This window comes from Streptomyces sp. NRRL S-244, assembly GCF_000717915.1.
In the GTDB taxonomy this organism is placed as follows: domain Bacteria; phylum Actinomycetota; class Actinomycetes; order Streptomycetales; family Streptomycetaceae; genus Streptomyces.
Map to the genome: position 1 here is coordinate 1 of NZ_JOCX01000012.1, position 115343 is coordinate 115343.

The window sequence follows — 115343 nt, forward strand, 5'->3', positions numbered from 1 at the left end:
GCCCCCGCCCCCGGATTCCGTCAGCCGATCCCGGCCCCCTCGGCCCACTGCCGCGCCAGCGACTCGTCCCCGGTCACCCCCGGTCCCATCAGCGGAAGCCGGTTCCACAGCGCCGCGTACAGCCACGACGCCGTCCCGGTCACCTCGCAGTCCGCCGGGTCGCCCGTATCGCCCGAGACCGTACGGGGCGGCTCCGGCGACAGGTGTACGGTCCACACCGCGCCCGTGTCGGCGGCGCGGATCCGCATCATCCGCGGCTCCTGCGTCCGCATCCGGCTGCGCGGCCGCGCGTGGAAGCCGGTCAGCAGCTCGTCCACCCCGTCCTCGGCGAACTCGGGTGCCACCGGCGCGTAGGCCACGCCGAGCGCCGCCTCCGCGTCCATCCGGTGCACGGCCGTCTCGTGCGCCTGCCGGCGCGCCCAGAAGGCCAGCGGCGACGGCGCGGCCGTCGGAAGGAAGGTCCAGCACTGCACGTCGGCCGGCGCCTCGGTCAGCGTCCGCACCAGGGCCTCGTGCCCCTCCCGGTACCAGGCCAGCAACTCGGCGCCGACCAGCTCCGGGGCGTCCGGGAACGGGCCCGGCTCCACGACCGCGTCCCTGACGTACCCGGCGGCCCACCGGTGCACCGCGCCCGTGTGCCGCACCAGATCGGCGACCCGCCACCCGGGACAGGTGGGCACGGGGGCCTCCGTACCCGCCCGCTCGGCCGTCTCGGCGAGCAACTCGCCTTCCTGCGCAAGCGTCTCCACATACTCCGAGATCTTCATGCGGGCAGTGTCGCACCGGCCGCTGACAATGCCGGTGAGAATGGAGCCATGGACGGGGAACTCTTCCCGCGCGAGCGGACCGAGATCGCCCCCGGCGCCGTGCACGTGCCCGACTGGCTCGGGCCGGGGCGCCAGCGGGAGCTGCTCGCCGCCTGCCGCGCCTGGGCGCGCCCGCCCGCCGGCCTGCGCACCGTACGGACACCCGGCGGCGGGACGATGACCGCCCGCCAGGTGTGCCTCGGGCTGCACTGGTATCCGTACGGGTACGCCCGCACCGCCGTGGACGGCGACGGGGCCCCGGTCAAGCCGATGCCCGGCTGGCTCGCGGAGCTGGGGCGGGAGGCGGTGGCGGCGGCATACGGGAACGACGATGCGGCCGCGGCCGCGCCCGGGACCGGGGCGGCGACTGCGGATCCGTACGCGTACGACATCGCGCTGATCAACTTCTACGACGGCGACTCCCGCATGGGCATGCACCGGGACGCCGAGGAGAAGTCGGGGGCTCCGGTGGTCTCCCTCAGCCTCGGCGATACGTGCGTCTTCCGCTTCGGCAACACCGACTCGCGCGGCCGCCCGTACCAGGACGTCCGGTTGCGCAGCGGCGATCTGTTCGTCTTCGGCGGCCCGGCCCGGCTGGCCTATCACGGGGTGCCGAAGGTCCTGCCCGGCACCGCCCCGCCCGGGCTCGGGCTGACCGGGCGGCTGAACATCACCCTGCGGGTCGGCGGCCTCGGGGCGGTCCCCGGCTGATCGGCGGCGCCGCGCACACCGCCGATCATGCGAGGATCGCTCTCATGAACGGCAACGGGGCCCCGCCGCGGGTGGGGGATGTGACCGCGGTGTCCGCGCTGTCCGCGGCGTCTTCCGCGTCGGCGGCCGAATCCGCGTCTTCGAGTGCGTCTTCGGCGAGGACCAAGCTGGAGCGGGGCCGCGGCGCCCTCGGCCCGGCGCTGGAGCTCGTCCACACGGGCCGGGCCCCGACCCGCGCCGTCCTGACCGCCGAGCTCGGTGTCACCCGCGCCACGGCCGGGGCGGTCGCAGCCGAGCTCGAGGCGCTCGGCCTGATCCGCGTCGACTCCCGCCCGGGCGGCGCGGGAGGCACCCAGGGCCGCCCCTCGCACCGGCTCTCCATCGACGAGAACGGCCCCGTGGCGCTGGCCGCGCAGGTGCACTCCGACGGGTTCCGGGCCGCGCTGGTCGGCCTCGGCGGCCGGATCGTGGCCACCGCCCCCGGCAAGGTCACCGTCTCCGCGGATCCGGCCCAGGTGCTCGGCGAGGTCGTCGAGGCGGGCGCGGCGCTGCTCGCCGAGACCGGCCGCCGCTGCATCGGCGCGGGGCTCGCGGTGCCGTCGGCGGTCGCGGAGCCGGAGGGTACGGCGCTGAACCCGCTGCACCTGGCCTGGCCGGCCGGGGCTCCCGTACGGGCCATCTTCACGGAGTGCGTGAAGGCGGCCGGGATCGACGGCCCGGCCCTGACCGGGAACGACGTCAACCTGGCCGCGCTCGCCGAGCACCGGCACGGCGCGGGCCGCAGCGCCCAGCACCTGCTGTGCGTGGCCACCGGCCACCGCGGGGTGGGCGGCGCGCTCGTACTGGACGGCCGTCTGCACAGCGGGAGTTCGGGGCTGGCCCTGGAGGTCGGCCACCTCACGGTGAACCCGGAGGGCCGGCCCTGTCACTGCGGCGGCCGCGGCTGCCTGGACGTGGAGGCCGATCCGCTGGCCTTCCTGACCGCGGCGGGCCGCACACCGGGCCCGGAGGTGTCGCTGCTCCAGCAGGCCCGCGACCTGTTGCGCGAGGAGTACGCGGAGCCGGCGGTACGGGCGGCCGCCGAGGAGCTCATCGACCGGCTGGGCCTGGGCCTCGCGGGGCTGGTCAACATCCTGAACCCGGACCGGATCATCCTGGGCGGGCTGCACCGGGAGCTCCTGAACGCGGACCCGGAGCGGCTTCGCGCGGTGGTCGCGGACCGCAGCCTGTGGGGCCGCAGCGGGGGAGTCCCGATCCTGCCCTGCACCCTGGACCACAACAGCCTGGTGGGCGCCGCCGAGCTGGCCTGGCAGCCGGTCCTGGACGACCCGCTGGGCACGCTGGGGGCGGCGGCTTAGGCCGTTCCGGCCCCTCCCGGCCGTGCTCGGCGTCGGGTGAGGGCTCGGCGCCGGGTGGGGGCTCGGCGTCGGGTGAGGGCTCGGGCCCCGGCTCGGTGCCGTCCCGGCCGCAGCCCGCCGGCGCCCTGGCGGCGCCGGTGCCGCCAGGGCTGCCGGGCGTGGTGCGCGGGGTGCGGCGGCGGAACTCCTACCCGGGCCTGGCGCCGACCGAGGCCGCCACCGGCACGGCTGCCGGGAGGGCGCTCGGGTCCACCGCGACCACCACCGCCGGCGCGGGCTCCCGTACGGGCTTGGAACCGGTGCCGACCGGGGCGGCGCGGAGCGAGAACCACACCACCTTCCCGGGGCCGTCGGCCTGGTTCCGCGCCCCCCAGGCCTCGCTGACCGCCGCGACCAGCGCGAGCCCGCGCCCGCAGGTCTCCAGCGCGTCCGCGGCCGCCTCCCGCAGGACGGGAAGCCGCGGATCGCTGTCGTACACCGAGACCGTGAGCCGCCCCAGCCGCAGCTCGATCTCGACGGTGCACGTCTTGTCCGGCTGCGCGTGGCGGTGGACGTTGCTGAGCAGCTCCGTCACGCCGAGCGCAGCCCGGTCTATGAGCGGATCGAGCTGCCAGTGGCGCAATTGCGCTGAAACGATCCTTCGGATCTGTCCGATCCGGGACGGCAAGGCCTGCAGTTCGACGACGCAGTGCCTGCGTGAATGACTGATCACGGCTGCGACTCCCCGACATGAGTGTTACGGGTGCTGCACCCTCAGTAATGCTCCACCAGAGTCACCCACGGTGCCCGTGTATGCAACCGAACGCGATCGAAAGCGATCCGCATAGATACTCAAAGTGACTGTTTGTGCAGGTGGGGGAGGTACATTGCGAAAGCAGGGGGCGAAAAAACGCACGAAGGAGCAAGGCGCATGAGCACCACCCGTACCTCCGGTACGACGGCTACGACAATCGACGTCGACCGAAGCGACGCGGACTACCGCGCCTGGCTGAAGGAGGCCGTCCGCAAGGTCCAGGCCGACGCCAACCGCTCCGCCGACACCCACCTGCTGCGCTTCCCGCTCCCCGAGGAATGGGGCATCGACCTCTACCTCAAGGACGAGTCCACGCACCCGACCGGCTCCCTCAAGCACCGTCTCGCGCGCTCGCTGTTCCTCTACGCGCTGTGCAACGGCTGGATCCGCCCCGGACGCCCGGTCATCGAGGCCTCGTCCGGCTCGACCGCCGTCTCCGAGGCGTACTTCGCGAAGCTGATCGGCGTTCCGTTCATCGCCGTCATGCCGCGTACGACCAGCCCGGAGAAGTGCCGGCTCATCGAATTCCACGGCGGCGAATGCCACTTCGTGGACGACTCGATGAAGATGTACGAGGAGTCCGCGGAGCTCGCCGCCCGCACGGGCGGGCACTACATGGACCAGTTCACGTACGCCGAGCGGGCGACCGACTGGCGCGGCAACAACAACATCGCGGAATCGATGTACCAGCAGCTGCGGTTGGAGCGTTACCCCGAGCCGGCGTGGATCGTGGCCACGGCGGGTACGGGCGGTACGTCCGCGACCATCGCCCGCTACGTGCACTACATGCAGCACGACACCCGGGTGTGCGTCCCGGACCCGGAGAACTCCTGCTTCTTCGACGGCTGGACCAACAACGACCCGCACGCGAGCAGCGATTGCGGATCGCGCATCGAGGGCATCGGGCGGCCGCGGATGGAGCCGAGCTTCGTGCCCGGAGCCATCGACCGCATGATGAAGGTCCCCGACGCGGCGAGCGTCGCCGCCTGCCGCGCCCTCGAACAGGCCATCGGCCGCAAGGCGGGCGGCTCGACGGGGACGGGTGTGTGGAGCGCGCTGAAGATCATCTCGGAGATGGTCGCCGAGGGCCGCAAGGGCAGCGTGGTCACCCTGCTGTGCGACCCGGGCGACCGCTACCTGGACAAGTACTACTCGGACGAGTGGCTGGCCACCCAGGGCCTGGACATCGCCCCGTACACGCAGACCCTCGAAACCCTGCTGGCGACCGGCGTCTGGCGCGAGCCGGCGGCTTGACCGGACGGGCGCCGCCCACGACGGGCCCCGTCACTGACCGGCGGCCGGGCGGCGGGACGTCAGGCGGGCGTCCAGTGCCCGGACCGCCGACCGGAACGACCGCCCCAGGAGCGGACGGGCCGCGATGAGGGCGAGCCGGAGCGGTGCCGGGCCGTCCACCGCGAAGGTCCAGCGGACGAGGGTGCCGGAGCAGGGGTCGGCGGGGGCGAGCCGCCACTCCTCCAACAGGGCGCGGATCCCGGGGGCGTTGGTCTCGTCGACCCGGTACGCGTAGCGCCGCTCCGGGTCCGCCGCCATGATCGTCTCCTCGAAGCGGGTCCCGCCGACCAGCCGGACCTCCCGGCCCGCGCCGCCGTGCGTCGGCCGGGCCAGGGTCACCGCCCGGAACCACCGCGGCCACCCCTCGACGTCCTCGGCCAGGGCTCGGTACACGGCCTCGGGCCCCGCCGTCGTCCGCGCGGTGAAGTGCAGGCGGGTCGGGGCGTCCTCGATGAAGTCCAGCCCCACCGGGCGGAGTCGGCGAGCCATGGCGGTCCCTCCTGGGGGTGCGCAGCGGAACGTGCGTCCGCGTACCTTAACTGTCGGATCGTCAGATGTCCGCCGCCGAGCAGCCGCCGGGCCGCCGCCGGGCCGCCACCAAGCGCCGCCGAGCAGCCGCCGGGCCGCCGCCGGGCCGCCACCAAGCGCCGCCGAGCAGCCGCCGGGCCGCCACCAGGCGCCGCCGGGCCGCCGCCACGCAGGCCCGCCCACGAGGTTCCCGAGCCCCGAAGGTCACCCGGACACCCCCTAGGCAGGCGCTTCGGGGCGCGGGATGCTGGGGTGCGCTGATCCCGCCCCGCGAGCGGAGGCCGACGTGCCGGACAACCCCCAGCCCCCGCAGCCCCTGCATCCCCTGGCCCTCGAACTCCTCACACCCCCGCGCCCCCTGGCCCTCGAACTCCGCGTGCACGGAGTCCACGGCGCACCCCCCGACGAGCTGCTGGGTGATCCGCGCACCGTCCGGATCACCGGGGACTCCACCGCCGCCGTGTTCCGGCGCGCCGCGGACGCCGACGCCGAGGCCCACCCCGAGTGGTACGCCGGCCGCCCCGTGGTCGAGGCCTACTGCTGGTCCCGGCTCACCTCCGGCAACGGCTCCCGCGCCCTGTGGCTGCTGCTCCTGCCCTTCATGGTGGTCAACCTCGCGCACTGGGCCCGGCCGGCCGCGCCCGCCACCGGTCCGGCGCCGTGCGCGACGCGCACGTACGGGGTCCTCGTACGCGTCCTCGCGCTCAGCCTCACCCTGCTGCTGATCGCGGCCGCCTGCGAGGTCGCGCTCGACCTCCTGGCCTGGCAGTGCGCGGGGTCCGGCGCCTGCACCGGCTCCCGGTCCTGGCTCGGGTTCCTGGAGCCGGGCGGCTGGTGGGGCCAGCCGGGGCGGCGGCTCGCGCTCGGCGCGCTGGTCCCGGCCGCGCTGACGGGGCTGCTGTGGTACCTGTCGAACCGTACGTGGAGCGCGTACGAGTCCCAGCCCCCGCCGGCGGACACCGCCGTCCCCGCCGCCGTCCCGGACGGTACGCCCGCGCTCGGCCGGCCCGGATTCTGGTACGGGCGGCGCATCGTGGCCCGGCTGCGCGCCGCGCACACCGCCGCCGGGCTGCTGATCGTCGCGGCCGCCGTCGCCGCGCCCACCGCCCGCTACGACCGCCGCGCCGACGGCGGCCCCGTACTCGAAGCACTCGGCTGGGCGGTGGAGGCGGCGCTCGCCGCCGGGGCCGTCGCCGTCGCCTGGGTCGTCTGCCGGCGCGGCCGCACCGAGGACCGCGCCGACCACCGCCTCGACCGGGCCGCCATCACCCTGCTGCCCGGCTCCGCCCTCGCGCTGCTCGCCGCCGTACTGCTCTACGCCGGCTGGTCACGCCCCGGGTGGACCTCCACCGGGCGGCTCCCCGGCGATTTCGCCTTCGGCGTGCTCATGCTCGGCCAGGGGTGCTGCGTGCTGCTGCTCGCCGCCGTCGCCGTCCGCCTGTACCGGCTCGCCCCCGACCCGGCGACCGCCCTGTACGGGCTCGGCGGGCCCGCCATCGCCATGCTCGGCTGCGCCCTCGGCGGGGTGATGTCCGGCGGGGTCGCCCAGCGGGTCGCCGACTGGCTGGACGGCGGGGCCTCCCCCTCGTCGGCCGGGGCACCGCTGCCCGCGCCGCCCGTGCTGCTGTCCTGGCAGGCGGCCGTACTGCCTCCGCTGCTCCTCGTACTGGCGCTGCTCGCCGCCTGGTTCGCCGTACGCGGGGTCCTCGCGCGGCGCCGGCTCGCCGCCGGGGTGGCCGCCGAGTACCCCGGGGAGCCGCCCGACGAGAACCGCAGCCGCCGGATCGCCGGTGTCCGGGCCGCCGCCGCGCTCACCGACTCCGCGCCCTGGTTCGTGGCCGCCGTCTCCGGGATCACCCTGCTGCTCGGCGCGGGCGCCCTCGCCGGGGCCTGGCTCAGCGGGGAGGTGCCGGGTGAGGCGGTCCGCGGCGCCCACCCGCTGCTGGAGACCGCCGCCCGCGCGGCGCAGGACGCCGGGTCCTGGCTGATAGGCCTCGGCATCGCCGCGTTCGTCGCCTGGGGCCGCCGCGCCTACCGGGACCCCGCCGCCCGCCGCACCATAGGCGTGCTGTGGGACGTCGGCACCTTCTGGCCGCGCGCCGCCCATCCGTTCGCGCCGCCCTGCTACGCCGAGCGGGCCGTCCCCGACCTGACCTGGCGGATGACCGGCTGGACCGGCCGCACCGGCGGCCGCCTGGTCATCTCCGGCCACTCGCAGGGCAGCGTCCTCGCGGCCGCCGCCGTCTGGCAGCTACCGCCGCAGGTCCGCCGCCGGGTCGCCCTGCTCACGTACGGCTCCCCGCTCCGGCGGCTCTACGGGCGCTGGTTCCCGGCGTACTTCGGCCCGGGCCCGCTCGCCGCGCTGCACGCCGACATCGACTGCTGGCGCAACCTCTGGCGCGCCACGGACCCCATCGGCGGCCCGGTCCTCCCACCGGCCGACGCCACCCTGCCGGGCCCGGCCGCCTCGACCGCCGCCCCCGCCGATACCGTCGACCGGGGGCCGCTGGCCGATCCGCTCGCCTACGGGCGCAGCGCCCGCTACCCGCTGCCCGCGCCGATCCTCGGCCACTTCGACTACCAGGCCGACCCGGCCTTCGCCACCGAGCGCGATGCCCTCCTGGCGCGGCTGGCCGGACCGGCCCGCCGTGCCCGGTCCCGGCCGATCGGGCACGGCCACACGCCGGCCCCACATTCCGCAGCGGCCGTACCGGCCCCGCCCGTCACACCGGCTCCGGCCACCCCGGCCGTACCCGGCCCCAGGGTCAGCAAGGCGTCGGCAGCGCAGGAAGGTTCGGAAGCGCCGGAAGCGCCGGGAGATCCTCCGGGAACAGGAGGGTGAGTTCGTCCGTGCCCGGGTCCGGGAGCTGCGCCACCCGGCCCGCGTGGCGCTCGACCATCGACTCGAAGGTCTGCCGCGCCGTACGGCCGTTGCCGAACGCCGGCCCCTTCGGCAGCTCCGTGAAGTACGTCAGCAGCGCCTTCGCGGTGCCCTCCCCGAGCCGGTACTCGTGCTCCTCCGCCTGCTGCTCCACGATCCGCAGCAGTTCCTCCGGGCCGTAGTCCCCGAACGTGATGGTCCGCGAGAACCGCGAGGCCACACCCGGATTGACGGTCAGGAACCGGTCCATCTCCGCCGTGTACCCGGCGACGATCACCACGACCGCGTCCCGGTGGTCCTCCATCAGCTTCACCAGCGTGTCGATCGCCTCGCGCCCGAAGTCCCGCCCGGAGTCCTCCGGGGATAGCGCGTACGCCTCGTCGATGAACAGCACCCCGCCGCGCGCCCGGTCGAACGCCTCCTGGGTGCGGATCGCGGTGGAACCGATGTGCTCGCCGACCAGGTCCACCCGGGAGACCTCGACCAGGTGGCCGCGCTCCAGGACCCCGAGGGAGGCCAGGATCTCCCCGTAGAGCCGGGCCACCGTCGTCTTGCCCGTGCCGGGGTTGCCGGTGAACACCAGATGGCGGCGCACCGAGGCGGCCTTGAGGCCCGCCTGCTGCCGCCGCCGGCCCACCTCGATCATGTCGGTGAGCGCCCGCACCTCGCGCTTGACGCTGTCCAGTCCCACCAGTGCGTCGAGCTGCCCCAGCACCTCGCCGGAGCCGCGCGCCGCCCCCGGCGACTCCCGGTCCGCCTCCTTGACGCCCCGCGGGGCCGGCACCCGCGCCGCCTCCACCACCGGGCCCCGGACCGCGCCGACCGTACGGATCCCCGCGCGCTCACCGGCCGGAGCCCCGGCTCCTGCCCCTGCCGACTGGGCGGCGAGCCGTGACCCGGACTCGTCGCTGGTGCAGTCCTCGGCGACCGGGCCGTCCTCCGCGAACTCGTAGCCCCCGCGCGCGCAGCGCTCGGTGTGGCAGCGGGTCAGCGTGGTGCGGCAGCCGTCGATGACGTGGAAGCCGAAGCCGGAACTGCCCGTCACCCGGCAGGACTGGAAGCTCCCGCGGCCGCCCGCCGACACGTAGAACCCCGCCTCGGTGGGGGAACTGACCGTGCACCGCTCCAGCGCGGGATCCGCCCCCTTGGTGACGATCACCCCCGTCTGGACGGCGTCGATCGTGCAGTTGGCGAGGGTGCCGCCGCTGCCGTGGTCGCGGAACCAGGCCCCGGTCGCCGCCTCCCGGATCCGGCAGTCGTCGACCTGCGCGGTGGCCCCGTCGCTCACCGAGACGGCCGTGTTGCGCACCTGGGAGAGATCGCTGTCGACCACGTCGGCGCGCGAGCCCCGGTCCAGGACGAACACCGCGTCCGGTACGTCGTGCACCCGGCAGGAGCTCAGCGAGGCGGTGGCCCCGTCACTGATCCACACCGCCGGATAGTCGCCCGTACTGTCGTGGATCTCGCAGGACTCGGCATCCACCCGGGTACCCGGATCCCACACCGACAGGCCGTTGCGGCCGAACCTGCGGACGGTGGTGCGGCTGAGCGTGAGCACGGAACGGGAACGCAGGTCCACCGCGTTCTCCGGGATGTCGTGGATGTCGCAGCCGGCGAGCGTGAGCACCGCGTCCGTGTCGAGGGTGACCCCGTCCGTCGACGTGCGGTGCACCGAGCAGTCGGTGAGGCGGGCCGCCGCACGCGCGGCGATCTGCACACCCGTGCCCTTGATCTCGTACACCTCGCAGCCCAGCGCCTCCAGGCCCGAACCCTCGCCGGTGACCGCGATGCCCGCACCCGAGGCGTGGTGGATCCGGCAGCGCTCCAGCCGCGGCCGCCCGCCGCCGCGGACGCAGACCCCGGTCTGCCCGGCGGCCACCACCTCGCACTCCTCGAACACCCCGCCGCCGCCGTCCAGTACGGCGATCCCGACGCCCGCCGGGTTCTCCACCGTGCACCGCCGCACCAGGGGCCGGGCCCCGCCGCGCACCTCGATCCCCGCCGCGGACCGGGTGCTCACCCGCAGGTCGGTGAGCTCGGGCGAGCCCTCCTCGACCAGCAGCGCGGGCGCCGCCCGGTCCTGGCCCTCCAGGTGCAGGTCCTGGACCACGGCCGAGGCGCGCACCGTCAGCGCGACCCCGTCGAGCGGGGCGATCCGCACCGACCCCACCGAGCCCTCCGGCCCGCGCAGGGTCACGGCATGGTCGAGCACCAGGTTCTCCCGGTAGGTGCCGGGGGCGATGGACAGCACGTCCCCGTCGCCCGCGACGGCGAGCGCGGCGGCCAGCGTCGGATACTCACCGGAGCGGCGCCGCCACCGCGAAGACCCGCCGTGCGTCACCTGGACCGTGCCCTGTGCCATGGTGCTGTCGTGCCCCCGCCCTCGTGCTCGTGCCATCGAAGCGACTGAAACCACCGCCGCCGCCCGCCGCCTTGGCGGCGACCGGACCTGGCCGCTCCACCGTAGCGCGCGCGGAGCCGGTGAGATGCCAGGTCAGCTGCCCGCGCCCGCCCGGCCCCAGTCCGGTCCCGCCGCCGCCCAGGCGCGGTCCAGCCGTATGTACCGACGATGCATGAGCCTTCGTACGACGAGCCGGCGGACCGTCTCCACCAGCGCGGCCGCGCCGAGAGCGGCGGCCAGGCCCACCACCGCCGCGTGGACGCTCGCCGAGGACGTGTCGAGGGGGCGCCCCACGAGCCGGCCCTGCGTATCGGTCCATATCCGGAACCGGTCGCCCGCCCGCGGCGGCTCCTCCGCCGCCGGTACCGTGCCCTGGTGGCTGCTGCCGTCGGGCGCCGTCCAGGACGCCACGATCTGCGTGCGCTGCGGGGTCTGCCGCTGCGCCGACGGATCGGCCTCCGTCCCCGCGGGCGGCTCCGCGGCGGGCCGGACCACCACCGCCGGAACGAGGTACCGCTCCTGCCGCTGTTCGCGCGCGGCCCGCTGGAGCGTGCCGTCCACCTCCAGGCCCGCGACCGTGCCGACGGCCGGAGCCACGAGCAGGACGCAGACCAGCGCGGCGAACGCCACCCATGCCTCGAAGAGATCGGTCGGCCGGCGCAGTGGATTGCGCCGCCAACGCCACACACCCGTTACTGTCCACACGGTCCGGCTCCCCCAACTTGTGCCAGTCTCCGTCTGCCTGCGGTCCAAGCCTCCCGCACCCCCGGGCAACGCGCATTCCGGGACGCGCGGCAGCCGTGTCACCCGATCCGGTGCATGAAGTTGCTTCCGCACCTTCCTGTCACAGCCGTCGAATGCACCAACGGCCCGCTCACGGTGCTTGGTTCCATCGTTCCCCCACAGCCCCTCGAAGGTGTCATTCCGAGGGGTCCCCCCAGCCCCGCTCACTCCAGGACGCGGACCTCGTCGCCCACCCGCACCGTCCCCGTCCGCACCGGCACCAGCTGCCGCCCGAAGGCCAGCGACTTGCCGATCCGCCGGTGCCGGGCCAGGGTCTTGAGGGGCTCCTTGCCCCGCTCCGCCGTCGCCTGGTCGGTGGTCGTGACGATGCACCGCCCGCACTCCCGCGCCCCGCGGAAGACGGCGTCACCGATCGCGATGCGCCGCCAGCCGTCCTCCGCCCACGCCTCGGCGCCGGCGACCACCACATTGGGGCGGAACCGGTTCATCGGCAGCGGACCCTCCTCGGGATGGTCCCCCTGCGCGATCAGCGAGTTGAGCGCGTCCAGCGACGCGAGGGTCGTGAGCAGCACCGGATAGCCGTCGGCGAGGCTCACCGTCTCGCCCGGCAGCGCGTACTGCGGGTCGACGGGCCGCCGTACGGCAGGGTCGTCCATGTGCACGAGCCGCGCCGGCACCCCCAGGTAGGCGCTGAACCAGTCGGCCGCGGCGCTCGCCGCGACCACGGTCTCGATCTTCTTGCCGAACAGGGTGACGGGCTCCAGCGGACCCGGCTCCGGCACCTCCACGGTCAGCCCGGCCATGCCCGGCGCCGACAGGGCGACCGCGCCGCCCCCCAGCGGACGCGCCGCGGCCAACGCCAGCCGGGGCTGCTGGCGTTGGGTGATGACCGTGCCCTCGGTGTCGACCAATGCCCACCGCCGGTCCCCGGACAGGCCCCAGGGCTCCACGGCCATCTCGTCGGGAGCTGTCCCCGCTACCGACTTGACGGGATGGATGTGGAGCGCCTGGACGTACAAGTTCGACATGGGAGCATCCTGCCAGGAGCCCCCGCGCCCGCCCTAGTGAGCGTCCCCGGATCTGTCAGTACCGGATCGGTCAGTAGCCGCGCCCCTGGTACGGGCGGCCGTACGGGTCCTCGTACGAGGCGGCCGGAACCGGAGCCGGAACCTGCATCGGGCGCGGTGCGGCCGGACGCATCGCCTCGTACCCGGTGCCCATGGCCACCGGCCGGGGCTGCTGCGGCTGGGCCTGCTGCATGTAGCCCGCGCGGGCCACGGCCTGCTGCGGGATGTACGGAGCGGGCGCCTGCTGCAGGGGCATCGGTGCGGGAGCCGCCTGCTGCTGGTACGGGTACCCGTACGCCGGGGCTTGCTGCTGCTGCGGCATGGCCGGGGGCAGTGCGGCCGGCAGGGCGGGCAGCGACGAGGCGAGGGCCGGGAGGTACCCGCCGCTCGAATAGCCGGAGCCGGAGCCGGGGGAGTCGTACATGGCCGGAACGCGGATCGGGGCGATCTGCGGGGTGCCGCGTTCGGCGACGAGGGAGTCGTAGATGGGGGTGTCCGGGAAGGAGGGCGCGGAGTAGTAACCGCCGCCATAAGTGGAGCGGGGGGAGGTCATGGGACCTAAGTTAAGCCCACGACTTCACCGGGTCCATAGCGAGGTGTGACGAACGCCGCGCTGACCTGCATATTCGCAGGTCAGAGCCACACCCTTCACTTCCCGTTCACGTGCACGTTTTCGCCACTTCCGCCCCGGGTTGCTCCTACTCGTACTCACCGGTTGGCTGTTGCACCGACTTGCCGCTGACGCAGCGTCACAATGATGTGACCTGGGATGACATCGGCAACGGGCGCGGCCGGGGGGTGGTTTTTCGTTTCAGGCGTCACGCGGGCGGGCATAGGTTCGGCCCTTCCACGCCGCGCCGCGACCCCGGTAGTGCTGAACGGCGGAGTCGACGGTCATCAGGAGGTACAGGAGGGCCGTGAGCGGAAGGAGTGGCGCGAGTGCTGCGGGCTGCCGGTAATAGCGCAGCATGGGCAGATAGGTGCCCGCCATCAGCAGCCAGGCGAGCCCGCCCGCCCACGCGGTGGCGGCGTGCCCGCTCGCCGCCCCCGCGAGGAGGGCCACCGGGGGGACGAGGTAGACGAGCACGAGCCCGGCCACCGTCCCGGCCAGCAGCAGCGGCTGGTGGCGCAGTTGCGCGTACGCGCTGCGCGAGACCATCCGCCACAGGTCCCCGAGCGCGGGGTACGGGCGCACGCTGTCCACCCGCTCCGCGAGCCCCAGCCAGATCCGCCCGCCCGAGCGCCGGACGGCGCGGGCGAGGGAGACGTCGTCGATGACGGCGTGCCGGATCGAGTCGGGCACGCCGGCCCGTACGGCGGCCTCGGTGCGCAGCAGCACGCAGCCGCCGGCCGCGGCGGCGGTCCGGCCGGTCGGGCGGTTGATCCGGCGGAAGGGGTAGAGCTGCGCGAAGAAGTACACGAAGGCCGGTACGACGAGCCGCTCCCAGACGCTGACGGCACGCAGACGGGCCATCTGCGAGACGAGGTCGAGCTCGGCGCTGGTCGCGGCCGCGACCAGCTCGCGGAGGCTGTCGGGCTCGTGCGCGATGTCGGCGTCGGTGAGGAGGAGGTACTCGGGCTCGGTGGCGTGGGCGGTCCGGGCGAGCGCGATGCCGTGGCGCAGCGCCCACAGCTTCCCGGTCCAGCCGGGTTCCGGCTCGCCGGGGGACGTGAGGGTGAGGGGCAGTCCGGGGTGCTCCCGGGCCAGCCGCAGGGCGAGGTCGCCCGTGCCGTCGGTACTGCCGTCGTCGACCAGGATGACCTCGGCTTCGCCGGGATAGTCCTGGGCGATGAGCGAGGGCAGGCTGCACGGCAGCACCTCGGCCTCGTCCCGGGCCGGGACCACGATGGCGACGGACGGCCACCGGTCGGGGGCGCTGCGCGGCGGTAGCCGCACGTCGGTCCGCCAGAACATGCCCTGGGCGAAGGTGAGCCAGATCCAGATGGCGAGGGAGGCGCAGGCGGCGCAGAGAAGGCCCATGCGGGCAGTGTGCCGAAGACGGAGTGGGGTGTCGTGGATTTGGCCGCTGCCGTGCGGGGCGGTGAGGCGGCCGTGGGCGGGTGAGGGGTGGGCGCCGGGCGGCTGCCGGGCGGGCGCGGGGCGGCGCGCGGGATCCGTCGGGACGGGGTTGGCGGGCCCCGGGGGGTGGGCTTCCATTAAGGTGACCAGGTGAAGATCGCCCTCATGGACTCCGGAATCGGCCTCCTCGCGGCGGCCGCCGCGATGCGGCGGCTGCGGCCCGACGTCGATCTGGTCCTCTCCTCCGACCCCGTCGGCATGCCCTGGGGGCCTCGTACGCCCGCCGATCTGACCGGGCGGGCCCTCGGCGTGGCCCGGGCCGCCGCCGGGCACCGGCCGGACGCCCTGATCGTGGCCTGCAACACCGCCACCGTGCACGCCCTGCCCGCCCTCCGGGCCGAGCTCGAGCCCGGGATCCCGGTGATCGGGACCGTGCCGGCGATCAAGCCCGCCGCCTCCCCGGGCGGGCGCATGGCCATCTGGGCCACCCCCGCCACCACCGGCAGCCCCTACCAGCGCGGGCTGATCCGTGACTTCGCCACCGGGGCCCGGGTCACCGAGGTGCCCTGCCCGGGACTCGCCGACGCCGTCGAGGCGGGGGACGACACCGCCATCGCGGCGACCGTTGCCGCGGCCGCCGCGCTGACCCCGGCCGACGTCACCGACGTCGTCCTCGGCTGCACGCACTACGAGCTCGTCGAGGCGTCCGTACGGGCCGCCCTGGCCGAGCGGACCGGCGGCGCCGAGCTCCGCTTCCACGGCTCCGCCGAGGCCGTCGCCGTACAGGCGCTGCGCCGTCTCGGCGCCCTCCCCGAACCGGGCCTGCCCCGTACCGGAACCCTGACCGTCCTGCTCAGCGGGGAGGAGGGCGCGCTCCCCGCCGCCGCGCTCGGGTACGCCGAGGGGCGGCTGCTCGCGGGAGAGGGCGCGGCCGTCGGGCGCTGACCCCGAGCACCGGCCCCGGGCGCTACGTCCGGTCCGCCAGCGACCGGGCGAGCGCGCGCAGCCCGTCCGCATCCAGCACCCGGTCCCCGAACCCGGGCAGCGGTACGTGCAGCGGAGCCGTCCACTCCGGCGGGATCGCCGCCTGGCCGTAGCGGGCCCCGGCCAGGGTGCCGGTGACCGCCGCGACGGTGTCGGTGTCCCCGCCCAGGTCCACGGCGGCCCGTACGGCCCCGGCGAACCCGGTGGTCGTCCGCAGCGCCCACACCGCGGAGCCCAGGCAGGGCCACACCGCCCCGTTGAACTCGGTGGCCAGCCCCGGATGCCAGTCGGGGCCGAGGACGACCCCGTAACGGCCGCGGTGGTCCGGGTGCACCGCGCCGAGCACCTCGGGGAGCGCGGCCAGCGGATCGCCCCCGTCGAGCATCACCCGTACGAGCTCGTGCAGTACGGCCGTACCTTCCCAGGCCGCCCGGTCGCCGTGCGTCAGGGCCGCGATCCGCCGGGCGGCGTCCATCGTCCCCTCCCGCCCGGCGGCGGCGAAGTACACGGCCGAGGTGGAGGCCCGCATCAGGGAACCGTTGCCCGCCGCCCGCGCGTTGATCTGGAAGTGCAGTGCGGCGGCCAGATCCCAGGCCTCGCCGCTCGTCAGCACGTCCTCCGTCTGGAGGCCGATGTCCTTGGGCTCGGCGGCCGCCCAGCGCTGGAACCGCCCGAAGACGTCGGGGAGTTCGAGGCCGTCGTGCTCCAGGAGGGATTCGCCGACCAGGACCGCCATCTGCGTGTCGTCGGTCGCCTCGCCCGGATCCCAGCCGCCGCCCCCGCGCATCTCCTGGCCGCGCGCGGTCAGTTCCCCGGCGGGCCCGAACTCGTAGGGCGCGCCGAGGGCGTCGCCGACGGCCGAGCCCAGAACGGCGCCCACGGCGCGGTCGAGCCGACTGATCACAATTCCTCCTCGGGCGGTGCGGGGCATACGCAGGCCAGTACACCGCGTGCGCAAGCACCACCCCGCCCCCGGGGTGGTCGTGAGCGGTCACCCGGGCCACCGAAGTACCTCAGGTTTACTTGAGGTCCTGGTCGGGCAGGCGCGGCTGCGACGGCGCTCCGCCGCGTGCGACGCGTCCGTGCCGAGTGGGCCAGAGGCGGTGCCGCACATGCGGAACGTGAGTACGCTGCTACACATGACGGTTCACCCCCCGGGTCCGCTGTGGACGGGACGGGCCTCCAACCGGGTGCAATGGCTGCTCGCCGCGGCCGGCGCGGCCTGCCTCGCGCTCGGCGTCGGGCTCGCCGTCGACTCGAACTGGACCTCCGGCATCGTCCCGCTGCTGATGTCCGTGATCGGCTGCCTCGCCGTCGGACTGCTGATCCTCTACGGCACGCTCGCCTTCGTGTACGTCGCCGTCACCGTCGACGCCGAGGCCATGGAGGTCCGCTGCGGCCACATCGGGCTGCCGCGCCGCAAGATCCGGCTCGCGGAGGTGGCCTCCGCCGAGTTCGTCCCCCGGATCACCCCCCAGCAGTGGGGTGGCTGGGGCTACCGCTGGCGGCCCGAAAGGGGAACCGCCGTGATCGTCCGGCGCGGCGAGGGAGTGGAGCTGCGGCTCGGCGACGGCAAGGTGTTCACCGTCACCGTCGACGACGCCGAGAACGCGGTCCGGGTCATCCGCACCCACCTGCGCGCACTTGCCCGCTGAGGATTCTCCCGCTGCCCGCGGGCGGGCACGTACACTCCGGCAGATGAGCAGCAGTGTCACCGCAGAGCCCGGACCCGGTGTCGACGGAGAAGCGGAACCCGCAACCCTGGCCGCGACCTCCCGGCGGTGGGCGGCCGCCTGGCCGGTGCGCGCCGCCCTCGCCGCCGCATCCGGCGTGCTGCTCTACCTGAGCTTCCCGCCCCGTCCGCTGTGGTGGCTGGCCCCCTTCGCCCTCGCCCTGCTCGGCGCCTGCCTCCGCGGCCGCCGGGCCCGCGCCGGCTTCGGCCTCGGCTTCCTGCACGGCCTGGGCTTCCTGCTGCCGCTGCTCATCTGGACCAGCGAGGGCGTCGGCCCGGTCCCCTGGCTGGCCCTCGCCACCGTCGAAGCCCTCCTGATCGGCCTCACCGGCCTCGGGATCGCCCTCGTCAGCCGGCTCCCCGCCTGGCCCCTGTGGGGCGCGGCCGTATGGACCGCCGGCGAGGCATTGCGCGCCCGGGCCCCCTTCGGCGGCTTCCCCTGGGGCAAGCTCGCCTTCGGCCAGGCCGACGGCGTCTTCCTCCCGCTCGCCGCCCTCGGCGGCACCCCGCTGCTCTCCTTCGCCGTGGCCCTGTGCGGATTCGGGCTCTACGAGGTGCTGCGCGTCGCCACCGACACCCGGCGGGCCACCGCCGCGCTGCTCGCCGCGACCGCCGTGGCCGCCCCGCTCGCCGGGGCCCTGGCCGCCCGGCCGCTGGTCTCGGACGCCGCCGAGGAGGGCACCGCGGTGGCCGCCGTCGTCCAGGGCAACGTCCCGCGCGCCGGGTTCGACTTCAACGCCCAGCGCCGCGCGGTCCTCGACAACCACGCCAACCGCACCCTCCAGCTCGCCGCGGACGTCAAGGCCGGCCGCGTCCCGAAGCCCGACTTCGTGGTCTGGCCGGAGAACTCCTCCGACATCGACCCGTACACCCAGCCCGACGCGTACGAGGTCATCGACAACGCGGTCAAGGCCATCGGTGTCCCGGTCGCGATCGGCTCCGTACTGGCCCCGGAGACCGGGCCGCTGCGCAACACGATGATCTTGTGGGACCCGGTCAAGGGGCCCGTCGACACGTACGACAAGCGCAAGATCCAGCCCTTCGGAGAGCGCATCCCGATGCGGTCCTTCGTCCGGCTCTTCAGCTCGGACGTGGACCGGGTGCAGCGCGACTTCGGCCCCGGCAAGGAGCCGGGCGTCTTCGCCATGGAGGGCAGCGCGGTCGGCATGGTCACCTGCTTCGAGGCCGCCTTCGACGACGCCGTGCGCTCCACGGTCCAAGGCGGCGCGCAGGTGATCGCCGTACCGAGCAACAACGCCACGTTCGGCCGCTCGCAGATGACCTACCAGCAGCTCGCGATGGACCGGGTGCGGGCGGTCGAACACAGCCGGACCGTGCTCGTGCCCGTCACCAGCGGTGTCAGCGCGGTGATCCGCCCCGACGGGGAGATCGTCCGGCAGACGAAGATGTTCACCGCCGACGCGCTCGTCTCCGAGATCCCGCTGCGCTCCACGCAGACCCCGGCCACCCGCTTCGGCCCGCTGCCGGAGTACGTCCTGCTCCTGGTCGCCGCGGGCGGCCTCGGCTGGACCTTCGCCCGCCGGGTCCGGTCCCGCCGGACGGCCGCCTGAGGCGGACCCGGCGGACCGCCTCGCCCCGGCGGTGCGCGCGGCCTCGTAGGGTCGGAGGATGACCACACCTGAGTTCATCCGCCAGATCCGCGCCTCCGCCGGGAACCAGCTGCTCCTGCTGCCCGGGGTCACCGCCATCGTCTTCGACGACGAGGGGCGGGTGCTGCTCGGCCGGCGCTCCGACACCGGCTGCTGGTCCGTGGTCGGCGGGATCGCGGAGCCGGGGGAGCAGCCCGCGCAGACGGCGGTGCGCGAGGTGTATGAGGAGACGGCGGTGCATTGCGTCCCGGAGCGGGTGGTGCTGGTCCAGATGCTCGAACCGATCACGTACCCGAACGGCGACGTCTGCCAGTTCCAGGACATCACCTTCCGCTGCCGCGCCACCGGCGGCGAGGCCCGCGTCAACGACAGCGAGTCGCTGGAGGTGGCCTGGTTCGAGGTGGACGCCCTGCCCCCGCTGGAACCCTTCGCGGTGGACCGCATCCACCGCGCCCAACGCGAGGACCCGACCTGGTTCGCGCCCGTCACCGGGCTCCAGGCGGAGCAGCGCCGAGCGCCCGGAGGCGGTGCGGAGGGTCAGCCGGCGGAGACGGCCGCCTCGCGGTAGAGCTCCAGGGCCTGGTCGTCCATGACCGCGCTGTACGAGACCTCCGGGACCGCGCCGCCGCCCTCGTAGCCCCCGAGGACGCCGGCCAGGGCGCCGTCCGCCAGCCAGGGGCTGCCGCTCGTGCCGCCGCTGAGGTCCGGGCAGTCGATCCGGCGCTGGGTCTCGGAGAACAGGCTCGTGGTGTTCGCGCAGCGCAGTGGGGCCTCGTCGTCGCTGGGGTAGCCGAGGATCGTCACCGTCACGTCGTCCGGCTGCTCGGTGGCCACCGGGAAGCCGCCCACCGCGTCCTCGATGCGCGCCGTGCCGCCGTCCGCCGGGGCGACCGTCGCGAAGGCGACGTCCTGGTCCGGGTCCTTCCCCTCTGTCCAGGCCGGGGCGACGGACACGCCCGTCAGCTTCCACACCCCGTACGGGGCCTTGCCGTCCCGGTAGCCCGGCGCGAACACGGTGGTGTCCGGGTTGTCCAGGCAGTGCGCGGCCGTGGCGATCACATCGCGGTCGTCGCTGTGCACCACGGCCGCGGTGCAGAAGTGCCCGCCGTCGAGGGAGCCCGCGAACAGGGCGCCGACCCGGTTCGCCGCCGGGTCGGACCCGGCCTCGGCGGTGACCCCCAGCGGCGGCACGGCCGCCGCATCGGGCAGGTCCACGCTCAGCAGCGCGGCCATCGCGGCCAGCGCCAGCAGGATCCGGGACGCCCGCCGGGCGCGGGGGCCGTGGGCCGGTCGGGGAAGCATGCGCGGGATCATGCCCCGAGCCTCCCCTCTGAAGCTATGCCCGGAGCCCGGTATTCCATATGAATGTCCTGTGAATCGGCGCTCCCCGCTCGTGCCGTGGTTCCGGGCTCCGCAGGCGGCCGTGCGCCGCGCGGGCGAGACTGGCAGAGGCGGCAAGGGGGTCCAGGAGGTGTCCCGCCATGACCGCACAGCACCGCACGCCCGTGGTGTTCATCCACGGACTCTGGCTGCATTCCACGAGCTGGGAGGGGTGGGCCGACGCGTTCCGCGAAGCCGGGTACGAGCCCGTCCTGCCGGAGTGGCCCGGGGTCCCCGACACCGTCGCCGAGGCCCGCCGCCGGCCCGACGACCAGGCCGGGGTCGGACTCGTCGAGATCTCCGACGCACACGCCAGGGTCATCCGCGCCCTGCCCGCCCGGCCCGTCCTCGTGGGCCACTCGGTCGGCGGGTTCATCGCCCAGCACCTGCTCGGCCAGGGCCTCGCCGAGGCCGCCGTCGCCATCTGCCCCGGACAGATCAAGGGCGTCAAGGCCATCGCCCCGGCCCAGGCCAAGTCGACGTTCGCCGTCCTGCACAACCCGGGCAACACCCGCCGGTCCGTCTCGCTCAACCGCGAGCAGTTCCGCTACGGCTTCGCCAACGCCGTCTCCGAGGAGGAGTCCGAGGAGCTGTACGACGAGTGGACCATCCCGAGCACCGCCCGGCCCCTCTTCCAGCTCGCCCTCGGCAATTTCACCCCGCACTCCCCGGCCGAGGTCGACACCGGCAACGAGACCCGCGGCCCGCTGCTCCTGCTGTCCGGCAGGCTCGACCACACCGTCCCGGACCTGCTGACCCGCTCGACCTACAAGCAGTACCGCCACTCGCACGCGACCACCGAGTACCAGTGCTTCGAGGACCGCGGCCACTCCCTGACCGTCGACCACGGCTGGCCGGACCTGGCCCGCGCCTCGCTGTCCTGGCTGGACTCCCACACCGAGGCGGCCCACCCCCGGGCCGCGTGAGAACGCCGTAGGGGCGTCCGCCGGACCCCCTTACCGGCGCTCGTACACCGTCACCCGGCGGCCCCGGACCTGGCGGTCCTCCACCACCGTGAACCGCTCCTTCAGCACCGCGGCCTTCGCCGCGTCCCGGGCGGCCCCCGAAGGCTTCGCCACCTTCGCCGCGTCCGTCACCAGCAGCACCCGCGACCGCCCGAGCAGCGCCTCCCGGATCCGGGCCGGATCCGCCTCCTCGCCCTTGAGGGTGGCCGAGGCCACCGGACTCCGCTCCAGGGCCACGTCCGCCAGCCCCGCGAACGCCCCCGGCGAGACCAGTGCCGTGTCCCGCCGGGCAGCCGGTACGAACAGCACCGCGTCCCCGGGCCGCCCCAGGCGGGCCACCTCCCCGGCCACCGCCAGTACGTCGTCGACCCGGCTGGCCGGAGCCCGCTTGCCCAGCTCCACCGGCAGCAGCGCCAGCACCGCGACCCCGACCGTGCCCGGCACGAGCAGGCCCGCCGCCCTCGGGAACCGGGGCCGGGCCGCCCGTACGGCCGCGCCCAGCCCCGCCCCGATCAGCAGGGCCAGACCCACCATGCTGAACAGCACGTACCGGTCCAGGAACAGCGGCTGGACCAGCGAGATCCCGATCAGGCCCAGCTGCGGCACCGCCAGCAGCGGCAGCCCCACCGCGGCCGCCGACAGCCGGCCCGCGCGCGGCCGGTCCAGCCAGGCCCCGAGACCGCCGACGGCCAGCAGGATCGCCGGGCCGATCATCATGTGCCAGGTCAGCGGCGGAATCCAGGACACCTGGTCGGACTGGCTCCGGCTGAACAGCACCAGCGGCAGCGCCCCCGCGACCGCGCAGGCCCCGTACGCCGCCCAGCGCAGCCACACACCGCGCCCGGCCCGCACCCACCACAGCGTCGCCGCGTGCGCGGGCAGGACCAGCAGCGACAGCCAGTTCAGCAGCGCGCACACCAGCACCGTGACCGCGTACGCCGTCCACCGCGGCCAGGCCCGCCGCCCCGGCCCGGGCGCCGCGGACAGCAGCGACACCAGCAGCAGCGTGGAGAGCCCGGCGCCGGCCGCGACCAGCGCGTACGGCCGGCCCTCCTGGAGGTAGAACTGCACGGCCGGCAGCAGTCCGAGCGCCAGCCCGCCGCCCAGCCCCGCCCAGAACCCGGCCAGCCGCCGCCCGATCACCGCGACGCAGGCCGCGGCGGCCGCCACCGCCAGGACGGACGGCAGCCGCAGCGTGGTCGTACCGGCCCCGAACAGCTCGAAGAGCCCGTGCATCAGCAGGTAGTACAGCCCGTGCACGGCGTCGACGTTGCCGAGCATGTCCACGATCTCGCCCGCCGACCGCCCGGCCACCTGCCAGGTCGCCGCCTCGTCCCGCCACACGCTGGCCTGCCGCGAGAGCCCCCACAGGCCGAGGGAGACGGTCCACAGGAAGGGGAGCAGCCAGACGAGGGGCCCGCGTCGGGCCGCGGGTATGTGGCAAAGCATGAAGGTGCCGGGATCCTCGGTCTGGCGTTCGGGTGGAAGACACCAGTCTATGGACGCGGCGGAGGACTTCCGGACCGGCTGTTGTGCACCGCGGAGCGTGATCGCCGGGCCCGCCCGCCCCTAGCCTCGCCGCAGGAGCACGAACGAGGGGCGGTACCCGGTGAACTGGCTCATCCACGACTACCGCGAGAGCGATCTCGCCGCTGTCGTCCACCTGATCGACACCACGGCCGAACTCGGCCAGGAATCCGTCTTCTCGCTCGCCGAGTGCATCAGCGCCCTCACCGACCGGCAGCCCTGCGTGGTCGCCGTCCACCAGGGCGTCCCGATCGGCGCGGCCCTCGCCTGCGTCACCGGCGAGCGGGCCTGGGTCATGCGGATCGCGATCGCCGCCGGCTGGCGCGGCCGCGGCCTGGCCAGCGCCCTCCTCGTGGAGCTGGAGCGGCGGCTGATCGCCGCCCGCGTCGGGCGGATCGCGTACGTCCTGCCCGAGGAGGACCTGCTGGGCGAAGGCCTGCTCAACGCGGGGTACACGCGCCAGCCCGCCGTCGCCTACTTCGAGAAGACCGAGCCGCTGCACGGACCGGCGGCCGGCCTCCTCGACGACCTCGGCGGCCGCTTCCTGCCCAACGACCTGTGGGCCAAGGTCGCCGGAATGGAGCACGAGAAGGACCTCATAGAGCGGCGCGTCGTGCTCCCGCTCGCCGAGCCCGAACGGGCCGCCGCGCACGGGGTGCGGCCGCCGCGCGCCATCACCCTCTTCGGCCCGCCCGGCACCGGCAAGACCACCTTCGCCCGGGCCATCGCCTCCCGGCTCGGCTGGCCCTTCGTGGAACTCCTGCCCTCCCGCCTCGCCGACGAGGGCAACCTGGCCGCCGCGCTGCGCGACGCGTTCGCCCGGATCGCCGAGCTGGAGCGGGTCCTCGTCTTCATCGACGAGGTCGAGGAGATCGCACCCGTACGCACCGAGCCCGCGCAGCCCGGCGGGATCCACGGGGTCACCAACGAGCTGCTCAAACTGATCCCCGGATTCCGGGAGGGCGACGAGCGGCTGCTGGTGTGCGCCACCAACTCCATCCGCTCCCTGGACCCGGCGTTCCTGCGGCCCGGGCGCTTCGACTACCTGATCCCGATCGGCACCCCGGACGCCGGGGCGCGCGCCGCGATCTGGTCCCGCTACACGGCGGGCCGCACCGACGTGGACGTGACGGCGCTGGTGGCGGCGAGCGAGCTGTTCACCCCGGCCGACATCGAGCACGCGGCGCGGATCGCGGCGCAGGTGTCCTTCGAGCGGGATCTGGAGGCGGTGGGCGCGCGCGGAGCGGCGGCGGCCCAGCTCGGCGCCTCCACGCAGGACTACCTGGCGGCGGTCGCGCAGTGCCGGCCGACGGTGACCCCGGCGATGACGGGGGAGTTCCAGGCGGACATCACAGCCCACGCCAGGTTCTGAAACTCCGCAACGGAACAAGCGGGTACGGACACGGCCGGCCTAGCCCGCGCAGCGGTACGTGAACTGCGTCGCCGCGGTGCGCTGCCCGGGCGAGACCAGCTGGAGCCTCGCCTCGGCCCCGTACGTTCCACGGCCCTGGAAGGTCCACAGCAGGTGCAGCCGAGCCTCCTTCCGCCCGCTCGGCACCCGCTCGGTGAGCTGCTCCGACTGCGTGCCGTCGGAGCGGATCCAGCGGTACGTGAGGGTCCCCGGCCGCCCGTTGGTCCGTACGACGGCCACCACATCGGCGGTCGAGTCGCAGCCGGGACCCCGCGGGTCGGCGGTGGCGACGGTCACGTCCCGTACCTCGAGGGCGGGTCCGTACCGCTGCCAGGCCAGGTACGCGAGGACCGCGAGCAGGATCACGGCGGCCAGGGTGTACCGGCGCCACTCCCCGCGCCGGCGGCGGGGCGGTGCCGGTTCCGCGACCACGGGGAACGGGGCCGGCATGGCGGCCGTCACCCCGGGCCCGAACCGCAGGACCGAGCCCTCGACCCGGTCGGGCACGGCCTCCTGCGGCGGCAGCTGCGGCTGGGGCCGGGTCTGCTGCGGCCCGCTGAACCAGTGGCTGCCGAGGACGGTGGCGCTGTAGTCGTCGCTGTCGCTGTCGCTCATGAGATCGTGCACCGCCTGATGAAGACCTGGTCGGTCGAGGAACCGTTGCCGGCGGCGGGCTTGGTGGTGGCGCGCACGCCCCAGTAGCAGCCCGCGCCGGAGAAGGTGTGGGTCTTGACGAGCGGCGCGGCGGCGCCCGGCTGGTACGTGAGGGTGTCCGCGGCGCCGTCCGGCGTCCCCAGCCGTCCCTCCACGTCACCCGTGAACCATTCGAGCACCACCGTCACCGGGGCGGTGCCCTTCGCCTCGACGGTCACCGTCGCCTGGCCGATGGAGTTCCCCGTCTGGCGGACGGTGACGGACACCGCTCCGACGACCACCGTCGGCTTCGGCGAAGGCGGCGGGGTGGTGGTGGGCGGCTTGGTCGTCGGCGCCGTGACCGTGGGCGTCACGACCGGCGAGTAGCTCGGGCTCGCCGAGGTCGAAGGCGACGCGGACGCGGACGGAGAGAGGGAGGGGGACGGGGAAGCGGACGGGGAGGGGCTCGCCGACGTGCTCGGGCCCGGCGCCGGCGACGGGCCGGTGGCGCCCGGGCTCGCGCTCGACGTCGCGAACGCGTTCAGCGCGGCGGCCCCGCCGGCCTCCCCGCCGGCCGCGCTGTAGGTGAGCGCCGTCAGGACCCCCAGGACCAGCGCCGCGCCGCCCGCGATCAGCCCGGGCCGGCCCGGGGACCAGCGCGAGGGCGCGGCGATCGTGGTCGTCGCCACCGCCGTGGTCCCGGCGGCCGGGGCGCCCGCGGAGGGGAACAGCAGGGGCAGCAGTGCGGCCAGCGCCGCCAGCTTGCGCTGCCCGCGCTCCTCCCAGTCGGCCCCGTACGCGGCGAGCGCCACGCCCTCCAGCTCCGCCACGAACTCCTCGGCGTTCTCCGGCCGCTCCTCCGGAGCCTTGGCCAGACCCCGCCGGATCAGTGGGCGGACCGGCTCCGGGGCCTCGGTCTCCGGGACGGGCGCCTCGATGTGCTGGACCGCGAGCTCCGCGAAGTTCTGCCCGGCGAACGGCTTGCGGCCGGTCAGGCACTCGAAGAAGGTCGCCGTCGCCGCGTACACGTCCGCCGCGGGCGAGGCCGGGCGGCCCTGCCACTGCTCGGGGGCCATGTACGCCGGGGTGCCGGCCACCCCGGGCGTCGTACCGCGGCGCGCCGCGATCCCGAAGTCCACCAGCTTCGAGGAGCCGTCGGCGGAGACCAGCACGTTCTCGGGCTTGTAGTCGCGGTGGACCACGCCCGCCCGGTGCGCCGCGGCCAGGCCCAGCAGCGAGCCCTTCAGCACCACCAGCGCGGCCTCGGGATCGGCCTGCCCGGCCTGCTTCAGCAGGGCGCGCAGGGAGATCCCGTCGACCAGCTCCATCACGATGGCGGCGCCGGCGGGCGCCTCCACGTACTCGTACAACCGGACCACGTACGGGGTGTCCAAGCCGCCGAGGAGGCGGGCCTCGGCCCGGAACTCCCCGACGAACGCCGGGTCCTCGCGCAGCCGGTCGCTGAGGTACTTCACCGCGACCGGCGTGCCCGTCGCCTCGTGGACGGCGAGGACCACGCGGCCGCTGCCGCCCGAGCCGAGCTCCCGGACCTGCGCATAGCCGGGCACCGTCCACGCGTTCTTCATCGTCATGCCCCCGTCCCCGTCCCCGTGTCCCCGTGCGGGGCTTCACCGGGCCCCGGCCACCGGGCCCGCTCGCGGCGAGCGGGCACACCCAGGGACACGGTTTCCGCCACGGCCGGTTCCCAACCGCGCGGAGCATCTCACACGGTGGCCGGGGTGGTTTTACGGGGGCCTTACACGGGTCGTCCGGGGGTCACGCCGCGGCCCGCGCCGCGCCGATCATGGTGTGCAGCCGGTCGGCCGCCGCCCTCCCGAAGGCCGGGTCGTTGATGTGGGTGTCGTAGTCGTAGAGCCGGGCGGAACTGCCCCGCAGCCCCTCGCGCAGCGCCGAGAACAGGGCCCGGTCGGCGTCCGGGTCGTGGTAGGTGCCGCCCGGTGCGCCGAGCGTGGACAGTCCGCGGAGCGGGACGCACACGGCCGTGGGACCGGTCGCGGCGCGGAGTTTGGCGGCGACCCGGCGGCCGAGCTCCGCGCACTCGGCGGGGGTCGTACGGACCACGGTGATGGACGGGTTGTGTACGTGGACCCGGCGGTAGCGGGCCCGTTCGGGCAGGGTCTCCAGCGGGCCGAACTTCACCATGTCCAGCGCCCCCAGGCTCACCACCTGCGGAATCCCGGCCCGCCCGGCGGCGCTGAGCCGGTCGGGTCCGGCGGTGAGGATGCCGCCGCACAGGTCGTCGGCGAGCTCGCTGAGCGTGAGGTCGAGGACGCCCGCGAAGATGCCCTGGCCGGCCAGGGTCTCCAGGGTGCGGCCGCCCGTGCCGCTGACGTGGAAGACGAGTACCTCGTAGCCGAGTTCGGTCAGTCTCTCGCGGGCGGCGTCCACACCGGCCGTGGTGACACCCGCCATGCTCGCGGCGATCAGCGGGCGGGAGCCGGAGCCCAGCCGGGCCGGGCGGCGCAGCTCCATGGAGGCCCGTTCGAAGCCCTTGGCCATCCCCGCGGCCGCCTCGACCGCGTTCGCCATGACCGGCGCGGAGATGCTGTTGATCCCCGCGATGTCCACCACGCTGTACATCATCGTGATGTCCGAGGATCCGACGTACGGGGCCACGTCCCCGGACGCCATGGACGAGACCATCAGCTTCGGCACGCCGAGCGGCAGCGCGCGCATGGCCCGGGTGGCGATGGAGGTGCCGCCGCTGCCGCCTATGGCGAGCACCGCGTGCAGCCGGCCCTCGGCGTGCAGGCGTAACAGCGTCGCCTCGGCACCCTCGGCCATCGCCGTCACGGCCGCGCCCCGGTCGGCGGCCGCGCGCAGTTCCGACAGTTCCGTTCCCGCTGCCCGGGCCACCGCCTCGCGCGGTATGTCCGCGGGCACCCGGGGATCGCCCATGATTCCTGTGTCGACCATGATCACTTCGACGCCGGTGCGCAGCAGCCTCTCGCGCAGCCAGCCGTACTCGACACCCTTGGTGTCCAGGGTTCCCACCAGCACGACGTTCGTCATATGTGCAATGTCCACGCAGGTGGGGTTTGTTGGCAAGTCAAGGTCGGGTCAACCTCGCGGCAGCCCCAACAGCCTCTCCAGGAAAGGAATTTGAGAGGGGATCAGCTTGGTTTCGGCCACCGGGGGAGTGAACCAGGCCACCCGGTCCAGTTCGGGGAACTCCTGCGTCCGGCCCGAGTGCGGAGGCCACTCCATCGTGAAGGTCCCGGGCACCATCAGCGCCGGATCAAGGTCCGCCCGTACCGCCCAGATCGTCACCAGCTTGCCGCCGGGGATCCGCAGCTCGCCCAGCGGGAGGTACGGCCCCTCGGGCGGCGGCAGGCCGATCTCCTCGGTGAACTCCCGGCGGGCCGCGTCGATCGGGGCCTCGTCCTCCTCGTACTCGCCCTTGGGGATGGCCCAGGAACCGTCGTCCTTGTGCTCCCAGAACGGGCCGCCCATGTGGCCGAGGAGCACCTCGATGCCCTCGCCCGGGGAGCCGGCGGGCCCGGCGGCCGGGCGGAAGAGGAGCAGTCCGGCGCTGCGCTTCTGTGTCATGCGTCCATGTATGCCCCGCGCACGGGCACCTCAGTGGTCGTGCGGGCCCTGCCGGTGCACCGGGCCGTGCGCGTCGGCGCAGTGCGGGTCGGCCGCGTCCTGGCCCGGGCGCCCGACCGTGAGCAGGGCCTCCTGGGCGTGGTCCACCTGGAGGGTGGTGTGCGTGATCCCGTACTCCTTCTCCAGCAGCCGCTCCAGGTCGCGCCGTACGGCATGGCAGTCGCCGGCCGGCTCGACCAGGACGTGCGCGGACAGCGCCGCCTGCCCGGAGGTGATGGTCCAGATGTGCAGGTCGTGCACCTCGGTGACCGGCGGGTGCCCGACGAGCCGGTCGCCGACCGCGTCCGGGTCCATGTGGGCCGGGGCGGCCTCCAGGAAGATCCGGCCGGATTCGCGGACCAGTCCGTAGCCCGCCCGGACCATCAGCACCACGACCACCAGCGTGGCGATCGCGTCGGCCTGGACGAATCCGGTGGTGAGCACGATCAGACCGGCGACGGCGGTGCCGATGAAGGCGAACAGGTCGTTCAGGATGTGCTGGTAGGCGCCCTCGACGGCGAGCGAGGAGCGGTTCGCCTTGGAGATGCACCACGCGGCGGCCACGTTCACGACGATGCCCGCGAGCGCCGTCACGAGGACCAGCCCGCCCGCCACGGGCGGCGGGTCGAGCAGCCGCCGGACCGCCTCGTACGCCAGCCAGAGCGCGAGCAGGAGCAGGGTGAGCCCGTTGGCCTGGGCGGAGAGTATCTCCGCGCGCTTGAGGCCGTACGTGAACCCGCCGCGCGCCGGGCGGGCCGCGAGCCGCATCGCGATCAGCGCGAGGACGATCGAGACGGCGTCGGTGAGCATGTGGGCGGCGTCGGAGATCAGGGCCAGCGACTGGGCCACGATGCCGATGACGACCTCGATCGCCATGAACGCGCCGATGAGGCCGAGCGCGATGGCCAGCCAGCGGCGGTCGGCGTCGGCGGCGACGCCGTGGCTGTGCCCGCCGTGCCCGCCGTGATCGTGGCCGGCGGCGTGATCGTGGCCGTGGTCGTGCGGCGCATTGCCGTCGTGCGCGTGGTCGTGCCCACTCATGGCGTCCCCCGTGTGTTCGGTTCCGACGCGTGAAGTGAAGCGCACCGTGACGCAATGGGCAAAGGCTGCAACGGGGACCGTTGTCATTACCCTTAAGAGGCCGCTGACCTGCGGTGATGCAGATCCCTGCCGAGCCGGGCCGATCGTGGGAAAATCTCCACATGGCCCAGCGCCCCGGTGTGCCGACCGCGCCCGAGCTCGTCCTGGAAACCGACGCCGGCACCACCGCGATGGTCCCGGGTCGGACGTACCACGTCGGCCGCGACCCCCTCTGCGAGATCTGCCTCGACGACGCCCGCGTCTCCTGGCACCACGCGATCCTGCGCCCCGACGGCGACCACTGGACCGTGGAGGACGAGGACAGCACCAACGGCACCTGGGCCGACGGCCGCCGCATCCACGCGTGGAACGTCGGCGTCGGCAGCGAGCTGCGCTTCGGCAGCGCCGCCGACGGCCCGCGCGCCCTGCTGCTCGGCCCGGCCCCGGCCGCCCCGGCCGCCCCGGTCCGCCGGCCCGCCGGCGACCGCCCGTCCTCGGTGTCCCGCCCGTCCCTCACCGGCACCTTCCGCCGGCCCACCACCGTGCGCCCGCTGCCCGCCCGCACCGCCGTGCGCATCGGCCGCGCCCCCGCCAACGACCTCGTCATCGACGACCTCGTCGTCTCCCGCCGCCACGCAGAACTGCGCGCCCTCGCCGACGGCACGTACGAGATCGCCGACCTCGGCAGCCACAACGGCACCTTCCTCAACGGCACCCGCACCGACCGCGCCCCCGTCACCGAGGGCGACATCATCGGCATCGGCCACACCGTCCTGTGCCTCGTCGGCAACCAGCTCCAGGAGTACGTCGACACCGGCGAGGTCTCCCTCGACGTCCAGGACCTGGCCGTCACCGTGGACCACGGCCGCAAGACGCTCCTCGACCACGTCTCCTTCCCTGTCGGGACCAAATGCCTGCTCGCCGTCATCGGCCCCAGCGGAGCCGGCAAGTCCACCCTGCTCGGCGCCCTCACCGGACTGCGCCCCGCCGACCACGGCACCGTCCTCTACGACGGCCGCGACCTCTACCGCGACTACGCCGAACTGCGCAGCCGCATCGGCCTCGTCCCCCAGGACGACATCCTGCACGCCCAGCTCACCGTCCGCCGCGCCCTCACGTACGCCGCAGAACTGCGCTTCCCGCAGGACACCGCCCCGGCCGAACGCCAGGCCCGCGTCGACGAGGTGATCGGCGAACTCGGCCTCGAACAGCGCGCCGGCCAGCCCATCCACAGCCTCTCCGGCGGCCAGCGCAAACGGGTGTCCGTCGCCCTCGAACTGCTGACCAAGCCCTCCCTGCTCTTCCTGGACGAACCCACCTCCGGGCTCGACCCCGGCATGGACCGCTCCGTCATGCACATGCTGCGCAGCCTCGCCGACGACGGCCGCACCGTCATCGTCGTCACCCACAGCGTGCTCAGCCTCGACGTCTGCGACCGGCTGCTGGTCCTCGCGCCGGGCGGGCGCATCGCGTACTTCGGGCCGCCCGACGAGACCCTCGGCTTCTTCGGCTTCACCCAGTGGCCCGAGGCCTTCGAAGCCTTCGAGAACGACCGGGACCGGGACTGGGCGGGGGAGTACCGCAGCTCCCCGCAGCACCGCACGTACGTACGCAACGCCGCGCGGCAGCCCCGGCTGGAAGAGGACCGGTCCGGGACGGCCGCCTTCGCCGCCCCGCCGCCCAAGGCCCAGAGCTGGGGCTCCCAGCTCTCCACCCTGATGCGCCGCTACGCCGCCGCGTTGAGCGCGGACCGCACCTTCCTCGCCATCATGATCGCGCTGCCGTTCGTCATGGGCGCCATGGCCCGGGCCCTCGCCGGCAGCACCCTCACCCCGCAGACCGCGATCAACGCCCTGCTCATCCTGTGCGTGGGCGGCGTGCTGACCGGCGCCGCCAACGCCGTGCGCGAGCTGGTCAAGGAACGCGTCATCTACCAGCGGGAACGGGCCGTCGGCCTGTCCAGATCCGCCTACCTGATGTCCAAGGTGCTGGTGCTCGGCGCCATCACCGTCGCTCAGGCCGTCGTGCTCACCCTGGTCGGCCTGTACGGAGTCGACACCAACGCCCCCGGTGGCCAAGGGGTCTTCATGCCGCCCCTCCTCGAAATCACCCTCGCCGTCGCCCTGCTGTCCTTCACCGCGATGATGCTCGGCCTGCTGGTCTCCGCCCTGGTCCGCAAGGAGGAGGTCACCATGCCGCTGCTGGTCCTCCTGGCCATCGTCCAGGTGGTCTTCTGCGGGGCCCTGCTCCAGCTCGACGGCGTACCGGTGATCGGACAGCTGGCCTGGCTGGTGCCGTCCCGGTGGGCGCTCGGCGCCATGGCCGGCACCATCGACCTCGGCGCGATCGTGCCCGGAAAGCTCACCGACGACCCGCTCTTCGCGCACAGCGCGGGCGTGTGGCTGCTCGATGTCGGGATGCTCGTCGTCCTGTCCGTCCTGTTCGGGGTGCTGGTCCTGCGGCTGCTGCGCCGCCACGAGCCCGCGATCATGCGGAAGTAGCCGCCGATGACCAGTACGACCGGTCCCGCCGCATTCCACCCCACCCACGTGGTCCCCCGGGAGGGGCTGCCGGCCTGGGAGGGGCCCGACCTCTCCCGGCCGACCGCGGCCCTGGACCCCTTCCTGCCCGTACAGCTGCTGTCCCGGCGCGGGGAGTGGGGGGAGATCCTGTGCGCCAACGGCTGGTCCGCCTGGGTGGACGGCCGGCTCCTGGTCTCCGTACCCGAGCCGCCGCCGACGACCGGCGGCCGGCCCCCGGCGCGCGCCGAGGACCCGGACCCGCTCACGCTGCTCGCGCACGGGGCCGAGGCCCTGGAGCGCTACCGGCGGGCCGCCGCGGACCTCGCCTCGGGGCGCACGGACACCGAGGCCTTCCGGCGGGCGACCCGGGGGCTGCGGGCCGGCATCGTGGTCGAAGGGGAGTCCGTCTGGCTGTACGAGGAGGCCACCGGGCGCTGGATGTACGGGGACGGCACCGGCCTCGTGACGTACGCGGTCGGCGAGGGTCCCGGGGGCCGCCCGGCCGAGCCGGGGCCGGCCGAGGCGTCGGAGCCGTCGGATGCGCCGGAGTCGCCCGAGGCGCCGGAGTCCTCGGTCGGACACGAGCCCACGCGGATCGTGACTCCGCCCGGGAGCGGAGGGCCGTGATGGCCGCCGAGTCCCTGGGCGGACGCCCTTCCGACCTGCGCGGCAAGCAGATCGCCGGGTACCTGGTGGAGAGCGAGATCGGCCGCGGCGGCATGGCGGTCGTCTACCTCGCCCGGGACCTGCGACTGGACCGGCCGGTCGCCCTGAAGCTGCTGGCCCCCGAACTCGCCCGCAACGACGTCTTCCGGCAGCGCTTCGCCCACGAGTCGAAGGTCGCCGCGGCGATCGACCACCCGCACATCGTGCCGGTCTTCGATGCGGGCGAGACCGAAGGGCTGCTGTACATCGCGATGCGGTACGTCCCCGGACAGGACCTGCGCGCCCTGCTGGACCGCACCGGGCCGCTGCCGGTGGAGACCGCGGCCCGGATCGCGGGCCAGGTGGCCTCGGCGCTGGACGCGGCGCACGCCCACGACCTGGTGCACCGGGACGTGAAACCGGGGAACATCCTGGTCGCGGAGGGGACGGACAGCGAGCACCCCGAGCACGTGTACCTGACCGACTTCGGGCTGACGAAGAAGTCGCTGTCGCTGACCGGGTTCACGAGCGTCGGGCAGTTCGTCGGCACCCTGGACTACGTGGCGCCCGAACAGATCTCCGGCAAGCCGGTCGACGCCCGCTGCGACGTCTACAGCCTGGGCTGCGTCGTCTTCGAGACGCTGACCGGGAGCCCGCCGTTCCGGCGGGACGACGACATGGCGCTGCTGTGGGCCCACCAGTTCGATCCGCCGCCCGCGGTGAGCTCACGGCGGCCCGGCCTGCCCGCGGCGGTGGACGAGGTGCTGGCGAAGGCCCTGGCCAAATCCCCGGACGACCGGTGGAGCAGCTGCCTGGAGTTCACGGGGGCGCTGCGCCGGGCAGGCGCCCAAGCGGCCCCGCCGCCCGGCGCCCCACCCCCGCCACCGCGCTGGGCGCTGCCGGTCTTCCGAGGCAGAGGAACCGGCTGAAGTCCGGTCGTCCGGTCACTTTCCCGTGGCCGCGGGCGGCTTCTCGACGAGACCGCGGCGGTGGACCGGGCGGGCCAGCAGCGCGCCCAGGAAGCCCGCGAGCGCACCCCACACCAGGGCGAGGCCCACGTTGCGCCACAGCACCGGGCGCAGCTCGACGGTGCCGCCGAGCCCGCCGACGTCCCCGATGCCCAGCAACGACAGCCCGAACCGGGCCTGGACACCGGCCAGCAGGCACACCATCAAGGTGGCGAGGGCGAGGGCCACGCCCAGGTGGAGCGCGTGCTGCCAGGCGCGGACGCCGGCCGGGGAGCGTACGGCGGCCAGGAAGCCCGTGCCGAGCAGCAGTACGGCGGCGACGGCCACCAGCCACCAGGCGCGCGAGTCCCGCTGCGCGAGCGAGGCCACGTCGACCCGGGACAGGTCGGGCCGGCGCAGCACCTCGTCCAGGAGCTGCGGCATCGGCAGCCCGAACGGGCCCTCGACCTTGCCCTCCCAGGCTCCGCCGAACCCCAGGGTGAGCCCGAACCAGGCGAGGTTCGGCAGGCCGAGCAGGATGACGGCGAAGGTCCGGTCCGCGTGCCCCTGCGTGGCGGCCACCACCAGGCCGACGCCGATGCCGAGGACCACGTACGCGAGGAGCAGCGCCACGGTGGCGAACGCGGCGGGGCGTACCGCCGTGTGGAAGCGGACGAGCCGGGCCGGGAGCGGCGCGCGGCGCGAGACCAGCAGGGCGATCAGCAACAGGCCCAGGATCCACAGCAGTCCGCAGCCGAGGGTCGCGGGCAGGGCCGCCCGGAAGCCGACCGTAGGGGAGGCGTCGAGGAGTTCGCCGAGGTCGGCCACCGGGGAGTCGCCGGTGGCGATCCCGAAGGTGTGGCGGGCGAGGAGCGCGGCGCCGGTGAGGGCGAGCAGCCAGAGCACGACCAGCGGGCCGGCCCGGGCCAGGAGCTCCCCCGGCCGGGCCACCGCCCGGTTGTGCAGGGGGCGCAGGAAGAGGGAGCCGGCGGTGAGGGCCCCGGCGAGGCTCACCGAGAGCGGGAGTACGGACAGGCTCGCGTCGGCCTGGGCCAGGAAGCCGGCCCCGCCCGTCACCTCGACCGATCCGCCGGCCGCCATCACGACGACCGCCGCGACCACCCGGGGGAACGCGCCGCCCGGCAGACCGGTCGCTCCGGCGCAGGCCAGACCGGCCGCGGCGACGACGGCCATCACCACGAAGCCCGCCACGACGGCGACGAGGGCGTCCCGCCATGCCCGCGCCGCGACCCCGGATGCCGAGCGCGGCGGCGGCGGACCCGGTGACGACGGACTGCTCACGCTCACGCTGCAACCGTAGGCACGCTCGGCTTGCGGCCACCACCGGGACGACGCACACAATGGTCCGCAGGGACCGGAACTCCGCCGCAACTCCGCCGCCTGGGAAGAAGAGCCCGTGACCACGCAACCTTCCGGCCCCGGCCAGGAGCCGCAGCGGCCCACGCAGTCCTCGCGGCCGCCGGGCCCGCGCCCCACCGGTCCGCCGTCCGGCCCCCTGTCGGGCGGGCGGCAGGGCCCGCCACCCGGGGGTACGCCGCCGGCTCCGCCACCTGGGGGTACGCCGCCCGGGCCACCCGCCAAGGGGCCCTGGTGGCGGTCCGGACCCCGGCTGGCCACCGCACTCGTCGCGGTGGCCGCCGCCGTGGTCCTGGCCGTCGTGCTGACCCGGCCCGGCGGCTCCCCTGCCGCCCGCGGCGAGGTGTTCCTCCAGCCCGCCTCCGCCACCGGCCCCGCCCCCTTCACCGAGTCCACCGCCGTGCAGGAGGCCGTACCGCCGCCGCAGAGCCCGGCGCCGTCGGCGCAGAGCGCCACGCCCGGCACCGGCACCACCCCCACGCGCAGCATCAGCGGTTCCGCGCCGGGCCTGTACGGCGGCACCCAGTCCGTGGCGAGCTGTGACGTCGAGAAGCAGATCCGGCTGCTGTCCGCCCAGCCCGCCAAGAACGGGGCCTTCGCCTCGGCGCTCGGCATCCGGCCCGAGTCCGTGCCCGGATACCTGCGCGCGCTCACCCCGGTGCAGCTGCGCACGGACACCCGGGTCACCAACCACGGCTACCACGACGGGAAGGCCACCGGCTTCCAGGCGGTGCTCCAGGCGGGGACGGCGGTGCTGATCGACGACCGGGGGGTGCCGCGGGTGCGGTGCGCGTGCGGCAACCCGCTCGGGCCCCCGGTCGCGCTGAACGCCGACCCGAAGCGGCACGGGGAGCCGTGGAGCTCGTACCAACCGTCGAAGACGGTGGTCATCGCGCCGTCGGTGACGGTCGTCCACAAGTTCGTGATCTACGACCACCACGACCGGCGCTGGTTCGCGCGGGACCGGGGCGACCACCAGGGCAAGCACGACAAGCCCGTGCCGCCGCCGGTGCTCCCGCCCGCGCCGGTCACACCGTCGCACCCCGCTCCCGCGACCTCCGCGCAGGGCCCGACCCCGCCCACCCCCTCGCACTCCCCGTCCGAGTCGGCGTCCGTGTCCCCGCCCCCGCCGCAGTCCCCGCCCGTCTCCCCGCCCCCGTCCGAGCCCGCGTCGAAGCCCGCGTCCGCGCCCGCGTCGAAACCCGAGTCGAAGCCGGCGTCCGCGCCCCCGCCAGGGAACCCGTCCGTCTCCGGCACACCGTCCGCCCACGGCGCCGGATGACGACGGCCGGGCTGTGCGGGCACGCGTCCGGGAACGGTGAGACCCTGGCTGCATGGCCGAAAGGGGAGCGAGCCCCGAGGTCGACTGGCCCGCGCAGCCGGACATGAGCCTCGCGCTCAACCGCATGGGCACCTTCGACTGGGACCTCGACAGTGGACAGATGCATCTGGATCCCACCGCCCTCGAGGTCCTCGACCTGCGCCCGGAGGAGTTCACCGGCACCCCCGAGGGGCTGCGGGTACGCGTGCCGCCCGGCGAGGAGGTCCGGCTCGACGCCCGGGTCGCGCAGGCGCTCAAGGACGGCCGCAGCCACTACGGGGCGTACGTACGCACCCGCCTGCGCGACGGAACCCCGGTCTGGACCCACATCCAGGGCCACATCCTGCGCGAGGCCAACGGCCGCCCGTACCGGATCATCGGGATCCTGCGCGACGCCGCCCACGACCCCGGCGAGCCCGGCGCCGGCGGGGAGCAGGCCGAGGGACGGCGCCGGATGACCGGCGTCGTCGAGCGGACCAGCGCGATCCTGGCCCACGCCCGGACCGTCAACGACGTGACCGACGTCCTCAAGGACCCCGAGGCCCTCGGCCACCTCGGTGCGGTCAGCGTGATGCTCGGCATCGTCGACGGCGGCCGGATCCACCTCGTCGCGGAGGGGCAGCTCGGTTCGTACGTCCCGGAGATCGAGTACACCCGGATCGACGCGCGGCTCCCGATGAGCGAGGCCGTACGGAACCTCCAGCCGGTGTTCATCGCCTCGCGCGAGGAGTTCCAGGGGCACTACCCGGAGCTCTGGCCGTACATCGAGCCGCTGTCCGTGCGCAGCGGCGTCTACCTGCCGCTGATCGCCCAGGGCCGGGCCGTCGGCGCGCTCGGGCTGCTGTACACGAGGGACGGGGACTTCACCGCCGAGGAGCGGAACCTGCTCGTCGCGCTGGGCAGCGGCATCGCGCAGAGCCTCCAGCGGGCCATCCTCTTCGAGCAGGAGCACGATCTGGCGGAGGGCCTCCAGCGGGCGATGCTGCCGCGCCGGATCCCGGAGGTGCCGGGGGCGCGGATCGCCGTCCGGTACCGGGCCGCCCGGATGGGGCGGGACATCGGCGGGGACTGGTACGACGTGGTCCCGCTCGGCGAGGGCCGCGTCGGGGTGATGATCGGCGATGTGGAGGGGCACGACACCGACGCGGCGGCGGTCATGGGCCAGCTGCGGATCGTCCTGCGCGCGTACGTCTCCGAGGGACACACCCCCGGCACGGCCATGGCGCGGGCCTCGACCTTCCTGCGGGAGCTGGAGACGGAGCGGTACGCCACCTGCACGTACGCCGAGGTGGACCTGAACACGGGCATGCTCCAGCTGGTCCGCGCCGGCCACCTCGAACCGGTGGTGCGGCGCGGCGACGGCAGCTGCCACCGCATCGCGGTGGCCGGCGGACTCCCGCTCGGGCTGCCGCCGCGCGACAAGCCGGGAACCGGCTCCGGCTACCCCGTCACCAGCCTCGAACTGCACCCCGGGGACACCCTGGTGCTGTGCACGGACGGTTTGCTCGAACGGCCGGACGGCGCCCCCGAGGCCGGGATGCAGGAGCTCATGGAGGCGGTCCGCGCCGGCCCCGTGGACGTCGAGGAGCTCGCCGACGTCCTGTGCGACCTGGTCGGGGACGCGGGCGTCGGCGACGACATGGCCCTGCTCCTGCTGCGCCGCCGCGGCACCCCCGCCCCGCGCGGTGGCGGTCCGCTGAGCCTGCCGCTCGCCCCGGGCGACCCCGACGGCCCGGCGATGGCGCGCCATCTGATCCGCGCGGCGGTGGCCGCGTGGGGCGCCGCGGACCGGGCCGACGAGATCGAACTGGCGGCGGACGAGCTGATGACCAACGCCCTCGTGCACACCGACGGCGGCGGCCACGTCAACGTACGGCTGACCGCGGAGGGCCGGATCCGGATCGAGGTCGAGGACTCCAGCAGCGCCCTGCCGCGCCGGCGCGAGGCGGGCGACTGGGCGGTGTCGGGGCGCGGCCTGCTGCTGGTGGACCGGCTGGCCGAGGAATGGGGAGTGGAGCCCCGGGGCGGCGGGAAGAGCGTGTGGTGCGAGTTCGCCGTACCGGGGCCCGCGGCGGCGCCGTGACGTGCGCGGGCGCCGCCGGGCGGCGGGTCAGACCGCCGCGTACGGGCCCTGCTCCGCCTTGGCGGTCTGCATGGCCGTCAGCTTGCGGACGAAGACGATGGCGAGGACCGCGGCGGCGACCGTCACCAGGTCGGTGACCATCCCCACGGCGGACGCGTCGCGCAGGGCCTCGGGAGTGTCGGCCCGCTTGTACATCAAGCTGAACACCCGGTCGAGCACCAGCGAGGAGGCCCACAGGGCCCACCAGGCGTTGAGGGGCGCGGCCGAGACCGCGCGGAAGGAGCCGTCGGGCCCGAACTGGGTGCTGGCGGTCCAGGTCTGCTTGGCGATCTGGAACGGCAGGAAGAGGTTGCCGATCGGGATGAACCAACCGCCGATGGCCCAGCCGCGCTTCTGGACGAAGGCGTCGGGGCGCATGATCTCGCCGTTCACGCGCACGCGGTGGAACCAGATGATGAAGACGACCGCCGTGGCCAGCAGGATCAGTGACTGGAGGGAGCCGGCGACCGCGGTGAGGACGTCCGACCGGTCGAGCGTGCCCTGGCCGACGTCCGCCGGGTCTGCGCTCACGCGCTTCATGAGCGAGAAGACGTACCCGCTGATGGCCGCCGAGAACAGGTTGACCGCGGCCGCGACCCCCAGCAGTACGGTGACCGCGACCGCCAGGCCGCGCGGGGAGCGCAGTACGTCGGTGGGAGCGGCGTACGGCATGCCGGGGTACGGGCCGCCGGGGTACCCGGGCTGGGGCGGGCCGGGGTACGGCTGAGCAGGGTAGGGCTGAGCGGGGTACGGCGGGCCGGGATACGGCTGTCCGGGGTGGGGCTGAGCCGGGGAGGCCTGCGCCGGGTACGGCTGCGGCGCTGCCGACTGCGCGGCGGCGGGCGGCTGCTGGGGCGACGGGGCTGCGGCTGGGGCCTCGGCCGGGGGCTGCGAAGCGGCCGGGGCTTCGGCCGGTGCCGGTGCCGGTGCCGGTGCTGAGGCTGCGGTCTCGGCCGGCGGCTGAGCCGGAGGTGGAGTCGGCGGGCCCTGCGGCTCGTTCAAGGACATGCGGTGCGTACCCCCCACGGGAACATGCGACAGAGATGCGGGTGCCCGCTGACCTGCGGCGGGCACGTCCGAACCTTGCCAGCCCGGCATCCGGCCGCCAAATCCTTTCTGCGGGCCGAATGACGGGTGAATGGCTGAAATCGCGGGGCACGGGCGCTCGTGCCCGCCCGGGGAGGGCCGAGTGGCCGATCCTGCCTGGGTGCTGAGCCTGCGTCCGCTGCTGCCCGTCCTGCTCGCCGTCGTCCTCGTCGCCCCCGCCCCCGCCTCCGCGCTCGCCGCCGGTGCGGGGTCCGACGGGATCGAGACCGCCCGTACCGGCCGGCAGATCGCCCCCGGGGTCCGGCTGGAGTCGTACGACCGGCTGGAGGCCGACCGCTGGCTGCGGATCGACGAGCTCCTCGTCGACCTCGGCGGGAGCGGCGGGGTGCGCGCCGAGTACCTGGGCGGCCGCGGCCCGGCCACCGTCGCCGAGTCCGCCGCCCGTCACCCCGCGGGGCCCGGGCGGCGCGTGGTCGCCGCCGTGAACGGCGACTTCTTCGACATCCGGGGTACGGGCGCACCGCTCGGCCCCGGCCTCGGCGGCGGCCGGCTGCTGCACTCCGCGGGCCCGGGGCCCGGCGCGGCCCCCGCCGTCGGGTTCGGCGCCGACGGCAGGGGCCGGGTCCTGGGTCTCGGCCTCGACGGGAGCGTCACCCTGCCCGGTGGTGCGGTGCGTCCGCTGACCGGCTACAACGCGGCCCGGCCGGCCGCCGAGGGCCTGTCCGCCTACACCGCCGACTGGCCGGGGAAGGAGCTGCCCGCGCTGGGCACCGCCGTTGCGGTCCGGGACGGCCGGGTCACGGCCGCGGCCCCGCCCGTACGAGCCCCGGCCCGCCGGGAGCGTCCGGAACCCGGCACCACGCTGCTCGCGGCGGCCGTCAACGGGTCGGCCGCCTCCGAACTCGCCGCCCTGCGGCCCGGGGACGCCGTGGCGGTCGCCGCCCGGGCCGTCCCGGGAGCCGGACCGATCCCGGTGGCGGCCGTCGGCGGGCGCGAGGCCCTCGTCGTGGCCGGTGTCCCGCAGAACCACGACGGCGAACCGAACAACACCGCCGCCCCGCGCACGGCCGTCGGGTTCTCGCGCGACGGGCGGCGGCTGCGGATCCTCACCGTGGACGGCCGCCAGCGCGACAGCGGCGGCCTCACCCTGACCGCGCTGGGCGGGCTGATGCACCGGCTCGGTTCGTACGAGGCCCTGAACCTCGACGGCGGCGGCTCCTCGACCCTGCTCGCCGGGCTGAGCGGGGCGACGGCCCTGGCCTTGGAGAACTCACCGTCGGACGGGCCGCAGCGGCCCGTGCCGAACGGGCTCGTCCTCACGGCTCCGGCGGGCTCCGGCCGGACCGCCGGGTACCGGATCGAGCCCGTCGGCGGCGCCACCGAGGACTTCACCCGGGTCTTCCCCGGGCTCACCCGGACCCTCTCGGCCACCGGTTACGACGCGCTGCTGGGTCCGGCCCCGGGCGCGCCGGTGTGGTACGCCGAAGGGGCCGGCAGGGTCGATTCCGCCGGGGTGTTCCACGCCGTGCGCCCCGGCCGTGCGACGGCGCACGCCCGGCGCACGACGGCGTACGGTGCGCTGCCGCTTGAGGTGCTCGGCCCGCTGATCCGGATCCGGCCCACGCAGGCCCGGATCGGGCTCGCGGAACAGGGGGAGAAGGCCGGATTCCGGCTGACCGGGTACGACGCGCAGGGGGCGGCCGCCGTCGTGGAACCCCGGGACGTGGCCCTGGAGTTCGACCGGTCCCGGTGGAGCGTCGCCGATGACGGCCGAGGCGGCTTCACCGTCACGGCCCTCGTGCCCCAGGCCACGGGCCGACTGCGCGCCACGGTCCGGACGATCGGCGGCTCGCCGGGCGCGGCGGGCGCGGCCGTCGAAATCCCGCTCGGCGTCGGGCTGGTGACCCTGCCGCTCGCCGATCTGGCCGACGCCGGGGAGTGGACCGGACCGGGCGCCTCCGTGGCCGAGGGGCATCCGGGCGCGGGGCTGGCCCTGGATCTGCCCCGGGCCGGGGCGCAGGGGAGCGCCGCCCCGCCGCGGCCCGTGCCCGTGCCGGAGCTCGCCCGTTCGCTCACGCTCTGGGTCGGCGGCGACGGCTCCGGGGCCCGGCCCGCCGTGGAACTGGCCGACGCGGCCGGGGCCCCCGTCACGGTGCGCGGGCCCGCCGCGGACTGGACCGGCTGGCGGGAGGTCACCCTTCCGCTCCCGGCCGCCGCGCAGCCTCCGCTCACCGTGACCCGGTTCTCGGCGGTCGGGGGGACCGGCCCCGGACGGCTCGCGCTCGACACGCTCGGCGCCCGGACCCCGCCGACGGGACCCGCCGCCGTGCCCGGGGTCCGGGATCCGATCGTGGCCGGCGAGGCCGGGGTCCGGGCGCGGCCCTGGCGGTTCGCCGTCGGGGGCGCCGTCGGGGGCGGGGACGCCGGTGCCGACTTCGTGCTGACCGGCGCCGACCGGCCGGAGTTCGTGCACCGCGGCGTGCGGTTCCTGTCGCTCGACAGCGCGAAGCCCACTTTGGGCGGAGGAGGCCTGGACCGGATGCGGGCCCTGCGCGAGGCCCTGGCGGACGCCGCCCGGGAGCCGGCCACGGGCGCGCTGGCCGTCGTACGGGCGTACGCGCCCGGCCGTGTGGACCTCAAGGAAACGGCCCTGACGGGGCGTCTGCTCGCCGAGTTCCGGCGCACCACCGGCAAACGGGCCGCCGTACTCACCGTCGGCGCCCCGGAGTTCGCCGCCGACCGCTCCGAGGGCGTCCTGTCGGTGGCCGCCCCGCGCACCGGCCGGACCCTGGTCGGCGTCGACGCCTTCGCCCCGGGGGACTGGCTCGCGGTCCACTACGCGCCCTGAGACCGTACGGGTCAGAGCTCCACGAGCGTGACCTCGGTCGCCTTCACGCTGGTCCATACCGGGGAGCCGTCGACCAGGCCCAGTTCGGCCGCCGCCTCCGGGGTGATCTCCGCGACCAGGTCCGGGGCCTCGGCCGAGCCGACCAGCACGCGCAGCCGGCTGCCGACCGCGGTGATCTCCCGTACGGAGCCCTGCCAGACGTTGCGCGGGCTGCCGGCCGGGCGGTCGCGGTGCACTGACACCGCCTCCGGGCCGATGATCGCCAGCGCCCGGGACCCCTCGGGCAGCGCCTCCGCCACCACCAGCCGGCCTCCGGCGGCGAGTACGAGGCCGTCGGCCGACGCGGTGCCGGGCCAGGCGTTGCGGCCGAGCATGCGGGCGACCCAGGGGGAGCGGGGGTGGCGGGTGACCTCGGCGGGCGGGGCGTCCTGGAGGGTGCGCCCGTCGGCGAGGACGAGGACCCGGTCGGCGAGGGATACCGCCTCGACGGGGTCGTGCGTGACGATGAGGCAGACGCCGCCGAAGCCGGCCAGGTGGGTGCGCAGGGTGTGCCGGACCCGGGCCCGCGTGGTCTGGTCGAGGGCGGCGAGCGGTTCGTCGAGGAGCAGCAGGCGGGGCCGGGCGGCCAGCGCGCGGGCCAGGGCGACGCGCTGGGCCTGGCCGCCGGACAGCTGTGCGGGCTTGCGGGCGGCGAGGTGGCCGACGCCGAGCCGGTCCAGCCACAGCTGCGCCTCGCGGCGGGCCTCGGCGCGCGGCACCCGGCGGGCGCGCAGCCCGTACGCGGTGTTGGCCAGCGCGCTCAGGTGCGGGAACAGTGCGCCGTCCTGCGGGACCCAGGCCACCTGGCGCTTGTGCGGGGGCAGCGCGGTGACGTCGGTGTCGCCGAGCCGGAGTTCGGCGTGGGCGCGGGGGGTCAGGCCGAGGAGGGCGCGCAGCAGGGTGGTCTTGCCGGCGCCGTTCTCGCCGACGACGGCGATGGTGGTGCCGGGATCGGCGTCCAGGGTGAGCTCGTTGAAGCCGGTGACGGTGGCGTGCAGCGGCCAGTGACCGCCGTCGTCGGGGGCGGCGGGCAGGCCGGCGGGCAGGTCCGCCGGCACCGGCTCCGCGGCCGGCGTCCGCCCGCTCCCGGGGGCCGCGGCCGCCGCCTCTTCCGGCATCCCCGGGGCCGGGGCGGGCCTGGCGGCGGCAGGGGTGCCGGTCCAGCGGCCGCGCAGGGCGATCAGTACGGCCATGGCGATGACGAGCAGCAGCAGCGAGACGGAGGTGGCGGCCTCGGGCTCGTCCTGGAGCAGCAGGTACACCTGGAGCGGCAGGGTCTGGGTGGTGCCGGGCAGGTTGCCCGCGAAGGTGATGGTCGCGCCGAACTCGCCGAGCGCGCGGGCCCAGGTGAGGGCGGCGCCCGCGATCAGGCCGGGCGCCACCATCGGCAGGGTCACGGTGAAGAACACCCGGACCGGCGAGGCGCCGAGGGAGGCGGCGGTCTCCTCGTAGCTCTGCTTGAGGCCGCCGAGCGCACCCTCCAGGCTGATGACGAGGAAGGGCATGGCGACGAAGGTGGCCGCCACGACGGCCCCCGACGTGTGGAACGGCAGTGTGATCCCGAACGTGCCCTCCAGCCAGGGCCCGAGCAGTCCGCGCCGGCCGAAGCCCAGCAGCAGCGCCACGCCGCCGACGGTCGGCGGCAGCACCATCGGGAGCAGCACCAGTGAGCGGACGAACGCCTTCCCCTTGAACGGGACACGGGCCAGCAGCCAGGCCAGCGGCACACCGAGGAGCAGTGAGAGGCCCAGCGCCCACAGGGAGACGAAGAGCGAGAGGCGCAGCGCCTGGACCACACCCGGGCTGGTGAGGTGGGTGCCGAGCTCGCTCCACTGGGTGCGGGTGAGGATGCCGATGAGGGGCAGCAGCAGGAACGCGACGGCGAGCAGCGCGGGGAGCGCCAGGGTCAAGGGGGGCCGGGTGCGGGTGCGGTGTCTGCTCATGTGGATTCCTGGCTGAAGCGTACGGGCGGACGGGAAGCACGGGGAGTACGCGGGCGCGAGGAGTACGGCGGGTCGGCGGGGACACGCCGAAAGGGACCGCCTGTCCCCCCCGGACCAGGCGGTCCCTCTCGATCCTTGCGGCTACGGCGCCGGCCAAGGAGCCGGTTACGCCTTCTGGAAGCCCGCGTCCTGGAGGATCTTCTGCGCCTCGGGGGTGCTCAGCCAGGCCACGAACGCGGCGGCGGCCTCGGCGTTCTTGGACGCCTTGAGGGTGGCGGCCGGGTAGGAGGCCACGGCGTTCTCGGCGTCCGGGATGTCCACGACGGAGACCTTGTCACCGGACTTGAGGGTGTCGGTCTTGTAGACGAGGCCGGCGTCGGCCTCGCCGAGCTCGACCTTGCTCAGCACGGCGCGCACGTTGGGCTCCTGGGAGACCGGCTTCACCTCGATCTTCTGGGCGTCGAGGATCTGCTTGCTGTAGCGGCCGACCGGGACCTCGGGCGCGGCGAGCACGACCTTGATCTTGGTGTCGGCCAGGTCCTTGAGCTCGTCGACCTTGAACGGGTTGCCCTTGCCGGCCGCGATGACCAGGCGGTTCTTGGCGATGACCGTCGGGTCGTTGGTCTCGGCCTTCAGCCCGTCCATCGTCTTGGTGTCGGCGGTGACCAGTGCGTCGGCCGGGGCGCCCTGCTTCACCTGGGCGGCGAGCTCCTGGGAGCCGGCGAAGGAGAAGGTGACCTTCGTGCCGGGGTGCGCCTTCTCGTACGCGGCACCCGCGGTCTTGAAGACGTCGGTGAGGGAGGACGCGGCGAGGACGGTGAGGTTCGCGGCCTTGGGCTCGGCGGAGGCGGAGGCGTTGGCCGAGGGGGAGGCCGCGGCGCCGGAGTCCTTCTTGTCGCTGCTGCCGCAGGCGGCCAGCGCGGGGACGAGGAGGGCGGCGGTCAGCGCGGCGGTGAAGGCGCTGCGGCGGTTCAGGATCGGGGACATGAGCTGGTGCTCCTCGGTCGGGTCGGCGGCCGGCCTGGTGCCGGTTCCGCGTGGTGGTGACCCGCGCCGGTGATGGGCGGAGCGGGTGGGAACGTGCGCTGGTGCTGGAGGGTCAGGTGCGGTCGATGTGCACGCTGGTGGACTTCACGCGGGCGGTGGCCTGCATGCCGACCTCCAGGCCGAGCTCCTCGACGGCCTCACGGGTGAGCAGGGAGACCAGGCGGTGGGGACCTGCCTGGATCTCGACCTGGGCGGCCACGTCTCCGAGCTTGACGGCGGTGACGATGCCGGGGAACGCGTTGCGGGCCGAGGTGTACGGCTCCTCGTCCTCGGTGTGGGCGCCCTGGCCCACTGCCACGGAGAAGGCGGCCAGGTCGCGGCCGTCGATCAGTCGCCGGCCGGCGTCGTCGCGGTGGGTCGCGACACGGCCGGCGTCGGCCCAGCGGCGGGCGGTGTCCGGGCTGACGCCCAGCAGGCGCGCCGCCTGTCCGATGGTGTAGGACTGCATGAGCGACAAGGTAGGGGCACGTGTCCCGCATTTGCAATTCTCTTGGGCTGATACACATGGCAGATGCCATGCCTCTTGGCAATTCCGCCAATATGCATTCCGCTTGGGGCGGGCCGGCTGGCTAAAGTTCCGGCATGGCTGATGAAGCAACGGGAACGGGCGCGGGAACGGGAACCACGGGAACCACGGGATCCGCCCGGGTGGACGCCTGGATCTGGTCGGTCCGCCTGACGAAGACCCGCTCGGTCGCGGCGACCGCCTGCCGGGCGGGCCATGTGAAAGTCAACGGGGAGCGCGCGAAGCCGGCGCAGGCGGTGCGCGCGGGGGACGAGGTACGGCTGTTCCACGCGGGGCGCGAGCGCATCGTCGTGGTGAAGCGGCCGGTGACGAAGCGGGTGGGTGCTCCGGTGGCCGCGGAATGCTTCGTCGACAACAGCCCGCCGGCGCCGACGCGCATCGAGGCCGAGGTGGTCGGCGTCCGCGACCGCGGCACCGGCCGCCCCACAAAGCGGGACCGCCGGGAAATCGAATCCCTCCGCGGCCGCGCCCACTGACGGGATTTTGACGACAGGACCTCGATCCCGGACCGGGCCGGCGCGATCCGAAGGGGACGCCCCGGCCCGGCCCCGTCAGACCTTGCGGTACGTGTAGGCCTCCTCGGCCGCCGCCGCCACCGCGTCCAAGGGGGCGCCCGCCGAGGCTGCCACCACCGCGGCCACCGCTCCCTCCAGGAACGGGGCGTCCAGCAGCCGGGACCGCGGCGGGAGCTCGTCCTCCGCCAGCAGCGCCTTCACCGTCAGCACCGAGCTGCCCAGGTCCGCCAGCAGCGCGACCCCCGCGCCCCGGTCCACCTCGTGCGCGGCCGCGGCGATGCGGTCCGCGTCCGTACCCAGGCCGCCGTCCGCGGTGCCGCCCGCCGCGGCCACCGGGACGACGGGGCCGCCCGCCGCCAGGCCCCGCGCCAGATCCGCCACGGACTGCGCGACCACCGCGCTGTGCGACACCAGGACGATGCCGACCGACGGCCCGCTCATACGGCGTCCGCCGCATCCGCGAGAGCCCCCAGCAGCAGGGCCGACGAGGTCGCCCCGGGGTCCTGGTGGCCGATGCTCCGCTCACCGAGGTAGCTCGCCCGCCCCTTGCGGGCCAGCATCGGCACCGTCGCCCGCGCCCCGTTCTCCGCCGCGACCGCGGCCGCCCGGTACGAGGTGCTGAGCTCCGCCACCCCCGGCACCAGCGCGTCCAGCATCGTCTTGTCGCCCGGCGCCGCCCCGCCGAGCTGCGCCACCGCGCCCACCCCCGCGTACAGAGCCTTGCGCAGTGCCTCGTCGGAGACCTCGGCGGCCTCCCCGAGCTCCTTGCCCGTCCGCCGCAGCAGCGTCCCGTACAGCGGGCCCGACGCCCCGCCGACCGTCGAGATCAGCGTCCGCCCCGCCAGCACCAGCACCGCCCCCGGACTCGCGGCGGGATCCGCCGCCAGGGCCGCCCGTACCGCCGTGAAGCCGCGCAGCAGATTGCTCCCGTGGTCGGCGTCCCCGATGGGGGAGTCGAGCTCGGTCAGCCGGTCCGCCTCGCGCTCCACCGCGGCCCCGGCGGCCGTCATCCAGCGCCGGAAGAATTCCGCGTCACGCAATTCCGTCTCCTCACCGTGTCCGCATTCCTGTCCACGCCGTGTCTGCCCAGCTTCTCAGCAGCCCCACCGCAGGGCCGGGGTCCGCACGGGCGCGTCCCACAACCGCAGCAGTTCCTCGTCCGCGCGGCACAGCGTCACCGAACACCCCGCCATGTCGAGGGACGTGACGTAGTTTCCGACCAGCGTCCGCGCCACCGGCACTGCGCGCTCCGCGAGCACCCGCGCCATCTCCGCGTGGAACCCGTACAGCTCCAGCAGCGGCGTCGCCCCCATGCCGTTGACCAGCGCCAGTACCGGCCCGTCCGCCGGAGCCACCTCCCCGAGCTCCTCCAGTACGGCCCCCACCGCGACCTCCGCGATCTCCCGGGCCGGCATCATGGCCCGCCGCTCGCGGCCCGGCTCGCCGTGGATGCCGATCCCCAACTCCAGCTCCCCGTCGGGCAGGTCGAACGTCGGACTGCCCTTCGCCGGTGTCGTGCACGCGCTGAGCGCCACCCCGAAGCTCCGCGAGGACGCGTTGACCCGCCGGGCGAGCTCCGCGACCCGCTCCAGCGGGGCGCCCTCCTCGGCGGCCGCGCCGGCGATCTTCTCGACGAACAGCGTGGCCCCGGTGCCGCGCCGCCCCGCCGTGTACAGGCTGTCGGTGACGGCCACGTCGTCATTGACCAGCACGCGCTCCACCCGCAGGCCGTCCTCCTCGGCGAGTTCGGCGGCCATCTCGAAGTTCAGCACGTCCCCGGTGTAGTTCTTGACGACGAACAGCACCCCCTGCCCGGAGTCCACGGCAGCCGCCGCCCGCAGCACCTGGTCGGGCACCGGGGAGGTGAACACCTCTCCGGGGCACGCGGCCGACAGCATCCCGTATCCCACGAACCCGGCGTGCAGCGGCTCGTGCCCCGACCCGCCCCCGGACACCAGCCCGACCCGCCCCCCGGCCCGCGCGTCCCGCCGTACGACGACCCGCCGCTCCACGTCGACCTCCAGATCGGGATGCGCGGCCGCCATCCCCCGCAGCGCATCGGCGACGACGGTTTCGGGACTGTTGATCAGCATCCTCATGAGCATCTCCCGGTGACGTTGAAAGGTGACTCTCCGAGCAGTGTTCTTGCAGGACCCACTGCCGGCTTCGGTGACGCCCGGTCAGGCAGCACGCCGACTGCGCGCCACTCACTTCGACGGTAGGGGAGCCCACCCCGCAGCGACGGGCAGACGGGGTCTCGGGCGTGGCGCAGGGCGCGGACCGCCCGGTCGGCGACGGGCTGGGCAGGTCGGGTATCGCCGGCCGCGGTGGAGGCCTCCGCCCAGCCGGTCAGCGCTGTCGCGATCTCGACCGGGACGCTCACAGGGCGACCCCGTCCCCCTCCCTGGCCGGCTCCGGGACCGTCGGGAGGTCCTGCCCGGCGCGGAGCGGGCCCGTCAGGAGGAGCAGCGCGCACAGTGCGTTGCCGCCGTAGAGGAGCCACAGGGCGTCGCGTTCGCCGAGGAGGGTGCCGAGGGCGCCGCCGAGGAGGCTGCCGACGGGGATCGTCCCGTACATCACGAAGCGGATGGTGGAGCCGACCCGGCCCAGCATGTCCGGCGGGCAGTACGCCTGCCGGAAGCTCACGATGATGACGTTCCCGGCGACCACCCCGGTCATCAGGCAGAACTCCCCGACCAGGAAGGCCAGCAGCCCCACCCCGTCCGTGGTGAGCGGGATCAGCAGCCCGAACGGGCCCCCGCAGAAGGCGCACAGCAGGACCGCCCGGGCCGTCCCGAACCGGCGGGCCAGGCGCGGCGAGACCACCGCGCCCAGGACCCCGCCCAGCCCGGCCAGCGCGATCAGGACACCGATCAGCGCGCCCGGCGCGCCCACCGTCCGGCTCAGGAAGAGGATCGACAGGGACTGCGCCCCGCCCAGGAACAGGTTCATCGCAGCGTCGCACAGCAGGATCGTCCGCAGGAACGGGTCCCGCGCGAGGAAGGCCACGCCCGCGCGGATCTCCCCGGCCAACGACCGCTCCGCGGCGGCCCGTTCCTCACCGCCCGGCGGGCCCTCCGGGGTCCGGATCCGCAGCAGCAGCGCCGCCGAGACCAGGAAGCTCAGCCCGTCGGCGAGGAAACCGGCCGCCGCGCTCCCGGCCTGGGCCAGCGCCCCGCCCGCCGCCGGTGCGACGACCTCCGCGACCGATTCGCTGGTCTGGAGCCGGGCGTTGCCGTCGGCGAGCTCCTCGAGCGGCAGCACGGTCGGCAGGTACGCGCTGTAGGCGGCCCGGAAGAACACGTCGGCGGTACCCGCCAGGACGGCCACCAGCAGCAGTTGAGCGGTCGTCAGGAGATCCAGCCAGACCGTCGCGGTCAGCGACAGCATCAGCACTGCCGACACCGCGTTGCACACGATCATCACCGGCCGGCGGCGCATCCGGTCGGTCCACGCCCCCACGGGCAGCCCGAACAGGAGCCACGGCACCCAGGCCGCGGCGCCCAGCACCCCCATGGTGAAGGGCCCCGCGTCCAGCGTGTCCACCGCGATCAGCGGCAGCAGCACCCGGGTGGCCGAGCTCCCGAACTGGCTCACGGACTCCCCCGCCCACAGCAGCCGGAAGTCCCGGCGGCGCAGCGCGCCCCGACCGGCGCTCACCGGCCCACCGTGCCCTCGCCCAGCAGCGCGGCGATCTCGGCGGCGGGCTTGGGCGCCATCATCTCGCCGTGCGCGCAGGGCACTTCGTGGTGGGTGACCGGGCCGGTCACGTACGGCTCCCACACCCGCGGCCCGGGCGCGTCCGGCTCGTGGGCGGCGACGGCCAGCGTCACCCCGCCCCGGAACACCCCGGGACGGTGGGCGGCGGCCAGCCGGTCGTGGTGGACGTAGGCCTCGCCCAGGGCGGCGACGGTCTCCCCGTCGAAGACCGACAGCGGGCCCTCCTCGGCGGCCGCCGCCACCAGCTCGGCGAGGGTCAGCGGACCCCCTGCGGCCGCGGCGCACTCCTCCCGCGGCGGATAGCCGAGCGATTCCAGCAGGTCCCGCAGCGGGTCCGCGGCCGGGGCCGCCGTCTCGCCGGGGGCCGCCGGATACCCGTCCAGCAGGGTGAGCCCGGCCACCTCCTCGCCGTCCTGCTGGAGCGTCACGGCCACCTCGTGCGCGACCACCGCCCCGAAGGACCAGCCCAGCAGGTGGTACGGGCCGTGCGGCTGCACCGCGCGGATCCGCGCCGCGTACTCCGCGGCCATCTCCGCGACGCTCCCGGGCCGTGCCCCCGGCTCGCTCAGCGCCCGCGACTGCAGGGCGTGCACGGACCGCTGCGGGTCCAGGTGCTCCAGCAGCCCCCGGTACACCCAGCCGGTACCCGCGCCCGGGTGGACGCAGAACAGGGCGGGCGCGCCGGGCGCCCCCGTGCGCAGCGTGACCAGCGGTGCCAGCGGGTCCGCGTCCCCGCGGGGGACGGCGCCGCCGGAGCGGGCGGCGAGCCCGGCGACCGTGGGCGCGGCGAACAGGTCCTGGACCCCGAGCTCCTCGCCCAGCGCCTCGCGCACCCGGGCCATCAGCCGGGCCGCCAGCAGGGAGTGGCCGCCCAGGTCGAAGAAGCCGTCGTCGGCGCCGACGGCGTCCGCGGGCAGCCCCAGCACCTCGGCGAACAGGCCCGCCAGGACCTCCTCCCGCCGGTTGCGCGGCGCCCGGCGCCCACGGCCGTCCCCGGCCGCGCCGGGCTCCGGCGCGGGCAGCGCGGCCCGGTCGAGCTTGTCGTTCGGGGTCCGAGGGAAGGCGTCGAGCACGACGAACGCCGACGGAACCATGTGCGCCGGGAGCGTCCCCGCCAGATGGGCGCGCAGGTCCGCCGCGTCCACCGCGGAGCCCGTACCGCCTGCGCCGCCGGGGGCCGGGACCACGTACCCGACCAGCCGCTTCGCACCGCCGGGGCCGTCCTCCCGTACGGTCACCGCGGCCCGGTCCACCCCGGGCGCCGCCGCGAGCGCGGCCTCGATCTCGCCGGGTTCGACGCGGAAGCCGCGGATCTTGACCTGGTCGTCGGCGCGGCCGAGGTAGTCGATGCGGCCCTCGCGGTCCCGGCGGACGAGGTCGCCCGTGCGGTACATGCGGGCGCCGTCCTCGAACGGGCAGGCCACGAACCGCTCCGCCGTCGTCCCCGGGCGCCGCAGGTAGCCCCGCGCCAGCCCGGCACCCGCCAGGTACAGCTCGCCGGGCACCCCCGGCGCCACCGTGTTCAGAGCCGCGTCGAGCACGTAGGCGCGGGTGTTGGCGACGGGAGCGCCGATGAGCGGGCGCTCGCTGCGCGCGGTGTCCCACCACAGGGCGTCGACCGTGCACTCGGTGGGTCCGTACAGGTTGTAGGCGAGCATCCCCTCCGTGGCGCGCAGCCGGCTCCACAGCCCCTCGCCCGCGGCCTCGCCGCCGATCAGCAGCAGCCGCGGCGGGGCGTTGAGCAGGCCCTCCTCGATCAGGTGCTCGGCGTGCGTCGGGGTGGTGTCGACGACGTCGAGGGCGGCGTCGGCGACGTGCCGGGCGAAGGCGGCGGAGTCGCGGCGCATGGCGTCGCCGATCAGGTGGAGTTCGTGCCCGGCCACCATCCACATCAGGGCGTCCCAGGAGGCGTCGAAGGACAGCGAGGCCACCAGCGCCACCCGCAACTGCCGTCCGGCAGCGGTCCGTTCCGCCTCGGCCATGGTGTGGGCGCGGTGGAAGGCGTACAGGTTGCGCAGCGCCGCGTGGTCGACGACGACGCCCTTGGGCCAGCCCGTGGACCCCGAGGTGTACACGACGTACGCGGCGTCGCCCGGCCGGGGCAGCCGCAGCGGCCCGGCACCGGGCGCGGAGGCGGCGTCGGTGTCCGCCTCGTCCGCCTCCTCAGTGAGGACGAGCGGGACCTGTGCCGGCCCCGCGAGCGGCAGCAGCGGGGCGGTCGCGGAGTCCGTGACCAGCAGCGCCGGGGCGGAGTCGGCCAGCATGTGCGCGATCCGCTCGGCCGGGTATCCGGTGTCCACCAGGACGAACGCCGCACCGGCCTTGAGGACGGCCAGGATCGCGGCCACCGCCGCCGGGGAGCGCGGCAACGCGATGGCCACCACCCGCTCCGGACCCGCCCCGTCCCGGACGAGACGCCGGGCGAGCCGGTCGGACCAGGCGTCGAGGGCGGCGAAGCCGATCCGCTCGGCGCCGTGTACCAGCGCGGTCGCGTCCGGGGTGCGGGCGGCACGCGCCGCGAACAGCTCGGGCACGGTGGCGTCCGGCACCGGCAGCGCGGTGTCGTTCCACTCCGTCAGCATCCGCCGGCGGGCCTCGGGGGTCAGCGGGTCGGCGGCCCCGACCGGCAGTTCCGGCGCCGCCGCGAGCAGCCGGACCATCCGTACCAGGGCCGCGGCGAGGTCCTCGGCGGTGGCGTGGTCGAACAGCTCGGCCGCGTACTCCAGGAAGCCCGAGATCCCGGCGGGGCGGCCCTCGGCGTCCCGGCGCTCCTGGACGTCCAGCGTCAGGTCGAACTGGGCGACGTCGAAGCGGAACGGTTCGGGGCGGACGTCGAGGCCGGGCAGCGCGAGCGTCCCGTCCTCGCCGTCCTGCACTTGGAGCAGCACCTGGAAGAGGGGGTGGCGGGCGAGGGACCGCTCGGGGTTGACCGCCTCCACGACCCGCTCGAAGGGCACGTCCTGGTGTTCGTACGCCGCGAGGTCGGTCTCCCGGACCCGGCCCAGGAGTTCGGCGAAGGTCGGATCGCCCGAGACGTCGGTGCGCAGGACGAGGGTGTTGACGAAGAAGCCGACGAGGTCGTCCAGGGCCTCGTCCGTACGGCCCGCGACGGGCGTCCCGATCGGTACGTCGGTCCCCGCGCCGAGCCGGGACAGGGTCACGGCCAGCGCCGCCTGCACCACCATGAAGAGGGTGCAGCCGTGCTCGCGGGCCAGTTCCAGCAGCCGGCCGTGCAGCTCGGCGTCCAGGCCGACGGGGACGGAGCCGCCCGCGAAGTCCGCCACCGCCGGGCGCGGCCGGTCGTAGGGCAGGGCCAGCTCGGCGGGCGCACCGGCCAGTGCGCCGGTCCAGAATGCGAGTTGGCGGGAGATCGGGCTCGCGGGGTCGTCCTCCGCGCCGAGCAGCTCCCGCTGCCACAGCGTGTAGTCGGCGTACTGTACCGGCAGCGGTTCGAAACCGGGCGCGGCGCCCGCGCACCGGGCGGCGTACGCCTCGGACAGGTCCTGGAACAGCGGCCCCCAGGACCACCCGTCGAGCGCGATGTGGTGCACCACCAGGGCCAGCACCCACTCCTGCGGCCCGGTAGCGAGCAGCGCCGCCCGTACGGGGGGCCGCGCGGCCAGGTCGAACGGGCGGGCCAGCAGCGCGTCGAGGGCCCCGGCGGTTCCCTCCGGACCGCACTCCACCAGGTCCAGGGGCACGCCGCCCCCGGCGGGCAGCACCCGCTGGTACGGCTCGCCCGCCGCCTCCGGGAACACCGTGCGCAGGGCCTCGTGCCGGTCGGTGACGTCCCGCAGGGCCGCGGCCAGCGCCGACGTGTCGAGCGGGCCGCGCAGCCGCAGCGCGAACGGGCAGTGGTAGCCCGTGGACTGGCCCGCCCGGCTCAGGAACCACAGCCGGCGCTGGGCGGCCGACAGCGGCGGGGCCTCGGGCCGCTCCGCCGCCGCGGCCAGGGCCGGACGGGGGGCCGCCCCGGCTGTGGAGCCCTGCGCCAGGCAGGCGGCCAGCCCGGCCACCGTCGGGTGCTGGAACAGCTGGCGGATGCCCAGGTCGCCGCCCAGGACGGCCCGGATCCGCGAGAGCAGCCGGGTCGCGAGCAGCGAATGGCCGCCCAGCTCGAAGAAGCCGTCCTCGGCGCCCACCGAAGGCAGCCCCAGCACCTGCGCGAACAGCTCCGCCAGGAGCTCCTCGCGGGGCCCGCGCGGGGCGCGGGAGGAGAGCAGCGCGCCGAAGTCCGGCGCGGGCAGCGCCGCCCGGTCCAGCTTGCCGTTCCGGTTCATCGGGAAGGCCTCCAGGACCACGAAGGCCGAGGGCACCATGTGGTCCGGCAGCTGCGCGGCGAGCCGCCCGCGCAGCGCGCCCGGCTCGGCGCTGCGGCCCGCGGCCGCCACCACGTACGCCACGAGGCGCTTCCCGGCGGGCCCGCCGTCCCGGGCGAGCACCGCGGCCTGCGCCACCTCCGGGCAGGCCCGCAGGCAGGCCTCGATCTCGCCGGGTTCGATGCGGAAGCCGCGGATCTTGACCTGGTCGTCGGCGCGGCCGAGGTACTCGATGCGGCCCTCGCGGTCCCAGCGGACGAGGTCGCCCGTGCGGTACATGCGGGCCCCGTCCTCGAACGGGCAGGCCACGAAGCGGCCCGCGGTGAGCGAGGGCCGGTTCAGGTAGCCGCGGGCCAGGCTCGGTCCGGCCAGGTACAGCTCGCCCGGGACGCCCGGGGCGACGGGCCGCAGCCCGGCGTCCAGGACGTACGCCCGGGTGTTGGCGAGCGGGCGGCCCACGAGCGGCTCCTCGCTGAGGGCGGCGTCCCACCACAGCGTGTCGACGCTGCACTCGGTGGGCCCGTACAGGTTGTGGCAGAGCATCCCGTCGGCGGCCCGGACCCGCGTCCACAGGGCCGCGCCCGCCGCCTCGCCGCCGAGCAGCAGCACCTTGGGCCGGTGCGCGGGATCGTCCAGCAGGCCCTCCTCGACGAGCTGTTCGGCGTAGGTCGGGGTGACGTCGAGGGCGTCGATGCCGGCGCGGGCGATGTGCCGGACCAGCGCGGCCGCGTCGCGGCGGGTGTCGTCGTCGACGAGGTGGAGCTCGTGGCCGGCCACCATCCACAGCAGCCCCTCCCACGAGGTGTCGAAGGACAGCGCGGCCGTCAGCGCCATGCGCATCCGGCGCCCGCCGTGCAGCTCCTCGGCGCGGGCGATGACCCCGGCCCGGTGGAAGGCGTAGAGGTTGCGCAGCCCCGCGTGGTCGATGACGACGCCCTTGGGCTCGCCGGTCGACCCCGAGGTGTGGATCACGTACGCGGCGCTGCCGGGCAGGATCCGGCGGCCCGGGACGGGACCGGCGCCGCCCGCCGGGACCGGGCCCGGCGCGTCGACGAGCACGCGGACGGCGCCGGTGTCCGGGAGCCCCGGGGCGGTCGCGGCGTCGGTGACGACGGTGGTCGTGGTGCCCAGCAGCCGGGCGATCCGCTCGGCCGGGTAGTCCGTGTCGACGGGGACGAAGGCGGCGCCCGCCTTGAGCACCGCGAGCAGCGCCACGACGGAGTCGGCGGACCGGGGCAGGGCCAGGGCCACCAGGTGCTCCGGTCCGACCCCCTGCCCGGCGAGCCGGTGCGCCAGCGCGTCGGCGCGGGCGTCGAGTTCGGCGAAGGTCAGCGCGGTGTCCCGGAAGACCAGGGCGGTCGCGCCGGGGGTGCGGGCGGCCCGCTCCTCGAACAGCTCGGGCAGGGTCCCCGCGGGCACCGGCGCGGCCGTGTCGTTCCAGCCGGACAGGACCAGCGCGCGCTGCTCGGCGGAGAGCGGGTCGGCCTGCCCGACCGGGGCCGCGGGGTCGGCGGCGAGGCGCTCCAGCACCCGGGCGAGGGCGGCCGCGAGGTCCTCGGCGGTGGCCCGGTCGAACAGGTCCGTCGCGTACTCCAGGGCCCCGCCGATCCCGGCCGGGGCGCCGCCGGAGTCCCACCGCTCCTGGAAGTCGACGGTGAGGTCGAACTTGGCGACGTCCCAGGCGGCGGACTGCTCCGCGCACTCCAGGCCGGGCAGGGCGAAGGCGGGGCCCTCGCCGCTGTCCAGGGTCATCATCACCTGGAAGAGGGGGTGGCGGGCGAGGGACCGCTCGGGGTTGACCGCCTCGACGACCTGCTCGAAGGGCACGTCCTGGTGCTCGAAGGCGGCGAGGTCGCTCTCGCGGACCCGCTCCAGGAGCTCGGTGAAGGCCGGGTCTCCGGAGAGGTCGGTGCGCAGGACGAGCGTGTTGACGAAGAAGCCGACGAGGTCGTCGAGCGCCTCGTCCGTGCGTCCCGCGACGGCCTGGAGGACCATGAAGAGGGTGCAGCCGTGCTGCCGGGCCAGTTCCAGCAGCCGTCCGTGCAGCTCCTCGTCCAGCTCTCCCGTGTCCAGAAGGCCAGTTGCTCGGCGAGCAGGCTCTCCGGGTCGTCCTCCGCGCCCAGCAGCTCGCGCTGCCACAGCGTGTAGTCCCGGTACTGCACCGGCAGCGGCTCGAAGGCGGGCGCCCCGCCCGCGCACCGGGCGGCGTACGCGGCGGCCAGGTCGGTCAGGAGCGGCCCCCAGGACCAGCCGTCGGTGGCGATGTGGTGGATCACCAGCGCCAGCACCCACTCCTCGTCTCCCAGGGCGAAGAGGCGGGCCCGCAGCGGGAGTTCGGCGGTGAGGTCGAAGACGTGCCCGGCCTCGGCGGCCAGCGCCTCGGCGAGCTCCGCCTCGCCGAGGCGGACGACGGGCAGCTCCGGCGCCCGGTCGGTGATCTGCTGCACGGGCTCGCCGTCCACCTCGGGGAAGACCGTCCGCAGCACCTCGTGCCGCCCGGTCAGATCACCGAGGGCCGCGGCCAGCGCCTGCGGGTCCAGCGGACCGCGCAGCCGGGTGGTGAGCGGGCAGTTGTACGCGGCGCCGGTCTCGCCGAGCTGGCTGAGGAACCACAGCCGCCGCTGGGCGAACGAAACGGGAAACACAGGACCTCCAGGGGCGTGCGCGGTGGTGCGGGGGTGGGGGGACGGCTCAGGCATCGGCGGCGCGGCGGAGCGTGGGACGGGCCTTCGGCGCGTCGGTGAGCAGGGCGGCGGTGCGGGCCGGGGTCGGGTGCTGGAAGAGCTGGCGGATCTTCAGCTCCCGGCCGAGTTCGGCCCGGATCCGGCTGATCAGCCGGGTGACGAGCAGGGAGTGGCCGCCCAGGGCGAAGAAGTTGTCGTCCGGGCCGACCTCGTCCCGGTCGAGGACCTCGGCATACAGGGCGCGGACGCGGTCCTCGGTGCTGCCGCCCGGGTCCGCGGCCGGCTCCGGCGCGGCGGGGGCGGCCGCGGCCGTGCGCGGGGCCGGGCCGTCGACCGAGCCGACGGCCCGCTCCGGGGCGGCCGCGAGACCGCGCAGCACCAGGGCCAGGTCCGCCGCCAGCCGCTCGGCGCTCGCGTGGTCGAACAGCTCGGTGGCGTAGGTGAGTTCCCCGGTGAGGCCCAGCGGGGTGCCGTCGGCGGCGCGCTGCTCCCCGAGGTCCACGCCGAGGTCGAACTTGGACACCGCCCACTCGACGGGGTGCGGCTGGGCCGTGAGGCCCGTCAGGCGGGGCAGGGCGGGCGGCTCGTTCTGGACCTGGAGCAGCACCTGGAAGAGGGGGTGCCGGGCGAGGGACCGCTCCGGGTTCACCCCCAGCACGACCCGCTCGAAGGGCACGTCCTGGTGGGCGTACGCGGCGAGGTCGCTCTCCCGGACCCGGGCGAGGAGGTCCGTGAAGGCCGGGTCTCCGGAGAGGTCGGTGCGCAGGACGAGCGTGTTGACGAAGAAGCCGACGAGGTCGTCGAGCGCCTCGTCCGTGCGTCCCGCGACGCTCCTTGGCCCAGAAGTCGAGCTGACGGGTGATCAGCGCGTCCGGGTCGCCCTCCGCGCCGAGCACGGACCGCTGCCAGACGGTGTGGTCCCGGTACTGCACGGGCAGCGGCTCGAAGGCGGGCTCCCCGCCCGCCAGGCGGGCGGCGTAGGCGGTGGCCAGGTCGGCCAGGAGCGGCCCCCACGACCAGCCGTCGGTGGCGATGTGGTGCACCACCAGCACGAGCACCCACTCTTCCCGCCCCAGCTCCAGCAGCCGGGCCCGCAGCGGCAGTTCGGCCGAGATGTCGAAGCAGTGGCCCGTCACCTCCCGTACCGCGTCCGCGACGGCACCGGCCTCCGCGACGGCGAGGACCTCCAGCGGCACGTCGGCCGCCGCACCCTCCAGCAGCCGGATCACCGGCTCGCCCCCGCACTCGTCGAAGACGGTCCGCAGCACCTCGTGCCGGGCCACCACGTCGCCGAGCGCCGCACGCAGCGCCGGCGCGTCCAGCGGACCCGTCAGCCGGTAGGCGAAGGGCACGTTGTGGTGGCCGGACGGGCCCTCCGCCTGGTGCGCGAACCACAGCCGGTGCTGCGCCGAGGACAGCGGCGCGCCCTGCCCGGGCTCCGCACGGCGCAGCGGCGGCCGCGCCCGGTCGGCGCTCCCGGCCAGCTCCGCGAGGGCGGCCACGGTCTGCGCGCGGAAGACGTCGCGCAGCGGCAGCTCGACCCCGAGGGCCGTACGGATCCGGCTGACCAGCCGGGTCGCCAGCAGTGAGTGGCCGCCCAGGTCGAAGAAGCCCGCGTCGGCGGCGACCGCGTCGAGGCCGAGCACCTCGGCGAAGAGCCCCGCCAGGATCTCCTCCCGGGGGGTACGGGGGGCACGTCCGCCGGAAGCGGGCAGCGCGGGCTCGGGCAGGGCCCGGTAGTCCACCTTGCCGTTGGGGGTCAGCGGCAGCGCGTCCAGGACCAGGACGTACGAGGGCAGCATGTAATCCGGCAGCAGCCGCTCCAGACGGCGCCGTACCGAGGGCCCGGAGACCTCCCCGACCACGTACCCGGCCAGCCGCTTCTCGCCGTCCGCGGCGGCCCGTACGGCGACCACGGCCTGGCGGACGCCCGGGCAGGCGGCCAGCGCGGCCTCGACCTCGCCGGGCTCCACGCGGAAGCCGCGGACCTTCACCTGCTCGTCGGCCCGGCCGAGGAACTCCAGCAGTCCGTCGGCCCGCCACCGGGCGAGGTCGCCGGTGCGGTACATGCGCGTCCCGGGCGCGTCGCCGAACGGGTCGGCGACGAACCGCTCCGCGGTGGCCGCGGGCCGTCGGTGGTAGCCGCGCGCCACTCCGGCACCGGCCAGGTACAGCTCGCCCGGGGTGCCCGGCGGCACCAGCCGCATCCGCCCGTCCAGCACGTACGCACGGGTGCCGTCCAGGGGGCGGCCGATCGGCACCGGGCCGTCGGCGTCCGCGGCGCCGGTGATCAGGTGGCTGGTCGCGCACAGGGTCGCCTCGGTGGGCCCGTACAGGTGGCGGACCACGGTGTCCGGGCAGGCGGCCAGCACGGCGCGGACCGCGGCGGGGCTGACGACGTCGCCGCCGGTCAGCACCTCGCGGACGCCGGCCAGCAGGCCGGGGTCCTCCTCGGCGACCACGCGGAACAGACCGGCCGTCAGGTGCACGGCGGTGATGCCCGCCCCGCGGATCAGGGCGCCCAGCCCGGCGACCGTCGGCTCGCCCTCGGGGGCGACGACGACCTGCCAGCCCGACAGCAGCGCCACCCACAGCTCGTAGTCGGCGATGTCGAAGGCGTGCGGCGCGTGGAACAGGACGCGCTCGGCGCCCCGGGTGTGCCAGCCCCGGTCGGCCACGAGGTCCAGGACGTCCCGGTGGGTGACGGCGACGCCCTTGGGCTCGCCGGTCGAGCCCGAGGTGTGCATCAGGTAGGCGAGCTGCCCGGGCGGGCACGGCGCGGGGGTGAACCCCCCGCCGTCCGCGAGAGCGCCGGGCGCCTCCGCCGCGCCGGCCGGGACCGTCCGCACGCCCTCCGGGGCGAGCCCGGCGTGGGTCTCGTCGACCAGCAGCACGGAGCAGCCCGCGGCGTCCAGGATCCGCCGGGTGCGTGCGGCGGGCTGGCCGGTGTGCAGCGGCAGGTACGCGCCGCCCGCCTTGAGGACGGCCAGCATCGCCACGACCACCTCGGGGGAGCGCCCCATCAGCACCCCCACCGGGGTCTCGGCGGTGACACCGAGGCCGGCCAGCCGCCGCGCCAGCCGGTCGGCGCGCCGGTCCAGCTCCCCGTAGGTGATGGCGTCGGGGCCGGACACCAGGGCCACGGTGGCCGGGTGCAGCGCTGCCCTCCGGGCGAATTCCAGGTGCACCGCCGTACCCGCTCGAGGCGGGGCCGGCGGCTGCCAGTCGGCCAGCAGCTGCTGCCGCTCCCGCGCCAGCAGCACCTCCAGGGCCGAGACCCGGCCGCGCGGCGCCCGTACCGCCGCCGCCAGGACCCCGCGCAGCCGCTCCACGAGGGCGCGCACGGTGGCCTCGTCGAAGAGCTCGGTACGGTACTTGGCCACCGCGCTCAGCCCCTCGCCCGCCCCGGCCGCCTCCGTGAACTGCAGCGCCAGCTCGAACTCGGCCCGCGCTACGTCGACCTCCTCGGCCACCGCCGTCAGCCCGGGCAGCTGCAGGCCGGCGGCGGCCGCCCGGCGCATCGTCAGCGCCACCTGGAACAGCGGGTGGTGGGAGAGCGAGCGCCGCGGGTTGACCGCCTCGACGACCTGCTCGAAGGGCACGTCCTGATGGGCGAAGGCCGCCAGATCGCTCTCCCGCACCCGCTCCAGCAGTTCCGCGAACGTCGGGTCCCCGGACAGGTCGGTGCGCAGGACCAGGGTGTTGACGAAGAAGCCCACCAGATCGTCCAGGGCTGCGTCGGTACGGCCCGCGACGACTGTCCCGATCGGCACGTCGGCCCCCGCGCCGAGCCGGGACAGCACCACCGCCAGCGCGGCCTGGAGCACCATGAAGACGGTGCAGCCGTGCGCCCGGGCCAGCGCCTCCACCTGCGCGGTCAGAGCCGCGTCCAGGCCGAAGGCAACGGCCGCGCCGGCCGGATCGGCCACCTCCGGCCGGGGCCGGTCGGTGGGCAGCACCGGCTCCTCCGGCAGCCCGGCCAGCGCGGTGCGCCAGTACGACAGCTGCTCCTCGGCCGCGCCGTCCAGCAGGGCGCGCTGCCAGAGCGTGTAGTCGGCGTACTGCACCGCCAGCGGCGGGCGCGGCTCAGCGCCGCCGCCCGTGCGGGCCGCGTAGGCGTACGAGAGGTCGCCCAGCAGCGGCCCCCAGGACTCGCCGTCGGTGGCGATGTGGTGCAGGGCCAGCACCAGCGTGTGCCTCTCGGGCCCGGCCGTCAGCAGCGCGGCCCGCAGGGGCGCGTCGGTTGCCAGGTCGAAGGGGCGTGCGGCGATCTCGTCGATGTCCGCGCCGGCCGCGTCGAGGAGCTCCAGGGCCGGCGGGGCCGGGGGCAGGACGACCTGACGGGGCTCGCCGTCGGCCTCCGGGTGGACGGTGCGCAGGATCTCGTGCCGCTCGGCCAGGTCGGCCAGCGCCCCGCGCAGCGCCTCCACGTCCAGCGGACCGCCGAGCCGGAGCGCGACCGCGCTGTGGTAGGCCGGGTTCGGCCCGTCGAGCCGGTCCAGGAACCACAGCCGGCGCTGCGCCGGGGAGAGCGGCAGCTGCGCCGGGCGCGCCTGCGGCCGCAGCGCGGGACGGGCCCGGTCCGCGCCGTCGATCAGCGCGGCGAGCGCGGCCGGAGTGCGGGCGGTGAACACCTCACGGATGCCCAGCTCCGCGCCGAACGCCCCGCGCACCTGCGCCACCAGCCGCATCGCCAGCAGGGAATGGCCGCCCAGCTCGAAGAAGTCGTCGTCGGCGCCCACCTCGGGCAGGCCCAGCACCGACGCGAACAGGCCCGTCAGGATCCGCTCCCGCTCGGTGCGGCCGCCGCGGCCGCCGGTGCGCAGGGCGGGGGCGGGCAGGGCCCGCCGGTCGAGCTTGCCGTTCGGCGTCACCGGCAGTCCGTCCAGCACGACCACGGCCGGGACCATGTGCTCGGGCAGCGCGGCGGCCAGCTCGCCGCGCACGGCGGCGGGGGTCGGCGCGGCGCCCGGGCGGGGCACCACGTACGCCACGAGCCGGGGATCGCCCGGCCGGTCCTCGCGGACGACGACCGCCGCGTGGGAGACGCCCGCGCAGCCCGCGGCGGCGCTTTGGACCTCGCCCGGCTCGATGCGGAAGCCGCGGATCTTGACCTGGTCGTCGGTGCGGCCCAGGTACTCCAGGACGCCGTCGGCCCGCCAGCGCACCAGGTCGCCCGTGCGGTACATGCGGGCCCCCGGCTCGAAGGGGCAGGCCACGAACCGGTCGGCGGTCAGAGCGGGCCGGCCGAGATAGCCGCGAGCCAGCTGCACGCCGGCCAGGTACAGCTCGCCCGCGGTGCCGGGCGCCACCGGGGCGAGCCGGCCGTCCAGGACGTACGTACGGGTGTTGGCGGCGGGCCGGCCGATCGGGACGGTGGCGTCCCCGGCCCGGCAGGGCCAGAGCGTGACGTCGACCGCGGCCTCGGTCGGGCCGTACAGGTTGTGCAGCTCCGCGCCGGGCAGGACCCGGAAGAAGGCGTCCTGGGTGTGCGGGGGCAGCGCTTCGCCACTGGCGATCACCCGGCGCAGCGAGCGGGCGCCCGCCGCGGCGGGCTCGCGCAGGAACACGTCGAGCATGGACGGCACGAAGTGCGCGGTGGTGACGGACTCCCGCGCGATCAGGTCGGCCAGGTAGGCGGGGTCCTGGTGGCCGCCGGGCTTCGCGACGACGAGGGTCGCCCCGGTCAGCAGCGGCCAGAAGAACTCCCACACCGAGACGTCGAAACCGCTCGGCGTCTTCTGCAGCACCCGGTCCCCGGCCCCCAGGCCGTACTCCCGCTGCATCCACTCCAGCCGGTTGACGATGGCCCGGTGCGGGACCAGCGCGCCCTTGGGGCGCCCGGTGGAGCCGGAGGTGAAGATCGCGTACGCCGGGTGGTCGGGAAGGACCACCGGCCGCGATGCGGGATCCGCCGCGGGGAGCGGGGCGTCCAGCCGCAGCGTCGGCGTCCCCTGCGCCTCCCAGCCGGTGCTCAGCACCAGCGCCGGGGCGGCGTCGGCCATGATCCCGAGGTTGCGCTCCTCGGGCTGGCCGGGGTCGACGGGCAGGTAGGCGGCCCCCGCCTTCAGCACCCCGCACAGGGCGACCATCAGGTCGAGGGAGCGCGGTACGGCGACCGCGACCAGGCTCTCCGGTCCGATGCCGCGGGCCGCGAGCACGTCCGCGAGGCGGCCCGCCCGCTCGTCCAGTGCCCGGTAGGTCAGGGTTTCCCCCTCGAAGACGACGGCGGTGGCGTCCGGGGTCCGGGCCGCCTGCTCCGCGAGCAGCGCGGTCAGCGTCGACGCCGGGAGGGCGGCGGCGGTGTCGTTCCACTCGGCCAGGACCCGGTGGCGCTCGGCCGCGGTCAGCGCGTCCAGGACTTCCACCGGCGCGTCCGGGTCGGCCGTCCATCGCTCCAGCAGCCGCACCAGCCGCTCGCCCAGCTCCCGCACCCGCTCGGTGCCGATGAGCCCGGGGTGGTGGCTCAGCCGCAGGCCGAGCGCCGCGCCCGGCTCGACCACCAGGGTCAGCGGGAAGTGCGTGGTGTCCCGGAACCGGATCCGCGCCTCGAGGCCGAAGCCGGGCAGGTCGAGCGCGTAGTCGCTCATCGGGAAGTTCTCGAAGACCAGGTTCGTGTCGAAGAGCGCGGACGGGGAACCGGCCAGCTTCTGGATCTCCGTCAGCCCCAGGTGATCGTGGTCCACCAGCTCTGCCCGCTCGCGCTGGAGCTCCGCGCAGACCCGGCGCAGCGGGGCGGCCGCGTCGACCCGGGCCCGGACGGGCACGGTGTTGATCAGCATGCCGATCATCCGCTCCGAACCCGGCAGTTCGGCGGGGCGGCCGCTGACCGTGAGACCGAAGACCACGTCGTCCTGCCCGGTGGCGCGGGCCATGAGCACCGCCCAGGCGCCCTGGACCACGCTGGTCAGCAGCAGCCCGCACTCCCGGGCCCGCGCGGTCAGCGCCGCCGTCCGCTCCTCGTCCAGCCGCACCACCACGTCCTCGGGGGTGGCACCGGGGGAGACCCGGCCGGCGCCGTCCGCGATCCGGCCGGGCGCACCGAGACCGGCCAGGGCGGTGCGCCAGGCCTCCTCGGCGGCGGGCCGGTCGCAGCGCGCGAGGTGCGCCAGGTACTCCCGGTAGGGCCGTACCGGCTCCGGCTCGCCACCCGCGTACAGGGTGAACAGCTCGCGGAAGAGCAGCCCGAACGACCAGCCGTCCAGCAGGATGTGATGGGCCGATACCAGGAGTCGGTGCCGGTCGTCCGCCAGCCGCAGCAGCGTGAACCGCAGCAGCGGCGGGCGGCGGCTGTCGACGCCCTGTGCCCAGTCCTCCTCCGTCAGCTCCACGGCCCGCTCCTCGGCCGCCCCGGCGGGCAGAGCGCCGAGGTCGTGCTCCCGCCAGGCCGGCTCCATGTCCCGGCGGACCACCTGGACGGGATCGCCGTTCTTGCGGTGGGTGAGGACCACCCGCAGGTTGGCGTGACGGCGCAGCAGCTCCCAGGCGGCCCGGCGCAGCCGTCCCGCGTCGAGCGTCCCGTCCAGGTCGACGGTGAACTGGGCGATGTAGAGGTGCTTGGAGTCCTCGTCGTACCCGGAGTGGAAGAGCATGCCCTCCTGCAGCGGGGAGAGGGGCAGGACGTCCTCGATGGCCGGCCGGCTGGTGTTCATGGCTGATGTCGCTTTCTGGGAGTCCGTCGGAGAGCGACGGCGGGGCGGGGGTGCGGTCCGGTCGGGGACAGCGGTCCGGTCGAGGTCAGAGGAGGCCGAGCTCAGAGGAGGCCGAGGGAGGCCGCGAGGTCGTCCAGTTCGTCCTGGCCGATCGCGTCGAGCGTCAGGCCGGAGGCGGGCGGGACGGTGGACGGGACCGCGGGGCCGGTGCGGTCGGCCAGGACGACGAGGGCGCCGAGCATCCGGAACCAGCCCTCGGCCAGCGCCCGGACCTCCGCCTCGTCGTGGACGCCGTCGGCCCAGGCCCAGTCGGCGTGCAGGACGGGTCCGTCCGCCGACTCCAGGACGAAGGCGTTCACCTCGACGGCGTGCGCCATCGGCATGCCCGGGCCGGGGGCGTCGAGCCGGGCCCCGTGGGCGGGCAGCAGCTGCCAGTCGCCGCCGCCCGGACCGCCCAGCCGGCCCAGGTAGTTGAAACCGAGGCCCGCGGGCTCCGCCGCGGCGAGCTCCTTGCCGACGACCGGGTCGAGGTGGCGCAGCAGGCCGTACCCGATGCCCTTGCGCGGGATCTCCCGCAGCTGCTCCCGGACCCGCCGCAGTGCCTCACCGGCGGTGGGGCCGCCGTCCTCGGCGTCCGCCGCGCCCAGGCCTTCCAGGGCGAAGCGGGTGGGGAAGAGGGTGGTGAACCAGCCGACGGTACGGGAGAGGTCGGCCTCGGCGCCGATGTCCTCCCGGCCGTGGCCCTCCAGCTCCACCAGGACCTCCGGGCCACAGGGCCGCCACCGGGCCAGGGCCAGGGAGAGCCCGGCCAGCAGCACCTCGTTGGCGTCGGCGCCCAGCCGGTCGGCCACCGACGTCAGCAGCGGCCCGGCCGTCGCCGCGGGCAGGCTCAGGGCGAGGTGCCCGGCGCGGTCCTCGTGGTCGCGGGCCGGATCCAGCGGGCGGCGGCCCGCGATGCCCGCACCCGGCCGCACCACACCGCTCCAGTACGGGGCTTCGGCCGCGGTCCGCTCCCCGGCCGCCTCCGCGGTGAGCAGCTCGGACCAGCTGCGGAACGAGGTGGCCACCGGGTCGAGGGCCCCGGCGGGGGCCCGTCCGGCGGCGACCGCCTCCCAGGCCCGGGTGAGGTCCCCGGTCAGCACCCGCCAGGAGATCCCGTCCACGACCACGTGGTTGACGACCAGGGCCAGCGCCCCGGGCAGCCCGGCCCCGGCGTCGAACCAGACGGCCTGCACGATCACCCCGCCGCCCACCGAGAGCCGGTCGCGGGCCGCGTGCACCTCCCGCCCGACCTCCTCGGCGGTGGCCTCGCGGCCCTCCGTCGCCACCCGGCGCAGGCACTCCGCGGCGCGCACCGACCCCGCCGGGCGGGTCCGCCAGCCGGAGCCGTCCCGGACCACGCGCAGCATGTCGTGCCGGTCCAGGACCGCCTGGAGCACCTCGGCCGCGCTCTGCCCGGTCAGTCCGGCCGGGGTCCGCACCACCAGGTACTGGTGGTAGCGGTCGGCGGGCCCGCCGCGCTCGTCGAGCCAGTGCATCACCGGCGTCGGCCGGACCGGCCCGACCCCGTCGTCGGCACCGGACCGGGCGGACCGGGCCAGCGGCCGCGCGGCGGCGGCCAGGGCCGCCACGTCCGGCAGGGTCAGCACGTCCCGGACGGTGATGCGCAGCCCGGCCCGGCGGGCCGCGCCGACCACCTGCACGGCGATGATGCTGTCACCGCCGAGCCGGACGAAGCCGTCCTGCGGGCCGACCTCCTGGATTCCGAACAGGTCCGCCAGGACACCGCACAGGATCCGCTCCGCCTCGGTCACGTCGATTCCCCTCATAGTCTTCCTCGTTCTCGTTCTCGTTCGCCGCGGGCCTCCGCGGGCCTCCGCGTGCTCGTCAGACGGCGGTGCGGGCCGGGGCGAACAGCGTCCGCAGGGCGGCCCGGTCGACCTTTCCGTTGGCGGTCACCGGCAGGTCCTCCACGGGCCGGAAGTGCCGGGGCACCATGTACGCGGGCAGGTGCGCGGCGCACGCCGCGGCCAGCTCCTCGGGCCCGGGGCCGTCCGCCCCCGTCCGGGTCCACACGGCCGCCAGCCGGCGCGAGCCCGCGACCTCCACCGCCACCACCACGGCCCGGCGGACCCCCGGGACCGCGCCCAGGACCGCCTCGACCTCGCCGGGCTCGACCCGGTACCCGCTCACCTTGAGCTGGTCGTCGGCCCGGGCCACGAAGTGGAAGTCCGCCCCGTCGAACCGGACGACGTCCCCCGTGGCGTACGTACGGCGCGGGGTCCCGTCGCGGTGGGGCAGGGTCCGGAAGCGGGCCGCGGTCAGCTCCGGGTCGCCCAGATAGCCGAGGCCGACACTGCCCCCGCCGACGACCAGCTCCGCCTCCTCGCCCGCCGCGAACGGCCGCAGCACGCCGTCCGCCTCGCGCAGCAGCTCCGCCCCGGCGACTGCACCGCCGATCGGCGGGTGCTCGGGCCAGGAAGCGGCCTCCCGCGGGTCCAGCCGGTACTGCGTGACCACGTGGGTCTCGCTGGGCCCGTACTCGTTGACCAGGGCGACCCCGGCGGCCGCGCAGAACTCCCGCACCTCGGAGTTGACGACGAGGCGCTCGCCCGCGACCGCGATCTCCCGCAGGTCGGGCATCGCGTCCGGTTCGAACACGGCGGCCGTGGCCAGCGCGTGCAGCCCCACCACCGGCAGGAACAGCCGGGCGACGCGCTGTTCGCGGATCAGGTCCATCAGCGCGAAGGGGTCCTGGCGTTCCCCGTCGGAGACGACGACCAGCGCGGCCCCGGCCAGCCAGGTGGTGACGATCTCCTCGTAGCCCACGTCGAAGCCGATCGAGGCCGCCTGGAGGGTGTGCGGCGGGCGGTCGTGGGCCCAGTGCCGCACGTGCCAGTCGCCGAGCGCGGCCAGCACCGACGGGGGAACGGCCACCGACTTGGGCTCACCGGTCGATCCGGAAGTGGGGATGACGTACCCGACGGTCCCCTCGCGCAGCTCCTCCAGCGGGGCGCCGCGCAGCTCGCCGAAGGCGACCTCGGCGGGGCCGAGCCCGGTCGGCGCGGTGTGGTCGGGACGGACCAGCAGGGCGCAGAGCCGGGCGATCCGCGCGGCCCGCGGCGCGGGCATGCCCGGGTCGACGCAGACCACGCCCAGGCCGGCCCGCCAGGCGCCGAGCACCGCGGCGCAGCGCTCCCAGGACCGTTCGCCGTGGACGGCGACCACGTCGTCCGGTCCCAGGCCGCGGGCGGCGAGCCCGCCCGCGATCTCGGCGGACAGCCGGTCGAGTTCGCCGTAGGTGCGGGCGACGCCGCCGTCGACGACGGCCACCGCCGCGGGGTCGCGGCGGACGGCACGGATCAGGGGCCGGACGAGTGAATGCCGCGGTCCGCGCGCGTCGTCGGTGTGCATGGACGTCCCTTCTGGGGGTGGTGCGAGGAGAGCGGGGAGGGGAGCGGGGAGGGGCGCGGGCGGGGCGAGGGGCTCAGTCATGCGGTGCCGCGCCGTGCTCGTCGATCAGCGCCGCCAGCCGGTCGAGCCCGTCCTCGATCCGGTCGGGGTCCAAGGAGCTGCACGACAGCCGCAGTTGGCGCCCGGCCCGCTCCTGGTCGCTGAAGTGGCGCATCGGCGTGAAGAGCACCCCGTGCCGGACGGCGGCCTCCTCGACCAGGGCGTCGGTCACCGGGAACGGCACGTCGAGCACGACGAAGAAGCCGCCCGCGGGGGCGATCCACCGGACCCCGGGCATCCGGGCGAACCGCCGGTCCAGCCCCTGGAGCAGACAGCGCAGGTTGCGCCGGTAGACGTCGATCTGGCGGCGGTTGGCCTCCAGCAGGCTGCCGCCGTGCTCCAGCAGCATGCCGCCGACCAGCGCCTGAGCCACCGGCGGGGTGTTGACGGTCAGCATGCTCTTGGCCCGGGCCAGCTCGTCGGCCAGCAGCGCCGGGCCGCCCGCCCCCGTGACCCGCTGGTCCGCGACGGCGAAGCCCACCCGGGCGCCGGGGAAGCAGGTCTTGGCCAGCGAGCCCAGGTAGACGACCCGCTGCCCGGTGTCGAGGGCCTTCAGCGTCGGTGGCCGGGAGTCGTCCGCCATCCGGAAGTACCCGTACGGGTTGTCCTCCAGCAGCAGCACGTCCTCCTGCTCCGCGACCTCCAGCAGCTCCCGGCGCGTCGCCGTCCCCAGGGAGTGGCCGCTCGGGTTGGAGAAGTCCGGCACCAGGTACAGCGCCCGGGGCCGTTCCCCGGCCGCGCGGACCTCGCGGATCCGCTCGCGGACCTGCTCCGGACACACCCCGCGGGGGCCCTCGGGCACCGACCGCACCGGGAGGTCCAGCAGCCGGGCCGCGCCCGTCAGCCCGACGTACGTCGGGTCCAGGGCCAGCACCACGTCCCGCGGGCCGGCCTTCAGGGCGCGCAGCACGAGCCACAGCGCCTCCTGCGCGCCCACCGTGACCAGGACGGCCTCCGGGTCGCAGACGATGCCCTCGTCCCGTTCGAGGTGACGGGCGATCAGCTCGTGCACGACGCCCTTGGTGCGGCCGTACTGGAACAGCTCCCGCCGCACCCCGGCCTCGTCGTAGCCCTTGTCCGCGGTGAGGTGGTGGATGTACGTGTCGAGGTAGCGGTGCAGGTCGGACGGGTCGAAGAAGTCCTCCGTCGGCCGCCCGGGGGCGAAGGAGACCGCCTCGGGGAACCGTCCCGCGATCTCGTTGAGGAAGGTCATGGACAGCAGCGCGGGGTCCGCGAGGGACGCGTGCAGATCGGCCCGGTCCAGGGCCACGGCCGTGGGGGTCACCGGCCCGCCCCCAGCGTCGTCAGCCAGGGTGCGTCGGCGGGGGTGCCGCAGCCCGACAGCTCCAGGGCGGAGCGCAGTTCGGCCGCCAGCAGCCCCAGCACCCGGGACACGCCCTCCGCGCCGTCCGCGGCCAGGCCCCAGAGGACGGGGCGGCCCAGCAGCACCCCGTCCGCGCCGAGCGCCAGGGCCTTCAGGACGTCGGTCCCGCCGCGGATCCCGCTGTCCAGCAGCAGTCGGCAGGACGGCGGGACCGCCTCCCGGACCGCGGGCAGCATGTCCGCGCTGGCGACCGCGCCGTCGAGCTGGCGGCCGCCGTGGTTGGAGACGACGATGGCGTCCGCGCCGGCCGCGGCCGCGGTCGCGGCGTCACCCGGATCGAGGATCCCCTTGACGATCAGGGGCAGTTCCGTCTGCTCCCGCAGCCGGGCCAGGTCGTCCCAGCCCAGGGCGCGGGCGAAGGACTCGGCGGTGTGCTCCGCCACCGCGCACGTCCCGGCCCGGCGCTCGGCGGCCCGGCGGGTCGTGGCCGGGTCGAGGTGTGCGGCCGCCACGCCCGCCGGCAGGGCGAAGCCGTTGCGCAGGTCGCGCAGGCGCCGGCCCATCGAGGGGACGTCGACCGTGACCATCACCGCGGCGCAGCCCGCGTCCTCGGCGCGCCGCACCAGCTCGGCGGTGAGCCCCGGGTCCCGCTGGCAGTACAGCTGGAACCAGGTGACCCCGCCCAGCGCCGTGACCTCCTCCACCGGCACGCTGCTCAGCGTGCTCAGGGTGAACGGCACTCCGGCGGCCGCCGCCGCGCGGGCCGTGGCCAGCTCGCCCTCGGGGTGGAGCAGCCGCTGGTAGGCCATGGGCGCGACCGCCACGGGCAGGGCCGCCCGGCCGCCCGGGAGTTCGGCCGAGGTGTCAAGCGCCCCGGGACCCGACAGGACGCGGGGGACGAGGCGGATCCGGTCCAGGGCGGCCCGGTTGGCGGCCAGGGTCAGCTCCTCGCCGCTGCCGCCCGCGATGAAGTCCCAGACCTCCGGGGGCAGGGCCCGGCGGGCGGGTCCGGCGAAGTCCTCCAGCCGGACCGGGACCGGCGCGGTGTCGTGACCGGCGCTCACCGCAGGACCTCTCCGGCGCCCAGCCGCTCGGCCTCGACGGCCTCGTACAGGGCCTTGATGTTGCCGTTGCCGAAGGTGCGGGCGCCGAACCGCTCGATCACCTCGTGGAAGAGGGTGCGGCGCGGGTGGGTGGAGCGGGTGAAGATCTGGAAGAGCTGCCCGTCGTGGTCCTCGTCGACCAGGACGCTGATGCGCCGGAGCTCCTGCGTGGAGTGCCGGGCCAGGTCGAGCCGGTCCGCGAGCATCGTGTAGTAGGTGTCGGGGACGCTCAGGAACTCCACGCCGCGCTCGCGCAGCGCCCCGACCGCCCGGACGACGTCCCGGGAGGCGAAGGCGATGTGCTGGACGCCCGCGCCGCCGTGCTCGGCGAGGAACCGGTCGATCTGCCCCGGCTCGCGGGAGGTGTCGGGCTCGATCAGGGTCAGGGTGACCTCGCCGGAGGCGCTCTGCACCACCTTGGAGTCCATGGCCTGCGCGCCGACCCGGATGAGCTCCTGGAAGATCATGCGGAAGCCGAGGACGCGGGTGTAGAACTCCACGGTCCGGGCGAGTTGTCCGGCGGCCACGCAGACCGCGAAGTGGTCCAGCTCCTCCAGGAGTTCGCCGTCCGCGTCCGGTGCGGCGGCGTCCGGCAGCGGGGTGAAGCCCGGGGGCAGCCCGGCCGGGTCCGGCTCGACGAGGGTGTGCACGACGTCGCCGAACCCGGCGACCACGGCCCGGGTGCGGCCGTCGGGGTCCCGGCGCGGCACGGCCAGGGGGACCGCGCCGCGGGAGACCGCCTCATCGAAGACGGCGGCCACGTCGGGCACGCTCAGCGCGATGTCGGCGACGCCGTCGCCGTGGGCCAGGACGTAGGCGGCGCCCGGGTGGTGCGGCGAGCGGGCCTGGGTGAGGACGAGGGAGATCCGGCCCTGGCGCAGGAGCAGGGACTCCGCGTCGGCGGACGCGGCGCGGGCGACCGCACGGAAACCGAAGCGGCCGGTCATCTCGGCCGCCGCCGACGCGAGGTCGGCGACGTAGGACTCGACGTGGCTGATGCCGAAGGCGGGGGAGAAGGTCATGGAGCTGCCGTTCGTCATGGGGTCGCCGTCCCTCGCGGGGCGGCGGACACGGAGAGGACGGGGGCGGGGGCCGCGGCGGCCCCGGTGGTCAGGGAGGTGATCCGGGCGGGCAGGCCCCGCCACACCTCCGGGGTGTAGAAGTGGCCGCCGGGCAGGACGTCGTGGCGGAACGGGCCGTCGGTCAGTGCCGCCCAGCGCGGACCCACGTCCTCGCCGATGACCGGGTCCGCGTCCCCGGAGAACACCTGGAGCGGGACGCCGGTCCGGGCACCGGGGGTGTGGGTGAAGGTGTCCCGGGCGGCCAGGTCGGCCCGCATCAGCTCCACGGCCATCTCGGTCAGCTCGGGCTCTTCGAGGACGTGCTCGGGCAGCAGGCCGTGGGTGCTCATCCAGCCGAGCAGCTCGTCGTCGCGCTGCCCCTGGGCCAGGAACCGGTCCCGGTCGGTGACCCCGCGGTCCGGGGCGTTGCAGGCGGAGACGACCAGGGCGCGCGGCGGGGGCGCGCCCGCCGCGGCGAGCCGTACGGTGACGTCGAAGGCCATCCAGCCGCCCATGCTGTGTCCGAACAGGACGTACGGGCCCTGTCCGGCCACCGCCGCGACCCCGGCGGCGGCGTCGGTCGCGAGCTCGTCCCAGGTCCGGGCGAACTCCTCGGCGAACCGCCCCTCGCGCCCCGGATAGCAGACGGCCACCAGGCCGGCGCCGTCCGGCAGGGCCGGGATCCAGTCGTGGAAGGTGGCGGTGCCCCCGCCGCAGAAGGCGAGGCAGACCAGGGTGGGAGCGCCCGCCCCGGTCTCCTTCAGGCGCACCGCGGTGGTGTCGAGGACGCTCACGAGGCCTCCCCGGCGGCCAGGGCGTGCACCGACTGCGCGTGCCGGGCCAGGTCCGCGAGGACGGGGAAGCGGTAGACGTCCTTGGTCCGCAGCGCGATCCCGGCGTTCTTCTTCAGCCGGGACACCACGCGCAGCGCCAGCAGCGAATGGCCGCCGAGCGCGAAGAAGTTCGCCTCCGCGTCGACGCCGTCCCGGCCGAGGACCTCGGCCCACACGGTCGCGATCAGCTCCTCCAGCGGGCCCTCGGGGGCGCGCCCGGAGGACTCCGGCCCGGCTGCGGGGGCCGTCGGCAGCGGCGGCAGCGCCTCGGTGTCCACCTTGCCGTTCGGCGTCAGCGGGAGCGCGTCGACCGTGACGAAGACGGACGGGACGAAGTGCGCGGGCAGCACGGCCCCGCAGTGCCGGCTCAGCTCCGCGTCGGTCACCCGGGCCCCGGGAGCCAGGACGCAGTACGCCGCGAGGAGGGTGTCGCCGTCCGGCCCGGTCCGGGCCACGGCGACGGCCGCCTCCACCGCCGCGTGGCCGCGCAGCCGGTCCTCCAGCTCGCCCGGCTCCACCCGGAAGCCGCGGACCTTGAGCTGCCGGTCGGTGCGGCGCAGGAACTCCAGACCGGAGCCGGCCCGCCAGCGCACCAGGTCGCCCGTGCGGTACATCCGGCCGCCGTCGGTGGAGAAGGGGTCCGCGACGAACCGCGAGGCGGTCAGCCCGGGCCGACCGACGTAGCCGACGGCCACGCCCGGACCGGCCAGGTACAGCTCGCCCGTGGCGGCCGGCCGCAGCCCCTCGTCGAGGACCTGGGCGCGGACCCCGGCCAGCGGCTCGCCCAGGCGTGGGGCGGCCCCGGTGATCCGGGTCGCGGTGGCGTCGACGGTGCACTCGGTCGGGCCGTACAGGTTCCAGGCCTCCACGGCCGGGTCCTCGGCCAGCGCCCGCCACATCGGTACCGGCACCGGCTCGCCGCCCAGCAGCAGCCGCAGCGGACGCCCGGGCCGCAGCCGCGGACCGGTCAGCCGCCAGTGCGAGGGGGTGCAGTCGAGGTCGGTCACGCCGTACGCGTCGAGCAGCGCGTCCAGCCGGGCCGGGTCCGTGCGGTCCTCGTCGTCCAGGACGACCAGGGTGTCGCCGCGGCACACGCGGACCCACTGCTGCACGGACGCGTCGAAGGACAGGCTGGCGTTCCAGGCGACCACGCGGTGGCCGGACGGGTAGACGCCCCGCTCTTCCAGGCCCGCGACGAGGGCGGCGACGCCGGCGTGAGTGACCTCCACCCCCTTGGGGGGTCCGCTGGAGCCCGAGGTGTGGATGACGTAGGCCGCGGTGGCCGGGTGCCCGGCACGGCCGGACGGCTCCGCGTCGGCCTGCGCGGCAGGCGCCGCCGTGGCCAGGTGTGCCGTGTCCGGGTCCAGGACCGGCAGGCCCTCGGCCCACTCGGCCTCGGCCCCCGCCCGCGCGACCACCGCACGCAGCCCGGCGTCGGCCGCGATGTGCGCGAGCCGCTCCCCGGGGTACGCCGGGTCCAGAGGGACGTAGGCCGCACCGGCCCGCCACACCGCCAGCGGGGCCACGGCCCAGCCCGTGCCGCGGGGCAGGCTCACGCCGACCCGGTCGCCCGGGCGGACGCCGAGCGCGCGCAGCGCCGCCGCCAGCCGGGCCGTGCGCCCGGCCAGCTCCTCGAAGGTCAGGGCACCGTCCGCGGCGTGCACCGCGGCCCGGCCGGGGAAGGTCCGGGCGGTCTCCAGGAACCGCTCCACCAGGTTCGCCGGCTCAGCCACGGGACACCGCCGCCACGGTTCCGGCGCGCGGGGCGACGGTCGGGGCGCAGTCCGCCACCGCGACCGGGTCGCCCATGGCGACGACGATCCGCCGGTCGCCGCGGAAGGGGTCGCGGCCGTGCGCGGTCAGGACGTTGTCGACGATCAGCAGGTCCCCCGGCTGCCAGGCGCGGCGCACGGTGGCCCGCTCGTAGGCGGCGTTGACGTCCTCCAGGTCCGCCTCCGTCAGCGGGACGCCGTCACCGAGACCCGTGTCGAAGGGCAGCCCCCCGGGGCCGAGTTCGTCCAGCAGGACCTCGCGCAGCTCCTCGTCCAGCGAGAAGCGGTTCCAGAACGCCATGTGGTTGAACCAGACTTCCTCGCCGGTCTGCGGGTGGCGGACGATGCCCGGCCGCACCTGGCTGGTGCGCAGCGTGCCCTCTTCGTCCCAGGCGCAGGCGATGGCGTTCTCGGCGCAGTACGCCTCGACCTCCTCGCGGGTGGTGGCCCCGAAGGCGGACTGCCAGGCGACCGAGAGGGTCTGCGAGTAGGTGCGGGTCAGGACCCAGCCGGAGGCGCGCATCCGCTCGACCAGCGCGGCGGGGAGCGAGCGCAGCACCTCGCGGCAGTCGGTGACGGGGGTCGCGCCGCCCTCCTCGGGGGCGGTCAGGCAGCCGAAGAGCAGCAGGCCGGGGAAGGTCAGCGTGTAGCTGTTCTCGTTGTGCGGGCGGATCGCCTGCGCGGCGGGCAGGTCGGTGGAGGAGAAGACGCCGGAGCCGAAGTCGCTGCGGGGGGTGGCCTTCTCGCGGTACGGGGTGGCCCGGCGGACCAGCTCGTCGCGGACGACGGCGAAGTCGTCGACGCTGCGGACCGGCAGCCCGCTCACGTACACGGCGCCGAACCGGTCGAGTCCGGCGCGCAGTTCGGCGCGGTGCCCGGCGAGCCAGTCCCGCGCGGCGGCCGCGTCGGCCAGCTCGGGGGCGCGGACGGTGGCCGGGGCGCCGGGCTCGGTGAGCCAGTCGAGGACGCCCGCGAAGGGGACGGCCTCGGCGGCGGTGGCCTCGGCAGCGCCGCCCTCCTCGGGGGTGGTCGGGTGCGCGCTCATGCGGCACCACCCGCGGTCGGGGTCTGCGCGGCGTGACGGAGCTCCAGGGTGCAGCACTTGACGCTGCCGCCGCCCTTGAACAGTTCGGACAGGTCGACGCCGATCGGCGTGAAACCGCGCTCGGCCAGCCGGTCCGCGAGCCCGCGGGCGGCCTCGGCGAGCAGGACGTTCCGCCCGTCGGAGAGCGCGTTCAGCCCGAAGACCTCGGCGTCCTCCTCCGTGGCCAGCAGGGCGTCCGGGTACAGCTCGCGCAGCACCGCCTGCGACTCGGCCGAGAAGGCACCGGGGAAGTACATGATCTCGTCGTCGTCGAGCACGGCGAGGGCGGTGTCCAGGTGGTAGAAGCGCGGGTCGACCAGGGTCAGGCCCACCACCGGGGCGCCGAGCACCCGTTCGGCCTCGGCGTGCGAGGCCGGGTCGGTGCGGAAGCCGGTGCCCGCCAGGATCCGGGACCCGGCGACCAGGAGGTCGCCCTCGCCCTCGTTGACGTGCTCCGGGGCGACCACCTCGGCGTAGCCGTTGGCCTCGAACCAGGCCTGGTAGGCGGGGGCTTCGGCGGCGCGCTCGGGGTGGCGGAAACGGGCCATCAGGACGCGGTCGCCGAGCACGGTGGCACCGTTGGCCGAGTAGACCATGTCGGGCAGCCCCGGAACCGGGTCGATCAGGTCGACCGTGTGCCCGAGCTCCTGGTAGAGGGCGTACAGCCGCTCCCACTGCAGGACGGCCAGGTCGGTGTCGGTCGGCTTGGCCGGGTCCATCCAGGGGTTGATGCGGTAGTCGACGGTGAAGTGGGACGGGCGGCACATCAGGTAGTGCCGGGGACGGGCGGTGCGCTGGACGGTCATCGGCTCAGACCTCCCCGAGGGCGGCGACCAGACCGGCCGGACGCAGATCGGTCCAGGTCTTCTCGATGTGGTCCAGGCAGTCCTGGCGACCGGCCGGGCCGTGGGTGGCCGTCCAGCCGGCGGGCACCTCGATCGAGGCGGGCCACAGGGAGTGCTGGTTCTCCTGGTTGACGAGGACGAAGTAGGTGGCTTCGTCGTCCTCGAAGGGGTTGGTCACGGGTGCTCCTGTCACGTCGTGGTGGGGATCGCGCCGGGTCGCGCGAGGCTGGTGGATTCGGTGGCGAGGTGCCATCCGTGGAAGGGGGAGGGAGGCGCGAGCACGCGGCGGCAGATGGCCAGGGCGGCCTCCGCGGCGGTCGTCCCGGGCGTGGCCACGGTGAAGAGTCCGAGGTCCACGCCGTGCGGACCGCTCCGCACGCTGATGTGCTCCAGGCGCTCCTCCGGGCGGGCCGCGCCCCAGAGCAGGCGGAGCAGGCGGCCGTCGTCCGCGGGACCGGGGCCGGGCCCGGGCGGGATGAGAGAGACGAGGGTCAGCTCCACGCGCCCGAGTCAGTCCCAGATGAGGCCGTACGTGACCGCACCCGGGGCGGCCGGGAGGGGCGCCGAGGCCGCCCGGACGGTGGCGGCCCCGGCCGTGTCCGCACCGGACGGCCCGCCGGCGGTGAGCGCGAGGGCGGCGCAGGCGACGGCCGCGGCGACGGCCACGGCAGCGGTGCGGACCGGACGGACGGCGGTGTGGACGCGAGAAGTCATGGAGGTGCCCTCATCGGGAGTGGGGAAGGGGTGCCGAGCGGCACACCTCCATCCTGGCCAAGGTGTTGACCTGGGGGAACGGGTTCAGGGGTGGCGGAAGCGGCCAGGACGCTTTGGGACAGCCGCCCCTGGCCGGGCCCCCGCCCACGGCCGGCCGGAGCCACGGTGACGCGCGTAGAGGGCGCGTTTATGTCACGTAGATCTCCGGCAGGCAGGCTGCTCGCAGATCGACGGGGGCGACCGCATGCGAAGAGGTGAACCGATGTCCGTGACGCTGGACCTGGAGGAGCTCGACCAGACGGTGTACGAGGAGGTGCTGGCCCGGCCCGAACTGGGCCTGGTCGAACTTGCCGCCCGGCTCGGGGTGGAGCCCGACCGGGTCCGCGACTGCCTCGACCGGCTTTTCGCGCTGCGCCTGGTCCAGGCGTCCTTCGAGACGCCCGGCCGCTTCACCGTCGTCGACCCGGTCCTCGGGATGCAGCGGCTCTTGGACCAGCAGCACGAGGAACTGGTGCGCCGGCACCGCCAGGCCGCGGGCCACCAGCAGGCCCTGGTCCGGATCCTCGCGGGCGCCGGCTCCGGCGGCCGCCCGGCGGAGGGCGTCGAGCGGCTGGCCGGACTCGACGCCGTGCAGCGGCGGTTGGAGCGCCTGGCGCTGGAGGCCAGGACCGAGGTGCTGACCTTCATGCCGGGCGGTCCCCAGTCCGCGGCCGCGCTGGAGGCCGCCGAACGCAACGACGCCCTCGTGCTCGGCCGCGGCGTCGCCATCCGCACCATCGGGCTGGACCTCGTACGGGAGGATCCGGGCACCCTGCGTTACAGCCGGGCGCTGCTCGCGGGCGGCGGGGCCTTCCGTACGGTCGCCGCGCTGCCGACCCGGATGGTGCTGGTCGACCGGACCCACGCCCTCGTTCCCATCGACCCGGCCAACAGCCGCCAGGGCGCGCTGTTCCTCTCCGCGCCCGGCATGATCGCCCCGCTGGTCGCGCTCTTCGAGCGGGAGTGGGGCGCGGCCGTACCGCTGGGCGCGGATCAGTCGCAGGCCGTGTACGTACCCACTGAGCAGGAACGCTCCCTGCTGGGCCTGCTGGCCGAGGGCCACACCGACGAATCCGCCGCCGGACAGCTGCACATCTCGGCCCGCACCGCCCGGCGGATCATGGCCTCGCTGATCGAACGGCTGGGCGCCCGCAGCCGGTTCGAGGCAGGGCTGCGCGCGGCCCGCCTCGGATGGGTGTGACCCGGACGCGGTCCCTCCCTCCGCCGTGCGAGCCCGGCCGCGCCGCCGCGGCCCATTCCGATGGCATGGTCATATGAACCGCTTAGGATGACGCTCCGTACAACGGCGGGCCAGGACAACTGGGGACCAACCGCCGTGTGGAGCTGTGCGCGTGCACAGGGGGAACTCGTGAAATTCTTCGTGCTCGGATCCGTGGGCGTGTCCCACGGGGGACCCGTGCTGACCGGGGGACCGCCGCAGCAGCAGGCCACCCTCGCCGTCCTGGTGCTCCGCGCGGGCCATGTCGTGCCGCTGCACGAACTGACCGCCGCGGTCTGGGGGGAGTCCGCCCCGGGCTCCGCGGTGATGATCCTGCGGACCTACGTCTGGCGGCTGCGGAAGCTGCTGGAGGAGGGCGGGGAGCCCGGGAAAGCCGGGGCCCAGATCCTGGAGTCCGCGAACGACGGCTACCGGCTCGCGGTGCCGCCGGGCTCGGTCGACGCCGTACGGGCCGAGGAGCTGGCCGCGAAGGCCGCGCGCGCCCACGCGGCCGGGGAGCTGGAGGTCTGCGCCGAAGCCCTGGCCGAGGCCGGGTCCCTGTGGCGGGGCGAGCCACTGGCCGGGGTGCCGGGGCCGTTCGCCGAGAGCCAGCGCTCGCGCCTGGCGGAGCTGCGGCTGCACCTGCTGGAGGAGCGGCTCGGGGTGGACCTGCTGCTCGGGCGGCACGAGCGGGCCGTCCCCGAGCTCACCGCCCTCATCCGCGAGGAGCCGCTGCGGGAGCGCCCGTACGGGCTCCTGATGCGCGCGCTGTACGCCGCGGGGCGGCAGGGCGACGCCCTCGCCGTCTTCGGCCGGGCCCGCGAGGTGCTGGCCGACGAACTCGGCCTGGACCCGGGCCCGGACCTCCGCTCCCTGCACGCCCGCATCCTCTCGGGCGACCCGGCCCTCCTCCCCGCCCCCGCGTCCCCGGCCCCCGGCCGCGAGGGCCAGCCGCCCGCACGCCTCCCGGCCGCGCCCTCCGGCACCGCGCCGACGGCACCCGCGGGAGCGCACGGTGTCGCCCCGGGCGGCGCACCGGCTTCCGGCGGCGCGCCCGCGGGACCCGAGGGGTTCCCGGCGGCGCCCGCCGGGACTGCCGGGGCACCGGCCGGGCTCGCGGCGGCGCCCGCCGCCGGGCCGGCGGGGGCGTACGGCACCGGTCCGGCCGGGGTGCCGGGGACCACGGTGGCGGGGGCGCACGGGCCCGGGGCCGCGGCAGCCACCGGAGTCCCCAGGGTTCCCGAGGACTTCGGGGCTCCGCGGGCCGGGGACCCGGGAGCCGGCCATGCCGGGATGCAGGACGGGGCCCGGGCCGCGGTGTCCGGGGCTGCCGTGGCGCCTGACCTCGCGCAGGGGCAGGGCGCGGCCGGGTACGTCCGGCCCGCCCAGCTCCCGGCCGACATCGCCGACTTCAGCGGCCGCGCCGCCGAACTCGCCGCCCTCACCGGCGTCCTGAGCGACCCGGCCCGCACCGCCCTGGCCGTCGCCGCCGTGAGCGGGATGGGCGGCATCGGCAAGAGCGCCCTGGCCCTGCGGGTCGCGCACCACGTCAAGGACGCCCACCCCGACGGCCAGCTCTACGCCGACCTCCGCGGCACCGGCAGCGACCCCGCCGACCCCGGCACCGTCCTGGCCAGCCTGCTCGGCGCCCTCGGTGTGCCCCGCCGTGAGGTGCCGCCCTCGACGGAGGACCGCGCCCGGCTCTTCCGTACCGTCCTGGACGGCCGCCGGCTGCTCCTGCTGCTCGACGACGCCCGGGACATCGCCCAGGTCAAACCGCTGCTCCCGGGCGCCGCGGGCTGCGCCGTGGTCGTCACCAGCCGGGCCCGCCTGGGCGGGCTGCTGTCGGGACGCCACGTCCAGCTCGCGGAGTTCACGCCGGCGGAGGCGCTCGGGCTGCTGCGCCAGATCGTCGGCGCCGACCGGGTGGACCGGGAGGAGGAGGCCGCGGCCGCGCTGGTCGAGGCCTGCGCCCGGCTGCCGCTGGCGGTCCGCATCGTCGCGGCCCGCCTCGCCGCCCGGCCCGGATGGACCGTCGCGCACCTGGTGGCCCGCCTCGCCGACGAGCGGCGCCGGCTGACCGAACTGCGGGCCGACGACCTGGCCGTCGCCGCCGTCTTCGAGCTGGGCCACCGCCAGCTGACCGGGCCCCAGGCGAGCGTGTTCCGCCGGCTCGCCCCCGTCTCCCGGCCCGGCATCGGGCTCGCCGCGGCGGCCGCCGCCCTGGACCTGGCCGAGCCGGCGGCCGAGGAGCTGCTCGAAGCCCTGGTGGACGCCGCCCTGCTCGAATCACCGGAGCCGGGCCGCTACCGCCACCACGAGCTGGGCCGGGACTTCGCTCTCAACCTGCCCGCCCCGGCCGGTGAATCCGGCCCGCCGGTGCAGCACAGACTCCTGCACCACCTGCTGGGCATGGCGGCCGAGGCCTTCCAGTGGATGATCCCCGGAGACCCGGTGCACCGCTCGATCGTCGCGGCGGCCGCCGAACCGGGGGAGGGACGGCTCGCGGACCTGACCGAGGCCCGCGACTGGGTCGTCGCGGAGTTCGACTGCGCGCTGCACGCCGTTCAGATCGTGGTGCGGCGGCCGGACGCCGCGGACACGGAGCAGCTGACGATGGCCGCCGACCTGCTGGTCGCGCTCAGCTCGTTCGGGCAGGACATCCCGTACGCGCGGATCACCGCGACCGCCGCCGAACTGGCGCGGGCCGCGACGCTGCGCGGCAACGACCGCGCGGCCGGGCGCGCCCACTTCCTCACCGGGAACGCGGCGCTCCAGGCCACCGATCTGGGCCGGGCCCGCGCCGCCTCCGAGCTGGCCGTGATGGCCTGCCGCCGGGCGGGCGACCGGGCGATCCTGCAGCAGGCGTACAACGACCTCGGGGTGATCGCCCAGTTCGAGCACCGCTTCGACGAGGCGGCCGAGTGCTTCGACGAGGCGCTCGTCCTGGCGCGGGAGCAGGGCCACCGCTCGGGCGCCCTGACGATCACCCTCAACGCCGCCCTGGCCCGCGTCCGCGGCGGCCGGGCGGCCGAGGCGCTTCCCGCGTGCGAGGAGGCCCTGGAGGCGCTGCGGGAGATGGCCGACCACCACGGGGTCGCCCACGCGCTGTGCGTGCGCGGGCAGGCCCTGCACGAGCTCGGCCGGCTGGAGGAGGCGCTGGCCGCGTACGAGGAGTGCCTCGACCTGTGCGACGCGTTCCGGATCCCGGGCCAGCGCGCGCAGGCCGACTACCGCCGCGCCCGGACGCTGAGCGACCTCCGCCGGACCCGGGAGGCGCTGGAGGCCTCCGCCCGGGCCGTGGCGCATCTGCGCACGGTGCCGGGCCGGGGCCGGGACCGTGGCTACGCCCTGCTGATCCACGCCGGGGTCTGCCTGGCGGCGGGCCGGCGCGAGGAGGGGCTGAGGCACGCGGGCGAGGCGCTGGAGGTGTTCGAGCGGGCGGGCCTCCCGGAGGCCGTGGAGGCCCGCGCCCTGCTGGAGACGGGCGTGGCGGTCAGGCCCGGGTGTTGAACTCGTTGTGGTCGTGGCGCGGGCCGGGCCCGGTGACGTCGTCGGCCGAGACGCTCGTGCCGCGGTCCGCGGTGAGGACGGGGGCGGCGGCGGTGGCACCGACGGCGAGCAGCGCGAGGAGCGCGGCGGGGGCGAGGAGGGCCAGACGGCGCGTGACGGACGTGCGGATGTGCGGCACGGTGGATCCTGTCTGTCGGTCCAGGTGCCGTGTGCGGCTCCTGGCTGGCTTGCGGGCTGTTCTGCCGAGGAGACTCGCAGCCGTCCATCTACGTTTCATATACGCCGGCGGCCGCCTCCTGTAGCGGCGGCGGAACGCGGGGTCATGCCGAGCGGCGGTCCAGTTCCTCGTCGAGCGCCAACGCGGCGTCGATGAGCGCCAGGTGGGTGAACGCCTGCGGGAAGTTGCCGAGCTGCTCGCCGGAGGCTCCGATCTCCTCGGCGAACAGGCCGACGTGGTTCGCGTAGGTGAGCATCTTGTCGAACGCGTACCGTGCCTGGACGATCCGGCCGGCCCGGGCCAGCGCCTCGACGTACAGGAAGCTGCACAGGTTGAACGTGCCCTCCGAGCCGCGCAGCCCGTCGGGCGAGGCCGCCGGGTCGTAGCGGTAGACCAGGCTGTCACTGACGAGTTCCCGGTCCATCGCGTCGAGCGTGGACAGCCAGGACGGGTCGGTGGGCGAGATGAAACCCACCTTGGGCATGAGCAGCAGCGACGCGTCGAGGACGTCCGACGCGTAGTTCTGTACGAAGGCCTGCCGCTCCGTGCTCCAGCCGCGCTCCCCGATCTGCAGGAAGATCGCGTCGCGGGCCGCCGTCCAGCGCGCGATGTCAGCGGGCCGCGAGTGCGCCTGGGCGAGTCGGATCGCCCGGTCGAACGCGACCCACGACATCAGGCGGCTGTAGGTGAAGTCCTGGCGGCCGCCGCGGGTCTCCCAGATCCCCTCGTCCGGCACGTCCCAGCGGTCGCAGAACCAGTCCATGAGCGTCGTGAACGCCATCCAACCGCGCAGCGCACCCACGTCGTGGCCCTCGCCGAACGCGTAGGCGGCCTCCCCGTAGATGTCGAGCTGCATCTGGTCGGCGGCGGCGTTGCCGGCCCGTACGGGCGCCGATCCCCGGTACCCCTCCAGGTGGCCGAGGACCTCCTCGGGCAGCCGGGGGTCTCCGTCGATGCGGTACATGATCTGGAGGGGGTGACCGGAGGCGGAGCCCCCGGCTTCGAAGCGGTCGCGGATCCAGTGGCGGAAGGCGATGGCCTCCTCGGTGAAGCCGAGTTTGGTGAGCGCGCGCACCGACAGGGAGGCGTCGCGGATCCAGGTGTAGCGGTAGTCCCAGTTGCGCTCCCCGCCGATCTGCTCGGGCAGTCCCATGGTCGCGGCGGCGATCGGCGCGCCGGTGGGGGCGTAGATGAGCAGCTTCAGGGTGATGGCGGACCGGTTCACCATCTGCTGCCAGCGGCCCCGGTAGGTGGAGGTGAGCAGCCAGTCGTGCCAGAAGGCCCGGCACCGGTCGAAGTCCGCGAGGGCGCGCTCGCGGGTCAGGGGATCGGGGCGCGGGCCGCCGGTGGCGTCGGCGGTCAGGACGACGGCGGCCGTCTCGCCCGCCGCGAGGGTGAAGCGCGCGACGGCGTCCTGCCCGTCCGGGGCGAGGGTGATCGGGGGGCTCGCCTGGACGTACAGGTCGGTTCCCGGACCCTGCATCAGGGCCGTTTCTCCGTCCAGGAGCTTCAGGGCGTGCGGGGCCCGGCCGTAGTCGAACCGGGGCCGGACCTCCAGGGTGAAGGGCAGGCTGCCCCGCACCACGCGTACGGTCCGGTGCAGTCGATGCCGGTCCGTGGCCTCGGGGGACGGGTCGGGGACCATGTAGTCCCCCACCTCCCCGACGCCGTCCGGGGTCATGAAGCGGGTCACCAGCGTGGCCGTGTCGGCCAGGTACAGCTGTCTGACCGTCACGTCGGGGACCTGGTCGAGATCGACCGCGAGGTGGCAGTGGCCGCCCTTGGCCCGGTCCAGCAGGGATCCGAAGATGCTCGGCGAGTCGAACCGCGGCGTGCACCACCAGTCGACGGTCCCGGCGCTGGAGACCAGCGCGACCGTCTGGAGATCGCCGATCAGACCGTGGTCCGCGATCGGGGGATAGGCGCTCATGGCGACTCCGGGGGTGAGTGGCTGCCCTCCCACGGTACGTACGGCGCCCGGATCGCGCCCGGTCGGACGGTCGTGGACGGTGAGCGCGCGCAGCCTCTTCCTCGGCCGGGTCGGCGCTCCGCGCGTCACTCCGCGCGTCACTCCGCCAGTTCGCGCGTGTCCAGCGGGAGCCGCCAGACGTTCCGCCGGTGGACGGCGTCGAGTTCGGCCTGGAGCGGGGACGGCGGCACGGTCAGTACGGGGCAGGGCGCGTGCGCCAGGCAGTGGCGGGCCACCGAGGGCCGCAGCAGGCGGCGTACGGGCCCCCGCGCGCCCGTCCCCACCACCAGCAGGTCCTCGGGGCCGCCCACCGCGTCGACGAGTGCCGCGCCGGCCGTGGCCCGTACGGCGTGGCCCGCGAGGGTCACGCCCGGTCCGGCCGGGCCGAACGCGGTGTCGAGGGCGAGCCGCAGCCGCTCCACGGCCGCAGCCTTGGCGGCGGCCAGCACCGGGACCCCGCCCGGGCCGCGGCTGCCGATGTCCCCGCCCGGCGCCTGCCAGGCCAGGACCACCCACAGCTCCGCGCCGCGCACCCGGGCCTCGGCGGCGGCCCGGTGCAGGGCCGTCAGGCTGCCCGGGCTCCCGCTCACACCGACCACGACTCTGTGCCGCACCGCGTCCACCGTCCACCCCTCATCCGGTCTGCTGCCGGCTCCCATGCAAGCGCCGGGCGGGCGGATCCGGGCGGTCCGCTGACGGCTTCCTGACGGGGAGGCCGCGAACCATGACGGGTTGCTGATACCGCTCGCCGTCAGCCGGCGTGGATGTGGGGGCGGCGGTTGCGGTCCGGTTCGGCCTCGCGGATGACCTCGCGGGTGACGGGGGCGACCTCGCCCTGCCCGAAGAGGAAGAACCGGAAGAAGTTGGCCATCGGGTTGCCCTCGGTCCACTCGAAGTAGATGTGCGGCCGCTGGCCGGTCTCGTCGCGTACGTGGAGGAGGAGGGCGGCGAGCGCGTTGGGGATGCTGGAGCTCTCCAGGGTCAGGACGCGGTAGCGGCCGTGCAGGACTTCACCGCGCACCCGCATGCCGGATTCGAACTCCGACGCGTCCAGGACGGTGACCTCGACGAACATCACGTCGTCCTCGGCGGGGATGTCGTTGTCCGCGCGGATCTGCGCCTTCTTCAGCCGGTACTCGTCGAGGTCCCGGTTGTCGGGCTCGTTGGCGATGAACCGGATCGTGCGGTTGGCGGTGTCGCGGATGAACCGCTGTGCCATGTCGTCGAACTCCACGTGCGTGACGCGCAGCTCGAAGACCCGGGCGAGGCGGGAGAGCAGGGAGAGGGCCATGATGCCGGCGATGAAGCAGGCACCGATCTTCACGCCGTCGGGGCGCTCGGCCACGTTGACTGCGGTGGTGTAGACGAAGACGGCGGAGATCACGCCGAAGCCGATCGCCCAGCCGCGCTCCCCGGCCCGGCGGGCGGCGATGGTCACGGCGACGGCCGCCGAGGTGATCAGGACGAGGACACCGGTGGCGTACGCGCCGCCCTGGGCGTCGACGTCGGCGTCGAAGATCCACGTCACCAGGAAGGCGATCAGGGTGAACACGATGACCATCGGGCGCAGGGCGCGGGCCCAGTGCGGGGCCATGCCGTAGCGGGGCAGGTAGCGCGGCATCAGGTTGAGCAGGCCCGCCATGGCCGAGGAGCCCGCGAACCACAGGATGAGGATGGTCGAGATGTCGTAGACCGTGCCGAAGGCGGAGCCCAGGTACTCGTGGGCCAGATAGGCCAGGGCGCGGCCGTTGGCCTCGCCGCCGGGCTGGAACGCGGCGGGCGGGATCAGCAGGGTGGTGACGAAGCTGCTGGTGATGAGGAAGATGCTCATGATCACGGCGGCGGTGGTGAGCAGCTTCTTCGTGCCGCGGATCCGGCCCGCGGGCTTCTCCTCCGTGTCCTGCGGGGAGCCCTGGACGTGCGGCATGACCGCGACGCCGGTCTCGAACCCGGACAGGCCCAGCGCCAGCTTCGGGAAGACCACGAGCGCGATGGCGATCATCATGAACACGTTGCCGTGCTCGGCGGTGAGGGCTTCCTTCCAGTCGGTGATGACGTGCGGCTCGCTGGCGACCTGCCACAGGCCGACCGTGATGACGACGACGTTCAGTGCGAGGTAGGAGAAGACCAGGACCACGGCCACCCCGATGGCCTCGCTGAACCCCTTGAGGAACACCGCGCCCAGCAGGGCGATCATGATCAGGGTGATCAGGACCTGATGGCCGTTGAGCGTGCTCGTCAGATGCGGGTTCTCCACCAGGTGCGCGGTCGCGTCGGCCGCCGACAGGGTGATCGTGATCAGGAAGTCGGTGGCCGCGAAGCCCAGCAGGGTCAGGACGAACAGCTTGCCCTTCCAGAACGACAGCAGCCGTTCCAGCATGGCGATGGACCCCTCGCCGTGCGGGCTCTCCTCCGCGACGCGGCGGTAGACCGGCAGCGCCCCCAGCAGGGTCAGCACCACCAGCACGATCGTCGCCAGCGGCGACAGCAGGCCGGCCGCGAGCGCCGCGATGCCCGGCTGGTAGCCGAGGGTGGAGAAGTAGTCGAGGCCGGTCAGGCACATCACGCGCCACCACGGCCGCCCGTGGTCGGCGGCCGCGGCCGCTCCGCTCCCGCCCGGCTCCTCCTCCGGCCCATGGCCCGACCGGTGTTTCGTCTGGTCGGTCAGGCCTTCCAGGAGCCATGCCCTCAGGCGGCTCGGCTGGGTGGGGGTGGCCATCGCGGGTGCTCCTTCGTACGGCTTGGATCCGGCCATCGGTGCGACGGCTGGGCAAGCGTACGGAACTCGATCATTCGTGCACGCGCGCGTTCTCATGCTGACGGGCCCTTGACGGTGCCGCTCGGGGGATTGCTCCGGTTGGCCGGAGACGCGTACTCCACCCCCGAACCCGCCTGTCACCTGCACAGACGTGCCGTACCGCCACCTTGCGCCGACGGCCGTCCGGGCCTGCGGCCCCCGCCGGTCTTGACGGCTCCTTAACGCCTCTCTAGCGATACCTTGACGGCCCGTTTCCTGGGGTGCGGGCACCCAGGGGCCGTGAATCGATCGAATGTTCGAGTGGCGCGATATGATGGACCGGTGCGCACGATCCCCGGCCTCCAGGGCTCCCTCTTCGACCAGGGCGACGAGATCCGCCTCGGCCCGCTCTCCGGGCTGTCCCGGACCCGGCTCGGCGCCGGGGCCTGGGTCGACCACCTGCCCGGCTGGCTCTCGGGCGCCGACACGCTGTTCGAGCGGCTGGCCGAGGACGTGCCGTGGCGCGCCGAGCGCCGCCAGATGTACGAGCGCGAGGTCGACGTGCCCCGCCTGCTCGCCTTCTACGACGAGGGCGAACCGCTGCCGCACCCGGTGCTCACCGAGGCCGGCTCCACGCTGACCCGGCACTACGCCGCCGAGCTGGGGGAGCCCTTCGCCACCGCCGGGCTCTGCCTCTACCGCGACGGGCGCGACAGCGTCGCCTGGCACGGGGACCGCATCGGGCGGTCCGCCACCGAGGACACGATGGTCGCGATCCTCTCGGTCGGCGACCCCCGCGATCTCGTCCTGCGCCCCCGCGACGGCGGGCCCACCCTGCTGCGCCTGCCCCTGGGGCATGGCGACCTCGTCGTGATGGGCGGCTCCTGCCAGCGCACGATGGAGCACGCCATCCCCAAGTCCACCCGCGCCGTCGGCCCGCGGATCAGCATCCAGTACCGCCCCCGCGGCGTCCGCTGAACCGGGGCCGGGGCCGGGGCCGGGAACGGGCGCTGGGGCCGGGCCGGGCCCCGGCCGGCGCCCGCGCCCCGGTCGGTAGCCGTGGACGCTCAGTATCCGTAGACGCTCAGCTCCGTGATGGACGCGAAGATGTGCTCCCAGACCGCGGCGCCGGGCTCTTCGGGGTCATCGGACTCCAGGACCCCCGGCTCCAGGTTCCCCACCTCGCAGAGGAAGGAGCCGTGGCCGTTCTCCTCGGGATACGGGTCCCAGCACGCCCCCATGAACCGCCGCACGGCCTCCAGGAGGCGTACGAACGTCTCCGTGTCCCGGGCGAAGGGGAACGGCCCCTCGCCCTCGCGGAGCAGGGACACCGCGCCCGTCTCCGGGTGGAGGAGCACATGGCCCTCGTCGGCGTAGCCCAGCTCGAACGTCCCCAGGTACAGGAGGCCTCCGAAGCCGGTCCCGGACTCCGGTTCCCCGGGCCCGTCCTCGGACCAGGCGAGCTGGAACGAGGCCACGCCCGCCGCCCAGAGGCGCGGCAGGCCCACCGTGCTGATCAGCTCCCGGGTCGGGAGGTGGGTCAGTTCCGCGGGCAGCCGCGCATCCGGTACCCGGACCGTGCGGTCGGCGCCGAACACCGCCTCCACGCGGGCCGCGTCCAGCGGGGTCTCGCCCGGCTGCGGGCCCGCGAACCACGGATCGCCCGCGCCCTCGTCCCACGAGGAGGGGTCGGCGCCGCCGGCGGGCCAACCGGTCGCGGCCACCGCCCCGTTGCGCTCCACCACCGCGATCCCGCGGGCCTCGGCAAGCAGGAAGCGGCCCCCGCCGAGGGGTACGGGGTCCTCCCAGGTGCCGGGGCAGTGCAGGGCCCAGGCCTTCTCGTCGGGGTCGAAGAGGAACGGCTCCGCCTCCTCGGGCTCCGCCGTGCGCCGGGTGAACTCCCCGGCGGCGGGGGCCGGGCACGGCGCGCCGGTGGCCAGGTCGAACCAGCGCTCCTCGGTCCACAGCGACCAGACCTTGAGCAGGCTCCGGCCGTCAGGCCCGTCGAAGACCACCGCCGAGGCGTCCCCGCTCAGGTTCGGCTCGGCCCGGAAGGCCCCGACCGGCCGCCACCAGGCCCATACGGTCCGCCACGGCATGCCGGGCTCGGCCTCGGCCGTCCGCTCCGCGTACGCGTCGTGCCCCAGCACCTTCGCGGCGAAGTGGAGCCACGAGCCGAACTCCGCCCGCGACACCTCCGCACACCCGAACACGGCCTCGGCCTGGCTGAAGACCTCACGGCCGACCCCGCCCCCGGCCTCGGGGCCGGGCCACTCCCGTATCCGGGCGGCTCCGGCCTCCAGCAGGGCGGCAGGGGAGGAGAACAGGGCGTCAAGATCTTCGAAAGGCATGCCGACCATGGTGCCGCAGGTCACTGACACTCCCCGGTCCAGGGGATGTTGGTCCCGTGACGGCCCATGGCGGCCTGCGGCGGCCCGCCGCTACGCGGGGTCCGGCTCCTTCGCCGCGGCGGGCTTCGAGGCCGCCGCCGCGCCCGGCCGCACCGCCGCGGCCGCCGCGTGCAGGGAGCGCAGCGCCAGCAGCAGTACGCCGATGTCGTCGAGGTACACCGGGTCCGGGATGAGGTCCACCGGAGAGACGGTGTAGATCACCGCGACCCAGAACAGCGCCTTGTCGCGCAGCGGGATCCCCGCGTCGAGCAGGAGCCGCCGGGCCGCGAAGACCCGTACGAGGAGCACGCCGGCCGCGATCGCCAGCCCGAGGGCGACGACCGCGACGATCGTCAGCCAGACCGTTGCGTCCATGTCACCCCTATACCCTGTCCGGCCGCGCCATCCGCGATCCGCCGTCCACTATCCCCTGCCCGTCATCTGCTCTCCGTCAACCGCCGTGCTCGCGCAGCCGGCGGCTGACCTCGCCCAGCCCGTCCGCCAGCGCTTCGAGCTGCGCGGGCGTGAGCACGTCGATCAGCGCCTCCCGGACCGCGGCCACATGCCCCGGCGCGGCCTCCTCCAGCCGGGCCCGGCCGGCGTCCGTGAGGACGGCGAAGACCCCCCGCACATCGGAGGGGCAGCTGCGGCGGCGGACCAGACCCGCCTTCTCCAGCTGGGTCACCTGGTAGGTCAGCCCGCTTTTCGAATTGATCAGGCCATTGGCCAGTTCCGTCATCCGCAGCTCGCCGTCCGGAGCGGCGGAAAGTCGTACGAGTACCTCGTACTGCGGGTGCGAGAGGCGGGAGTCGTCCTTGAGCTGCTGGTCGAGGCGGCGGTTCACCAGGGCGGACGCGGCCAGGAAGCCGCTCCAGGCGCGCATCTCGCGCTCGTCCAGCCATCTCGTTTCAGCCATGCACCCAGCCTACACGGGTTGTTCCAATTTGAATCACTCGCTAGGGTCGGGGGCTGGCGGTTCGAATTTGAACAATCTTGCCCCACCGCAACTCCGTCCCCGCCCGGACCGCCCGACCGGAAGGATCCCCCCCCATGACCAGCCCCTCCGTCACCGCGACGAAGCCGCAGGCCGCAGCCGTACCGGCCGTCCCGCTCGCCCTCTCCACCCCCGCCCACGACGCCGGCCTGCTCCTGCTGCGCGTCGTCCTCGGACTCACCATGGCCGGCCACGGCGTCCAGAAGCTCTTCGGCTGGTTCGGCGGCGGCGGCATCAGCGGCACCGGCCAGTTCTTCACCGCCAGCGGCTACCCCGCGGGCGACGCCATGGCCGTCGTCGCCGGCCTGACCGAGACCCTCGGCGGCCTCGGCCTCGCCCTCGGACTGCTTACCCCGCTCGCCGGAGCCGCCGTCGTCGGCACCATGATCAACGCGATCGCCGTCCACGGCGCCGGCGCGTTCTTCGCCCCCAAGGGCATCGAATACGAGCTGCTGCTGACCGTCGCCGCGGCCGCCGTGGCCCTCACCGGCCCCGGCAAGTACGCCGCCGACCGCTTCCTGCCCGTACTGCGCGGCCACCGCCTGGCCCACGGCCTCCTCGCCGTCGCCCTCGCCGTGGTCGTCGCGGGCGCGCTGCTCCTCGTACGCAACTGACCGTCGCGCTCCAGAAGGTGCCCGGGTCCCGGATTGATTGGGCCCGGGCATTCGGGGGAACAGCGCACAAATGACACAACCCATCGAAGACTACGCACTCATCGGCGACCTCATGACCAGCGGGCTCGTCGGCCGCGACGGGTCCATCGACTGGCTGTGCCTGCCGCGCTTCGACTCGCCCGCCTGCTTCGCGGCGCTCCTCGGGGACAAGGAGAACGGCCACTGGCGCATCTCGCCCGCCGGGTCCGCCGACGACGAGCGGTGCACCCGCCGCGCCTACGTCGACGGCTCGCTGGTCCTGGAGTCGTACTGGGACACCCCGGACGGCGGCTCGTTCAAGGTCACCGACTTCATGCCGCAGCGCGACAACGCCCCCGACGTGATGCGCATCGTCGAAGGCCTGACCGGCGAGGTCACCGTACGCAGCGTGCTGCGCCTGCGGTTCGACTACGGGCACGTCGTCCCCTGGGTCCGCCGCGCCGACGGCGACCGGGTCGCCGTCGCCGGGCCCGACTCCGCGTGGTTCCGCAGCGAACCGGCCGTACCCACCTGGGGCGAGGCCAACAGCACCTGCTCCGAGTTCACCCTCGCCCCGGGCGAACAGGTCGCCTTCGTCCTCACCTGGCACGCCTCGCACGAACCGCGCCCCGCGACCGTCGACCCGTACGACACGCTGCGGCAGAACCTCGCCGCCTGGCGGGACTGGTCCGCCCAGTGCACCTACGAGGGCCCCTACCGGGAGGCGGTGACCCGCTCCCTGATCACCCTCAAGGCCCTCACGTACGCCCCGACCGGCGGTATCGCGGCCGCCGCCACGACCTCCCTGCCCGAGGAGCTCGGCGGCGTCCGCAACTGGGACTACCGCTACTGCTGGCTGCGCGACTCCACCCTCACCCTCGGCTCCCTCCTGGAGACCGGCTTCCTGGACGAGGCCCGCGCCTGGCGCGCCTGGCTGCTGCGCGCGATCGCCGGAGACCCCGCCGACCTCCAGATCATGTACGGGATCGGCGGCGAGCGCCGGATCCCCGAATCCGACCTGCCGTGGCTGCGCGGCTACGCCTCCTCCGCCCCGGTCCGGGTCGGCAACGCGGCCGTGGACCAGCTCCAGCTCGACGTGTACGGGGAGGTCCTCGACTCCCTCTACCTGGCCAGGGAGAACGGGCTGCCCGCGGAGCGGCACGCGTGGCGGATCCAGCTCGCGCTCCTCGACTTCCTGGAGCGCAACTGGCGGCGGCCGGACGAGGGCCTGTGGGAGGTGCGCGGGCCGCGCCGGCACTTCGTGCACTCCAAGGTGATGGCCTGGGTCGCAGCCGACCGGGCCGTACGCACCATGGAGAGCGACCCCTCGCTCCTCGGCGACGTGCAGCGGTGGCGGACCATGCGCGACGAGGTCCACCAGGACGTGCTCGAGAACGGCTTCGACCCGGTGCGGGGCACCTTCACCCAGTACTACGGTTCCCGCGAACTGGACGCGGCCACCTTGCTCATCCCGCGGGTCGGGTTCCTGCCGCCCGACGACCCGCGCGTGATCGGCACGGTCGACGCGGTGCGGGTGGAGCTCGGCAGCAGCGGCCTGGTCCGCCGCTACAGCACCGAGGGCCCGTCGGTGGACGGGCTGCCCGGCGACGAAGGGGCCTTCCTGGCCTGCTCGTTCTGGCTGGCCGACGCGCTGCACATGACCGGGCGGGAGAAGGAGGCCCGGGAGCTGTTCGAGCGGCTGCTGGCCGTGCGCAACGACGTGGGGCTCCTCGCGGAGGAGTACGACCCGGTGAGCGGCCGCCAACTCGGCAACTTCCCCCAGGCGTTCAGCCACGTCGGCCTGGTGAACACGGCCATCACCCTGGGCCGCACCCAAGCCCCGCCCAGGGCCTGACCGCCCCGCGGCCGGGCCGGGCGGTTCCTGCGGGTCAGGCGCCGACCTCGTCGTGGAGACGGGCGGCCCCGAGACGATCGAGCAGTCGGTGCGGGCGAGCGCCCTGTACGGGCAGATCGCCCTGCTGATCACCGCGAGCGCCGCCAGGTCCGGGATCGAGATCTCGCACGCGGCGTACGAGACGAGCCTTGCCGCGATCCGCCGGGTCTTCGTCGGCAGCCGCACGCAGTTCGAGGACATGAAGGGGGCGGTGGCCGCCCACGGGCTGCGCCCGGTCGTCGACCGCGTGCACCCCTTCGAGGAGGCGCGCACGGCCTACCGCGAGGACGCGGCGGACGCGCCGTTCGGCAAGGTCGTCATCACGATGGACGGGGCCGACGGGAACCGAACCCGTGCGGCCCCGTCCGTCGGGGAGTGCGGATCAGACGGCGGCCGGCTCGTCGTCCTCGGGGACGCTGACCAGCCAGCGGGTGTCCTGCCGCGGCCGCAGGTACAGCGCCCAGTACAGCGTGGCCACGGCGACGATCCCGCCGGTCCACAGCAGGTACTGGGTCTCCTGCTGCATCAGGATGTACGCGAGTACGGCGATCAGCACGATCGGCACGGCCGGCCACAGCGGCATCCGCCAGGCGGCCACCTCGCGGTGCGCCCCTCGCCGGGCGAACAGCGCGGCCACCGCGACCAGCAGGTACATGCCGGTCACCGAGACGCCGGTGACCCCGTACAGGGTGTCGAGGTTGACGAAGCACAGCGCCGCACCCGGGACGCCGACGAGGAGCGTGGCCACCCACGGGGAGCCGAAGCGGCCCAGCTTGGACAGCGCGTGGTTGACCGGCGCCGGCCAGGCCTTGTCGCGGGCGGAGGCGAACAGCACGCGGGAGTTCTGGATCACCATGACGATGCCGGCGTTGATGATGGCGAGGGCGACGCAGAGGCTGACGAAGGTGCCGACGGCCGAGTTGGACCAGGCGGTGACCATCCCGCCGAGGTCGCCCTCGGTCAGCGCGGCGAGGTCGGGGGCGCCGACGGTGATGGCGATGACCGGAACCAGGATGACGGCGGTGGAGATGGCGAGGGTGGCCAGCACCGTACGGGCGACGTTGCGCCGCGGGTTCTCCAGCTCCTCCGACAGGTAGACGGCGGTGGAGAAGCCCTGGGTGATGAACAGGGCGATGGCGAGCCCGGAGACCACCATCATCGCGGTCACCGTGGACGTACCGCCGCCCTCGGCCGCGACCGTGCCGTGCACCAGCGCGTCGGCGCCGCGCTCGCTGTGCGCGAAGCCCAGTACGGCGACCAGTGCGGCGGCGACCACCTCCAGCACCAGGAAGATGCCGGTGATCCAGGCGTTGGCCCGCAGGTCGAGGAGGCCGGCGAGGGTGGCGAGCAGCATCACGCCGCCGCCCGCGACCGGGGCCGGTATGTGCACGATCGGCGCGAGGTAGTCGGCCGTGCCCATGGCGATCACGGGCGGCACGATCATCACGACCAGCAGGGAGAGGACGAACACCAGCCAGCCGGCCAGCCTGCCCGCCATGGTCGACACCATCGCGTACTCGCCGCCGGCGCTGGGGATCAGGGTGCCGAGCTCCGAGTAGCAGAACGCGACGCCGATGCAGAGCAGCGAACCGATGGCGATCGTGAGGGCGGTCCACGAGCCGAGGCTGGCGAACAGGTCGGGCACGACGACGAACAAGGTCGAAGCGGGCGTCACGCACGAGAGCGTCAGCAGTGTGCCGCCGACGACGCCGATGGAACGCTTGAGCTTCTGGGGGACGGGCCCGGTGGCGGGGGCGAGGGCCTGAGGGGCGCTGATCGTTTCAGACATCGGTGCGGGGTTCCGATCGGCTGGTGCGGTGAACTGAGGTGCGGGAGCGGTATCGCCTCCGAGGCGGTGGTGAGCAGAGTGGTTCAGTGGCTCCCGGGCCGACATCGAATCCCTGCGGGATTCGCAGGTCAAGAGCAGTTCTCCTGCGGATTCCATCGTCGCGTCCCGCGAAGATGGCCCTACGGCAGCGTTAAGACCGCGTAAACGCTGCACGGAGTGCGGGTGCGGGAACCGCAGCGGAGGGCGGGCAAATTTTCTTCCGCTTTGCCGACATGTGCCCGGGGCGACACCACCTGCCCACGGAGTGGGCACCCGGGCGAGGGTCCGGGGTCGCTCCGGCGTCGCTCGGGGGCCGCTCCGGCGTCGCGTCGGGGTCGGGTCGGGGTCGGGTCGGCGTCGCGTCGGTTCAGCTGCTCGCGGAGGCCCGGCCGTCCCCCGTACGACAGGCCAGCAGCAGGGCGATGTCGTCCGGCCGGTCCGCGGAGCCCCCCGCACCGCCGATCAGCCGGTCGGCCATCTCGGTCAGCGGCGACGGCCGGGCCGCGGCCAGCGCCGCCCGCAGCCGCTCCACGCCGACGTCGATGTCCGTCCCCGCCTCCTCCACCAGCCCGTCCGTGTACAGGGCGAGCACCGAGCCCGGCGCCAGCCGCAGGTCCGTCACCGGGTACGTGGCGCCGGCGTCGATGCCGAGGACCACCCCGCCCGGCAGCTCCATCACCTCGGCCCGCCCGTCCGCGTGCCGCAGCAGCGGCTGCGGGTGCCCGGCCCGGGCGGCCCGCGCCCGGCCCGACACCGGGTCGAGCAGCACGTAGCAGCAGCTCGCGAACTGGCCCGGGTCGAGATCGATCAGCAGCCGGTTGGTGCCCGCCACCACCTGGTCCGGCGCACTGCCGGCCAGGGTGAACGCCCGTACGGCGCTGCGCAGTTGTCCCATCGTGGCGGCGGCCGCCACCCCGTGGCCCTGCACGTCCCCGATGACCAGCGCCAGCAGGCCGTCGATCGTCTCGACCACGTCGTACCAGTCGCCGCCCACGTCCATGCCCTGGGTGCCGGGCAGGTACCGGGCGACGGTCTCCACGTTCTCGTGCACCGGCAGCCGGTGCGGCAGCAGCGCCGCCTGGAGTCCGCGGGCCAGCGCCGCCTCGGAGTCGTAGCGCTGCGCCCGCTCCAGGGCCTGCGCGATCAGCCCGGCCAGCGCGGTCAGCACCGTACGCTCCTCCGGGCTGAACCCGCGCGGCGCGTCGAAGCCGAGGATGCAGGAGCCCACCGGGCGGCCCGAGGCGATCAGCGGCAGGAACGCGCGGGCCCCGACGTGGGCGTCCAGCGGGATCCCCGGATAGGCCGCGGCCAGGTGCTCCATCGACTCGAAGAACATCGGCCGGCCCGTGGTCAGCGTCTCCACGCCCGGCAGCCGCACGTCCAGCGCCACCCCGTCGAACCGGTCCAGGAAGCCCTGCGGGAAGCCCGTCTCCCAGGCCAGGTGCAGATGCCGCTCGCTGAGCAGGTAGATCGCCAGCTGGCGGCCGCCGAAGGCGGGCAGCAGCTCCTGCGTGACCACCGCCGACACCTGGCGGGCCGTCACCGCCTCCGTCAGCGCGATGGCGAGGGCCACCGGCCGGTACAGCGCCGAGGCCCGGTCGGCCGGCGAACCCAGCCCCAGCCCCGCGCCCGGGCGGACCACCGATCCGGGCGCGTAGGCGGGCGGCTCGGCCGCGTCGATCGTCACGGTCACCCCGTCCACACTCGGGTACAGGTCCACCTCCACCCAGCCCGCGTCCGGCTGCCGGCCCAGCCGGGCCGGGAAGCGCACCGGCTCCCCGGACATGAACACCCCGCGGAAGTGGTCCTCGTACGCCGGCTGCCCGAGCCACGGCACCGCCTGCCACAGCACCCGCCCGCGCAGCTCCGGCGCGCCCACCCCCAGCAGGTCGGCGGCGGCACGGTTGACGTAGCGGACCCTGCCCTCCCGGTCCATGGAGAGCACGGCGAGGGTCAGCCGCTCCACGGCCTCGCGGGCGCCCTGCGCGGTGTCCGGCGGCGGCACGCCGACCGGATCGTCCGTCCAGAGCACCGGTTCGCCGGCCGCGCTGAGCGCGGCGAGCCCCTCGGCCAGCCCGTTCGCGGCGGCACGCAGCCGCTCCCGGTCGGCGGCGTCGACCGATGCCCCCGGGGTGGCGGGGCGCAGGACGAACAGCACCCCGAACCGCTGCGCCCCGGCCATGACGGGCTCGTACAGCGAGCCGAAGGGGAACGGCAGCCCGGCCATCAGCTGCGGGAAGCGCCGCATGGCCGCCTCCGCGTCGGGCAGGTGCACCGACTGTCCGGAGCGGTAGGCCTCGGCGACCGGGTACGGGCGGTTCATGTGCATGCGCCACCACGGACGGAACAGCTGCCTGGGCAGCCCCGTGACCACGGCCAGCAGCAGCGGGCCCTCGGCTTCGGAGCGCAGGTAGATCCCGCCCGCAAACCCGCCGACGGCATGCACCGCATCGACGCAGGCCCGCGCGAGCACCCGGACCGTGGCGTCGGTGGCGGGGCCGCTGTCCGGTCTCGCCGTCACACAGTCAGCATGCCCCTCCGACGCCGGACGCTGCATCCCGGCGCCGGTGGGCGGGGGCCGGGCGTCAGCGCCCGGTCTGCCGGCTTCGGTCCTCCGCCCCCTCCCGGCTTCCGCGCCCCGCACCGGCGCCGTTGCGGTAGCCGGCCACCACCGCGAGCGCCGCGAGCAGCAGCACCGAGGCGACCGTGCGCAGCGCGGCCCCCATCGCGTCCGTGAAGGCGCCGATCTGCGCCGGATCCTGCGGATCGCCGTGGAACCGGGAGGCCAGCACCGTGCCGACCACCGCCACCCCCAGCGCGGCGCCGATCTCCCGGGCCGCGGTGTTCAGCCCGGAGCCCAGCCCGGCCTGGTGCGCCGGCAGCTCGGCGACCACGGTCAGGGTCAGCGAGGGCGCGCACAGGCCGGTCCCGACCGACAGCACCAGCAGGTGGCAGGCGTACAGGGCGTACGGGGTGTCCGCGTCGGCGGTGGAGACCAGCAGCAGCCCGGCCCCGATCAGGCCCAGCCCGGCGCCGACCGGAAGCCGCGGCCCCGTCCGCTCCGCCAGCCGGGCCCCCAGCTTCGGCACGACCGCCATGCCGATGGTCAGCGGGACGATCGCCAGACCGGTGAGAGCCGGCGAGAAGCCCTTCGCGTACTGGAGGTACTGGGCGTTGACGAAGAAGAGGGAGAAGAGCCCGAAGAACGCGGCGCCGATCCCGAGCGACCCGGCGCGCAGCTTGCGCGAGGCGAAGATCCGCGGGTCCAGCAACGGGTGCGCGGCGCGCAGCGCGTGGCCGGTGAAGGCCGCGAGCAGCCCGGCGCCGGCCCCGAAGGCGATCAGCACCGCCGCCGAGGTCCAGCCGTACGAGGGCCCCTCGATGATCCCGTAGACGACCGCGAGGAGCGCCCCGGCCAGCAGGAGCGCGCCCAGCGGGTCGACGGAGGCGTCGGACCGGGCCGGCGTGCGGGGGACCGTACGGGCGACGGCGAACGCGAGCAGCGCGCCGAGCGGGACGACCGCCCAGAACAGGGCCCGCCAGGTCAGGAACTCCCCGGCCAGGCCGCCCCCGACGTTGCCCGCCAGGCCCCCGAGGCCGGCGGCCAGCGTCCAGGTCGCCAGCGCCTGGCCGCGGCGCTCCGGCGGGCTCAGGTGGATCAGTACGGACATGGTGGCGGGCATGATCAGGGCCGCACCGGCCCCGCACAGGCCGCGACCGGCGATGAGCACCGCCGGGGCCGCGGCGAGCGCGCTGACCGCCCCGCCCGCGGCGAACAGCCCTAGCCCGGCCAGCAGGGCGCCCTTGCGGCCGTACCGGTCGCCGAGGGCGCCGGCCGGGATGAGCAGCGCGGCGAACACGATGACGTAGGCGTCGACCGCCCACACCAGCTGGCCGGGGGCGGGGTGCAGGGAGGACGCGGCGAGCTGCGGTATCAGCAGGTTGACGGCCGCGACCATGGCCTGCGCGACGAGCACGCAGGCGCACAGGACGAGCAGGACGGGCCGGGTGAGGGCGGCGGGCGCCGGGGCGGACGGGGCTGCGTCGGGATCTGCGGGATCCCGCTTGAGGGCATGGCGGAGCACGGCTCCTCCTCGGAGTCGGTGACGGTGAAGTGGTGTGGGAGAGGGGAAGGGAGCGCGGTCAGGAAGCGCGGTCGGCGCCATCCCCCGTGCCTCACCGTAGAGTTGGCGGCACCTGCTTTCCAGTGCAAGTTCTGCAAGGGATGAATGCGTGTGACGCAATCCGGCCTGGACCTCAATCTCCTCGTCGCTCTGGACGTCCTCCTGGAGGAGTCGAGCGTGTCCCGCGCGGCCGCCCGCCTGCACCTCTCCGAGCCCGCCATGAGCCGCACCCTCGGCCGGATCCGCAAGGCCCTCGGCGACCCCGTGCTCGTGCGCGCCGGGCGGACCATGGTCCCGACCCCGCACGCCCTCGCCGTGCACGGCGAGGTCCGGGCCGTCGTGGAACGGGCCCGGGCCCTGTTCCTGAGCGGCGGACAGGTCGACCTGCCCACCCTCACCCGTACTTTCACGGTGCTGTCCCACGACGCCTTCGCCGCCACCTTCGGGGCCACGCTCTTCTCCCGGGTGGCCCGGGAGGCGCCCGGTGTACGGCTGCGCTTCCTGTCGGAGAGCCACGTGGACACCCCGGCGCTGCGCGAGGGCATCGCCGACCTCGAACTCGGCGTCGTGGACAGCGGATCCCCCGAGGTGCGCGTCGAGCACCTCTTCGACGAGCACATGGTGGGCGTCGCCCGGGCCGGGCACCCGCTGCTGAAGGGCCGGATGACCGCCCGCCGCTTCGCGGCCGCCGAGCACCTCATCGTCTCCCGGCGCGGCCGGCTGGAGGGCCCCGTGGACGCGGCCCTCGCCCGGCAGGGCCTGTCCCGGCGGGTGGTGGGCAGCGTCGGCTCCTACCCCGCGTCCCTGTTCCTGCTGCGCGAGAGCGACCTCGTCGGCCTGATCGCCGCTCAGGCCGTGCCGCTCGCCACCGAGCTGGGGCTGGAGGCCTTCGAGGTGCCGCTCGACCTGCCGACGCTGCCCTTCGGCATCGCCTGGCACCCGCGCCACGACGCCGACCCGGCGCACGCCTGGCTGCGGGGCTGCGCCCGCGAACTGCTCCCGGCGGTGGCCGGGCACCCCGTACGCCGTACGCACTGACCCGAACGCCTCCCCCGTCCGGGGGACGGGCCGCCGCACCCGACCTGACCGGCCGCGCTCCGGGGCACCATACGCACGCGTCCCACCCCGCCACGGAAGGCAGAGCATGCGGTTCCAGTACGACACCATCGGCGAGCGTTTCGTGGAGTCGAAGACCACGGCGGCCTTCGCGGCGGCCGACACCCACACCCTGCTCGGGGCGCTCGACGCGCTCGGCGGGGTGCGCGGGCTCGACACCCTCGACCTGGCCTGCGGATACGGCTACAACACGCGGCTGCTGGCCCGCGGCGGGGCCCGGCGGGCCGTCGGCGTGGACATCTCCGAGGAGATGATCCGGCTGGCCCGTGCGCACGGGGTGATCGGCGGGAACGGCGTGGGCGCGCTGGAGCGCGCGGTGGGTGCGGTACGCCCGGTGGGCGCGGCGGCTTCGGGAGCGCACGAGGACACGGGGGCGGCCCGCGGCGCGGCGTCCCGCGGTGAGGCCGCGTCCATGGAAGCCGCATCCGCTGAGGCAGCGTCCATCTCAGCCGCGTCCATTGAGACTGCGTCCATTGAGGCTGCGTCCATTGAATACGTGGTCGCCGACGCCGCCAAGCTGCCGCAGATGGGCCCCTTCGACCTGGCCACCGCCGTGTACCTGTTCAACTACGCCGCCGACCGGTCCGCCCTGCACGCCATGTTCCGGTCCATCCGCGCCAACCTGCGCGACGGCGGCCGGCTGCTGGCCATCGTGCCGAACGCCGGCGCGTACCCGAACGTCGACTGGTCGCCGTACGGGGTCCGGATCGTCGACCGCGTCCAGGAAGGCGACGCGCCGCTGCTGAAGGCGCAGTTCCTGACCCAGCCCCCGGCCGACTTCGAGTTCCGCGAATGGGCGCACGCCGACTTCGCCGAGGCCGCCGTCGAGGCGGGCTTCTCCACGGTCGGCTGGCAGCCGAACCGGACCCCGCCCGCCGACGGCGCGCGCGACGAGGCGTACTGGACCGCCTACCGGGCCTGGCCGATCAGCTCGCTGATGACCTGCACCGCATGACGGCCCCCACCCCGGCCCGCGCCCCGGCCCGCCCGGCGGCCCGCACCCCGGCCCGCCCGCCCGGCCTCAGTCGTCGGCGGCGGACCTGATCAGCTCCACGATCCGGTCCCGGGCCGCCCGCCCCTCCGGCACCGGCAGCAGCGGGTACCCGTGCGGCAGCCCCGGCTCCTCGTGGAACTCCACCTCGACCCCGTCCGCACGGGCGCGGCTGAGCAGCTCCCGGCTGTCGGTGGTCAGCACGTCCCGGGTTCCGGTGAACACCGTCAGCGGCGCCAGCCCCGCGAACGCCCCGTGCAGGGGGCTCACCCGCGGGTCGTCGGTGGCCAGCGTGCCCGCGTACAGCCGGCCCGCCTCCAGCAGCCCCGGCCGGGCCTGGAGCGGGTCGGCCGCCTCGATGGCCGCCTGGTCGGGGTGGCTCATGGTCAGGTCGAGCCAGGGCGAGATCAGTACGATCCGCGAGGGCTGGGCCCCCGTACGGTCGCGCAGGCGCTGGGCGGCGGCCAGCGCCAGCCCCGCTCCCGCGGCGTCCCCGACGAGCACCGTGCCGCCCGCTCCGCCGCTCGCGATCAGCCCGCTGAGCAGGTCCGCGGCCACCGGCACCGTCCGGTCGGCGGTTCCGCGCGGGGCAAGTATGTACGCCGGTACGACGACGCGGGCCCGCGCCTCCGTGACCAGGGTCCGGATCATCGACCAGTGCGGCCGGACCAGCTCGTTGATGTACCCGCCGCCGTGCACGTACAGCACCTGGGCCGCGGGCTCGATCCCGCGCGGCGAGGCGTCGTACACCGGCCAGGCACCGACGAAGGTGCGGGAGACGTCTGCGACCCGGCCCAGCGAGCGCGGCGGCAAGTGCGACGCCGGCCGGCGGGCCGTCTCCGCCACGCGTGCGCGTACCGCCTCGGCACTCGCGAACCGTCTTCGCCGCCCCGCCGCGATCAGCGCGACCGACAGCGCCCTGCTGCGCAGACTCGGCACGCCCCTCACCTCCCCATTCCCTGCCCCGGCCGCGGGCCCCTGCCCAGGCCACAGCCCTTCACGTGAGGAGCATAGGCGTGAAGCTGGGCTGTCGACCCGCTTAAGAAATCCTCGATGGACTGATCACCTCCGCGCTCGGCAGATTGGTGCCTGTCGATACGTCGCACCCGCACCAGTGGTTGCAACGCCCCCTCCGCATGCCTGGAGCCACCCCCATGAAGGCACTCGTCAAGCACAAGGCCGAGCCCGGGCTGTGGCTCATGGACGTCCCGGAGCCCGAGTACGGCGCCGGCGACGTGCTGATCAAGGTGCTGCGCACCGGCATCTGCGGCACGGACCTGCACATCCGCTCCTGGGACGGCTGGGCGCAGGGCGCGGTCAAGACCCCGCTGGTGCTCGGCCACGAGTTCGTGGGCGAAGTCGCCGCGCTCGGCGCTGACGTCCGGGACATCGAGATCGGCGCGCTGGTCAGCGGCGAGGGCCACCTGGTGTGCGGCAAGTGCCGCAACTGCCTGGCCGGGCGCCGCCACCTGTGCCGCAGCACGGTCGGCCTCGGCGTCGGGCGCGACGGCGCGTTCGCCGAGTACGTCGTCCTGCCCGCGCAGAACGTGTGGGTGCACCGGACCGCCGTGGACCTGGACGTGGCGGCGATCTTCGACCCGTTCGGCAACGCCGTGCACACGGCGCTGTCGTTCCCGCTGGTCGGCGAGGACGTACTGATCACGGGCGCGGGCCCGATCGGCATCATGGCGGCGGCCGTGGCCAAGCACGCCGGTGCGCGCAACGTCGTCATCACCGACGTCAGCCCCGAGCGCCTGGAGATCGCCCGCAAGGCCGGCGCCACGCTCGCGCTCGACGTCTCGAAGGCGACGATCGCCGACGCGCAGGCGCAGCTGGGCCTGCGCGAGGGCTTCGACATCGGCCTGGAGATGTCCGGCCGCGGCGAGGCCATGCGCGACATGATCGACAACATGACGCACGGCGGCCGGATCGCCATGCTGGGCCTCCCGGCGCAGGAGTTCCCGGTGGACTGGGCGAAGGTCGTCACCTCGATGATCACGATCAAGGGCATCTACGGCCGCGAGATGTTCGAGACCTGGTACGCGATGACGGTGCTGCTGGAGGGCGGGCTCGACCTCAGCCCGGTCATCACCGGCCGCTACTCGCACCGCGACTTCGAGGCCGCGTTCGACGAGGCGGCCACCGCCCGCAGCGGCAAGATCATCCTGGACTGGACGGCGTAACGGCCCTTCCGGCCTCCGGACGGGAACCGGAACCGGAGGGCGCACCGGCCCACCGTTCCTCCCGTTCCTCCCCGCCTCCGTCCCACCGAACCATCTCCCTCCGGCCGGGCCCCGCCCACCCTCCCCCCTCCGCGGGGCCCGGCCCCCTTCGTCCGCCGCACAAGGAGAAGCCGAAGCCCATGTTCGAGTCCGTACGCGAAGACCTCCGCACCACCCTCGACGAGATCCGCGCCGCGGGCCTGCACAAGCCCGAGCGCGTCATCGGCACCCCGCAGAACGCGGCCGTGGCGGTCACCGCGGGCGGCGCCCCCGGTGAGGTCCTCAACTTCTGCGCCAACAACTACCTGGGCCTGGCCGACCACCCCGAGGTGGTCGCCGCGGCGAAGGACGCGCTGGACCGCTGGGGCTACGGCATGGCCTCCGTCCGCTTCATCTGCGGTACGCAGGAGGTGCACAAGGAACTGGAGGCGCGCCTGTCCTCGTTCCTCGGCCAGGAGGACACGATCCTCTACTCCTCCTGCTTCGATGCCAACGGCGGCGTCTTCGAGACCCTGCTCGGCGCCGAGGACGCGGTGATCTCCGACGCCCTCAACCACGCCTCGATCATCGACGGCATCCGCCTGTCCAAGGCCCGCCGCTTCCGGTACGCCAACCGCGACATGGCCGAGCTCGAAGCCCGCCTGAAGGAAGCCACCGAGGGCGGCGCGCGCCGCAAGCTGATCGTCACCGACGGCGTCTTCTCCATGGACGGCTACGTCGCCCCGCTCGCCGAGATCTGCGACCTGGCCGAGCGCTACGACGCCATGGTCATGGTCGACGACTCGCACGCCGTCGGCTTCGTCGGCCCCGGCGGCCGCGGTACGCCGGAGCTGCACGGGGTCATGGACCGCGTCGACATCATCACCGGCACCCTCGGCAAGGCCCTCGGCGGCGCCTCCGGCGGCTACGTCGCGGCCCGCGCCGAGATCGTCGAGCTGCTGCGCCAGCGCTCGCGCCCGTACCTCTTCTCGAACTCCCTCGCCCCGGTCATCGCCGCCGCGTCCCTGAAGGTCCTGGACCTGCTGGAGTCGGCGGGCGACCTGCGCGAGCGGCTCGCCGCCAACACCGCGCTCTTCCGCACGAAGATGACCGAGGCCGGCTTCGAGATCCTCCCCGGCGACCACGCGATCGCCCCGGTGATGATCGGCGACGCGGCGGAGGCGGCCAAGATGGCGGAGCTGCTGCTGGAGCGCGGCGTGTACGTGATCGGCTTCTCCTACCCGGTGGTCCCGATGGGCGCGGCCCGCATCCGGGTCCAGCTCTCGGCGGCCCACTCGACGGCGGACGTGGAACGCGCCGTGGCCGCCTTCGTGGACGCCCGCGCCGCCCTGGCGGCCACGGAGGCCTGAGGGCGGGTCGGGAGGCGCGCTCCACCTGCGAGAATGGTGGGGTGATCGACCCCCGCCGGCTGCGCATCCTGCGGGCCGTGGCGGACCACCGTACGGTGACCGCCGCGGCCGCAGCCCTGTACCTCACCCCCTCCGCCGTCTCCCAGCAGCTCGCGGCGCTGGAACAGGAGACCGGACACGCGCTGCTGACCCGCAGCGGTCGCGGCGTACGGCTGACGGCGGCCGGCGAGATCCTGCTCGGGCACGCCCACGAGGTCCTCGCCCAGCTGGAGCGCGCCGAAGCCGAGCTCGCGGCCTACGCGGGAGGCACGGCGGGCGAGGTGACGGTGGCCGCCTTCGCGACCGGCATCGCCGAGGTCCTCGCCCCGGCGATCGCCCGCCTGGCCCGCGAGCACCCGGGCATCCGGCTGCGCGTACGGGACGCGGAAGGCGATCAGAGCCTGCCCCTGCTCCTCGACGGCGAGGCCGACCTCGCGCTGGCCGTCGAATACCGCGGCGCCCCGGGCGCCGACGACGGCCGCCTGTCGGTCCTGCCGCTGTACGCGGAACCCTTCGACGCGGTGCTCCCCTCGGGGCACGCCCTGGCCGACCTCCCCGAGGTCCCGCTGGCGGACCTCTCCGGCGCGGACTGGGTGGGTCAGTACCCCGGGAACCCGTGCCACGACGTGACGCTGCTCGCCTGCGAACTGGCCGGCTTCCAGCCCCGGTTCGTGCACTCCTCGGACGATTTCCGCGCCGTGACCGCCCTGGTGGGCGCCGGGGCGGGGGTGGCTCTGGTCCCGCGCTCGGCGCTGCGCGGCATGGACCTCAAGGAGGTCCAGGTCCGCCCGGTGTCGGGTGCGCCGCCCACCCGGAGGGTCTTCGCCGCGACCCGCCGGGGAGCGGAGTCCCACCCCCTGATCGCCCCGATCCTGGCAGCCCTGTCGGAGGAGGCGGGACGCCTGCCGACGCACTGAGGGCGGCGCGGTGCGGGGCGGCGCGGTGCGGCGCATTGCGGCGCGTGATGTGGGCCGGTCGGCTCGGCGTCGAAGCGCCTACACCCTCCGCGCCTACACCCTCCGCACCTCCACCCCCGCCGCCTCGAACTCTGCCGCGACCCGGTCCGGGAGGGCCGTGTCCGTCACCAGGACGTCCACCGACCGCGTCGGGCAGATGCGGGCGAAGGCGCGGACCCCGAGTTTGCTGGAGTCCGCCGCGATCACCACCCGGCGGGCCCGCTCGCACAGGAGACGGTTCATCGCCGCCTCGTCCTCGTGGCGGGTCGCCGCGCCGTCCGCCGGGTCGAACGCGTCCACGCCGACCACCGCCGTGTCCATCGTCAGCTGGCCCAGGACCTGCTGGGCGAGCGGGCCCGTCAGCTCGTACGACTGGGGGCGGGCCACCCCGCCCGTCAGGACGATCTTGAACTGCGGTCTGATGACGAGCTCGCCCGCGATGTTGAGCGCGTTGGTCACCACCGTCAGCGCCGGCGTGCCCGCCGCCAGGTCCGGGCGGCCGGCCAGGGCGCGGGCCACCTCCGTGGTCGTGGTGCCGCCCGTCAGGCCGACCACCTCGCCCGGGGTGATCAGCTCCGCCACCGCCTCGCTGATCCGGTGCTTCTCCGCCGCGCGGCGCGAGGTGCGGTAGCGCAGCGGGAGTTCGTACGAGACGCCGTGCACCACCGCCCCGCCGCGCGTGCGGATCAGCAGCTGCTGCTCGGCCAGCCGGTCGAGGTCGCGGCGGACGGTCGCGGCGGACACGCCGAGGGCCTCCGCCGTCGGCTCGACCTCCAGCTCGCCCCGCTCGACCAGCAGATCCAGCAGCGTCTGCCAGCGCTCCTTGCGGGTCATGGTCCCCACGGCGATCGACCCCCTCGGGTGTGCTCCATCGGCCTACGCGTCGACATTAACCCAGGAGATCAACCCCCTCGGGTGCTTGAAGTTGCGTGAAAAGGGCCGCTACCTTGCAGGAAACTGCACCCACCACGCCAGGGAGCCGCCATGAGCCACGTCGCGTACGAGTTGGGCACGCAGCCCGAGTGCTGGGAGCGGGCCGCCGAACTGGCCCCGGCCCACGGGGCATTGCTGCCGCAGCCGGGGGAGCGTACCGCGATCGTCGGGTGCGGGACCTCGTACTACATGGCCCAGGCGGCCGCCGCCCTGCGCGAGGAGGTGGGGCAGGGGGAGACCGACGCCTTCCCCGCCTCGGAGTTCCCCCTGCACCGCCGCTACGACCGGGTCGTCGCGCTCACCCGGTCCGGCACCACCACCGAGGTGCTCGACCTGCTGGCCGGGCTGCGGGACACCGGGGTGCGTACGACCGCCGTCATCGGGGACCCGGCGACCCCGGTGATGACCCTCGCCGACGAGCTCGTCGTCCTCGACTTCGCCGACGAGCAGTCCGTCGTGCAGACCCGCTTCGCGACCACCGCCCTGACCCTGCTGCGCGCCCACTTCGGCCGGCACACCCCCGCCGTCGTCGCCGACGCCCGGACCGCGCTCGCCGAACCGCTGCCCGAACAGGCGGCCAACCGAGGGCAGTTCACCTTCCTCGGCCGCGGCTGGAGCGTGGGCCTCGCGCACGAGGCCGCGCTGAAGATGCGCGAGGCCTCCCTCTCCTGGTCCGAGTCGTATCCGGCGATGGAGTACCGGCACGGCCCGATCAGCGTCACCGGGCCCGGCACCCTCACCTGGTCGCTCGACGAGGCCCCCGAGGGGCTCGCCGATCAGGTGCGGGCCACCGGCGGCCAGTGGGTGCCCGGCCGGCTCGACCCGCTCGCCGAGCTGGTACGGATCCACCGGCTGGCGCTCGCCGTGGCGGCCCACCAGGACCTCGATCCGGACCGGCCGCGGAACCTGACCCGCTCGGTGATCCTCACCGCCGGTGAGGAGGCGGTCCGATGAGCCTCGTCTCCGCCGGGACGCTCGTCCTCGACGCGGCCGCGGCGGGCCGCGCCGTCGCCGCGTTCAACATCATCACGCTGGAGCACGCCGAGGCCGTCGTCGCCGGGGCGGAACGGGCGGGCCTGCCCGTCATCCTCCAACTCAGCGAGAACGCCGTGAAGTTCCGCGGCGGAGCGCTGCTGCCGATCTCACGCGCCGCCGCCGCGTGCGCGGAGGCCGCCGGGATCCCGGTCGGCCTGCACCTGGACCACGTCAAGAGCCCCGACCTGCTCCGGCGGGCCGCGGACGCCGGGTTCAGCTCGGTGATGTACGACGCCGCGCAGCTGCCGTACGCGGAGAACCTGGAGGCCACCCGCTCCGCGGCCGACTGGGCGCACGCCAACGGTCTGTGGGTCGAGGCCGAGCTGGGCGAGGTGGGCGGGAAGAACGGCGCCGCGCCGCTGGACCCGCACGCGCCGGGTGCCCGTACGGATCCGGACGAGGCCCGGCGGTTCGTGGCCGACTCGGGCGTCGACGCGCTGGCCGTGGCGATCGGCAGCAGCCACGCGATGACCCGCCGTACCGCCGAGCTGGACCACGCGCTGCTGGCGCGCCTGGCCAAGACCGTGGACGTGCCGCTGGTGCTCCACGGCTCCTCGGGGCTGCCGGACGCGGAACTCGCGGCGGCGGTGGCGGGCGGCATCCGCAAGGTCAACATCGGCACCGCGCTGAACCTGGCCATGACGGAGGCGATCCGCACCCACCTGACCCCGGCGGACCCCCGGCCGTACCTGACGGCGGCCCGTACCGCGATGGCGGCGACGGCCGAGGCGATGATCACGGCGCTGAACTGACGGCGGGGCGGGGCCCGTCAGCGGGGGCCGGCCGGCGGTGGGACGAGCCGGGCCTGGTGGCACGTGAGGGCGTGCCAGCGGGCCCGGTCCGGTGTGGCGCCCGGCTCCAGCGTGCGGCGGGCCTCGATCGCGGTGACGTGGCGGTCGGTGGACAGGCACAGGAGGACGAACAGGGCGGTGTGCGTGGGCTCGACGGTCTCGTCGTAGTACCACTCGGCCGAGACGGTCCGCCGGTCGGCCAGGAAGGGCCGCTGGAGGAAGTCCTGCACGTCGAGGGGGAAGTGCCCGAGCACCCCCTGCGCCTCCGGCGGGTCCAGCACCAGCCGTTCCACCGGTGCGCCGGGACGGCCGGGCGCCGCGGCCGGGCCGCCGCCCGCCTGCGGCGGACGCGCGTCGAAGGAACGGGTCCGCAGTGAGCCGGGCTCCACCCGGACCCGCTCGCCCCGGTGCTCCTGCGCCCTGCCGCCCCGGTACACCGGCTGGACCCGGCACAGGCCCCGGTCTCCCAGCACCAGCGCGAACGGGGCGCCGTCGGCGTAGACCCGGGCCCACCACACCAGGGACCGGCCGGCCTTCTCCAGCGTCCTGGTCCGTACGTCGTCCGGCAGCAGCTCCCAGGAGCGCAGGCGGTCGGGGGTCTCGGGGTCGGTGGGCAGCGCACCCGGCTCGTGGATCTGGGTCACGCCCGAGGAGTCCTCGGCCCGGCCGCCGGGCAGCCGGTCCTGACGCCCCGGCAGCTGGTCCTGACGCCCCGGCATCCGGTCCCGGTGCTCCGGCAGCCGGTCCCGCCCGGCGAATTCCCGCTCCCAGGCCTGCTCGTCCACGTGTCCCCCCGGATCCTCGAACTCCCGTGTCCTGCAAGCCCATTGTCGGTCACGGGCCATCGCTCCGCGGCCGGTCGGCGGAATCGGCGACCCACGAGTCCTTCCCCCTTCTTGGAACACGTTCTACTCTGTGCGCCGCCACCACAGCGACCGGCTGGACCGCGAGACACCCGGAGGGGCCGTGCACCTCGAATACACGCCTGAGCAGCAGCAGTTGCGCACCGAGCTGCGCGCCTACTTCGCCGAGCTGGTGCCGGAGGACGTCTACGCCCGCTACGAGGACCCCGCCGCCCAGAAGCGCTTCTACCGGGAGACCATCCGCAAGCTCGGCGCCGACGGCTGGCTCGGGGTCGGCTGGCCCAAGGAGTACGGCGGCCGCGGGATGTCGCCCATGGACCAGTTCATCTTCTTCGACGAGGCCGCGCAGGCCGTCGTACCGCTGCCGCTGATGGCGCTCAACACCGTCGGCCCCACGATCATGCAGTTCGGCACCGACGAGCAGAAGTCGTACTTCCTCCCGCGCATCCTCTCCGGCGAGATCGACTTCGCCATCGGCTACAGCGAGCCGGACGCCGGTACGGACCTCGCCGCCCTCAAGTGCAAGGCGGTCCGCGAGGGCGACGAGGAGACCGGCACGTACGTGGTCAACGGGCAGAAGATCTGGACCACGAACGGGGACACCGCCGACTGGGTCTGGCTCGCGGTCCGCACCGACCCGGACGCCCCGGCGCACAAGGGCATCACCATGCTCCTCGTACCGACCGCCGACCCCGGCTACTCCTGCACCCTGATCAACACCCTCGCCTCGCACGACACCACGGCCAGCTACTACGAGGACATCCGGGTCCCCGCGAGCCGCCGCGTCGGCCAGGAGAACAAGGGCTGGCGCCTGATCACCAACCAGCTCAACCACGAACGCGTCACCCTCGCCGCCCACGGCACCATGGCCATCCGGGCCCTGCACGACGTCCAGCGCTGGGCCGCGGAGACCAAGCTCGCCGACGGCCGCCGCGTCATCGACCTCTCCTGGGTCCGCGGCCGCCTCGCCCGCACCCACGTCCGCCTCGACGCGATGAAGCTGCTCAACTGGCAGATGGTCAACGCCGTCCAGGACGGCACCCTGACCCCGCAGGACGCCTCCGCCGTCAAGGTGTACGGCTCCGAGGCCCGCAGGGACGCGTACGCCTGGCTGATGGAGGTCGTCGGCGCGGCCGGCTCCCTCAAGGACGGCTCCGCGGGCGCGGTCCTGCACGGCGAACTCGAACGCGGCTACCGCAGCGCGGTCATCTTCACCTTCGGCGGTGGCAACAACGAGATCCAGCGCGAGATCATCTCCTGGATCGGCCTGGGCATGCCCCGAGTCCGCCGCTGAACGTCGCGACGGGGAACCGTGGCCGGTGCGGGGGAAGGACAGTCGGCGTCAAGGTCGGGGATCGATCCCGCTCCGGTCGGTCGCCGGCGCGGCCGGGGGCAGCGGTTCGCGGGCTGCGTGCCAGGCGGCCGGAAGGGCGGCGACGCCCGTGCGGGCGGCGATGACCCCGCCCGCGATGGCGCACGTGGTGTCGATGTCGCCGCGCCCGGCGACGGTGGACCACAGGCCCTCGTGCAGGTCGTCGAGGTGTCCCGCCGCGCACCAGAGCGCGTAGGGGACGGTGTCGGGTCCGGACATCCGGTAGCCGGAGCCCAGTACCTCCGCGGCGTGCCGGACCGAGGTGTGCTCCGGCATCCGGGCCGCGATCCGCACCCCGGACCGGACGTCGCCGACGGGGAGCCGTTCGGCGACGGCCCGGAGGAAGTCCGGCCGCGCCGGGGCGGCGCCGCCCCGGCTGCGGGTGGCCAGCGCCGCGGCCACGGCGACCGCCACCGCCGCGGTGACGGCCTCCGGGTGGTGGTGTGAGACCGCGCCCTGCCTGGCGGCCTGCTCGGCGACGGTGTCGAGGTCTGCGGCGTGCCAGGCGCCGAGCGGGGCGACGCGCATGGCCGCGCCGTTGCCCCAGGAGCCCTGGCCGCCGAACTGACCGGTGACCACCTCCGGCCAGGGCTCGCCCGCGCCGATCCGGCGGAGCACGTCGTGCATCGAGGCCCCGTAGCCGCGGTGCGTGTCCTCGGCGTAGGCCTCGGCGAGGCGAAGGGCGAGGCGGTCCTGGTCGACGGTGCCGCCGCCCTCGGCGAGTTCCCGGACGAGAACGAGGGCTTGGGCGGTGTCGTCGCTCCACCGCCACAGCGGCTCGGGGGGCAGGATCCGCGCTTCCAAGGCCGCTGGGCCCTCGCGGCGCAGGATGCCGAACCAGCGGTCACCGAAGGCGTCACCGAAGGCGAGGCCGGACAGCGAGTCCAGGGCAGCGGTAGGCAGGTTGATCATCGGAGCAGTATCACAAGGCGGGGGCGCCCCGGCGAAGGAAGTTTTCACCGGGGCGCCCCCGCGTTCCGTGCGGTGGGTGTGGTTACGGGGCGGGCTGCTGCTGGGTGACGCAGTGGATGCCGCCGCCGCCCGCGCCGAGGCTGTCGATGTTGAGCTGCTCGACCGTGCGGCCCGGGAAGAGGCGCTGGAGGGTGGACTTGGCCCCGGCGTCGGCGCGCGAGTCGCCGAACTGCGGGGCTATGACCGCCCCGTTGCACACGTAGTAGTTGGCGTACGCGCCCACGAAGTTCGGGTCGGTGGACCGGATCAGGTTGTAGTCGGGGCCCTGGAGCTTGGTGACCGAGATGGGGTTGCCCTGGGCGCCGGTGGAGGTGGAGAGGATCTGGTACTGCTGGCGCGCGTCGTTCGACCAGGGGTCGGTGTCGCCCGCCAGCGGCATCTGGACCAGCCCCTGGCCGGGGGCCAGGAAGCGGGAGGTCGCGTCGACGTGGTCGTCGGTGATGTCCCGGCCGAGGACGCCCTTGAACCAGATCACCTTGGAGGCGCCGAAGGCGGCGCACATCGCCGCCTCGATCTGTGACTGCGTCAGGCTGGGGTTGCGGTCCGGGTTGATGATGCTGCTGCGGGTGGCCATGAGGGTGCCGGCGCCGTCCGTCTCCACCGCGCCGCCCTCGCCCACGAAGGCGGCGGTGGTGAACGGGACCCCGACGTAGGCCGCGATCCGCCCGGCGACCAGGGAGTCCTTGGCGTGGGTCTGCTGGTTGCCCCAGCCGTTGAAGTTCAGGCCGACCGTGTCGAGTCCGCCCGCGCCGTTCGTACGGAACACCGGTCCGCTGTCGCGCATCCAGCAGTCGTCGACGGGGATCGAGCCGATCACCGTGACGGCCGGTCCGCAGGCGCTCTTCGCCTTCGAGACGCTCGCCGGGTTGGCGCACATGACGACCGGCTCGTACGTGGCGATGGTCTTGGCGATGAGAGCGATGTTGGCCTGGACGCCCGCCAGCTTCCGCCCCCAGATGGCCGAGCTGTCCGGCCATGCCATCCAGGTACGGGTGTGCCGGACGGTGTCGAGCGGGACCGTGAACCCGCCGGCGGCCGCCGTCCTCCCCGAGGGGCGGGCGGCTGCGAAGGCCTCGCCGCCCGCGGCCGTCAGTGCGGCGCCGGCGGCCGCGAGACCTGCCGCCGTCAGGAAGCCTCGCCTGTCCAGGGTCCGTCGCGGCGTTCTGCCGGCCGGGTCCTGGGGTGCAGCGTGATCGTTCATCACTGTTCTCCGATCAGCCAGGGGTGGATCGCTCCACCGATTGGCCCGGAACGTATTACTGACCGAGCGCTCGGTCAATAATTCATGCAGCCTCAACGAGCTTGTTCTGAAGGGGAGTTCGGGGTGCTTGATCGTTCTCCCGGTGTGGTGGACGCGGGGTCGTTAGAGTGACGCCGTGGCAGCAGAACTGGCAGCACAAGCCGAGGACGGGCGGCGGCCGTCCCCTCCGTCCCGCACCGCCCGTACCACCCGCACCTCCCGTACCTCCGCCAAGGGCGAGCAGACGCGCGCGCGGCTGATCGCCGCCGCCCGTACCCTGCTGGCCGGCGAGGGATTCGCCCGGTTCAGCACCCGCAACGTCGCCGCGCTCTGCGGGATCTCGCACGGGATGTGCCACTACCACTTCCAGGACCGCACCGACCTGATCGTGGCCGTGGTGGCGGACATCGGGCCCGAGTGGATCGGCCCGATGGAGCTCGCGGTCGACCGCCCCGGCTCCTTCGCCGAGCGCGCCGAGCGCGTGATCGGACTGCTCACGCAGCCCGAGGGCCCGGACCTCTCACGCCTGCACTCCGCCCTCCACTGGTTCGCGCTGAACGACGACCGGGTCCGGGCCGCGGTGGACGCGGAGTACCGGCGCTGGCGCGAGTGCTTCGTCCGGCTGTTCCAGGTGCTGGCGGACGAGCACGCCGGCGCCTTCGACCCCGTTCCGCCGGGAACGGCGCTGGCCGCCGCCGCCGACGGGCTCGCCGCCCTCCAGTCCCTGGACCCCGGCGTCGACCCCGAGGCGACCGTACGCGTCCTCGTCGAGGGCCTCACCGCGGCAGCCGTACGCCGCCGCCCCTGAGCCGCGCCGCCCGCCCCTAGAGGGCGCGCCGCGCCGCCGCGATGCCCTGCGGATCCCAGCCCGGCCGGGGGACGGACTCCAACAGCAGCCGGGTGTACGGATGCTCCGGCGCGGCGAGGACCTGGGCGGTCGGGCCCGCCTCGACGATCCGGCCGTGCCGCATGACGACGACGTCGTCGGTGACACAGCGCACGACGCCGAGGTCGTGGGTGATGAACAGGTAGCCGATTCCCGTCTGTTCACGGATGTCGGCGAGCAGGTTCAGGATCTGCGCCTGTACGGACACGTCCAGCGCGGCCACCGCCTCGTCGAGCACCAGGACGGCGGGCTCCACCGCCAGCGCCCGGGCGATCGCGACGCGCTGGCGCTGCCCGCCCGACAGCTGCCGCGGCAGGGCGTCCGCCTCCCGGGCCCCCAGACCCACCTGGTCGAGCAACTCGGCGATGCGCCGGCCGTGGTCGGCGTCGGGGAAGTGCAGCCGCAGGGTTTCGCGGAGCGCCCCGCCCACGGACGTGCGCGGGTCCAGGGAGAGGAACGGGTCCTGGAAGACCATCTGCACCTCCCGGGCCCGCGCGAGGCGTTGCGCCTTGCCGCGCACGCGATCGCCCCGATCCCGATCCCGATCCCGGCCGTGGACGCGGACCTGACCGGAGTCCGCCCGCTCCAGCCCCACGACGATCCGGGCGGTGGTCGTCTTCCCCGAGCCCGATTCGCCGACGATGCCGAGCGAGCCGCCCTCGGCCAGCCGGAACGAGACGTCGTCCACCGCCTGGACGGGCCCGTACGCCCGGTGCAGGCCGACGGCCTCCAGCACGGTCTTCCTCATCGGTGGCTCTCCTTCCGGGCGGGGGACCGGTCCTGCTCGGCCGGCGAAAGAACGCCGCGGACCCGGTCACTGTGGTGGCACGAGGCAAGATGACCAGCCGCACCCGCTCCACCCGCCCCGCCCTCCGCGAGCGGCAGCAGGGCCGGCGCCTCGCGCCCGCACAGGTCGGTCGCGTACGTGCAGCGCGCCGCGAACGGGCACCCCACCACCTCCTCGCGCAGGCTCGGCGGCCGGCCCTCGATCGCGGCGAGCCGGCCCCGCGGCGCGTCCAGCCGCGGTGTCGAATCGAGGAGCGCGGCCGTGTACGGGTGGCGCGGCCGCGCGAACAGCTCCTCGGCGGGGCCCGTTTCCACGATCCGGCCCGCGTACATCACGTACACGCGGTCGCTGATGGCCGCGGCGAGCCCGAGGTCGTGGGTGACGAACAGCAGCCCGGTGCCGAAGCTCTCGCGCAGCTCGCCGAGGAGCGCCACCACCTCCGCCTGCGTCGTGACGTCCAGGGCGGTGGTGGGTTCGTCGGCGAGGATCAGCGCCGGGTCGCCCATCAACGCGGCCGCGATCATGACCCGTTGCAGCATGCCGCCGGAGAGCTGTCCCGGGTACTTCCGCAGCGCGGCCGCCGAGAGGCCGACGGCCTCCAGTATCTGCACCGCCCGCGCCTGCGCCGCCTCCTTCTTCATCCGGGCGTTCAGGCGCAGGCTCTCGGTGAGGAAGTCACCGACGCGGCGCATGGGGTTGATGGCGGCCCGGGGGTCCTGGAAGATCATGGCCGCCGTGCTCGTCCGCAGGAGCCGCAGCTGCCCGGCGGTCATCGTCAGGACGTCGTCGCCGACGACCCGCACCGCCCCCTGCGCCTCCGCGCCCGCCGGCAGCAGGCCGAGCACGCTGCGGGAGGTGAGGGTCTTGCCGGAGCCGGATTCGCCGACCAGGGCCACGGTCTCCCGGGCGGCGACGGTGAGGTCGACGCCGTCGAGGACGGGCCGGGCACTGTCCGGCAGCCGCAGCCGCAGCGACCGGATCTCGAGGGTGTTCATCGGTCCCTCCTGGCGACCTTGTCGGCCTGGCGCTCGCCGACGACGTTGAAGGCGACCACGGTCAGGACGATGGCCGCGCACGGCACGATCGCCGAGAGCGGGTAGCCGGACTGGATGGCGGTCTTGCCGTCGAAGACCATCCGGCCCCAGTCGGGCGTCAGGGCGGGTACGCCCAGGCCGAGGA

88 protein-coding genes and 3 pseudogenes (1 of these 91 running past the window's edge) are annotated in these 115343 nt (G+C 74.9%); 32 read left to right on the forward strand and 59 right to left on the reverse strand.

What is annotated here, in order from left to right; genetic code table 11:
* Nucleotides 1-20: 20 nt before the first annotated feature.
* Nucleotides 21-767 carry a maleylpyruvate isomerase family mycothiol-dependent enzyme gene (locus IF02_RS0116600; protein WP_030157623.1) on the reverse strand — a complete coding sequence of 249 codons (747 nt, stop codon included), beginning with the start codon at nucleotides 765-767 and terminating at the stop codon, nucleotides 21-23.
* A gap of 48 nt (nucleotides 768-815) precedes the next feature.
* Here IF02_RS0116600 and IF02_RS0116605 point away from each other — a divergent pair, with 48 nt between their 5' ends.
* Nucleotides 816-1517 (forward strand): alpha-ketoglutarate-dependent dioxygenase AlkB family protein, encoded by a 702-nt coding sequence (locus IF02_RS0116605; RefSeq protein ID WP_030157625.1) that lies wholly within the window; start codon nucleotides 816-818, stop codon nucleotides 1515-1517.
* A 44-nt stretch (nucleotides 1518-1561) separates the two neighbouring features.
* Nucleotides 1562-2875, forward strand: coding sequence for an ROK family protein (locus tag IF02_RS0116610; RefSeq protein WP_234318225.1), 1314 nt, complete (start codon nucleotides 1562-1564; stop codon nucleotides 2873-2875).
* Between the two features lie 187 nt (nucleotides 2876-3062).
* Here the strand turns inward: IF02_RS0116610 and IF02_RS33150 are convergent, their stop codons facing one another.
* Nucleotides 3063-3587 carry an ATP-binding protein gene (locus IF02_RS33150; protein WP_030157629.1) on the reverse strand — a complete coding sequence of 175 codons (525 nt, stop codon included), beginning with the start codon at nucleotides 3585-3587 and terminating at the stop codon, nucleotides 3063-3065.
* Nucleotides 3588-3785: 198 nt separating this feature from the next.
* Here IF02_RS33150 and IF02_RS0116620 point away from each other — a divergent pair, with 198 nt between their 5' ends.
* Entirely contained in the window at nucleotides 3786-4922 is a 1137-nt protein-coding gene (locus IF02_RS0116620) for a PLP-dependent cysteine synthase family protein (RefSeq protein ID WP_030157630.1), read from the forward strand.
* A 30-nt stretch (nucleotides 4923-4952) separates the two neighbouring features.
* Here IF02_RS0116620 and IF02_RS0116625 read toward each other — a convergent pair whose 3' ends face one another.
* Nucleotides 4953-5450 (reverse strand): SRPBCC family protein, encoded by a 498-nt coding sequence (locus IF02_RS0116625; RefSeq protein ID WP_030157632.1) that lies wholly within the window; start codon nucleotides 5448-5450, stop codon nucleotides 4953-4955.
* 283 nt (nucleotides 5451-5733) lie between these two features.
* Here IF02_RS0116625 and IF02_RS0116630 point away from each other — a divergent pair, with 283 nt between their 5' ends.
* A complete protein-coding gene (locus IF02_RS0116630; RefSeq protein WP_420708162.1) occupies nucleotides 5734-8331 on the forward strand; it encodes a hypothetical protein in 2598 nt (865 codons plus the stop codon).
* Here the strand turns inward: IF02_RS0116630 and IF02_RS0116635 are convergent.
* The 5 genes from IF02_RS0116635 to IF02_RS0116655 all read right to left on the reverse strand — a co-directional run bounded on the left by IF02_RS0116635 (nucleotide 8255) and on the right by IF02_RS0116655 (nucleotide 14563).
* Nucleotides 8255-10732: a right-handed parallel beta-helix repeat-containing protein gene (locus IF02_RS0116635; protein ID WP_030157636.1), complete on the reverse strand. Its 2478-nt coding sequence runs from the start codon at nucleotides 10730-10732 to the stop codon at nucleotides 8255-8257. The two genes, IF02_RS0116630 and IF02_RS0116635, sit on opposite strands and share 77 nt — an antisense overlap.
* 132 nt (nucleotides 10733-10864) lie before the next feature.
* Nucleotides 10865-11458 carry a hypothetical protein gene (locus tag IF02_RS0116640; protein WP_324603768.1) on the reverse strand — a complete coding sequence of 198 codons (594 nt, stop codon included), beginning with the start codon at nucleotides 11456-11458 and terminating at the stop codon, nucleotides 10865-10867.
* 260 nt (nucleotides 11459-11718) lie between these two features.
* Nucleotides 11719-12543, reverse strand: a complete 825-nt coding sequence (locus IF02_RS0116645; protein WP_030157640.1) for an MOSC domain-containing protein — start codon at nucleotides 12541-12543, stop codon at nucleotides 11719-11721.
* A 70-nt stretch (nucleotides 12544-12613) separates the two neighbouring features.
* The gene (locus IF02_RS0116650) at nucleotides 12614-13135 is read right to left on the reverse strand and encodes a DUF6643 family protein (protein ID WP_030157641.1); all 522 of its coding nucleotides are present in this window, start codon (nucleotides 13133-13135) and stop codon (nucleotides 12614-12616) included.
* Between the two features lie 258 nt (nucleotides 13136-13393).
* Entirely contained in the window at nucleotides 13394-14563 is a 1170-nt protein-coding gene (locus IF02_RS0116655) for a glycosyltransferase (protein WP_030157643.1), read from the reverse strand.
* A gap of 189 nt (nucleotides 14564-14752) precedes the next feature.
* Here IF02_RS0116655 and IF02_RS0116660 point away from each other — a divergent pair, with 189 nt between their 5' ends.
* Nucleotides 14753-15547, forward strand: coding sequence for a glutamate racemase (locus tag IF02_RS0116660; RefSeq protein ID WP_030157646.1), 795 nt, complete (start codon nucleotides 14753-14755; stop codon nucleotides 15545-15547).
* Nucleotides 15548-15569: 22 nt separating this feature from the next.
* On the opposite strand, the gene IF02_RS0116665 is transcribed toward IF02_RS0116660, so the two are convergent.
* Complete coding sequence (locus IF02_RS0116665; protein ID WP_420708163.1) at nucleotides 15570-16517, reverse strand: ADP-ribosylglycohydrolase family protein; 948 nt, start codon at nucleotides 16515-16517, stop codon at nucleotides 15570-15572.
* 208 nt (nucleotides 16518-16725) lie between these two features.
* On the opposite strand from IF02_RS0116665, the gene IF02_RS0116670 reads away from it, so the two are divergent.
* The 3 genes from IF02_RS0116670 to IF02_RS0116680 are packed head-to-tail and all read left to right on the forward strand — an operon-like array spanning nucleotide 16726 to nucleotide 19496.
* Nucleotides 16726-17241: a hypothetical protein gene (locus IF02_RS0116670; RefSeq protein WP_234318226.1), complete on the forward strand. Its 516-nt coding sequence runs from the start codon at nucleotides 16726-16728 to the stop codon at nucleotides 17239-17241.
* Nucleotides 17242-17284: 43 nt separating this feature from the next.
* Nucleotides 17285-18889, forward strand: a complete 1605-nt coding sequence (lnt, locus tag IF02_RS0116675) for an apolipoprotein N-acyltransferase (RefSeq protein WP_030157651.1) — start codon at nucleotides 17285-17287, stop codon at nucleotides 18887-18889.
* A 58-nt stretch (nucleotides 18890-18947) separates the two neighbouring features.
* Entirely contained in the window at nucleotides 18948-19496 is a 549-nt protein-coding gene (locus tag IF02_RS0116680; protein WP_078622131.1) for an NUDIX hydrolase, read from the forward strand.
* Here IF02_RS0116680 and IF02_RS0116685 read toward each other — a convergent pair.
* Nucleotides 19466-20230, reverse strand: a complete 765-nt coding sequence (locus IF02_RS0116685) for a trypsin-like serine peptidase (protein WP_030157654.1) — start codon at nucleotides 20228-20230, stop codon at nucleotides 19466-19468. The genes IF02_RS0116680 and IF02_RS0116685 overlap by 31 nt on opposite strands.
* A gap of 179 nt (nucleotides 20231-20409) precedes the next feature.
* Between IF02_RS0116685 and IF02_RS0116690 the strand changes: the two genes are divergently transcribed.
* Nucleotides 20410-21234: an alpha/beta hydrolase gene (locus IF02_RS0116690; RefSeq protein WP_037836446.1), complete on the forward strand. Its 825-nt coding sequence runs from the start codon at nucleotides 20410-20412 to the stop codon at nucleotides 21232-21234.
* Between the two features lie 30 nt (nucleotides 21235-21264).
* Here IF02_RS0116690 and IF02_RS0116695 read toward each other — a convergent pair whose 3' ends face one another.
* Nucleotides 21265-22722 carry a hypothetical protein gene (locus IF02_RS0116695; protein ID WP_030157658.1) on the reverse strand — a complete coding sequence of 486 codons (1458 nt, stop codon included), beginning with the start codon at nucleotides 22720-22722 and terminating at the stop codon, nucleotides 21265-21267.
* A 160-nt stretch (nucleotides 22723-22882) separates the two neighbouring features.
* On the opposite strand from IF02_RS0116695, the gene IF02_RS0116700 reads away from it, so the two are divergent.
* On the forward strand, nucleotides 22883-24172 hold the full coding sequence (locus IF02_RS0116700; RefSeq protein ID WP_030157660.1) for an ATP-binding protein: 1290 nt from the start codon (nucleotides 22883-22885) through the stop codon (nucleotides 24170-24172).
* A gap of 39 nt (nucleotides 24173-24211) precedes the next feature.
* On the opposite strand, the gene IF02_RS0116705 is transcribed toward IF02_RS0116700, so the two are convergent.
* The 5 genes from IF02_RS0116705 to IF02_RS0116725 all read right to left on the reverse strand — a co-directional run bounded on the left by IF02_RS0116705 (nucleotide 24212) and on the right by IF02_RS0116725 (nucleotide 29494).
* Complete coding sequence (locus tag IF02_RS0116705) at nucleotides 24212-24826, reverse strand: hypothetical protein (protein ID WP_030157662.1); 615 nt, start codon at nucleotides 24824-24826, stop codon at nucleotides 24212-24214.
* The gene (locus IF02_RS0116710) at nucleotides 24823-26436 is read right to left on the reverse strand and encodes a serine/threonine-protein kinase (RefSeq protein ID WP_234318227.1); all 1614 of its coding nucleotides are present in this window, start codon (nucleotides 26434-26436) and stop codon (nucleotides 24823-24825) included. Before IF02_RS0116710 ends, IF02_RS0116705 begins: the two co-directional genes overlap by 4 nt.
* Before the next feature lie 184 nt (nucleotides 26437-26620).
* Nucleotides 26621-27877 carry a Tm-1-like ATP-binding domain-containing protein gene (locus IF02_RS0116715; protein WP_030157666.1) on the reverse strand — a complete coding sequence of 419 codons (1257 nt, stop codon included), beginning with the start codon at nucleotides 27875-27877 and terminating at the stop codon, nucleotides 26621-26623.
* Between the two features lie 48 nt (nucleotides 27878-27925).
* Nucleotides 27926-28414 (reverse strand): NUDIX domain-containing protein, encoded by a 489-nt coding sequence (locus tag IF02_RS0116720; RefSeq protein ID WP_030157668.1) that lies wholly within the window; start codon nucleotides 28412-28414, stop codon nucleotides 27926-27928.
* A 30-nt stretch (nucleotides 28415-28444) separates the two neighbouring features.
* Nucleotides 28445-29494: a cation diffusion facilitator family transporter gene (locus IF02_RS0116725; protein WP_030157670.1), complete on the reverse strand. Its 1050-nt coding sequence runs from the start codon at nucleotides 29492-29494 to the stop codon at nucleotides 28445-28447.
* Nucleotides 29495-29655: 161 nt separating this feature from the next.
* On the opposite strand from IF02_RS0116725, the gene IF02_RS0116730 reads away from it, so the two are divergent.
* Genes IF02_RS0116730 through IF02_RS0116740 form a run of 3 tightly spaced genes read left to right on the forward strand, consistent with a single transcriptional unit; the run spans nucleotide 29656 to nucleotide 33629 of the window.
* Nucleotides 29656-32034: an FHA domain-containing protein gene (locus tag IF02_RS0116730; protein ID WP_030157672.1), complete on the forward strand. Its 2379-nt coding sequence runs from the start codon at nucleotides 29656-29658 to the stop codon at nucleotides 32032-32034.
* Between the two features lie 6 nt (nucleotides 32035-32040).
* Nucleotides 32041-32682: a hypothetical protein gene (locus IF02_RS0116735; RefSeq protein WP_051696269.1), complete on the forward strand. Its 642-nt coding sequence runs from the start codon at nucleotides 32041-32043 to the stop codon at nucleotides 32680-32682.
* A complete protein-coding gene (locus IF02_RS0116740; RefSeq protein WP_030157677.1) occupies nucleotides 32682-33629 on the forward strand; it encodes a serine/threonine-protein kinase in 948 nt (315 codons plus the stop codon). Before IF02_RS0116735 ends, IF02_RS0116740 begins: the two co-directional genes overlap by 1 nt.
* Nucleotides 33630-33644: 15 nt before the next feature.
* On the opposite strand, the gene IF02_RS0116745 is transcribed toward IF02_RS0116740, so the two are convergent.
* Nucleotides 33645-34955 (reverse strand): streptophobe family protein, encoded by a 1311-nt coding sequence (locus IF02_RS0116745; protein WP_078622132.1) that lies wholly within the window; start codon nucleotides 34953-34955, stop codon nucleotides 33645-33647.
* A gap of 109 nt (nucleotides 34956-35064) precedes the next feature.
* On the opposite strand from IF02_RS0116745, the gene IF02_RS0116750 reads away from it, so the two are divergent.
* Both IF02_RS0116750 and IF02_RS0116755 read left to right on the forward strand, forming a co-directional pair.
* Nucleotides 35065-36306, forward strand: coding sequence for a DUF6777 domain-containing protein (locus IF02_RS0116750; protein ID WP_078622133.1), 1242 nt, complete (start codon nucleotides 35065-35067; stop codon nucleotides 36304-36306).
* 52 nt (nucleotides 36307-36358) lie between these two features.
* Nucleotides 36359-38428 (forward strand): SpoIIE family protein phosphatase, encoded by a 2070-nt coding sequence (locus IF02_RS0116755; RefSeq protein ID WP_030157683.1) that lies wholly within the window; start codon nucleotides 36359-36361, stop codon nucleotides 38426-38428.
* A 27-nt stretch (nucleotides 38429-38455) separates the two neighbouring features.
* Here IF02_RS0116755 and IF02_RS0116760 read toward each other — a convergent pair whose 3' ends face one another.
* Nucleotides 38456-39139, reverse strand: coding sequence for a DUF4328 domain-containing protein (locus IF02_RS0116760; RefSeq protein ID WP_037836450.1), 684 nt, complete (start codon nucleotides 39137-39139; stop codon nucleotides 38456-38458).
* Between the two features lie 517 nt (nucleotides 39140-39656).
* Between IF02_RS0116760 and IF02_RS0116765 the strand changes: the two genes are divergently transcribed.
* Entirely contained in the window at nucleotides 39657-42362 is a 2706-nt protein-coding gene (locus IF02_RS0116765; protein WP_051696270.1) for a phosphodiester glycosidase family protein, read from the forward strand.
* Between the two features lie 11 nt (nucleotides 42363-42373).
* On the opposite strand, the gene IF02_RS0116770 is transcribed toward IF02_RS0116765, so the two are convergent.
* From IF02_RS0116770 to IF02_RS0116780, 3 genes are all read right to left on the reverse strand, one after another.
* Nucleotides 42374-44344, reverse strand: a complete 1971-nt coding sequence (locus IF02_RS0116770) for an ABC transporter permease (protein WP_030157688.1) — start codon at nucleotides 44342-44344, stop codon at nucleotides 42374-42376.
* Between the two features lie 165 nt (nucleotides 44345-44509).
* Complete coding sequence (gene modA / locus IF02_RS0116775; protein ID WP_030157690.1) at nucleotides 44510-45331, reverse strand: molybdate ABC transporter substrate-binding protein; 822 nt, start codon at nucleotides 45329-45331, stop codon at nucleotides 44510-44512.
* 112 nt (nucleotides 45332-45443) lie between these two features.
* Nucleotides 45444-45839, reverse strand: a complete 396-nt coding sequence (locus tag IF02_RS0116780) for a TOBE domain-containing protein (protein WP_030157692.1) — start codon at nucleotides 45837-45839, stop codon at nucleotides 45444-45446.
* 134 nt (nucleotides 45840-45973) lie between these two features.
* Here IF02_RS0116780 and IF02_RS0116785 point away from each other — a divergent pair, with 134 nt between their 5' ends.
* Nucleotides 45974-46393: an RNA-binding S4 domain-containing protein gene (locus tag IF02_RS0116785; RefSeq protein ID WP_078622134.1), complete on the forward strand. Its 420-nt coding sequence runs from the start codon at nucleotides 45974-45976 to the stop codon at nucleotides 46391-46393.
* Between the two features lie 75 nt (nucleotides 46394-46468).
* Here the strand turns inward: IF02_RS0116785 and IF02_RS0116790 are convergent, their stop codons facing one another.
* From IF02_RS0116790 to IF02_RS0116875, 20 genes and pseudogenes are all read right to left on the reverse strand, one after another.
* Complete coding sequence (locus IF02_RS0116790; protein WP_030157697.1) at nucleotides 46469-46873, reverse strand: PTS-dependent dihydroxyacetone kinase phosphotransferase subunit DhaM; 405 nt, start codon at nucleotides 46871-46873, stop codon at nucleotides 46469-46471.
* Complete coding sequence (dhaL, locus tag IF02_RS0116795) at nucleotides 46870-47472, reverse strand: dihydroxyacetone kinase subunit DhaL (RefSeq protein ID WP_030157698.1); 603 nt, start codon at nucleotides 47470-47472, stop codon at nucleotides 46870-46872. The genes IF02_RS0116790 and dhaL overlap by 4 nt, the downstream gene beginning before the upstream one ends.
* 54 nt (nucleotides 47473-47526) lie before the next feature.
* Nucleotides 47527-48531 (reverse strand): dihydroxyacetone kinase subunit DhaK, encoded by a 1005-nt coding sequence (gene dhaK / locus IF02_RS0116800; RefSeq protein ID WP_030157700.1) that lies wholly within the window; start codon nucleotides 48529-48531, stop codon nucleotides 47527-47529.
* A gap of 280 nt (nucleotides 48532-48811) precedes the next feature.
* On the reverse strand, nucleotides 48812-50092 hold the full coding sequence (locus IF02_RS0116805; RefSeq protein ID WP_030157702.1) for an MFS transporter: 1281 nt from the start codon (nucleotides 50090-50092) through the stop codon (nucleotides 48812-48814).
* Complete coding sequence (locus tag IF02_RS34825) at nucleotides 50089-56466, reverse strand: amino acid adenylation domain-containing protein (RefSeq protein ID WP_051696271.1); 6378 nt, start codon at nucleotides 56464-56466, stop codon at nucleotides 50089-50091. The genes IF02_RS0116805 and IF02_RS34825 overlap by 4 nt, the downstream gene beginning before the upstream one ends.
* A 131-nt stretch (nucleotides 56467-56597) precedes the next feature.
* Nucleotides 56598-57170, reverse strand: a pseudogene (locus tag IF02_RS35540) (condensation domain-containing protein); the annotation flags it as partial.
* Nucleotides 57163-57921 carry a phosphopantetheine-binding protein gene (locus tag IF02_RS35545; protein WP_234318240.1) on the reverse strand — a complete coding sequence of 253 codons (759 nt, stop codon included), beginning with the start codon at nucleotides 57919-57921 and terminating at the stop codon, nucleotides 57163-57165. The gene IF02_RS35545 and the pseudogene IF02_RS35540, both read right to left, overlap by 8 nt.
* 112 nt (nucleotides 57922-58033) lie before the next feature.
* A pseudogene (locus tag IF02_RS32450) lies at nucleotides 58034-64807 on the reverse strand (amino acid adenylation domain-containing protein); the annotation flags it as partial.
* Between the two features lie 101 nt (nucleotides 64808-64908).
* Entirely contained in the window at nucleotides 64909-66636 is a 1728-nt protein-coding gene (locus tag IF02_RS0116820; protein ID WP_030157704.1) for a condensation domain-containing protein, read from the reverse strand.
* A gap of 58 nt (nucleotides 66637-66694) precedes the next feature.
* Nucleotides 66695-68221, reverse strand: coding sequence for an AMP-binding protein (locus IF02_RS0116825; protein WP_030157706.1), 1527 nt, complete (start codon nucleotides 68219-68221; stop codon nucleotides 66695-66697).
* Between the two features lie 73 nt (nucleotides 68222-68294).
* Complete coding sequence (locus tag IF02_RS0116830; protein ID WP_030157708.1) at nucleotides 68295-69605, reverse strand: PLP-dependent aminotransferase family protein; 1311 nt, start codon at nucleotides 69603-69605, stop codon at nucleotides 68295-68297.
* The gene (locus IF02_RS0116835) at nucleotides 69602-70708 is read right to left on the reverse strand and encodes an alpha-hydroxy acid oxidase (protein ID WP_030157709.1); all 1107 of its coding nucleotides are present in this window, start codon (nucleotides 70706-70708) and stop codon (nucleotides 69602-69604) included. Before IF02_RS0116835 ends, IF02_RS0116830 begins: the two co-directional genes overlap by 4 nt.
* A complete protein-coding gene (gene hppD, locus IF02_RS0116840) occupies nucleotides 70705-71787 on the reverse strand; it encodes a 4-hydroxyphenylpyruvate dioxygenase (RefSeq protein WP_234318228.1) in 1083 nt (360 codons plus the stop codon). The genes IF02_RS0116835 and hppD overlap by 4 nt, the downstream gene beginning before the upstream one ends.
* Entirely contained in the window at nucleotides 71784-72602 is an 819-nt protein-coding gene (locus tag IF02_RS0116845) for a thioesterase II family protein (RefSeq protein ID WP_234318229.1), read from the reverse strand. The genes hppD and IF02_RS0116845 overlap by 4 nt, the downstream gene beginning before the upstream one ends.
* Nucleotides 72599-74374, reverse strand: coding sequence for a non-ribosomal peptide synthetase (locus IF02_RS0116850; RefSeq protein ID WP_037836453.1), 1776 nt, complete (start codon nucleotides 74372-74374; stop codon nucleotides 72599-72601). Before IF02_RS0116850 ends, IF02_RS0116845 begins: the two co-directional genes overlap by 4 nt.
* Nucleotides 74367-75458 (reverse strand): TauD/TfdA family dioxygenase, encoded by a 1092-nt coding sequence (locus IF02_RS0116855; protein WP_078622135.1) that lies wholly within the window; start codon nucleotides 75456-75458, stop codon nucleotides 74367-74369. Before IF02_RS0116855 ends, IF02_RS0116850 begins: the two co-directional genes overlap by 8 nt.
* Complete coding sequence (gene ddaH / locus IF02_RS0116860) at nucleotides 75455-76303, reverse strand: dimethylargininase (protein WP_030157719.1); 849 nt, start codon at nucleotides 76301-76303, stop codon at nucleotides 75455-75457. The genes IF02_RS0116855 and ddaH overlap by 4 nt, the downstream gene beginning before the upstream one ends.
* 4 nt (nucleotides 76304-76307) lie before the next feature.
* Nucleotides 76308-76520, reverse strand: a complete 213-nt coding sequence (locus tag IF02_RS0116865) for an MbtH family protein (protein ID WP_030157721.1) — start codon at nucleotides 76518-76520, stop codon at nucleotides 76308-76310.
* An 11-nt stretch (nucleotides 76521-76531) separates the two neighbouring features.
* Nucleotides 76532-76843, reverse strand: coding sequence for a hypothetical protein (locus tag IF02_RS0116870; protein WP_030157722.1), 312 nt, complete (start codon nucleotides 76841-76843; stop codon nucleotides 76532-76534).
* A 9-nt stretch (nucleotides 76844-76852) separates the two neighbouring features.
* Entirely contained in the window at nucleotides 76853-77056 is a 204-nt protein-coding gene (locus IF02_RS0116875) for a hypothetical protein (protein WP_030157724.1), read from the reverse strand.
* Between the two features lie 262 nt (nucleotides 77057-77318).
* Here IF02_RS0116875 and IF02_RS0116880 point away from each other — a divergent pair, with 262 nt between their 5' ends.
* On the forward strand, nucleotides 77319-78296 hold the full coding sequence (locus IF02_RS0116880) for a helix-turn-helix domain-containing protein (protein ID WP_030157726.1): 978 nt from the start codon (nucleotides 77319-77321) through the stop codon (nucleotides 78294-78296).
* A 168-nt stretch (nucleotides 78297-78464) separates the two neighbouring features.
* Nucleotides 78465-81827, forward strand: a complete 3363-nt coding sequence (locus IF02_RS0116885) for an AfsR/SARP family transcriptional regulator (protein ID WP_051696273.1) — start codon at nucleotides 78465-78467, stop codon at nucleotides 81825-81827.
* Here IF02_RS0116885 and IF02_RS0116890 read toward each other — a convergent pair.
* From IF02_RS0116890 to IF02_RS0116905, 4 genes are all read right to left on the reverse strand, one after another.
* Nucleotides 81811-82005 carry a hypothetical protein gene (locus tag IF02_RS0116890; protein WP_030157730.1) on the reverse strand — a complete coding sequence of 65 codons (195 nt, stop codon included), beginning with the start codon at nucleotides 82003-82005 and terminating at the stop codon, nucleotides 81811-81813. The genes IF02_RS0116885 and IF02_RS0116890 overlap by 17 nt on opposite strands.
* A gap of 142 nt (nucleotides 82006-82147) precedes the next feature.
* Nucleotides 82148-83974 (reverse strand): glycoside hydrolase family 15 protein, encoded by a 1827-nt coding sequence (locus IF02_RS0116895; protein ID WP_030157732.1) that lies wholly within the window; start codon nucleotides 83972-83974, stop codon nucleotides 82148-82150.
* A gap of 137 nt (nucleotides 83975-84111) precedes the next feature.
* Nucleotides 84112-84627, reverse strand: coding sequence for a universal stress protein (locus IF02_RS0116900; protein WP_030157734.1), 516 nt, complete (start codon nucleotides 84625-84627; stop codon nucleotides 84112-84114).
* A 137-nt stretch (nucleotides 84628-84764) separates the two neighbouring features.
* Nucleotides 84765-86732: an APC family permease gene (locus IF02_RS0116905; protein WP_030157735.1), complete on the reverse strand. Its 1968-nt coding sequence runs from the start codon at nucleotides 86730-86732 to the stop codon at nucleotides 84765-84767.
* A 360-nt stretch (nucleotides 86733-87092) separates the two neighbouring features.
* On the opposite strand from IF02_RS0116905, the gene IF02_RS0116910 reads away from it, so the two are divergent.
* Complete coding sequence (locus tag IF02_RS0116910; protein WP_234318230.1) at nucleotides 87093-87728, forward strand: alpha-ketoglutarate-dependent dioxygenase AlkB; 636 nt, start codon at nucleotides 87093-87095, stop codon at nucleotides 87726-87728.
* A gap of 89 nt (nucleotides 87729-87817) precedes the next feature.
* On the opposite strand, the gene IF02_RS0116915 is transcribed toward IF02_RS0116910, so the two are convergent.
* The 3 genes from IF02_RS0116915 to IF02_RS0116925 form a co-directional block, all read right to left on the reverse strand.
* A complete protein-coding gene (locus tag IF02_RS0116915; RefSeq protein WP_158708503.1) occupies nucleotides 87818-89101 on the reverse strand; it encodes an SUKH-4 family immunity protein in 1284 nt (427 codons plus the stop codon).
* 90 nt (nucleotides 89102-89191) lie between these two features.
* Nucleotides 89192-89515 (reverse strand): YkvA family protein, encoded by a 324-nt coding sequence (locus IF02_RS0116920; protein WP_030157741.1) that lies wholly within the window; start codon nucleotides 89513-89515, stop codon nucleotides 89192-89194.
* Between the two features lie 76 nt (nucleotides 89516-89591).
* Nucleotides 89592-90056 carry a MarR family winged helix-turn-helix transcriptional regulator gene (locus tag IF02_RS0116925; protein ID WP_030157743.1) on the reverse strand — a complete coding sequence of 155 codons (465 nt, stop codon included), beginning with the start codon at nucleotides 90054-90056 and terminating at the stop codon, nucleotides 89592-89594.
* A gap of 134 nt (nucleotides 90057-90190) precedes the next feature.
* On the opposite strand from IF02_RS0116925, the gene IF02_RS0116930 reads away from it, so the two are divergent.
* From IF02_RS0116930 to IF02_RS33795, 3 genes and pseudogenes are all read left to right on the forward strand, one after another.
* The gene (locus tag IF02_RS0116930) at nucleotides 90191-90748 is read left to right on the forward strand and encodes a DoxX family membrane protein (RefSeq protein WP_030157745.1); all 558 of its coding nucleotides are present in this window, start codon (nucleotides 90191-90193) and stop codon (nucleotides 90746-90748) included.
* A gap of 70 nt (nucleotides 90749-90818) precedes the next feature.
* The gene (locus IF02_RS0116935) at nucleotides 90819-92621 is read left to right on the forward strand and encodes a glycoside hydrolase family 15 protein (RefSeq protein ID WP_030157747.1); all 1803 of its coding nucleotides are present in this window, start codon (nucleotides 90819-90821) and stop codon (nucleotides 92619-92621) included.
* Between the two features lie 88 nt (nucleotides 92622-92709).
* Nucleotides 92710-92922 (forward strand): annotated as a pseudogene (locus tag IF02_RS33795) (NAD(P)-dependent alcohol dehydrogenase); the annotation flags it as partial.
* 120 nt (nucleotides 92923-93042) lie between these two features.
* On the opposite strand, the gene IF02_RS0116940 reads toward IF02_RS33795, so the two are convergent.
* The 3 genes from IF02_RS0116940 to IF02_RS0116950 all read right to left on the reverse strand — a co-directional run bounded on the left by IF02_RS0116940 (nucleotide 93043) and on the right by IF02_RS0116950 (nucleotide 98654).
* Nucleotides 93043-94449, reverse strand: a complete 1407-nt coding sequence (locus tag IF02_RS0116940; protein WP_030157749.1) for an APC family permease — start codon at nucleotides 94447-94449, stop codon at nucleotides 93043-93045.
* 406 nt (nucleotides 94450-94855) lie between these two features.
* Nucleotides 94856-97045 carry a SpoIIE family protein phosphatase gene (locus tag IF02_RS0116945; RefSeq protein ID WP_051696274.1) on the reverse strand — a complete coding sequence of 730 codons (2190 nt, stop codon included), beginning with the start codon at nucleotides 97043-97045 and terminating at the stop codon, nucleotides 94856-94858.
* 28 nt (nucleotides 97046-97073) lie between these two features.
* Nucleotides 97074-98654: an MFS transporter gene (locus tag IF02_RS0116950; protein ID WP_078622137.1), complete on the reverse strand. Its 1581-nt coding sequence runs from the start codon at nucleotides 98652-98654 to the stop codon at nucleotides 97074-97076.
* Nucleotides 98655-98717: 63 nt separating this feature from the next.
* Here IF02_RS0116950 and IF02_RS0116955 point away from each other — a divergent pair, with 63 nt between their 5' ends.
* Both IF02_RS0116955 and IF02_RS0116960 read left to right on the forward strand, forming a co-directional pair.
* Nucleotides 98718-99650: a LysR family transcriptional regulator gene (locus tag IF02_RS0116955; RefSeq protein WP_030157755.1), complete on the forward strand. Its 933-nt coding sequence runs from the start codon at nucleotides 98718-98720 to the stop codon at nucleotides 99648-99650.
* Nucleotides 99651-99756: 106 nt separating this feature from the next.
* Complete coding sequence (locus IF02_RS0116960; protein WP_037836457.1) at nucleotides 99757-100683, forward strand: class I SAM-dependent methyltransferase; 927 nt, start codon at nucleotides 99757-99759, stop codon at nucleotides 100681-100683.
* Between the two features lie 66 nt (nucleotides 100684-100749).
* Here IF02_RS0116960 and IF02_RS0116965 read toward each other — a convergent pair whose 3' ends face one another.
* Nucleotides 100750-101658 (reverse strand): alpha/beta hydrolase fold domain-containing protein, encoded by a 909-nt coding sequence (locus tag IF02_RS0116965; RefSeq protein WP_234318231.1) that lies wholly within the window; start codon nucleotides 101656-101658, stop codon nucleotides 100750-100752.
* Nucleotides 101659-101873: 215 nt separating this feature from the next.
* Here IF02_RS0116965 and tdh point away from each other — a divergent pair, with 215 nt between their 5' ends.
* The 3 genes from tdh (at nucleotide 101874) to IF02_RS0116980 (ending at nucleotide 105246) form a co-directional block, all read left to right on the forward strand.
* Nucleotides 101874-102902: an L-threonine 3-dehydrogenase gene (gene tdh / locus IF02_RS0116970; protein WP_030157761.1), complete on the forward strand. Its 1029-nt coding sequence runs from the start codon at nucleotides 101874-101876 to the stop codon at nucleotides 102900-102902.
* 179 nt (nucleotides 102903-103081) lie between these two features.
* On the forward strand, nucleotides 103082-104290 hold the full coding sequence (locus IF02_RS0116975; protein WP_030157762.1) for a glycine C-acetyltransferase: 1209 nt from the start codon (nucleotides 103082-103084) through the stop codon (nucleotides 104288-104290).
* Nucleotides 104291-104331: 41 nt separating this feature from the next.
* On the forward strand, nucleotides 104332-105246 hold the full coding sequence (locus IF02_RS0116980) for a LysR family transcriptional regulator (protein ID WP_030157764.1): 915 nt from the start codon (nucleotides 104332-104334) through the stop codon (nucleotides 105244-105246).
* Between the two features lie 93 nt (nucleotides 105247-105339).
* Here IF02_RS0116980 and IF02_RS0116985 read toward each other — a convergent pair whose 3' ends face one another.
* Complete coding sequence (locus IF02_RS0116985; RefSeq protein ID WP_030157766.1) at nucleotides 105340-106119, reverse strand: DeoR/GlpR family DNA-binding transcription regulator; 780 nt, start codon at nucleotides 106117-106119, stop codon at nucleotides 105340-105342.
* Nucleotides 106120-106269: 150 nt separating this feature from the next.
* On the opposite strand from IF02_RS0116985, the gene IF02_RS0116990 reads away from it, so the two are divergent.
* Both IF02_RS0116990 and IF02_RS0116995 read left to right on the forward strand, forming a co-directional pair.
* Complete coding sequence (locus tag IF02_RS0116990; protein WP_030157768.1) at nucleotides 106270-107172, forward strand: SIS domain-containing protein; 903 nt, start codon at nucleotides 106270-106272, stop codon at nucleotides 107170-107172.
* The gene (locus tag IF02_RS0116995) at nucleotides 107169-108005 is read left to right on the forward strand and encodes a class II fructose-bisphosphate aldolase (RefSeq protein WP_030157769.1); all 837 of its coding nucleotides are present in this window, start codon (nucleotides 107169-107171) and stop codon (nucleotides 108003-108005) included. Before IF02_RS0116990 ends, IF02_RS0116995 begins: the two co-directional genes overlap by 4 nt.
* A gap of 17 nt (nucleotides 108006-108022) precedes the next feature.
* Here the strand turns inward: IF02_RS0116995 and IF02_RS0117000 are convergent, their stop codons facing one another.
* A complete protein-coding gene (locus IF02_RS0117000; RefSeq protein ID WP_051696275.1) occupies nucleotides 108023-108829 on the reverse strand; it encodes a hypothetical protein in 807 nt (268 codons plus the stop codon).
* A 181-nt stretch (nucleotides 108830-109010) separates the two neighbouring features.
* Here IF02_RS0117000 and IF02_RS0117005 point away from each other — a divergent pair, with 181 nt between their 5' ends.
* The gene (locus IF02_RS0117005; RefSeq protein WP_030157772.1) at nucleotides 109011-110201 is read left to right on the forward strand and encodes an acyl-CoA dehydrogenase family protein; all 1191 of its coding nucleotides are present in this window, start codon (nucleotides 109011-109013) and stop codon (nucleotides 110199-110201) included.
* 48 nt (nucleotides 110202-110249) lie between these two features.
* Here IF02_RS0117005 and IF02_RS0117010 read toward each other — a convergent pair whose 3' ends face one another.
* Together IF02_RS0117010 and IF02_RS0117015 are read right to left on the reverse strand one after the other, a co-directional pair.
* The gene (locus tag IF02_RS0117010) at nucleotides 110250-111191 is read right to left on the reverse strand and encodes an ADP-ribosylglycohydrolase family protein (RefSeq protein WP_051696276.1); all 942 of its coding nucleotides are present in this window, start codon (nucleotides 111189-111191) and stop codon (nucleotides 110250-110252) included.
* Between the two features lie 82 nt (nucleotides 111192-111273).
* On the reverse strand, nucleotides 111274-112452 hold the full coding sequence (locus IF02_RS0117015) for an agmatine deiminase family protein (RefSeq protein WP_030157774.1): 1179 nt from the start codon (nucleotides 112450-112452) through the stop codon (nucleotides 111274-111276).
* Between the two features lie 175 nt (nucleotides 112453-112627).
* On the opposite strand from IF02_RS0117015, the gene IF02_RS0117020 reads away from it, so the two are divergent.
* Nucleotides 112628-113299: a TetR/AcrR family transcriptional regulator gene (locus IF02_RS0117020; RefSeq protein ID WP_030157775.1), complete on the forward strand. Its 672-nt coding sequence runs from the start codon at nucleotides 112628-112630 to the stop codon at nucleotides 113297-113299.
* A gap of 16 nt (nucleotides 113300-113315) precedes the next feature.
* On the opposite strand, the gene IF02_RS0117025 is transcribed toward IF02_RS0117020, so the two are convergent.
* The 3 genes in view from IF02_RS0117025 to IF02_RS0117035 are tightly spaced (each overlapping or abutting the next) and all read right to left on the reverse strand, a layout consistent with a single transcriptional unit that may run on beyond the window.
* Nucleotides 113316-114125, reverse strand: coding sequence for an ABC transporter ATP-binding protein (locus IF02_RS0117025; RefSeq protein WP_030157776.1), 810 nt, complete (start codon nucleotides 114123-114125; stop codon nucleotides 113316-113318).
* Nucleotides 114122-115159, reverse strand: coding sequence for an ABC transporter ATP-binding protein (locus IF02_RS0117030; RefSeq protein ID WP_051696277.1), 1038 nt, complete (start codon nucleotides 115157-115159; stop codon nucleotides 114122-114124). Before IF02_RS0117030 ends, IF02_RS0117025 begins: the two co-directional genes overlap by 4 nt.
* Nucleotides 115156-115343: the end of an ABC transporter permease gene (locus tag IF02_RS0117035; RefSeq protein ID WP_030157778.1), read on the reverse strand. The gene runs 670 nt beyond the window's last position; only the last 188 of its 858 coding nucleotides appear in the window; its start codon lies beyond the right edge, outside the window — the gene reads right to left on this strand; the stop codon is at nucleotides 115156-115158. Before IF02_RS0117035 ends, IF02_RS0117030 begins: the two co-directional genes overlap by 4 nt.

Excerpts from the sequence above, each read along its gene's own strand:
- IF02_RS0116600 (WP_030157623.1), bottom strand. The coding sequence starts at position 767 with ATGAAGATCTCGGAGTATGTGGAGACGCTTGCGCAGGAAGGCGAGTTG.
- IF02_RS0116605 (WP_030157625.1), top strand. The coding sequence starts at position 816 with ATGGACGGGGAACTCTTCCCGCGCGAGCGGACCGAGATCGCCCCCGGC.
- IF02_RS0116610 (WP_234318225.1), top strand. The coding sequence starts at position 1,562 with ATGAACGGCAACGGGGCCCCGCCGCGGGTGGGGGATGTGACCGCGGTG.
- IF02_RS0116620 (WP_030157630.1), top strand. The coding sequence starts at position 3,786 with ATGAGCACCACCCGTACCTCCGGTACGACGGCTACGACAATCGACGTC.
- IF02_RS0116625 (WP_030157632.1), bottom strand. The coding sequence starts at position 5,450 with ATGGCTCGCCGACTCCGCCCGGTGGGGCTGGACTTCATCGAGGACGCC.
- IF02_RS0116630 (WP_420708162.1), top strand. The coding sequence starts at position 5,734 with ATGCTGGGGTGCGCTGATCCCGCCCCGCGAGCGGAGGCCGACGTGCCG.
- IF02_RS0116635 (WP_030157636.1), bottom strand. The coding sequence starts at position 10,732 with ATGGCACAGGGCACGGTCCAGGTGACGCACGGCGGGTCTTCGCGGTGG.
- IF02_RS0116645 (WP_030157640.1), bottom strand. The coding sequence starts at position 12,543 with ATGTCGAACTTGTACGTCCAGGCGCTCCACATCCATCCCGTCAAGTCG.
- IF02_RS0116650 (WP_030157641.1), bottom strand. The coding sequence starts at position 13,135 with ATGACCTCCCCCCGCTCCACTTATGGCGGCGGTTACTACTCCGCGCCC.
- IF02_RS0116655 (WP_030157643.1), bottom strand. The coding sequence starts at position 14,563 with ATGGGCCTTCTCTGCGCCGCCTGCGCCTCCCTCGCCATCTGGATCTGG.
- IF02_RS0116665 (WP_420708163.1), bottom strand. The coding sequence starts at position 16,517 with ATGCCCCGCACCGCCCGAGGAGGAATTGTGATCAGTCGGCTCGACCGC.
- IF02_RS0116670 (WP_234318226.1), top strand. The coding sequence starts at position 16,726 with ATGACGGTTCACCCCCCGGGTCCGCTGTGGACGGGACGGGCCTCCAAC.
- lnt (WP_030157651.1), top strand. The coding sequence starts at position 17,285 with ATGAGCAGCAGTGTCACCGCAGAGCCCGGACCCGGTGTCGACGGAGAA.
- IF02_RS0116680 (WP_078622131.1), top strand. The coding sequence starts at position 18,948 with ATGACCACACCTGAGTTCATCCGCCAGATCCGCGCCTCCGCCGGGAAC.
- IF02_RS0116685 (WP_030157654.1), bottom strand. The coding sequence starts at position 20,230 with ATGCTTCCCCGACCGGCCCACGGCCCCCGCGCCCGGCGGGCGTCCCGG.
- IF02_RS0116690 (WP_037836446.1), top strand. The coding sequence starts at position 20,410 with ATGACCGCACAGCACCGCACGCCCGTGGTGTTCATCCACGGACTCTGG.
- IF02_RS0116695 (WP_030157658.1), bottom strand. The coding sequence starts at position 22,722 with ATGCTTTGCCACATACCCGCGGCCCGACGCGGGCCCCTCGTCTGGCTG.
- IF02_RS0116705 (WP_030157662.1), bottom strand. The coding sequence starts at position 24,826 with ATGAGCGACAGCGACAGCGACGACTACAGCGCCACCGTCCTCGGCAGC.
- IF02_RS0116710 (WP_234318227.1), bottom strand. The coding sequence starts at position 26,436 with ATGACGATGAAGAACGCGTGGACGGTGCCCGGCTATGCGCAGGTCCGG.
- IF02_RS0116715 (WP_030157666.1), bottom strand. The coding sequence starts at position 27,877 with ATGACGAACGTCGTGCTGGTGGGAACCCTGGACACCAAGGGTGTCGAG.
- IF02_RS0116720 (WP_030157668.1), bottom strand. The coding sequence starts at position 28,414 with ATGACACAGAAGCGCAGCGCCGGACTGCTCCTCTTCCGCCCGGCCGCC.
- IF02_RS0116725 (WP_030157670.1), bottom strand. The coding sequence starts at position 29,494 with ATGAGTGGGCACGACCACGCGCACGACGGCAATGCGCCGCACGACCAC.
- IF02_RS0116730 (WP_030157672.1), top strand. The coding sequence starts at position 29,656 with ATGGCCCAGCGCCCCGGTGTGCCGACCGCGCCCGAGCTCGTCCTGGAA.
- IF02_RS0116735 (WP_051696269.1), top strand. The coding sequence starts at position 32,041 with ATGACCAGTACGACCGGTCCCGCCGCATTCCACCCCACCCACGTGGTC.
- IF02_RS0116740 (WP_030157677.1), top strand. The coding sequence starts at position 32,682 with ATGGCCGCCGAGTCCCTGGGCGGACGCCCTTCCGACCTGCGCGGCAAG.
- IF02_RS0116755 (WP_030157683.1), top strand. The coding sequence starts at position 36,359 with ATGGCCGAAAGGGGAGCGAGCCCCGAGGTCGACTGGCCCGCGCAGCCG.
- IF02_RS0116760 (WP_037836450.1), bottom strand. The coding sequence starts at position 39,139 with ATGCCGTACGCCGCTCCCACCGACGTACTGCGCTCCCCGCGCGGCCTG.
- IF02_RS0116770 (WP_030157688.1), bottom strand. The coding sequence starts at position 44,344 with ATGAGCAGACACCGCACCCGCACCCGGCCCCCCTTGACCCTGGCGCTC.
- modA (WP_030157690.1), bottom strand. The coding sequence starts at position 45,331 with ATGTCCCCGATCCTGAACCGCCGCAGCGCCTTCACCGCCGCGCTGACC.
- IF02_RS0116780 (WP_030157692.1), bottom strand. The coding sequence starts at position 45,839 with ATGCAGTCCTACACCATCGGACAGGCGGCGCGCCTGCTGGGCGTCAGC.
- IF02_RS0116785 (WP_078622134.1), top strand. The coding sequence starts at position 45,974 with ATGGCTGATGAAGCAACGGGAACGGGCGCGGGAACGGGAACCACGGGA.
- IF02_RS0116790 (WP_030157697.1), bottom strand. The coding sequence starts at position 46,873 with ATGAGCGGGCCGTCGGTCGGCATCGTCCTGGTGTCGCACAGCGCGGTG.
- dhaK (WP_030157700.1), bottom strand. The coding sequence starts at position 48,531 with ATGAGGATGCTGATCAACAGTCCCGAAACCGTCGTCGCCGATGCGCTG.
- IF02_RS34825 (WP_051696271.1), bottom strand. The coding sequence starts at position 56,466 with ATGGTCCTCCAGGCCGTCGCGGGACGCACGGACGAGGCGCTCGACGAC.
- IF02_RS0116820 (WP_030157704.1), bottom strand. The coding sequence starts at position 66,636 with ATGAGGGGAATCGACGTGACCGAGGCGGAGCGGATCCTGTGCGGTGTC.
- IF02_RS0116825 (WP_030157706.1), bottom strand. The coding sequence starts at position 68,221 with ATGCACACCGACGACGCGCGCGGACCGCGGCATTCACTCGTCCGGCCC.
- hppD (WP_234318228.1), bottom strand. The coding sequence starts at position 71,787 with ATGACGAACGGCAGCTCCATGACCTTCTCCCCCGCCTTCGGCATCAGC.
- IF02_RS0116855 (WP_078622135.1), bottom strand. The coding sequence starts at position 75,458 with ATGAGCGCGCACCCGACCACCCCCGAGGAGGGCGGCGCTGCCGAGGCC.
- ddaH (WP_030157719.1), bottom strand. The coding sequence starts at position 76,303 with ATGACCGTCCAGCGCACCGCCCGTCCCCGGCACTACCTGATGTGCCGC.
- IF02_RS0116875 (WP_030157724.1), bottom strand. The coding sequence starts at position 77,056 with ATGACTTCTCGCGTCCACACCGCCGTCCGTCCGGTCCGCACCGCTGCC.
- IF02_RS0116880 (WP_030157726.1), top strand. The coding sequence starts at position 77,319 with ATGTCCGTGACGCTGGACCTGGAGGAGCTCGACCAGACGGTGTACGAG.
- IF02_RS0116895 (WP_030157732.1), bottom strand. The coding sequence starts at position 83,974 with ATGAGCGCCTATCCCCCGATCGCGGACCACGGTCTGATCGGCGATCTC.
- IF02_RS0116905 (WP_030157735.1), bottom strand. The coding sequence starts at position 86,732 with ATGGCCACCCCCACCCAGCCGAGCCGCCTGAGGGCATGGCTCCTGGAA.
- IF02_RS0116915 (WP_158708503.1), bottom strand. The coding sequence starts at position 89,101 with ATGCCTTTCGAAGATCTTGACGCCCTGTTCTCCTCCCCTGCCGCCCTG.
- IF02_RS0116920 (WP_030157741.1), bottom strand. The coding sequence starts at position 89,515 with ATGGACGCAACGGTCTGGCTGACGATCGTCGCGGTCGTCGCCCTCGGG.
- IF02_RS0116925 (WP_030157743.1), bottom strand. The coding sequence starts at position 90,056 with ATGGCTGAAACGAGATGGCTGGACGAGCGCGAGATGCGCGCCTGGAGC.
- IF02_RS0116930 (WP_030157745.1), top strand. The coding sequence starts at position 90,191 with ATGACCAGCCCCTCCGTCACCGCGACGAAGCCGCAGGCCGCAGCCGTA.
- IF02_RS0116935 (WP_030157747.1), top strand. The coding sequence starts at position 90,819 with ATGACACAACCCATCGAAGACTACGCACTCATCGGCGACCTCATGACC.
- IF02_RS0116940 (WP_030157749.1), bottom strand. The coding sequence starts at position 94,449 with ATGTCTGAAACGATCAGCGCCCCTCAGGCCCTCGCCCCCGCCACCGGG.
- IF02_RS0116945 (WP_051696274.1), bottom strand. The coding sequence starts at position 97,045 with ATGCAGCGTCCGGCGTCGGAGGGGCATGCTGACTGTGTGACGGCGAGA.
- IF02_RS0116950 (WP_078622137.1), bottom strand. The coding sequence starts at position 98,654 with ATGGCGCCGACCGCGCTTCCTGACCGCGCTCCCTTCCCCTCTCCCACA.
- IF02_RS0116955 (WP_030157755.1), top strand. The coding sequence starts at position 98,718 with ATGCGTGTGACGCAATCCGGCCTGGACCTCAATCTCCTCGTCGCTCTG.
- IF02_RS0116960 (WP_037836457.1), top strand. The coding sequence starts at position 99,757 with ATGCGGTTCCAGTACGACACCATCGGCGAGCGTTTCGTGGAGTCGAAG.
- tdh (WP_030157761.1), top strand. The coding sequence starts at position 101,874 with ATGAAGGCACTCGTCAAGCACAAGGCCGAGCCCGGGCTGTGGCTCATG.
- IF02_RS0116975 (WP_030157762.1), top strand. The coding sequence starts at position 103,082 with ATGTTCGAGTCCGTACGCGAAGACCTCCGCACCACCCTCGACGAGATC.
- IF02_RS0116985 (WP_030157766.1), bottom strand. The coding sequence starts at position 106,119 with ATGACCCGCAAGGAGCGCTGGCAGACGCTGCTGGATCTGCTGGTCGAG.
- IF02_RS0116990 (WP_030157768.1), top strand. The coding sequence starts at position 106,270 with ATGAGCCACGTCGCGTACGAGTTGGGCACGCAGCCCGAGTGCTGGGAG.
- IF02_RS0116995 (WP_030157769.1), top strand. The coding sequence starts at position 107,169 with ATGAGCCTCGTCTCCGCCGGGACGCTCGTCCTCGACGCGGCCGCGGCG.
- IF02_RS0117010 (WP_051696276.1), bottom strand. The coding sequence starts at position 111,191 with ATGATCAACCTGCCTACCGCTGCCCTGGACTCGCTGTCCGGCCTCGCC.
- IF02_RS0117015 (WP_030157774.1), bottom strand. The coding sequence starts at position 112,452 with ATGAACGATCACGCTGCACCCCAGGACCCGGCCGGCAGAACGCCGCGA.
- IF02_RS0117025 (WP_030157776.1), bottom strand. The coding sequence starts at position 114,125 with ATGAGGAAGACCGTGCTGGAGGCCGTCGGCCTGCACCGGGCGTACGGG.
- IF02_RS0117030 (WP_051696277.1), bottom strand. The coding sequence starts at position 115,159 with ATGAACACCCTCGAGATCCGGTCGCTGCGGCTGCGGCTGCCGGACAGT.